Source organism: Pedobacter sp. KBS0701 (assembly GCF_005938645.2).
Taxonomy (GTDB): Bacteria; Bacteroidota; Bacteroidia; order Sphingobacteriales; family Sphingobacteriaceae; genus Pedobacter.
In genome coordinates this window covers 922,742-1,038,084 of sequence record NZ_CP042171.1, presented here as the reverse complement: position 1 = coordinate 1,038,084, position 115,343 = coordinate 922,742, and the positions used below count along the sequence as shown (strand labels likewise).

Genomic DNA, 115,343 nt, shown 5'->3' with positions numbered 1-115,343 from the left:
TGGCAAATCCCAAAACCGTTGTCGCCAATATCAATTACTGTATCTTTCAATCCTCCAATCCGGCGTACAATAGGCACAGTTCCATATCTTAATGCATAGAGCTGATTTAAACCACAAGGCTCTACTCTTGATGGCATAATCAGAAAATCTGCTCCGGCATACATCTCATGAGAAACCTGCTCATTATACCCAATATAAGCATTATATTTACCAGTAAAAATGTCTTTCAATTGATTTAACCGGCCTTCCACCCAATTCTCACCTGATCCCAAAACCAGAATATTTATATTATCTGCATGCTGTTGTAAAGCCGTATAAAAAATATCGGGTAGTAAATCAGCACCTTTTTCATCAACCAATCTGCCAATAAAAGTAAATAGTGGTTTAGAGGGGTCTAATTGAAAAACATCACAGAGTGCTGTTTTGTTTGCCAGTTTACCAGTTTCAACCGTTTTTAAATTATAACCTTTGCTCAGCATCGGGTCAGTTTCAGGATTCCAAACCTCGCTATCAATTCCATTTAAGATGCCTACCGATTTCCAACGTTCCTGCCTTAACAAACTTTCCAAGCCACGGGCATTGCTCATCATCTCATCCAGGTAACTTGGCGATACTGTGGTTACTTTCCATGCACATTTAATGGCCGACGCTAAAGGGTTAATGGCATCGTCCCAGCCCAGTAAACCACCCTTCCATAAATCGAATGCTGGTAAATAATAAAGTTTTTCCCATCCAAACTGTCCCTGATATTGCGCATTATGAATGGTTAAAACCGTCGGCACCCCACTAATTGGCTTATACTTTACACAATTTGAAACCATAAAGGGAATTAAACCGGTATGGTGATCGTGACAATGAATTACATCCGGGCGGTGCTCCCATTGTACAATCCAATCCAACGTGGCAATCTGGAAAGCCACAAATCTTTCTGTATCGTCGTTATAACCATATACATTTGGGCGGTCGGTTAAACCCTGTATATGAACAATGTATAAATCGAAACCTAGTTTATTGGTTTTTTCTTTTAAAATACGGTACTGAAAGTGATTATTGCCATAGTTTGCCCAGGCATCGTAAGTTACTTCGAACTCGCTTTCGCGGATAAATTTGGTATCATAAGCAGGTACAACTACTTTGGCTATATGGCCAAGTTTATTCTGATATTTTGGTAAAGCCCCTACCACATCGGCCAAACCGCCAACTTTTGCAACAGGGTAACACTCGGCGCTTATATGTATAATTTCCATCAACTATTTGGTGTAGATAACCCAAGTAAGTTACTAATTGTTTTGAGCTTTGCAAATAATGTAAATTATATTTTTAGTTGATTATTAAAGGAAAAATCGTCATCTCAACTGGAGGAAATCGGAATGGGGAGATCCAATTCATATAAATTTACTTAAGTTTTTTTTATAGAAAGTGAATGTCCGGTTCTTCGTGGCGGTATGTAGCCCTGCTTTCCGTTGCAGGTCCTCTCCCGATGGAAAATCGGAATCCGGGCTTTGCACTGCAATCAGGCTTATAAACAGAGTTGGTTCCTGTCAAAAGTAGGAAACATAAATTTCAGCGATGATCATCTTAAATCTACGGGAACAAAGCAGCTAATGATGCCCCGCTGATTGAACAGATATACGGAGATTTTTTTACTAACAATATCGTCATGCTGAATTTATTTCAGCATCTTTCATGCTTTTTGCAGATATATACAGACGGTCTCTTATTTGAAAGTGAGAGGTCTCGTTCTTCGTGGCAGTTAGCAGCCCTGCTTTACACTACAAGTCCTCGCTATGCTGTGGGCTTTACGTTTCAATCAGGCTTATAAACAAAGTTGGTTTCTGCAAAATGCAAAAACATAAATTTATTCTGCGGTAATCATCTTAAATCTGCGGGAACAAACGATTAATGGTATTGCGCACATATACGCAAAGAAACAACATCTTTCCTGCTAGGTAGACCCTGAAACAAGTCAGGGTAATTCCCCACATGATATTAATCTACGGGGCATAAAAAAACGAAAAAACCGCTTAAATCCATAAGCGGTTTTTCACAACAAAACAAATATATTTTTTGGTTTAAAAATATCTAGTATTCTTCGGCGATGATTTCGTAAAAATCGCGGATCGGTTGAAATTGAGGGTGTAATGAAACCACGTCGCCAAAAACCAATAGCGCAGGCGCATCAATTTTTTTATCTTCAACAATTTCGGCAATGGTATCTACTATACCAATCGCAATTTTTTCCTGTGGAGTAGATCCATTCTGGATGACGGCTACAGGCAACAGGTTTTTATTTTCTGCCTGGAAAATTGCTGCAATTTCTTTTACTTTTTCAATTCCGTTCAAAACAACAATTGTAGCTTTCGTTTTTGCAGCGATATATAAATCCTCTGATATTTCGCCTCTGCTATTTGTTCCGGTTACTGCCCAGAAACTTTCACTCAGGTCTTTATAAATCATCGGGATCTTCTGCAAACTTGGTGCACCAGTTGCGCTCGAAATGCCCGGAATAATCTCAGTTGGAATACTGTACGATTCTGCGGCATCAATTTCTTCATATCCTTTCGCAAAGAAAAACGGATCACCACTTTTTAAACGTACCACATGACCGTAGTTTAAAGCATAATCAATAATCAGCTTGTTCACTGCATCCTGTGAAAAAGATTCATCATCAGAACGTTTGCCTACATAAACTTTAGGAATACCATCTGGCGCATGACACAATAAGGCTTCGTTCACATTTGCATCATACAAAACAACATCAGCTGTTTTTAATACCTTAACACCTTTTAAACTAAATAAGTCCGGGTCGCCAGGACCAGCACCTATTAAAGTAATTTTTGGTTCAATGTTCTTTTTTTCTACCTTATTCAAAATCATAACAGAAAGTTTATGCTTGTTATACGTTTGTTAATAATACAAATATATAAAGTCTATGGGAATTGTAGTAATTTATTTCAAAATAATTTCATTGCCTCACTTATAGCATATTATTAGTGGAAAAAATCTCAATTAAAGCGTCATCATCTCGACTGGAACGCAGTGAAATGGAGAGATCTATTAGACAGATTTAGCTTCGCTGAGCACTCCATGGTTCTCGACCGCTTTGCACTCCGCTGGAAATGACAAAATTTTGGTAATTCGCTATGGAAATCTCGACTTTAAAGATTCTTCACTACGTTCAGGATGACAAATTAGATTTTATTTACAATTCACTTCTGCAAAAGTAAACTTACCGGCTTCGTAATTAATGGGTTTGCCTTTAACGAAGTATGACCTGCCCAGCGTAGTTTCAATCTGCGCAACGCCCATAATGAGTTTACCATCTTTCTTTAAAAATGCCAATGGATTGGTAAAAGCTTTGGTGGAATCTTTACCGGTATTAAAGCGATAATCAACCAATAAGGTATCACCATTAAACTTGCCGTCGATTTTACCATTATTTTCAGGTTTATCAGCATATTTTACCAATAAGGATCCTGTCACTTTACCAGATGCCATCGTTTTCACAATCATGGCCGCGCTGTCTTTTTCGAAGAAAGCCGCATAACAGGTTTGATTGATCACGGAATCCTTTTTTGCAGTATCAGTCTTCTTTTCTGATTGGTTACAAGCAAAAACATAAGGAACAGTAGCAAATACGAGGTATATAAGATTTTTTTTCATGTGGTTTGGATTAGGGCTTCAGTTTTGTAATGTAATAAGGAGATGAAAAATTTTAACCTTTTCCATAATCTAAATATACAAAAAACCTTGCAACGAAAATGGGATACCGTCTGGCACCCCACTGAAATTGCTTTCACTTTAGAACAATCTAAAGCTTTCATTATTATATTTGGTTGTGGTTCTATATTAGGATTTTCAGGATTGTATGATTTTAGGATTAATGAGTTAAATACAAATCTGATTATTTTCCATCCTCCATTTTCCATACTCAAAGATCCTTCTACTACGGTCAGGATGACAAACCGCTTTAGATTTTCCGTGTCACCAAGCCTCGTGGCCAACTCTTAATACACTTGCTAATTGATCATTGAAAATTGGTTATTCCCTCATCATCCATCTTACATTATTCCATTTTACATTTTACTCCACTGCCGCCCTGAACATCAATGCACCAACAGTTAAATTAGTACGTGTATCAACCAAAATGGCAGAACCATTTGCGCGGTTATCGTCGTATAAATCAAAAGCTAAGGCATCCGCGGTTTTCACAATCACACGGCCAATATCGTTTAATTTAAATTCATCTGCAGCATGTTTCTCAAGCGTATTGATATCTACCTTATGTAGAATTTCGCTGATTTTACATTTAGTAATCTTGCTGTTATGCTGAATGTTGTACATAATCGAAGTATCTAGCGCACGGGTATCCATCCAGCAAAGATCAGCCTCAATCAGTTTTGTTTCCTGTGGCAAAGCCGATGCATTTACAATGGTATCGCCACGGCTGATATCCACATCATCTTTTAAATGGATAATAACCGACTGACCAGCATGTGCAGCATCAAGTGCCTCATCAAAAAATTCTATTTTCTCTACAATAGAGCCGGCTCCTGAAGGAAGAACAGTAACTTTATCATTTAAATTAAAGGTTCCGCTCAATACACGCCCGGCATAACCACGGTAATCATGCAGTTCTGCTGTTTGCGGACGAACCACCCATTGTACGGGCATACGCGCCAATTGCGATTTATCTAAATTATCGGTATCTACTTTCTCTAAGAAATGTAACAGACTTTCTCCTTCATACCAATCCATGTTGCCGGAATTTTGTACGATGTTATCACCTTTTAATGCACTTACCGGAATATAGGTTACATCGGCAAGCTTTAATTGCTGAGCAAGGATTTTATATTTCTCAATGATTGAACTGTAAACCGTTTCGTTATAGCCAACCATATCCATTTTGTTGATACAAACCACTACATGTTTAATGCCTAATAAGGAAACAATATAGGAGTGGCGGATGGTCTGTTCTACCACGCCGTTGCGGGCATCGATTAAAATAATAGCCAAATTAGCAGTAGACGCGCCTGTAACCATATTTCTGGTATACTGAATGTGTCCCGGGGTATCAGCTATAATGAATTTACGTTTCTCTGTCTGAAAGTATTTGTAAGCTACATCAATGGTGATGCCCTGCTCGCGCTCTGCCCTTAAACCATCGGTAAGAATGGCTAAATCTATTGACCCATCGTCATTTTTGCGGTTCGAACTCTGTAAAGCTTCTAACTGATCAGCCAAAATAGAATCTGTATCATATAACAAACGGCCAATTAAGGTACTTTTACCATCATCTACGCTGCCTGCTGTGAAAAATTTTAATATGTTCACGATTATTGTAATGTTTTAATGTTTAATGATTGGGTTGGCTTTTTTAGTATTAAGTATTTAGTATCAAGTATAGAGTATTTAGTATTGAGTATTAAGACATTAGTATCAAGAGAATTTTCAATCTTGATACTTGATACTATATACTTGATTCTCTGTTAAAAATACCCTCCCTTTTTTCTATCTTCCATTGCGGCTTCCGAAACTTTATCGTCCATACGGGCGCCACGTTCTGAAATTTTAGAGGCACTGATTTCTGAAATAATATCATCAATCAAAGTGGCATCCGATTCTACCGCAGCAGTGCACGACATATCGCCTACCGTACGAAAACGAACCTGCTTGCGCTCAATTATATCCTCATCATCCATATTTAAAAACGGAGAAGCAGCCATCAATTGTCCATTACGCGTAATGCAATCACGTTCGTGCGAGAAATAAATACTTGGCAAATCGATTTTCTCTCTACGGATATAGTTCCAAACATCTAATTCTGTCCAGTTACTGATCGGGAATACGCGGATATTTTCACCTTTATGGATTTTACCGTTATAAATGTTCCAAAGTTCAGGACGCTGGCGTTTTGGATCCCACTGACCGAATTCGTCACGGACAGAGAAAATACGTTCCTTTGCTCTTGCTTTTTCTTCATCCCTACGGGCACCACCAATACAGGCATCAAACTGGTATTTTGCAATGGTATCAAGCAAGGTTACGGTTTGCAAAGCATTTCTACTGGCATTTTTACCGGTCTGCTCTACTACTTTACCCTGATCGATAGATTCCTGCACCGAACCGATAATTAATTTTTCGCCAATTCTTGCTACCATCTGGTCACGGTAAGTGATGGTTTCTTCGAAATTATGGCCGGTATCTATATGTACCAAAGGAAAAGGAAATTTCCCCGGACGAAAAGCTTTTTCTGCCAAACGAACTAAAGTAATTGAATCCTTTCCACCCGAAAATAATAGGGCCGGTTTTTCAAACTGACCTGCTACTTCACGCAAAATGTGAATAGCCTCGGCCTCTAGTTCATCTAAATAATCAAAATTATATGTACTCATTATCAAATGTTGAATGATTGAATGTTGAATGATTGAATGTTAAATCGCTCAATTACTCAACTTGTTGTTGTTGTTATTGTTGTTTAAAATGTTTGGAAGGTTTGAATGTTGGGATATTCCAACGTTCCATTAGTAAGGAATATAAACCTTCTATCTTTTAGCCTTCCGCCTTATACCTTAAGTAGCGTGTAAGCCACATTCTTTTTTGCTCTGGTCTTCCCACCACCATCTTCCGGCTCTAAAATCTTCGCCTGGCTGTACTGCTCTTGTACATGGGGCGCATCCTATACTCGGAAAACCTTTATCGTGCAGCGTATTGTAAACAATGTTGTTTTCTTTAATGTATGCTTTCACATCCTCTAAAGTCCAATCGAATATTGGGTGGAATTTAACCAACTGGTTGCCTTCGTCCCATTCTAAATCGTGCATATCCTCACGGTTGGCACTCTGATCAGCCCTGATGCCTGTTATCCAGATTTCATTCCCTTTTAATGCTCTTTTTAATGGTTCAATTTTACGGATGTAACAGCATTCTTTTCTATTTTCTACCGATTCGTAAAAGCTGCTCGGGCCTTTGGTATTCACCATATCCTGCAACAGCTCATTTTGCGGATAGTAGGCATGAATCGGCTTGTTATAAATTTCTAAGGTACGGTTCCAAACGTAATAAGTTTCTGGAAACAAGCGTCCGGTTTCTAAGGTAAAAACCTTAATCGGTATATTATTGGCAAAGATCAAATGTGTAATCGCCTGGTCTTCCCAACCAAAACTGGTTGAAAATATAATACGGCCGGCATATTGATCTGCCAAAAATTTCAGTTTATCAATTGTATTCAAACCTGCCAGTGCTGCTTTTATATCTTCTAGGTTCTCCATCACTAAATTAATTTTAAAATAAACATAATCACACTCCGCAAACTCACAATCATTACAATAATCCCCACAGCAACCATAATGGTTTTTGCAGAAATTTTGTTCGATACTTTTGCGGCAATTGGCGATGCGATTGCACTACCAATAATTAAGCCTAAAACAGCTTCCCAGTGTTTGCCGCCCAACATGGTGAAAAAGGTAAGCGAACTTAAAGTGGCAATAAAAAAACGGCTGATTTTTACCGTACCCAATGAGAACAAAGGGTGACGGCCGCCCGCAATTAAACTCGATAAAACGATCGATCCCCATCCACCGCCAAAAGCCGCATCGATAAAGCCACCAAAAAAACCCAATAGTCCAATTTTTTTGATTTTTTGATCTGCTTTTTTACGCTTGATATTAAACGCTTTCATTAAAATAACTCCTCCTAGAAACAAGGTGTAAACCGCCACAATGGGTTTAACATAAGCACTATAATGTTCTAATGAGGAAAGGATATAGGCACCTAAAACTGCACCGATTATGGCAGGAAGAATTAAAATTTTGAATAGTTTCCAATTCACATTCCCCATCCTGTAATGCATCCACCCTGCAATCCCATTACTCATTACCTCAGAAATATGGATGGCCATACTTGCGGATGCAGGCGGTAAACCCATAGCTAGTGAAAAGGAAGCTGTTGTTACCCCATAAGACATTCCGATTGCCCCATCAATTAAGGCGAATAAAAATCCAGCACCTAAAAACCAATAAAACAATGGATCGATGTTGATCAAAAACGTCTGAAATTCGGGTTCGGTATTCCAAAGCGAAAGTCCGATTGCGCCTATCAATAAAACTGATGCCACCCAGATCAACCATTTAATATTCCGCTCTGCGAAGCTTTTTTTAGGATTGATCAAGCTTTGGGTAACCTTATTGAGTTTTTTAACTTTTGCCGAAAAATCGCCGTTTAAAGTTTGGCGCAAAGCGCTCATATTCTGTAGGGTTTCATCCAGTTCTGCGGGTAAACCCTCATTTAAAATCTGCTTTAAACGTTTGGCAATGGTTGGCGATTTACCGTTTGTAGAAATGGCAATCTTTAAATCGCCTTTTTGAACGATTGATCCTAAGTAAAAATCGCATAGTTCTGGCTTATCTGCCACGTTGATCAGCAGACCACGCTCGTGCGTTACCTTTCTGATCTCTTCATTTAAAATATGGTTATTGGTTGCCGCAAAAACGATATCAATATCGTTTAAATCGTCGATATCAAAACTTTTCTGCTTAACTTTTATGAGCGGGTAATTTGCGACAAGTGCATAAACCTCCGGCGATACCGTTTCTGCCACAATAGTAATGGTAGCACTATGGCTGTTATTTACAATCGCCGTTAACTTCTCCAGCCCAATATTGCCTGCTCCAATTAATAATGTACGCAGCTTGTTCAGCTTCACAAAAACTGGAAAGAGCTGGTTACCTTTTTCTTCTTCCGAAAAAGGTATTGCATTATCAGGTTGGTTAGGCAATACTTGCATATTGTTTAATTAATTTCTTAAATGATGGATGTAATGATACAACTTCTCCAAAAATTAATAAAGCTGGTGCTTTAATATTTTCTTGCTGAACCAAACTTTCTATGGTTTCAACTACTCCAACAACCAATCTTTCATCCTCTGCCGATCCGTTCTGCACCACAGCAGTTGGTAAATTATGTTTGCCTGCCGCTTTAAAAATCTCTACAATTTTAGGTAATTTTTTAAGTCCCATCAGTACCAATACCGTAGCTTTTGATTGTGCTGCCTGGTAAATATCTGCTGAAACTTCTCCGGATGTGGTTGTACCGGTGATTACCCAAAAGCTTTCGCTCATGCCACGGTGCGTAACCGGAATCTGCTGCAAACCTGGTACACCGATAGAACTCGAAATACCCGGAATAACACTTACCGGAATGCTGTAAGATGCGGCATAATCCAGTTCCTCATATCCCCTGCCAAAAACAAACGGATCGCCGCCCTTTAAACGTACCACATGTCCGTAATTTAAAGCATAATCAATCATCAGTTTATTGATGGTATCCTGCGGATAAGAATGTTCACCTGAACGTTTTCCTACATAAACTTTAATGGCGGCTGCCGGAGCATGCTCCAATAAAGCTTCGTTGGTTAAAGCATCGTACAATACCACATCAGCAGTTTGCAAAGCCTTCACCCCTTTTAAGGTTAATAAATCCGGATCTCCAGGACCTGCACCTAAAAGGGTAATTTTTGATTCTATATTTAATTTCTGATCGCTCATCTTTGTATTTTAATTTTGAATGATTGAAGTTTGAATGAGAGAATATTTTATCAGCGAGTGTTTGTAATCATTCATTAATGCTATCACTCAATTATTAACTCCTTCTATTTCGCTAATACCGCTCTTTTTTCCTTAATCTGATTTAAAAATTGACTGGCTTCATCGAAATATTTTTGGGCAAATTCTGCCGTTGGTTCGTTTTTATTGATCTGTAAAACCAGGTCTGAGAAATTGGTCGGTAAGTTAAATTCGCCGGTTTCTACATAGTGGTTATCAAATTCGCGGATCACGCCAACCTGGGTACTGCTGTTTACGCCTTTATCCAACAATAAAGACTTTGCTGCACTTACAAAAGTGCTATAGGTATGATAAATGGCGTCGGCATAAGCACCCTTATCTAAGTTTTGCTTTGCCCAACCAAATTTTTCGTCGGCCTCTAATAATAAAGTAGCCACTAAATCAATCACCACACCGGCACATTCTCCAACACCAATGGCCGTTACAAATTCTTCAACATGTCCCCAGTCTACAAATTCTTCTGTTTGCAGGTTCGTTAAATCGGCCAATGGTTTTAATAACTGATAAAAATGGTCTTTCCCTTTTCTATCATAATATTGGTGGAAGTTTTCATCTTCGAGGTTATTCGCCTTAAAATCATTTAAAATGAAATGTAAAACACTTGTTGCTCTTTTAGAAGGTACTTTAATTACACGTTCTGCCACCCGGCCAACGCCGTTACCAACAGTACCGCCACCTAACATCACCTGAACAGCCGGTACCACTTTTCCTTCAGCTTTTACCGAGCTTCCGTGGAAACCGATTTCGGCCAAGCCGTGCTGACCGCAAGAATTCATACAACCACTGATTTTGATCTTGATGTTTTTCTCGTAGATAAACTCAGGGAAATCGGTATAAATCACCTCTTCCAAAACTTCAGCTAATGTCATTGAGTTCGAAATACCCAGGTTACAGGTATCTGTACCCGGACATGTGGTAATATCGGCCAAACTATCAAAGCCCGCTGTTGTAAAACCAATTTTATTTAAAGCCGCATATAATGAAGGTAGTGCTTCCTTACGTACAAACTTCAATAATAGTCCCTGGTTTTGGGTAATCCTGATTTCATCAGCAACATATAACCTGATGGCATCAACAAAAGCCCTTGCCTTATCTGTTTTGATATCGCCCACCTGAACTTTCACATACACACCATAAAATCCGGCCTGTTTCTGCTCCATTACATTGGTGGTTAACCAGTGTTTGTAATGGGCTTCGTTTAATATTTCTACCGCAGGGTATTCCTGCTCTAAAGGCAAAGTTGGCTGAGGTACCGTATTAATATCTATTTTAAAAGTTTTTACTTTATTGGCAATACGCTCTTCGGCAACCAGACGCAATACCTCTTCTAAACCTAATTTCTGAACCAGGTATTTTAACCGTGCTTTGTTACGGTTGGTACGTTCGCCATAACGATCAAATACACGAAGCACAGATTCGGTAAAAGGAATTAACTGATCTTCAGGCAAAAATTCGTGAACGGCATTTGCCAGGAAAGGCTGTGCACCTAAACCACCTGCAAATAAAACTTTAAACCCACGTTCGCCATTTTCATTAATTTTCGGAATAAAACCTAAATCGTGAATATAGCTGAAAGCGGTATCCCTATCGCTGGAAGAAAAAGAAATTTTAATCTTACGCCCCATTTCCTGACAGATTGGGTTACGCAAAAAGTACGCAAATACCGCTTGTGCGTAAGGAGAAACATCAAAAGGCTCTTCCGCATCGATGCCCGAATTTGGAGATGCGGTTACATTACGCACCGTGTTTCCGCAGGCTTCGCGCAAAGTAATATCATCCTGCTCCAGTTTGGCCCAAAGCTCGGGGGTTCTATCTAAACTCACATAATGGATCTGAATATCCTGACGCGTGGTTAAGTGCAGATTGCCACTTCCGTACTCATCAGCAATATCGGCAATACGTAATAACTGCTTAAAAGTTACCTTACCAAACGGCAGTTTAATACGCACCATCTGCACGCCAGGCTGCCTTTGTCCGTAAACACCGCGGGCCAAACGAAGGCTCCTAAACTTTTCGTCGTGGATGGTTCCATCTCTAAAAGCTTTAATCTTATTCTCTAAATCGATGATGTCCTGCTCGACGATCGGATTTTCGAGTTCTGTTCTGAAACTTTGCATATATGTTGTTAGCTTTATTCAAAAAATGCCTCCCTGTTACCGAGAAGCATTCCATATTTTACACATAAAATTATCTGTAGGCTCCTGTTAATGCGTTTTACAACAACAGCACATCATTTGCTTAGCGGTTAACTGGTTAGGTATAAAATTGAAGTTCATACGCCAAATATATAAAGTATATAGGAATAGTCGTAATTTATTGTGAAAAAAATTACATTAAAGAAATGTCATTTCGACTAAAACGCAGTCCCGAAGTTAATCAGGTGAGAAATCTGGGTATTAAATTCTTAAATAAGAGTAACTGAAAACTGCAAATTGATAACTGCCAACTGATTTGGGCGTTCCCCAAGCTTCGCAAGGGTCGGGCTTTTGCAGGGCTGCGCTTCGCTCCGGTACCGATGAAGGATCGGTACTGAACCCTTACAATCCCTAACGCAGAATTATCGCAAAAAGTGACCAAACTTCAGAAGTTGCCTGCACTCCACTCCTTGGAAACTTCGGAATTCTTTGCCGATTAAACCTGATATAACGGAAAGCCTACAGTGAGCGAGGACTTGCAGCGATAGCAGTACTATCGTAACCGACACGCATTAAACACTGCTTTCCAAAAACATTATTTATTTAAGACCTCGCAGGTTTGATTATAACAACAAAGACCCTGAAATAAATTTACTTCGTAGCTTTGCGCTACGCTACAGGTCAGGGTGACGGATCGTTAGCAGAAAGTTTTAAAAAAATTATAAATTAACGATACCGATCTTCAGGTTATCCTCGCGGCCGATTACATCGGCAATGCTGGTTTCGGTTAAAACCTTAAGCGTAGCATCCCTTACATCGATAAAGGCACTTCTAATTCCGCAGGTTTTCTCATCTACACACTCATCACATTTGTGGTAAAAGTTTAAACTTGCACATGGAACCATCGCAATCGGTCCGTCGGTTACACGCATTACATGTACCAATAAAATCTCTTCTGGTTTTTTATTCAGGCTATAACCGCCTCCGGCACCTTTTTTACTGTACAAGAAACCTGCATTACGAAGATCGAGCAGAATTTGTTCTAAGAATTTTTTCGGGATATGCTCCTCCTCTGCAATTTTCGAAATCTGCATAGGTGGTTTATCTAAATTTTTACCCAGCGCAACAAGCGCTTTAATGGCATATTTTGTTTTTTTGGATAGCATATTTGTACAAAGCTAATAAAAGAAAGTAAATTATAAAATATGCAACGGAAAGTTGATTTTAATTCATCATACTATCATATTCATAAATATAATGCATAATAACAGAAATTCCTTTAATCAAACAAACGTAAAAATAACCGCCAGCCTTAACAGTAGGTAATTATGGGCGTTTAAATTCTATTTTTACCCGCTATTCTGATTTACAGATTTTTAATAATGAAAAGAAAACTCAATCTATTGCCGCTCATCATAGTTGCAATTATATTCTTTGCCCTAAATGCATACGTATTATCGGGCTTGGGCACCATCAATCAATCCGGTTTACTCAGTCCGATTTTTTGGGTGTTTATTATCGGCTTAACTTTTGCCTTATTTTTCGGCATTCAGCACATGCGGATTCAGGGCATCAATAAGTTTTTCCAAATCGTCAGTCACGCTTTTCTGATTGTTTTTGCTTCAGAAATTGTTTTCGCTTTTTTTCTGTTGCTTGGCGATGTTTACCGCTTATTAATCGGCTTATCCACCAATTTTGAACCTGGCGGATTTCATGTTGCCGGCCGCAGCAGCTATTGGGTAGATTTTGCCTTTGTGATGTTCTGCTTAACCATTGCCCTGTTTGCTTACGGCATTACCCAGGGGAAATATGCCTATCGTGTAATTAAACACACTTTGTATTTTGATGATCTGCCTGAAAGTTTTGATGGTTTTACGCTGACCCAAATTTCGGATATACATGCGGGAAGTTTTACCAACCCAAAAGCCGTTCAAAAAGGCATCGATATGATCAATGCCCAAAAAAGCGACCTGTTTGTTTTTACGGGCGATCTGGTTAATAATGCCTCATCAGAAATTGTGCCTTATATCGGTCATTTTTCGCAGATTAAAGCGCCTTTCGGACAGTTTTCTGTTTTAGGGAACCACGATTATGGAGATTATATCAAATGGCCAAGTGAAACTGATAAGATCAAGAACTTAAACTTATTAAAAGCTTACCATAAAGAACTGGGCTTTAAACTTTTGCTGGATGAACATGTAGAACTGCACAAAAACGGAGAGAAGATTATTTTAGCCGGAATAGAAAACTGGGGCATCGGTTTTGGGGAGCGAGGCGATCTGAATAAAGCCCTTCAAAATACAGGTAAAGATGATTTTAAAATTCTTTTATCACACGATCCTTCTCATTGGGATGCACAAGTAAAAAATTATCCCTCTAAAATCCAGCTTTCTTTAGCCGGACATACACATGGTATGCAATTCGGTATAGAAGCTTTTGGTATTAAATGGAGCCCGGTAAAATACCGTTATAAACATTGGGCAGGCATTAAAACCGAAAATGGGCGGTACTTGAATGTAAACAGAGGTTTTGGTTTTCTGGGTTTTTCGGGCCGGATTGGTATCTGGCCTGAAATTACGGTGATTGAGTTGAAAAGGAAGTAAAAAAAGGTCGTCATTTCTAGCGAAGTGCAACGAAGCCGAGAAATCTGCCTAGATAGATCTCTCCATTCCGCTGCGCTCCAGTCGAGATGACGACCGAAAAAAATCGAATCTAGTAATTAAGCGTATAAGTTAAATTATACGTACGGCCGCGGCCTGCATAGTAAAACGTTTCTGGTTTGGCTAATGCCGAATACAGATACTGTGAACGTTGGCTCCAAATCGTCTGATAGTTTTTGTTCAACAGGTTTTGTACACCTACTGATAAACTTCCGGTAAATATTTTAACCGATCCCAATAAATCAACAGTCGTATAACCTTTTAATTCCCTACCGGTTCCAATATCATCTTTTGAATCGAACGAATGAAAAATTTGTGCCTTTAAACCAAATACTTTACCATTATAACCTAAGTAGCCTGCCAATTTTGACGGACTTGAAACAGTTATATCCTGTAAAGCCCAGGTACCATCGGTATTCTGTTTCTGTGTTTTAATGTATAAACCGTTTGCACCTACTTCAAAACCATTTTTCAGGCTTAAAGATAATGAACCTTCCAAACCAATATTTCTTACTTTTTCGTCAAAAACTTCAATATTGAATGTGCTGTTGGTTTTTACATTTTTATCAGATAAAGCATAAAAACCAGCTACCTGTGCATTAAATACACCTGTGCGGTAACGGTAACCTGCTTCGTACTGTTCTGTTTTAATACCTGTTAAGGGAGAACTTCCAACATTAATGGAGTTGCCTAAATTATAGTTGGTACCTACCAAGGTATAAGTCCCCTGTCCGTAATATTTAGCCGGATCTGCGAGGTTAAAACCCTGTGAGAAATTAACCCATGCCTGTTGAGCCGTGTTAATTTTAAATACTAAACCACCATTTAATAAGTTTACATCGTAATGGTTTTCACCACCAGCAATGGCCGCAGCCGTTCTGCCAACACCATAAGCCAAAGGTACGGAAGCAGTGGTACCTACAAAATCGCCAACTTTAACAAACATACGTTGCTGACGCACACCTCCCGACAGGCTTAAGAAGTCGGTCACTTTAACCTGCGCCTGTAAAAAACCAGATAAACCATTTACCCTAAAGTTTGGGTAACGTGCAATAGTGGCTATAGTAGTATTATTTAAACCACCAGATGCAAAGGCTTTTGCTCTATCGAACAAAGCTTGCTGCGCGTTAAAATTCTCGTTATCTGCATCAATACCGTAAGTAAGATTAAGTCTGTTCCAGTCTTTGTTCAATACCAGTTTTAAAGCACTATAATTAGTATTTTGGATGGATGAACCACTGTAAAGTCGCTGTGGTATAGCTGCCTGCCCCGGGAATGGGTGAAAGCTGAACTGCTCACTTCTGGCAGCTGCCTGTACATACAAGGTTTGTCCGCCTAAAATTTCGCTTGCCTGATAATTCGCATTGATATTGGCTCTACTTGTTTTTGGGTCAACATCTGATGAATAGCCATTTCTCATCTCTAAGAGCGCTGGGTTGGATAATAATCCACCATAATTTGCACCCAGGAAAAGGTCTTTATCACCACGGTAACCCGAATTGTAATATTGGGCATTCACAGATATTTTTTGGTAATCGGTCAATTTAAATTCGGTGCTTCCGAAAAAATCGAACGATTGGTTATATTGTAAATCAGTTTGGGTAATGTCAGTAAAAATCTGCTTTCCATCTGCGCCATAAGCTGCATTGTTTTTTTGAAAAGCCATACCGATGCGCCCGTTCCAATCTTTATTACCGCCAGAAATAGCCTGTGCCACGCGTATATCATGATCGCTTTTTTCCTTTAATCCACTGCGCACACCAACCTGAGTAGTAAAACTTGGCTGACTGTCCTGACCTTTTTTAGTGATGATGTTGATGATCCCTCCTGTTGCACCACCGCCATAAACGGCGCTTGCACCAGATAAAACTTCAATTCTTTCGATATTAAACGGATCGATTGATTCGAACTGACGGCTAACACCACGCGTACTGTTTAAAGATACCCCATCAATCATCACCAATGCATCTCTGCCACGTTGGTTCTGTCCGTAATTGGTACGCCCTTCCGGACCGGCATCCAAACTCGGGATCAATTGCGCCAATGTTTGTTTTAAAGGAATGCCTGCCCTCGCCTGTTCCTGAATTTTTGCACCATCTACTACCCAAACGGTACCTGGTATCTCGCTGATTTTAGTCGGTTTCCGTGATGATACCACTACCACCTCCTGCATATTCGAGGTTGGACTCAGGTTAATGGTTAAATTAACCGTTTGATCTTTAGCCAGATTCACTTTTTGTGAAACAGTAGTATAACCCACATAACTTACCTGTAATTGGTAGGCACCTTCGGATAGCTTTAGTTCGAAGCTGCCATCTGCTTTGGTGGTTGCCGAAGTATTTTTACCATCAACTTTAATATTTGCTCCGGCAAGCGGAGCTGTTTCGCCTATTACCTTTCCGGCTACGGTTTGTGCTTTACCTGTAAGGATAAATCCACAGATAAAGATTGCAATTAAGTATAGATTCTTCATTAATGATTATTTTTTTTGCGCAAAGCAATCATTTATTTAGATCAAATCCAAATAAAATTATTAAAATTTTTATTTGTTCAGGAACTAAAACGGTTAAGTAATACTTAACAAAGTACTTACTAACAATATGTTAAAAATAATTTAAAATATTATTTTTAATCAATCTAAATAAACACATAACTTAGCAACAAGAATTATCGATATATATCGTTCGAGTTTAAATATCTCAGCTAACCAGATGATGAATAAAAAATACAGGCATTAATGTGCCTGTATTTTATTGCCTTTACCAATAAACTTTTTGAAAAACTGAAAAAAAATGTTTACATCAAACCTCGAAAAACATGAACTTATTGATTTCCTCACGGAAAGTCCGACGAAGGAAATCTTTCACCATGAAAATGAAGCAGAATACCTGCATGCAATGGGAAAAGTTACCCAGGCGGTAAAAAAATTTCTCAACAACAATCAACAACCTTTCAGTGGCGTATCGCCGTCGAAATTAAGACCGCTGTTTGATTCGATTGAATTTGAAAAAACACACGACAACTACGATGCTTTACTTAAAGAAGTTGAACAACTTTATACCAGCCATGCGGTTGCCTTTCACCACCCTGCTTATATTGCACATTTAAACTGTCCGATTGTAATTCCCGCCGTAGCTGCTGAAGTGATGATTTCGGCCATCAATTCGTCAATCGATACCTGGGACCAAAGTGCCGGCGGTACCTTAATTGAACAAAAACTGATCGAATGGACCTGCGATCAGATCGGTTTCAGCAAAAAAGCAGATGGCATATTTACCAGTGGCGGCACCCAAAGCAATTTAATGGGCATTTTACTGGCCCGCGATCACTATTCCATTACCGCATTAAACCACAATATTAAAGTTGATGGATTACCCCGGGAAGCTTCCCGTTTCAGAATATTTGTTTCTGAAAAAGCGCATTTTAGTATCCAAAAAAATGCTTCACTATTGGGTTTGGGCGAAAAATCGGTAATCAAAATCAAAACCGACCGCAGTTTCAGGATGAATACCATTTTACTGGAAGATGCCATTAAGCGGGAAATTGCTCAGGGCAATATTCCTATTGCCATTGTAGGAACGGCAGGCACCACCGACTTCGGAAATATTGATCCGCTTAAAGAACTTGCATCTATAAGTCTAAAATACAATACCTGGTTCCATATCGATGCGGCTTATGGCTGTGGATTATTGTTAACAGATAAATATAGAGGCTTACTTAATGGTATCGAACTCGCACATTCGGTTACAGTTGATTATCATAAATCGTTCTTCCAGCCGGTAAGCAGCAGCGGTTTTCTGGTATGCGATAAAAACTTTTTCAACCTGATTACGCACCATGCTGATTACTTAAACCCAAAAGACCATGATGAGGATGGTTTACCGAACCAGGTGAACAAATCGATACAGACTACCCGCAGATTTGATGCCTTAAAACTTTGGTTTACACTCAGAATGATGGGCAGAAACAAACTGGGTGGCTATTTTGATACGATTATCGAAACCGCAGCCAAAATTGCCGGACTGTTACATTCAGATAGCGATTTCGAGCTGATGAACGAATCGGACATCAGTGCATTGGTGTTCCGTTACCGCCCAAAAAACTTGCGCTTAGATGTTTGCGCCATGAATCAATATATCAAAAAAGCAATGTTCAATCAAGGAAAAGCTTTAGTTGCCGGTACCAAGATTAACCAACAGTTCTACCTCAAATTTACACTACTTAACCCGCTAACTACCATCAGCGATATTGAAAACATTATTAAAATCATTAAAAAACATGGAAACGAATACGTTAGACTCAATCAAGCTTCAGCAGATTTCAGAAGAAACTAATTTCAATGCGCTTCTAAACAGTTATTGTAGAGAATTTACCAACTGGAGCCGTTATACAGGTATCCCTAAATATGACGAATCTTTAGCCAATTACCTGGTTACAACAAGCGATCGTTTGCACATCAGGTTTGACTTTACAGCCATTGGTTTCGAAGTATACGCACCTTTAAAATTTTATGCCGATAGTGGCCGCCACGTATTTAATTTCCCTGTAATTGAAAGGAACGTTGATACAGATGCCATTAATCCAATCACTATTTACAGGTTTATGGAAATGGCCACCCAATTTAGTGCTCAGGAGTTCACTGCTGTTGATGCCGGTCTGGTAAAACAACGTTTGGCCAATAGCATAGAAAACCTTGAAGCATTTTTATCGTTTTTTAAAAAAAATGGAAAACCTGTAAATTTTGCAAAAATGAGCTTTATTGAGGCTGAGCAATCTTTAATTTTAGGTCATAATGCCCATCCCCTACCCAAAGGGAGATCTGGTTTTAACACTAAAGATGAACTTTTTAAATATTCACCGGAAACACAGGGAAAGTTTCAGCTGGCGTATTTTTTAATCGCAGCAGATAACATTAGTGAGAAAAATGCAGAAGGTTTCGATATGACGGATCTTTTCAGAATGGAATTGCTAGAGAGCAATCATGCAGAAATCATTAGTTTGCTCGATCAATATCCGGATTATAAAGTGGTACCCATGCACCCCCGGGAGGCCCAACACCTGCTTGCCCTTCCTACTGTAAAAGCGATGCAGCAAGAAAACCTGCTATTCTTTTTGGGGCACTTCGGAGAATTGTACACACCAACATCTTCCGTAAGAACGGTTTACAATGCATCGAGTGATTGGATGCTAAAATTTTCGCTACATGTAAAAATAACCAACTCGGAAAGGGTTAACCTGGTCAGGGAACTTCACCGGGGTTACGATGTAAGCAAATTGTTAAAAACAGCATACGGTAAGGCAGCCAAAGCAGAATTCCCTGAAATTGAATTTATTACCGACCCGGCGTTTATTACCGTAAATTATCAGGGCGAAACGATTGATGGATTTAACATCAGTATCAGACATAATCCTTTCAAAGGGGAAGATGCTGGCAAAAATGTAAGTTTATTGGCGGCGCTTTGTCAGGATGGTTTATTGGGCCAAAAACCAAGGATTGTCCATGTAATCGAGGAGGCATCCATCAGTAAAAATAAAGCACTTGCCCATACGGCCGTAAACTGGTTTAAACAATACCTCCACCTTTGTGTAGCTCCGGTTGTGGGCCTTTACAATAATTTTGGGATGGCTTTTGAGTTCCACCAACAAAATGTGATGGTAGAACTGGATAAAGATTATTATCCTGCCAAACTTTATTTCAGGGATAACCAGGGTTATTTCTTTAGTGACGCTAAAGCTGAGGAACTAAAAGCAGTTTATCCAGGTATAGCAGCAGAAAGCGGTTCGATTGTACCGAACGAATACATTATCCCTAAATTGACCTATTACCTACTCATCAACAACATTTTAGGTGTAGTAAATGCCATTGCGAGTAATGGTTTAGCTGATGAAAAAACGTTGATTGATCTGGTTTACCTTGAATTTAAACAATTCGAAAACAGTGATACCACTGGACTGGTCGATTATATCATCAACCGCCGCAGCTGGGAAGTAAAAGGTAATTTATTAACCAATCTTTGCAACATTGATGAAGCTAGTGCGCCCATTGATAATCCGGCCATTTACCGTGAGTTTCCAAATCCGCTGTCTAAATATTTTTTCTCCGAAAACCTGATCAAACCTCAAACCAATGAGGTATTATACAGCAGGTTTTTCCCGAAGGAAAATGTAACGATCAACATCCGGCCTTTTAATATCGACCGCGATCTGGAAATGGTTCATGACTGGTTTAACCAGGAACATGCCAAACCAATCTGGAAAATGGATGGCCCTATTAAAGGCCTGGAATTATTTTACAGAACTCTATTGCCGAATGATGCCTCTCACAGTTTTATCGGCGAAATCAATGGCGAACCTACTTTTACCATAGAGCCTTACTGGCCAATGCGTGATGGTGTGGGGGCTTGCTACGAAGCGTTAACTACCGATTATGGAGCACATTTATTGATTGCCCCTACCGATAAGGACAAAAAATTCAGTTTTGAAACCGGCCAGGCCTTGATGGATTTCATTTTCGAACAGCCAGAAGTAGGCAAATGTATCGGTGAAGCCGCAGTGGAAAGCCGTGCGATGCACATTTTTGTAACCAGATTGGGTTTCAAATTAGAGAAAGTAATCCAAATGCCTTATAAAATGGCCAATTTAACTTTCTGCTACCGCGATTGGTACTGGGATAAATTTCCTGAAGCCAAAGCTTATGCCATGATGAAAACAGCTCAATTTGAAACGGAGGAAATATAATGCAGGAACAGAAAATATATGACATTGTTGGGATTGGAATTGGTCCTTTCAATTTAGGTTTGGCCGCTTTATGTGCCCCAATCAACAGTTTATCTACTTTGTTTTTAGATCAGGCGAACGAATTTAACTGGCATCCTGGCATGATGTTGAGCGATGCTACTTTACAAGTCCCTTTTATGGCCGATCTGGTTACCATGGCCGATCCGACCAGTCCATACAGTTTTTTAAACTACTTAAAGCAAACCGATCGCCTTTATAAATTCTACATCAGGGAAGACTTTTTTGTATTGCGCAAAGAATATAATGCCTATTGTAAATGGGCCATTACGCACCTGCAAAACTGCCAGTTCGGGCAAAAAGTGACCACCATAAATTATGTTGATGGAATTTATCAGATCGAAAAGTTAGATCAGGCAAATGGTACTACTGAAACCATTTTGGCTAAAAAAATCGTACTCGGAACGGGCACAGCACCTAAAGTACCGGATTTTATTAATCCTACTATTCATCAACATGCGATACATTCTTCAGAGTATTTAAAGTTTAAACAGACCTTATTGGAGCAAAAAACCGTAACGATTATCGGCTCAGGACAAAGTGCCGCTGAAATTTTCTACGATCTTTTGCCTGAAACTGAGAATGGTTTAAATCTGAAGTGGTTTACCCGTCCAGACCGATTTTTCCCCATGGAATATTCGAAATTAACTTTAGAGCTGACCTCGCCAGAATATGTAGATCATTTTTACAATTTAAGCGATGCAAAACGTAAACAACTTTTAAGCAAACAGAATTCGTTGTTTAAAGGCATCAATTTCGAACTGATTAACCAGATTTTCGATAAACTTTACGAATTGAGTGTTGACGGCGAAAAAATCAATGCCGAACTCATGCCGAATTGCCAGTTGAATAACCTAAGCTTAAATAATGATGGCAGCTATCAGCTTGATTTTTATCACACCGAAAGCGAAAAAGATTTTACGGTTGATACAGATGCTGTGGTATTGGCTACAGGATACAAATATAACGAACCGGGCTTTTTATCAGCCATTATAGACCGCATTGCACGCAATGCAGACGGACTTTTTCAGGTACATCGTAATTATGCCATTGATGTAAACGGTAACGAAATCTTTGTTCAAAATGCCGAATTACACACGCATGGATTTGTAACACCAGATCTGGGTATGGGGGCATATCGCAATGCATCTATTGTCAACGCCATTTTAGGTTTCGAAATCTATCCGGTAGAAAAACGGATTGCTTTCCAGCAGTTTAGCGTAAATGGCGAGCGAGAGGTTACGAAACAGTCTCAGGGTTTCATCCGGGACTGTCACGTTGAACCTGTCGAAACGCCTTAAACATTAGGTTGGTCCTTCGACAAGCTCAGGATGACAAATCTATATTTATAACATTCCTCAATAATAAAAAATTAATACCATGAGTTACAACAATTTCAATCATATAAAACCTTTAAAAAAAGAAGTTTGGGACAAGGTAAACCTAAACTATATTGCAAAATCAATCGTGGAACTGATGCACGAAAAATTGGCAGAACCAACTCTTGTAAATACTAATGAGCAGGGCATTTTGAATTTCCATTTAGCTACCGATACTGAGACTATTTATTATACTTTCTCGGGTCAGCAGCGTGCTTTGGATTACCTGCACATCGATAAACAGAGTATTAAAAAGTTTGTGAACGGCGAGCGTGTAGCGGTAAATAATGCGCCGGCCTTTTATACCGAATTACAGCAAACTTTTGGCATTAAACCCTTTACACTCGCCCATTTCATTGAAGAAACGTTAAATACTTTATATGCTGATGCTTATATCCACGAAAAAGGCCGGTTAACCGCTGATGAACTGGCCAATGCTGATTACCAAACCATCGAACACCAGATGGACGGTCACCCATGGGCTACTATAAACAAAGGGCGTATCGGTTTTAACCACAGCGATCAGGGCAAATATGCACCAGAAGCGGCGCAGAAAACACAATTGGCCTGGCTGGCCGTCCACAAATCAAGGGCACAGTTTAAAAGCATCGAAAGCATTTCTCCGTTTTCTTTTTACAATGAGGAGCTTTGCCTGAAACAAGTCCACGATTTTAACCAGGTCTTGATCCGGCAGGAATTAAATCCTGAAGATTATTTCTTTGTCCCCGTTCATGAATGGCAGTGGAACAATAAAATTGTATTACAATTGGCGCATGACATTGCCCATCAGCTGATTATTCCGGTTGGCATTGGAAACGACGAATACATGTGCCAAAACAGCATCCGTACCTTCTTTAATGTAAGTGAGCCTAAAAAACATTATGTAAAAACGGCTATTTCTATTTTAAACACCTCCATTTTCAGGGGATTATCACCAAAAAAACTGGCCATTGCGCCAAAAGTTACCCAATGGGCAAAAGATATGCTACAGGGTGATGAATACCTGAAACAAACATGCGTTGTCCTTTTAGGTGAAGTGGCAACCGTAGCTTATACGCACCCCCAATATAGTAAAATACCGGGATCACCGTATCAATACCAGGAGTTTTTAGGTGCCATTTGGCGCGAAAGTGCAGAAAACTACTTGTTAGAAGGGGAAAACATCATGACGATGGCCAGTTTACTTTATGTAGATGACAATGGTAAAAGCATGGTACAGGCCCTGATCGAAAAATCGGGATTAGATGCTTCAACCTGGCTAAATGCTTATTTATCGGCTTATTTGAAACCGGTATTAAGAATTTTCTATAAACATGCCTTTTTCTTTAGTCCTCATGGTGAAAACACGATTCTGGTAATGAAGAATGGTGTTCCCGAACGGATTATCATTAAAGATTTTGTAGAAGAAATTGTATTAACCGAAGAATCGAAAGCGAAATTACCTAATGACCTTGTTGATGTTTTGAGGGAAATTAACGACGAATTGGCGCCTTTATTCATCCTTTCGGGCATATTCGACGCTGTTTTCAGGTATCTGGGCAATATTTTCCACAGTTATATTGGAATGGATGAAAAACAGTTCTGGCGTCAGGTTGCTGATGTAATTTTAGAATTTCAACAGGAAAACAAGGAATTAGCCTCAAAATTCGAAAAATTTGACCTTTTTGTACCTGAATTTATCAGGGTTTGCATTAATAGGGTAAGGTTGTTGACGCATGGTTACAGCGAAAGTACCGATGTTCCGGTTCCGGAATTGATTGGCACTTTGGTTAATCCTGCGGCAGAGGCTTTGAAAGAAGATGTTTTGGTGTAATGTGAAGTCAGATGTTACCATCTGACTTTGAGTAAATCCAGACGATTTTATAAAAATCAAATAAATTCCTCTCCGTGGTAAATGGCAACATCTGCCACCATTACAAAAGATCGTCATTGCGAGAAGGCTTTTTCAGCCGACGAAGCAATCTTACAAATATCGCTACTAGCGACCGCATTAAGATTGCTTCGTCGTTCCTCCTCGCAATGACGGTCTAACTTTTTTAAACTATAAAAATAGTTTATATTAATAAAAACATTATCTTGCCTTAAATTACTCCCGGCATGAAAACATTATTATTTATCTTTTTATCGACGCTATTATTCGAAACGCCAACCATTGAAAAAGACCGTGATCGTTGGAAACCTTATTACACGGATGCATCTCCTGCAAAAACAGCCAATCAATGGTTTCTACCCTTTGATGTGGTTAACCGAAAAAAAGTAAATAACATCAGGATCATCAGCATTTTTGGCGATCACCGCAACAGTTACGTTAAAGGCCATATCCATACGGCCATTGATATCAATCCTACCCAACCCAAAACCAAACTCGTTGGCGTTTATGCCATGGCGAATGGAATAGTTTGCTCTGTACATTTGGGTGAAAATCAACGTACTGTGGTGGTTAAGCATAAACTCCCTAACGGCCAAACGATGTTTACCTCCTACAAACACCTGAAAGAAGTTTATGTAAGCAATGGTCAGCAAGTGGATCAAAACACGAAACTAGCCAGGTTATTTACACCGCAGGAAAGTAAAAAGTATGGTGGCGATTACCACCATCTTCATTTGGAAATCAGGAAAAAATTTGATGATTATGGCTGTGCAAGCTGGTTAACTTTTAATAATACGCAACTGAATGAACGGTTTTATAATCCTCAGGTATTTATAAAGGAACACATCAAATAGCTGTAAATTAAAAACACGGCCTTTACCGAATGTATTGAGGAACTTGTACAGATAGTCCCTAAAATTAGCTACTATCTATACGCTTTAACCAAAAATAATAAGAATTTTTATTTCAAAATACGGTCCAACACCGCTCCTGATGCGGCTTCAGAGAAATCGATTCCGGAATAATCGGGATTATAACCACCAATGTACGGAACGGCCATGATATAGATTCTATTATTCGCCTGCCCAGCCTCATCAACTACCTGGAAATGATCATTGATGGTAATACCAGGAACAGTTAAAAGGTAATCATTGCCTTTTTTGGTCACTAAATCATTACGCTTCATTTTTTCCTTTCCGATGGCAGCAGACTTGAATTTTAATCTTGCCGGACTTATGGTCTTATCTGTAATTAAGCTTTTAAAAGGAAAATCATCAAAAGAAAGATGCGGTTGGCCGATGCAATCAATAAAGGTATCGAAATGGACAGTAACCTTTTTATCATCCACCTTGTAATGGTAATCTGCACCTCCGGTTTTTAAGGGTTCTACTTTGGCATCATCGCCAACAGCTACAATACTTAACACACCAGCATCATGCAGGGCCAACAATTCCCTGCACGAACTTTGGGGTACAAATGCAATTACAATGGAAATGAGTGGCATTAATACTTTTTGCAAACGTTCCATATCCTCTGCTGAAAGGTATTTTGCCGGGTAGTTCATCGCAAAACTTAAAATGGCAAGTGCCTCTTTCCAATAGATTGATTTCCTCTTCTCGATCGATTTTTCTGCCTCTTCATATTCCTTTTTGAAAAGATCAAATGGTTCCATTTTTTCGCGGTAGTCCATCATTGCGGTAACGAACTCCTCTAGATTCATGTTTTTGATCTTTTTATAAAAAACAGGATCTTTTTCAATGAACATCTCTTTAAAATTCTTTTCAAATACAAAATCTAAGGGTAAAAAACCTCCATTTTGAGCTATACTCTTATGAATTTCTGCCTTGCTTAACGTTTCATCTTTACCAAGGTGCGAATCTTCCAAATGAAACCTGATGGCCGGCAATAAACCACTTCGGGAGTGCATAACGATTTTAAAACCTTTATTCGCTAACTGGTAAGAATAGGTACCATCTTCATTGTCGGCAAACTTTCCATTCTGTCGTGCCAGGGTTCTTAATGCATCAATGGCAGTTAACGAAGAGCCCATAATGCCAACGGTGTGGTTTAGTTCTAACGCAATTTTTTTGGGCGGGTATGGCGAATCGAAATAATGAGGGATTTTACCTTCATATTTTTTTGGCCAGTTATGACCGGTACAAATGATTACCTGGTCGAAAAGGGCTTTATCTTGTCCTTTAACACTTACCTCAACCTGATTATCGGCAGGTAAATCGGTAATATCCTCCACTACACAATTTAAATGCACATTGGTCTTAATCCCTTTATTTTCAGCAACATCTTTTAATAACTTAAACTGAGCGGAAAGATATTCGCCAAAAAACAATCTGGGTAATACCTTATACTCATTAAATTTATCGGCATCAATATCGAATTTTTTTAAAATCTCTTTTGGCGCAATTTTCACCCACTCTTCAATGGAGTTATATATGATTGGAATTTCATTGTCAGACACATTAGTAATGTGTTCTACATTTGCCCCTTCAGCACTATAAGGCATGCCCGCCCCTAAATAATCTTTACGTTCGAATATCTCTATTTCGAAGTTGGGAGCTTTAGATTCAACTAATCTTTTATACATGAACAGACCACTCGGGCCGCCACCAATGATGGCAATTTTTTTTTTTGCTGTTTTCGTATCCATTTATAATTCATACAATCTTAAAAAAGGAAAATTGTTTTGTTTGTTTGTTAATAAAGTAGAAAATCGGAAGAAGTACGATGATGATGGAAAATGTAAGAGGGATGATGGAATTTATTGCCATGGAGTTGTGTAATGGGGTAAAACTCTTTCGTGGTTGTCATCCTGAGGGATAATTTGTTTTATAAAATCAATATAATGACAGTTTTTTTTGCGAATCGTGGACGGTGAGAGATCGTCATCCGCAACTCGATTGGGAACCACGGAGTGCTCATGAATGCCTTTGAAACAAGGGAAACTTATGAATAATCGTAATGCAAGCGCTTTAAGATTCCCGCCTGCGCGAGAATGACGACCATTCTATTGGAGTCTGTCTTCAACTCTTTGCCCTCTGTGCTATTCTTTGTGATCTCGGTGGTTAAAAAAACAAAGAAAATCTCAAAACTCCAAGAACCTATTTTGATTAATGCTGTTAACAGATGAGTGAGTTAGGAGTTGAGCGTTTGGCGTCAATCAACCAATGTTAAATGAACGAACGACCAATGAGCTAATGTACCAGTGAACAATTAAACTTATGAACGATTTAAAACTATATATGATTTTACTGGGCTCGAAAGCCCCAAAAAGAAACGTAGAGCAGCATGACTATTTCTTCGGCATCGCCCATTCGCTAAAAGATCTCGTGCCCGAAATTAAGGCATTTTGGCCGGGAACAGGTACAAGCCTGCATATTGATGGCTGGCGCGAAGTAACCAAAGTTGATGATTATGGAATCAGTATTAAATTAAGGGATGAGCATACATCGCCATCGCTACATAAATTGTTCTTTATCAACCTTGGGGGCTATTTATCCAACAAATTATATGAACAGCACCATATAGTCCTATCGGTTCATGATGAAAGGGCCAAAGCTATACAGGATGCCAAGAAAACGGTATTTTTTAAAACCAATTCGATAAAAGGTGCCAATTCTCATATCGACGAAAAATATGGCATCGATGTAGATGATATTTATAAAATTGAGGATATTTTAAGTGAAGAGGCCAAACAGAAATACCACATCGAAATAAAACCATCTTCAGGATTAGCTGAAGATGAGATTCATTTGGGCTATTTTAAGTTGGATAAACTTTAAGCGATTATTTTTTAACGAGGCTTTTTAACCAAACCACCAGATCGTAGGCAGCTTTATCGTTTTCGAAGCCCATCTCTTTTGGCAAACGGCCATTTACATATTCATCGTACAACCAGGGGTCGGCAATGGCAATTACATTTCCTTTACCAAATCTGGTAGCGGCAATAACCGTTGCACCAGCTGCATTTTTCAAAACCGGTTTTGCACCATTTTTGGTGTCGATAGCGCATACATCTTTCATGAAGATTTTTTTGGCCGTTTTAAACACCGGATTATTTTTGATCACGATACCGCCATCTTCAAAATGTGCATCATCAATTACATGGTTCTGCATTTCGTTGGTAAAATGCATACCGAATACATTAGCCAGTTTATTAAAATGCGGTAATTCTACATTTGCGCTGTCGTTGGCAAACATTACCAATACCCCACCCTGCTTTACCCAGGCAGAAATTGCAGTAATGTGGTCAGCCTCTATGTAATTCGGCCTAGGGTTTTCTTTCGGACGATCGGGATCTACAATTAAGTAGATATCACTTCCTTTTAAATTAGCTATTGTTGGTGCTGTTTCAAGCGAATCCAATTTAAATCCTTCTTTTTTAAATACATTACCAAAAATGGAAAAACCACTCATGGCCTGTTCATTCCACAGGTAATGAAAACGCTCTACCTCTCCCGCTTTATTTTTTCGGGTTTCGTGATTAAAAAAATAATCTAAAGTAACAGTTTGTGCACTTACCAGGATAGATGAACAGATTAAAACAGAAAGTATGCAAGCTTTAAAAAGCATTTTCATAAACATATCGGGTGTAATTGGTTAATCACCCAAAAGTATGAAATTTAACTATAATGAAATTGTTATAATCACCCCACAAAGACATCATCAAAGATAAAACTTACGCTACATCAAGCTAAATTGATTGGCCAGAATAAAAAATACCGCCATGGTTGAAATCAATATAACAGCATTATAGCCAATGCATATAATCCTGCCCGGCATCATTTTTTCTCTTATTTACCTTCAGTCGCTTTTTGTACAAAGCCACTAAAAAGAACGCAACTATCAGGAAGGTGGTGCCTATCTGCGCTATATTTTCTAAGTCGAGATCGAACATATCGTTTATTTTATAGGTTTAAACCATTAATTTATTCTTACTTGTTCACCTTTCGCCAATATGGCTTCCGGGCTACTTGCCATAAGCCCTTTAGGAACCTTCGGCGCTATCCAGGTAGATTTGGGTGGCAAAAATTCGCCCTTTTCTGCAACTGTTATAAATGCATCGGCTGTCATTGGAAAGAGCGAAAAGCCAATCGAAGTTTCATCACGATCCAACTCAGTAAGAAATTGAGTCCATTCGCAATCCGGAAAGCAGATCAGCCTTTCATCTTCCTTCGGTTTATGAATACCCAGCACAGCTGAAAGGATTTGATCTTGTAAAATCACTGTATCAGGTATTACTGACAATGCAAAAGAAGCGTTATTTAAATCCAGCTGATACCATTCACCTTTAAAATAAAAGCCCAATCTATTCTTCTGATCAGGTTTATAAGCCTTGTTATTGGGAATTTTTGAGATATAATAATACTGTTTTAGTTTTTCCATCAATAAAGAATAAGAAATATCTATACCTGAAACCATTCTATGAAAGGCACCTATAGAAATTACATCGGCAGAAACGAGTAGCGAACTGATCTGCTGAGGCCTGCTTTCCTGTAGTGAATACGCTGCTTCTAAACGGTGATGGCCATCGGCAAGGTAAACTGCGTTAAGCTTCATAAATTCTTCAACAAATTTTTCAATCACCTCTTCTTCCAATACCTGGTAAAGAAAATGGTCCATTTGTGACCATTCATTCACTAAAGGCTTACGCGTACGCACTACAAAATCAATAAGCGCATCTAAGGTTTTATCTTTTTTGTGGACCAGTAAGATCGGCGATTTTTGTATTGCCTTACTTTTCCGTTCTATTTTAAGCGATTCTACTTTCGATGATACCGTTTCTTCGTGCCTTTTAATTGCATCTACTGGTGTTTGAGAGAGATCGATATCCGCCCAAATTCCCCTCATTATACCAGATTCGCTACGGAACGCATAAACATAAATAGCAGGCCGATTATCTAAAGGACATCCAAACAGGTTGAGCAGGTCTTCAAAAGAAAGTTCCTCATTTTTATGCGCTTTACCGTTTACCTGATCAGAAATCATCAGCTCAAATATTTCTTTGCCCGGCTGTAATGCCTTTAATGGTGAGATTTTTATCATCGTTTAACGGATTATTCTAGTTCAAGAACTGTTTTATCGCTGTATATTTTTTCAAAACTGACCATGGCATTTACCAGCACCTCAACACTCGATAATGGAAGTGCATTGTAAAGCGAAGCCCTGAATCCGCCAACTGTTCTATAACCTTTTATGCCAACAATCCCCTGGTTTGCTGCATATTTTAAGAATCCGGTCTCTACCTCTTTATTAACAGCTAAGAAAGTAACATTCATTCGGGAGCGATGCTCAACATCTGCCGTACCATAGAATAGCGGATTCCGGTCTATTTCGGCATATAATAATTCTGCCTTTGCTATATTTTTTTGCTCTATTCCACTTACGCCGCCCTGATCTTTAAGCCACAATAAATTAAGCATGGCTACATAAATAGAAAAAACCGGTGGTGTATTGTACATGCTCATATTATCGCGGAATATCCGGTAATCCATCATTGAGGGAATTTCTTTTTTTGCCTGGTTAAGAAATTCGTTTTTAGCAATAACCAGCGTCATTCCAGCGGGGCCCATATTCTTTTGGGCACCTGCGTAAATAAGATCAAAATCAGCTACATTAATTTTCCTCGAAAAAATATCTGATGACATATCGCATATCAATGGTGCACCTCCGGTCGAAAAATCAAAGATTTCTGTCCCCTCAATCGTGTTATTCGAAGTATAGTGCAGGTATGCAGCTTGCTTATCATTATTAAACTCTGCTGGAATATATGCATAATCTTTATCCTTAGAAGAGGCTACAACCTCCACTTCACCAAATAAACTGGCCTCTTTAATGGCTTTCTGTGCAAAATACCCGGTATCAAGATAAGCAGCTTTTTTTTCTGCGTCTAAAAAATTCATCGGAACCATAGCAAATTGTGTACTGGCCCCGCCCTGTAAAAAAAGTACGGAGTAGTGATCAGGAACAGACAATAACTCGCGAACCAAAAGCTGGGTTTTAAGTACCACATCTTCAAATTCCGGCGACCGATGAGAGATTTCCAGAATAGATAAACCTATCCCTCGCCAATTAATTACGGCCTGCGCAGCTTGTTCCATTACAGATGACGGCAATATACAAGGACCGGCACCGAAGTTGTGTTTTTTATGCATGAGAAAATAATATTTGGTTAGATTAATTACAGCATAAAGATCAGTAGTTAAGCATATTATACCGCAACAAGCTGTTTTTTTGGTAAAAATTATTTTTTACTAAACCCTTAACATCCTAAAATTTGGTTTAGCCTATCAGGAAAATAAGATAACAGAATATAATTTTTATTGACACCCTGAAATCCCCCTCATTATTGTAATTTATACACTAAGTGTATTTTTAAAAAAACACAATAAATTAAATAAATACATCTTATTTTAACTATTTTTAAGCTTCACAAAAGTTAACAAAATAGAAACGATTATACACTAAGTATTTACATGCAACCTCAAAAAGTTGATCAGACTGATATCGAAATCCTAAATCTTTTACAACGTGACGGATTATTAACTTACAAAGAAGTTTCAGGCAAGCTTAGGAAAAGCATGACCCATATTGTAGAACGTATTAAAAAACTGCGGGCAAATGGCTACATTAAATCAACAGTTGCCATTGTAGATATTGATAAACTGAGATCGCATTTTATTGCTTTTCCACATATTCAACTTACCATGCATTCGGAAGATATTGTAAAAGCATTCAAGACTGAAATGGAGAAATACCCGGAAGTGATGGAATGTTACCACCTTACTGGTCATTTTGATTTTATGCTTAAAGTGGCCATGCCCGATATGGTTTCTTATAACAATTTCCTCAGAGACAATATAGGTGCACTGGCTTATGTAGGAAATATCCAGAGCTTTTTAGTACTGAATCAATCAAAGGCCGAAACGGCTTATGCGTTGTAGCTTGGCTAATCAGCAGTAAGCGTGATGGCAGATGTTAGCATTTGCTGCTTCCCGGGCTTAATGAATGCGCTAAACCTGTCAGATGATAACAGCTGACAGCAACAAAAAACAGCGAACTTGGAATCCAACACTGTTTCTGAATTGTCATCCTGAAGGATAATTTATTGTATAAAAATCAATATGATCGACGTTTTTTCCTTTGCACAATTCTTGCCTCGGCTCGCCGCCGCCGAAGGGCTATTAATTTTTGGCATCAAAAAGTAACAAAAAATGCCGGCTGAAAATTTATTCATTTGTTGTTTATAACTTTTAGCTGCATTCATGAGGGCTTCGCCGTTTTCTTTTGAAGCCAGTGTTATGGCTGGAACAGTGCAGTCCGAAAAATTTATTAGGCCGGTTTTAAGTAGAACGGTGATACTGTGCTATGGCCTAGCTATACGGAAATGCATGATATCACAATCCATTCATTAATAAGCAATTACAAAATAACGTCAATGGTAGTGCAACGAAGGATCTTTTATTGTAATGACTACCTTTTAAAAGATTCTTCACTGCGTTCAGAATGACAACAGGGATGTATTCTTTATGGAAAGGATGCGCATGGATATTATGGGTTATTCAAACTTTGGAAATTCAACCGCTAACTGTTAATCCCCATGGCGTACAGGATAATATTCACCCCAAACCTGGTGTTATCCTCTGCCAAAAAACGTTTGTTCCTGAAATCGTAATCCCATTCGCAGCCATAATCTTTATTGCTGTAGAGTACCCCTATCCTATTATTAATGGTAATGGCTTTCAGGTAATCGTGCACCAGATCATCACCCCAGCCATTTAGTTCAAAAGAAGTTGTTGGCGGGCCTTTCTCAAACCTGAAGAAAGCATTGTAGATACCATGGTTATTTGGGATTTTCTTTAAAGCCTGAGGGCCAAAAAGATTACTCATTTGTGTTTCGAACGAGCGGGCAAACAAACCATCAATATCGTGGTTACAATCATCCACAAAAACGAAGCCTCCGTTGTGCACATAAGTTTTAAAATTTACAGCTTCCTGCTGGCTAAACTGTACCAGTTTATGTCCGCTTAAATAACAGAAAGGATATTTAAATAAGTCCCGACTGCTCAATTCTACAATTTTCTCTTCTTCGTCTAAAGGAATGGTGGTATACTCCAGCAGAGAATTTAAGAGATTAGAAGGCATACGTTGATCCGTATCCCAGTCGCCCGAATTATATTTTAACCTCGCAAATGTAAATTTAGCTCTTCGCACAGCCTAAAATTACCTTCATTTTTTATTATTCGAGTTTTTTATCCAAATTATCTTGTAAATTTTTTGATATTCTTTTCCGGGGATTAAAACTATCTACCAATATGCACTATATTGAAGCACCATATCATTATACTAAAAAATCAACCGTTTTGGAGCGTTCAGAAAGCCACTTAAAAATATTGATCGATAAGATCTCCCTGTTAAAAAGCGAAATACAGAAGGTAATTGTTGGTCAGGATGTAATTATTGAAGAAATGCTGATTGCATTAATGGCCGGCGGACATTGTTTACTGGAAGGTGTACCGGGTTTGGCAAAAACTTTAATGGTAAGGACAATGTCGCAGGCTTTAGATCTTTCTTTCAGAAGGATTCAGTTCACGCCTGATTTAATGCCTACCGATATTGTGGGCACTGAAATACTGGAAGAAGACCATGTAACGGGAAAACGTTTTTTTAAATTTAATAAAGGACCTTTATTCGCCAACATTATTCTGGCAGATGAAGTAAACCGGACTCCGCCTAAAACACAATCGGCATTATTGGAGGCTATGCAAGAGTTTGAAGTAACCTACGGCGGACAAACCTATCCTTTAGACCGCCCATTTTTTATCCTGGCCACGCAAAATCCGATTGAACAAGCCGGAACCTATCCACTACCCGAAGCACAATTAGACCGTTTTCTGTTATACATCAAAATCGGTTATCCTACCGCAGCCGAGGAAACACAGATTTTAAGCAGTACCACAGGCAGTAAAAAAGCAGTGATCAACCCGATTATCGGTGCAGAAGAAATCAAAGAACTTCAGGCCATTACCCGCGAAGTAAGCATCAGCGATGATTTAATTACTTATGTAAGCGAGCTTATACGTGCCACCCGGCCTGATACCACCACGGTAAATTTTGTAAAAGAATGGGTACGTTGGGGTGCTGGTCCGCGGGCAGGACAGGCACTGATTTTAACAGCCAAAGCAAGAGCCTTATTTAAAGGCAGATACGCCGTAATTTCAGAAGATCTACAGACCATGGCTTATCCGGTATTGCGCCACAGGGTATTGATGAATTTTAAGGCAGAAGCTGAAAATGTTTCATCCGACAAAGTTACCGATGAACTGATCAAAGCCATTTCGAAACCAAAAGCCAATATTTAATGAGTAAACTGCTCGATCCTAAAATATTGATGGCCATTAAAGACCTTTCATTATCGGCTAAAATGACGGTCGATGGTTTTATGAACGGCATTAATAAAAGTACCGTAAAAGGACCGGGATTGGAGTTTAGCCAATATAGAAGTTATCAGCCCGGTGACGATCTGCGCTCGCTCGACTGGAAAATGTTTGCCCGCTCCGACCGTTATTATATCCGGGAATCGGAAGTAGAAACCAATATTGCCGTGCGCATTTTAATTGATGCCAGTGCTTCGATGAACCATAGCGATGGCGATTTTACCAAAATTGATTATGCAAGGTACCTCAGTGCCTCTTTAGCTTACCTTGCCAATTTGCAGGGTGATGCGATTGGCTTGTATGTACTGAAAAACTCGGGCATTTTCTCCATGACCCCCAAGCAGGATTACCAGCATTTGGCCCGGTTGTTTTACCAATTGGAGCAGATTCATCCCGATGGAACATTTACCAAACCCATTCATTATAAAGAATTGTTTGCCGGAGCCCAAAAACGCGAATTGCTGATTTTCATTACCGATCTTTACCAAAAAGACGATGAAATCATTAAATTATTAGATATGTTGAATACTTTAAGGCACGAAATCGTGGTTTTCCATCTGTTATCAAGAAATGAACTGAACCTGGATTTTAAAGGTTATACGACTTTCGAAGACCTGGAAACAGGAGAAACCATTCAGATTGATCAAACCAAAGCAAGAACCAACTATCAAAACAAACTTAATGCTTACCTGGAAGAAGCCAGGATAAAACTGCTGGATAGAAGGATTTTTTACCGGACAATTATAACCGACGAACCTTTAGACCAGGCATTAAGGGATTTTTTAAAACAAAGAAGTAAACTCAAAATTTAACATTGCATTTTTTATATTCCATAGGTTTATTTGCGCTTGCTGGTATCATTGTGCCGCTCATTATACACCTGTGGAATGTTAAACAAGGTAAAATCCTTAAAATCGGCAGCATTGCTTTGCTGGGCGAAAGTTCTAGCGCCAGTTCGAAAAGCTTCAAAATTAACGACTGGCTTTTATTTGTGCTGCGCTGTTTACTTTTGGTACTGCTGGCATTCGTTTTGGCGCATCCTTATCTTAAAAAAATAGTATCTGCACGTAGTAAGAACGGATGGATTTTAGTAGAGAAAAACAATTTTCCCCGGGTTTTTAAAACGCATCAAAAAACAGTCGATTCATTATTAAAAAAAGGTTATGAAATCCACGATTTTAATGTAGGTTTTAAACCATTAAACTTAAAAGATACTGTTCTTGATGAAACAAAACAGGTTAATACCTTAAGTTATACCGCATTATTTAGTGCAGCCAATCAATTTGTTCCACCGGGAGCTAAAGTTTATTTTTTTGCCGACCACCACTTAAACCGTTTTGGGAATGAACTGCCTGCTGTAAATTATAAACTGAACAGGGTTCCTTTAAAGCAAAGCGATACATTAAGCAATTGGATTGCCACTTATGCAGGGAAAAAGTATGAAGCGAAATCCAACCCTTCCAATACAACCTACCAAGCCTTGAATTCGTCAGATGAAGAACCGATAAGAGTAGCTATACATGAAAATTCGGGCACTACAGACCGTAAATATTTAATTGCAGCCTTAAAAGCCATTGAAAGTTTCACTAAGCGAAAAATTATCATCAATGCAGCTGCAGAAAAAGCATCCATTGGTTTTTGGTTATCGGATAATCCGGTTTCAACAGATTTCAGATCATCAATTGCACCAGATGGAACATTATTTCGATACGAAAAAGGTAAATTGGTGGCTTCAGCATCCTTTATTAACCTGGAAGGCCGTCAGATTAAACTGAGCAAAAGAATTGAGTTAGATCAGCAGGCAGAAAAAATATGGACCGATGGTTTTGGAAACGCGATTTTAACAAAGAACAAGACCAATAATTTAAACATTTTTCATTTTTACAGCCGCTTCATCCCGCAATGGAATGATTTGGTTTGGGATGGATTATTTGTGAAGGCACTAATGCCAATAGTTATCCAGGACAAAAAATCGAATGATTTTGGCTTTGAAGACCATCCTGCTGATCAGCGTTTGGTATCACAAAATGGATTAATTGAGCAAAATAAAACAGAGATTGAAGCTAAAACGATCAAAAACGAACCTTTGGAAAACCTATTTTGGGTAGCAGCATTTCTGATTTTTACAGGTGAACGTATTTTATCATTCAGAAAAAAACCAAACGATGTTAAAAACTGAAGGACAAAATTGGATACGTAACCTGAAAACAAGGTGGATCAGTTTTTACCTGACCGGCACCCTTGCCATTGCGTTAGGCATTGCTTTACTTTTATCGGTTACAGGTTTTTATCTGCTGCATTTACCTGCCTGGATTTTTGCTGTTATTTTCACTATTGTTGCCGCCATTTTATTATCCAGCAAACCGGTTTGGAGAACTACTGACTTTGATGTTTCGAGGTTTCTTAATAACCGTTATCCCGAGCTGGAAGAAAGTGCCGATTTACTACTTCAGAACGAAACAGAATTATCCATGCTGCAACAGCTGCAGCGCAACAAAATAGAAAACATCATTCCAAATTTGGCGCAGCCGAAAGAACCCGTTAAAAGGTTATATTCTGGTTTAGGGATACTCGTTGTGGCATTGATCATCAGCTTTGGGATTACAAAAATTCCTCAAATCAGCAAAACAGATTCCACTACGGAGGAAATTCAAAAGCCGGTTCCTGCGATAAAAGAAAATATACCTGCAGAGATTTCCACTTTTAGCGCCACCATCATTCCGCCGGCCTATACCAGAAAAGCAGAACGAAAACAAAAGCAATTTAGCATTGCTGCCGAAACAGGCGCTACAGTGAATTGGAAAATTGAGACGAACACTGGCATTAAAAAGTTAAAACTTATTTTTAGCGATAATGAAATTGCGCCCTTAAAAGCTTTAAATGCAGCGCATACGCAATGGACTTATAGCAAGATCATCAACAAACCTGGCTTCTACCAGCTGGATCTTGATGGCAAAAAATCAGATCTCTACCAGATTGAAGTGATTCCCGATCTGCCGGTTGCCATTAAAATCACGCATCCCAAACAGCACACCATCATCGATATCGGTCAGCCGCAAAGGATTAACCTAAACGTATCACTTACAGATGACTATGGCATTAACGATGCTTTTATCTCCGCAACCATGGCCAGTGGAAAAGGGGAAGGCGTAAGTTTTACCGAGAAAAAACTCTCTTTTAACACCAATTTCGACAACAAAAAAAGCATTGCGCTTAGCAAACTGATTGATTTAAAAAGCCTTGGCATGAAACCGGGTAATGAGCTTTATTTTTTCATCAAAGCGATGGATAACCATGGTCAATCGAGCCGTTCAGATGTTTACTTTGTTTCGATCGTAGATACTACTGAGCTAATGAGTTTGGCAGGCATGACCAATGGCGTTAACCTCGTTCCCGAATATTTCAGGAGCGAAAGACAGATCATTATTGATACCGAAAAATTATTAAAAGAACAATCAACATTGCCTGCTGCAACTTTTAAAACCAGAAGTAACGACCTGGGTATTGATCAAAAGTTATTAAGGTTGCGTTACGGGCAGTTTTTAGGTGAAGAGAACGAAACTGAAATCGGCGGTGATCACGACGACCATGATGAACTTACTGAACACAAAGCTGAAGGTGAAAAATTTGGTGATGTAAGTACAATTATGGACAAATATGCCCATAAACATGATATCGCTGAAGATGCCACTTTTTTCGAACCCGAAATGAAAGTGCAATTAAAAGCCGTTTTAACCGAAATGTGGAATGCTGAGTTGCGTTTACGGACTTACAAACCACAGGAAGCATTACCTTACGAATATAAAGCATTGAGATTGCTCAAAGACCTGCAACAGAAATCGCGGGCCTATGTAGCTAAAACCACAGTTAAAGTTTCAGCTTTAAAACCGGAGAAACGTTTAAGTGGTGAGCTGGATAAAATTACACAACCCGTGCAGAAAATGACTTTCGAGCAAAAAGAAAAACGAACGGTTTATTTAAAAACGGTGCTTGCCTTATTAGAAAACAGAAAAACTGGTAAAAATTTTAATGATCAAGATCGGTTCTTGCTTGGCGAAACAGAAAAATACATGATCGGTGCTGCTGCAGATCATCCCTCAACCTATTTAAATGCCCTAACAAGTTTAAGGAGGTTAGGCGCAGCAAATAAACCAATGCTTAAAGATATCGATGTGGTGCAGCAGGCCATACAGAAAATGATCAATGTCGAACCGGCCAAACCGCAAACACAAAGTGCTGGCCCAGCTTCGGCATTGTACCAGGACTATTTTAATAACCTCAATAAAGCAGGCAGATAGATATGGAATTTAAATACATCGCTATACTGGCTGGTTTATTATTAATGGCCTTTTTACTTTACAAAGAGGTGCGCAGGGCAAACCGGGCCAGATTAATATGGCGAATTTTAGCGAATATCGTTGCCATGGGCTGTTTTGTCCTGTTAATTGTACCGATCAGATACGAAACACACCTAAAACAAAATCCTGATGAAATTATTTTACTCACCGACGGCACAAATCCCGATTCTGTAGCAAAACTAAAGGAAAAAAAATATGCACTTCCATCGGTAGATTTAAAAAATGAGAAAGCCATAATCCTTTCCGACCTCTCCTATTTCTTGAAATCGAAACCAAATATCCGGAAACTGAACATTTACGGTTATGGTTTAAGTAAGGTTGAACTGGAAAATCTAAAAGACTATCAGGTTAATTTCCACCCATCAATAAGCCCAAATGGTATTGTTGTGGCCACTTGGCCAGCAAAATTAAAAACAAGCGAGGTGCTGAATGTTCAGGGAACCTATCAAAATACCAGCAATCAAGCGGTTAAACTCGTGCTCAAAGGTTTAGGCAAAGCGGTAGATTCTACGACTGTTGAAGCGGAATCGAGTAAATCCTTTTCACTTAAAACCCATCCAAAACAATTAGGCAAAGCTGTTTACGAAATAATTGCTTTACAAAAAAACGATACCCTGGCCAAAGAACCTTTGCCGGTACAGGTTGGTGATCAGACACCGATGAAAGTACTGATTTTAGCCTCTTTTCCCGATTTTGAATATAAATTCTTAAAAAACTGGCTGTATGAAAATCAATATCCGCTGGCTTTCAGAAGTCAGATCAGTAAGAATAAATATGCATCCGATTTCCTGAACCTGGATAGCGTGAATCTCAACCAGATCAGTACTTCAGCTTTAAAAAAATTTGACATCCTTATTATTGACGAAGAAGAATTGGCCGCCTTAAGTTCCGGCGAAAGGTCTTCGATAAATATTGCCATTAATAACGGAATGGGCTTATTAATCAGGGTAACAGACTCAAAAGCTTTAACAACGCTAAGTGGTAAATCCAACAGGTTTGAAATTCCTCCTTTAAAAGGAAAAAAACTTAATTTAATGCTTGCAGAGGATCATTTCAAGTTTAGTCCATTGCAGATCGAACAAGGATTATTTTTAAAGACAAACCAAAATGAGCAGCCGGTTATTGCTGATGTAAGCGGAAAAACGTTGGTAACTAGCACCATCAACGGTTATGGCAAAATATTAGTCTCTGCACTTTCTTCCACATACAACTGGATACTTTCAGGAGAAAAAACAGATTATGCCGCCTATTGGTCTAAACTTTTGGCCAGTGCAGCAAGAAAAAGAAACGATATCCAATCGGTTAACATCATCCCCCAATTCCCTGTTGTGAATCAAAAAACGAGGATTATTACAGATTTATCAGCAGCGGGCAAATTACCAATCTTGAAGGTCGATGACGTTCAACTTAGCCCGAGACAAAATATGGAACTTCCTTTCCAATGGGATGCGCTTTATTGGCCCCAAAAGTCGGGCTGGACTAACCTACAGGTAAATCAAACGATCGAGCCGATCTATATTTATCGAAAAAACGACTGGCAAGCGCTGAAATACCAGCAAACTTTAAACGATACGCATCAGTTTATCCAGAATTTAAGCCAGATCGACACTAAAACACAGTTAGCGGATATTGTATTAACAGAAGAAGTATCAATCTGGTGGTTCTTTGCCGCATTCTTATTCGCTGCTGCCTTCCTATGGTATGAAGCGAGGATTTTGGCTTTTTAAAATCGATTCGTCATCTCGACTGAAGCAAAGCGAAATGGAGAGATCTAACAATAAAACCTCTTAAAACAGATTCTCAATTCCACTACTGATGAAAAACCAGCAGCTTCAGCCGAAATGACGAAGTCAGGTGTGTTAGAAATCACACTAACATTTGTTTCTAATGAAAGTACTTTTGGACTTATATGTAACTTAAATGCCTTATGTGGTTAAATTATCCTTCGACTTCGTTTAGGATGAAAAATAAAGCGAATGGAGAACAGCTTAATAAATAATATATCATTAAAAGATTCTTCACTACGTTCAGAATGACAAAAAAGAATACACGCAAAAAATCTGTGTTCATCTGTGGCTAAAAAAACCTCAATAGAAAAAACAACTCTTTTTTCAGCTTTGAAACTAAAATGTTATAATAAACTTGGCCTTTTTAGCCCCAAAATTGGCTATATTGAGAACGTAAACTAACTAAACTGAACCAATTGAAAAGAAAAGATTTCCTCTACTTATCCGGAATGGGTATGGGTGCCTTACTCCTTCCCGACCTTTCTGCATTCGGAACTCCAATAGATCCCTTACAGGCTTTAGACGGAGTAGATGTAAAAATTAAAAAGGAACTGGCCGACGTCGCCCTTAATGCGGCAAAATCGAAAGGTGCAACTTATGCTGATATCCGCATCGGGCGTTATTTAAACCAATTCGTGGCCACCCGCGAAAAACGTGTTCAAGGTGTTGCCAATACCGAATCGTATGGTGTAGGTATCCGTGTTTTGGCCAATGGCTGCTGGGGCTTCGCTGCCACAAACAATGTAACCAAAGATGCCATTGCCAAAGCAGCCGAACAAGCAGTTGCTGTGGCAAAAGCCAATGCGAAGATCCAGGGAGAGCCTGTTCAGCTCGCTCCTCAAAAAGGTTATGGCGAGGTAAGCTGGAAAACACCGATCGAAATCAATGCCTTTGAAGTTCCGGTAAAAGAGAAAGTAGACCTGCTTTTAAATGTGAATGATATAGCGATGCAGAACGGGGCCAACTTTGTAAACTCCGTTATTTTCGCCGTTAATGAGCAAAAATATTTTGCTTCTACTGATGGTTCTTATATCGATCAGGATGTTCACCGCATTTATCCTACTTTTAATGTCACCAAGGTCGACCGCGAATCGGGTAAATTTAAAACCCGTAATGCCCTAAGCGCACCAAGCGGAAAGGGTTACGAGTACATGCATGCCCGTCCGGAAGATAAAGTTACCGGCATTGTAACCCGTTATAAAGACCGATATGACATGCTCGAAGATGTGAAGGAGGCTGCCCGTGTAGCCAACGAAAAAGTAAAGGCAAAATCGGTTGAGCCAGGTAAATATGATTTAGTATTAGATCCTTCACACCTTTGGTTAACCATCCACGAATCTGTTGGTCACCCAACCGAGCTCGACCGTGTTTTAGGTTATGAGGCCAATTATGCAGGTACCAGTTTCCTTACTTTAGACAAATGGGAATCAAAAAAATTCAAATTCGGAAGTGATAAAGTAAACATTGTGGCCGATAAAACCCAGGTTGGTTCTTTAGGCGCTGTGGGTTATGATGATGAAGGCGTAAAATGCAAAAAATGGGATCTGATCAAAGACGGGATTCTGGTAAGTTATCAGGCCATCCGCGATCAGGCACACATTATCGGCTTAACAGAATCGAACGGTTGCTGCTACTCGCAGGGCTGGGATGATGTACAGTTCCAGCGTATGCCGAATGTTTCACTTCAACCTGGCAAAGAAAAACTAAGTGTTGATGACATGATCAAAAATGTAGAAAAAGGCATTTACATCATCGGCGATGGCAGTTTTTCTATCGACCAACAACGCTATAATTTCCAGTTCGGCGGACAGATTTTCTACGAAATTAAAGAAGGTAAAATCGTTGGTATGCTTAACGATGTGGCTTACCAGGCCAATACACAAGAATTCTGGAACTCCTGCAACGCCATCTGCGATCAAAGCGATTACCGCTTAGGTGGCTCGTTTAATGATGGAAAAGGTCAGCCTTCTCAAAGCAGTGCCGTTTCTCATGGCAGTTCTACTGCGCGGTTTAATGGAGTTAATGTTATCAATACAGCAAGAAAAATATAATTATGGCCATATTAAGTAAGGAAGAAGCCCAGGCGATATTAAAAAAAGTAATCGGTTTTTCTAAAGCCGATCACTGCGAAGTGAGTTTAAACGGTTCTGACGGCGGAAATATCCGTTATGCACGTAATGCCGTTTCTACCGCAGGACAGATCAGTACCATGAGTTTAGGGGTAAGCTCAACTTTTGGTAAAAAAACAGGTGCTGCTACCATCAACGAATTTGATGACGCCTCTTTGCAAAAAGTGGTAAAAAGAGCAGAAGAACTGGCTATGCTGGCACCAGAAAACCCCGAGTTTATGCCTCCATTGGGTCCACAGACTTTTGCAGAATCGAATACATACAATGCTAAAACTGCCGCCATGACTCCCGATACCAGGGCCGAAATGGTAGGAAAAAGTTTAAGTGTATCAAAGACAGCTGGTTTAGATGCGGCTGGTTTCCTGGAAAACTCAACCCGTTTTAACGCGATCATGAACTCCAAAGGTTTATTTGCCTACAATAAAGGTACTGATGTTTCTTTTTCGGTAACCGTTAGAAACAAGCAAGGAACAGGATCGGGTTATGTTGAACAAGGTTTTAATGACCTCGATAAAATGGATACGCTGGCACTTAGCAAAATTGCAGCAAGCAAAGCCAATGGTTCTGCAGGTGCAAAAGCCATTGAACCCGGAAAATATACTGTCATTTTAGAACCGCTTGCAGCCAGCGATATCATTGGTAATATGTTCAGGGGTTTTGATGCCAGAAGTGCCGACGAAGGCCGGAGCTTTATGAGCAAAAAAGGAGGTGGTACACATTTAGGGGAGCAATTGTTCTCAGAAAACGTAAATATCTATTCTGATCCCATGAATACCGAAATCCCGTCTTCAACTTTTACCAGCGAAGGTTTACCCGTAAAAAGAACGCAATGGGTAGAAAAAGGGGTAGTTAAAAACCTTTCTTATTCAAGATATTGGGCTGCACAGAAAAATGTTCAACCGCTTCCTTTTAGCCGCAGCATGATCATCGAAGGCGGAACACAATCGTTGGAAGATCTGATCAAAAGTACCGAAAAAGGCATATTGGTTACCCGTTTCTGGTACATCCGTTCGGTAGATCCACAAACCTTATTACTGACCGGATTAACACGTGACGGCACTTTCTACATTGAAAACGGCGAAATTAAATTCCCGATCAAGAATTTCAGATTTAATGAGAGTCCGGTAATTATGTTGAACAATGTAGAAGCATTGGGTAAACCCGTAAGAACAGGCAGCGGATTGATCCCGCCAATGAAAATCCGCGATTTTACGTTTACTTCACTATCGGATGCGATTTAACATATTTGTCATTTTAAGATACAATTTCAGGCGGTTCGTCATTCCCAACTTGATTGGGAATCGTAATGCAAGCGCTTTAAGATTCCCGCCTGCGCGAGAATGACGACCTTTTTAGGAATGTCACCTTGAGCGAAGTCGAAGGGCTGAAAACAACTTATAAAAACATTTAAAATTGAGAAGAAGAGATTTCCTATACATGACAGGTGTTGGCCTCGGTGCCAGCATGGTGCCCAATATGCCTGCCTTTGGCAAAATTATCTCTGTTGAAGAATCTTTAACCCCTGTTGATCTTGCTCTAAAGAAAAAAATGGCCGATATTGCCCTTAACGCCGCAAAAAGCAAAGGTGCAACTTATGCCGATGTGCGTATAGGCCGGTACCTGAACCAGGTTGTAGCAACCAGGGAAACACGGGTAGAAAACATCTCCAATTCCGAATCTTACGGTTTGGGTGTACGCGTAATTGCCAACGGGAGCTGGGGCTTTGCTGCCACCAATAATATGGATGATGCCAGTATTGCCAAAGCCGCAGAGGCTGCCGTAGCCATTGCTAAAGGAAATGCCAAATTGATGGAAGAACCTGTTCAGCTGGCTCCGCAAAAGGGTTTTGGAGAGGTAAGCTGGAAAACACCGATCGAAATTAATACCTTTGAGGTACCCATTGCCGACAAAGTTGACCTGCTTTTAAAGGTAAATAGTGAGGCCATGAAGGGCGGTGCAAAATACATCAGTTCCAATTTGTTTATGATCAATGAGCAGAAATATTTTGCATCAACCGATGGTTCTTATATCGATCAGGATATCCACAGGATATGGCCAACCTTTACCCTAACTAAAACGGATGCGGGCAGTGGTAAGTTCGAAACCAGAAATGCCTTAAGTGCACCAATGGGGATGGGCTTTGAATACCTGAAACCAAAAGACGAAGAAAAAATTAAAGGTGGTCCGGTTACGATGTACAAAAAGCGCTACGATATTCTGGAAGATGTCAGTGAAGCCGCGGTACATGTTGATGAAAAACTAAAAGCCAAACCTGCTGCCCCTGGTAAATACGACCTGGTTTTAGATCCTTCACACCTGTTTTTAACCATACATGAATCGGTTGGTCATCCTACAGAACTCGACCGTGTTTTGGGTTATGAAGCCAATTATGCAGGAACCAGTTTCTTAACGCTGGATAAATGGGAAAGCAAAAAATTCAATTTCGGGAGTAAAGAAGTAAACATTATTGCAGATAAACTGGAAACAGGTTCTTTAGGTGCCGTAGGTTATGATGATGAAGGCGTAAAATGTGGCCAATGGGATATTATTAAAGATGGGATTTTGGTGAATTATCAGACCATCCGCGATCAGGCACATATCTTAGGCTTAAAAGAATCACAGGGTTGTTGCTATGCAGATAGCTGGGACAGTATTCAGTTCCAAAGGATGCCAAACGTTTCATTAGCCCCTGGAAATGCAGCCCTGAGTGCTGCCGATATGGTTAAAAATGTAGAGAAAGGGATCTATATGTTTGGACGTAACTCTTATTCTATCGATCAACAGCGTTATAATTTCCAGTTCAGCGCACAGTTGGCCTATGAAATTAAGGATGGCAAAATTGTAGGCATGTTTAAAGATGCTGCCTATCAAGCCAATACACAAGAATTCTGGAACTCCTGTGTGCAACGCTGCGATAAAAGCGACTACAGGTTGGGCGGGACATTTTCGGATGGAAAAGGTCAGCCAGGGCAAGCAAGTGCCGTTTCACACGGAAGTGCTACTACCCGTTTTAACGGAGTTAATGTGATTAATACGGGAAGGAAATTGGGTTAACTTGATTAATTTTTACAACTTTTCTCAACGCGATCGTCATGCTGAATTTATTTCAGCATCTTTTATGCAAAATAGACCCTGAAATGAATTCAGGGTGACGACGCTAAATAAAGAATAACAAAGGGGCATTCTATCCAGACATGCCACTTTTTCTAACCAAATATAAACCTGTTAAGAACCAGGAGTTTCTTTATCCACCTTTTTCTATCAGTCGGTGTCTCACCGATCGTTTTTTTTAATATGATGTTAATTGTGCGTAATTATTGTAGCTGTAATACCAGGCGCTCCCTCTACTGTACCGTTAATATAAACCGTATAAATTTTCCCGGCTTCGAAAGTAGCGGCATTTAAAGCAGTGTTTGTTAAAGGAATAACTGCCTTAGTTGTATTATCTTTAATAACTAGACTTAGGTTTGTACCCGCTTCTACTTCCTTAAAGGGTCCGAGGGTTTTCCACGTTAAACCTTCAATAACAGCAGGCGCTTTTCCAGAGGTATAAGGAATGATGGTTTGGTTACCAAAATTGCCATAAGCCACACCAGTAAATATTTCCGTACCTGAGGCATAAGTAAGATCAACTTTTGGTACATCCGGTGAAAAATTGGCAAACCTGACTTTGGCTTTACCTGTTGCAGGAAGCGTAAGATCATCATAAACGAGGATCAAACTATCAATATTTCCAGGATTTAAGGTACTGGTTAATCTTTTCTTCACCGAGAACAAACTGTGGGCAAAATCTGCAATAGGTCCATTCGGACCAGCAAACGAGGCGGAATTGGTTTCCTGCACAAAATTTGCACTGCCGCCGAAAATATAGGAGGCCTTGTACGAAGCTTCCGTTCCTTCGGTGAGGTTGAATTGTACCTTTCCGAACTGGGTATCGAGATAACCAGAAGCCGTATTCCGTTGAAGTGCGGTTGCGGTAACTTTTCGGGTAAAATCCCAGAAATTAACCGCTACGGTTGATTGCCGCGCATTGATAAACTTCACCTTAGCACTTAAAGCGGGTCGATCACCTGCATTTATATCGAGGTAATCCGTTTTTTTGCAGGAAGTAAACAAAGTAGTGATCAGTGCAAAAAATAATATTTGAAATTTATAAATTCTCATCTGTTTCATTTTATTTAAAAGTGGCCGAAAGCCTGATAAATGGTTGTAAACCTGTGCTCGTACCTGATTGTGCAGCACTTGGTGAATTGGTTCTGGTAATGTTGCTTCCGGGTGCAGGAATAGAATAATCGCCAAGCACATTGAACAGATTATTTACACCAACCGTTGCCTGCAAAACAGGGGTAATCCTGTATCCTGCTGAGATATCGGTAATCCAGATCGGACTATAGGTCTGATAATAATAATCTGGTTTAGGAAAGTTTGCATTCAACTGGCTTACTGCCGATACTGAACCAAAATATACACTGCGCAATAAAAAATTAAACTTGTTGATATTGTAGGTTCCCTGAAGGGTTATTTTGGTTTTTGGAATGCTCCGCGTTACCCGAACCTCTTCGCTTTCATCAAAAATGATATAGCGATAAGCTTCTAGTCCTTTAGGTGTATTCACTTTAGTCAAAGTTGTTTTTTGCAGGTTTGCACCAGCCAGAAAAGCTACATTACCTCCATTCGGAAGCAAAAAGCGGTAACTTCCAGTAAATTCGATTCCCCTGGTTCTTGTGCTGAAAGAATTATAAAAGAACTTGGCCTGTACGGTACCGGTTTGCACAAATAATGCCCTTACATCAGCCGGGAGGTTAGTATCTGTTGCAGAAAAGCGTCCGGTATTACCTACCCGATCTTTGATATCCACCTGATAGGCATCAATGGTGATTTCAACATTCTGGATAGGTTGAGAAGTGATCCCAGCAGAGTAGCCTTTCGATTTTTCAGGCTGAAGTGATGGAATCCCCAAAGCTTTGGTAGCTGGATTTACATTGTTCGCCGTAACCTGATCGATTGCCACGCCATTTTGAAAGGTTGTAGACGTTTCGGTATAATAAAACTGTGCAAGATCTGGAGCTCTGAAACCTGTATTGAAACCACCGCGAACCGCTAACCATTTTGCAAAACCATATCGGGTTGCTGCCTTATAAGTAGTTACGCTACCAAAATCAGAATAATTTTCTACCCTTACCGCACCCGATAAGAGCCATTTATCGGTTACATTCAATTCGAGATCTGCATAAGCTGCCGAAATAGAACGTTTTACATTCACTTCGTTGGAAGGCCTGAAACCTGCATGGATCTGGGAACCTGGAGAAAGTCCGTTTAAAGGTGTACTTCCGGCAGCAACAAAATACGGGATTCCGCCTGTAGTATAGCCAATAGAGTAAATGGGGCTTAAATCTGCTTTTGAATAAGAACCCTCTTCTCCGGCAATAATCTGATAGGTTTCTACACGGTACTGACCGCCAAAAGCAACGTTTAATCCGTTAAGCACTTTATCGAATTTTCTGGAGAAGTCTAAACTTCCGCTATTCTGTGAAGCGTTATAACTGCCTGCATTAAAAGTCCGCGGTGTTTTTTGACCTAAACTGGCATTAAGTGTGTTGCTGATAATATTGTCAAAAGCATTTCTACCATACACATTCGAAACATCAAAATTCCATCCGCTTACCTTTCCTTTTACGCCTACGGCAAAAGATTGGTCGGTAATGATATTGTCCATTGCTGGCAAAAATCCATCCGGGTACACAAAAGTATTATTCCGTTCTGTCCATCCTGGTAGGCGGTAAACAGCCGTAAACTGAGAATTGCGGTGACTGATACCGCCAAATGAGTACACTTCAAAACCATCTTTCAACGGAATGGCTGCATTAAATGATAACAAACCATCTTTTGACTTATTTGTTGAGCCGCGCTGATCAAAAAAGTGGCGATCAATGCCCCGGCTGGCAATAATAGCATCATCAATTTCTTTGGTATAAATCTGATCGAAACCTCTAGTATTCGCTCCCCCACCGTAAGCCGGGCCAATGTATATTCCATCAGAATAATTTCCAGATGGAAGCGATACCGCCTGTGTAGCATATTCACCGGTAATATTAAGAAAGCCTTTTGCGCCCAACTTAAGACCAACATTGGCATTTGTTCTGGTGGTTAATCCGTCACCCCTCCGGCGGATACTTTCAATCGTACTTGCGGTAATTTCACCCGGATTGCTTTTTAATACTACATTAATTACACCTGCAATGGCATCTGATCCATATTGTGCCGCCGCACCATCTCTTAAAATCTCAATATGGTCTATTGCACCTACCGGAATGGCATTCAGATCGTATCCGGTAGCACCATTTCCCAAACCACCCCAACTGATGTTCGAACTTTTATGTCTTCTCTTACCATTTACCAAAACCAACACCTGATCTACCCCCAAACCTTTCAGCTGTACAGTAGAGGTAGCTGATGCCGCATCGCCACCACCGGAAACAGATGAGTGGAAAGATGGCGATACATACTGAAGCAATTGCGTTACACTGGCCTGTGGAGAGTTTTGTTGAAGTGTTTTTAAATCAATCACATCAACAGGAACAGGTGAATTCAGTTTTGTCCGGTTGGCATTCCGTGAGCCAACAATCTGCAGTTCACTCAAGGTATTGTCAGCCAGTTCGAGCGAAACGTTCAATTTCGGAAATGATCCAATTTCGATGGTAGCGGTTTTATAACCGATATAAGAAACCTCGATAAATCGCCCGTTCTTGGTAGAAATCTTAAATGCACCGTCTTTATCGGTAACGGTAGAACCATCCAATCCCTTAATCTTTACTGACACACCGGGCAATGGCGATTTGTCTTCTGCAGAAACAACCACCCCCGTGATAATTTTTTGCTGGGCAGATAATTTTGAATAAACTGTAGTTAACAGCAATATTAAAAGTAGTTTTATCTTCATTTTATTTATTTTGGAATAGACATGCCAATGGCCACCCACCTTATTCTTAGTGGAAAAAATGTGTTAAAAATTAAGTTTTAAAGGTTTTTGATTGGGCTATGCCTATTTAATCATTTTTGTTTGTGAAATCTATCATCGGTTAGCGACAGTAAAAAGGCTTCAATATCGTTTATTTCGGTTTCGCTCAATCCCAATGGTTTACTTAGGGAAAGGTCTCTGTTTTTGCCGTTTTTAATTACCGCATCGGGGTTATTGTAATATTGGATCACTTCTTTTAACGTTTTAAACATCCCGTTGTGCATGTATGGGGCCGTTAGGCCAACATTTCTTAAACCAGGAATTTTAAAATGACCTCTATGCTCAGGGTTGTGCGTTACCTCAAATCTACCCTGATCTTTTAGCTCTAATTCGTTAAATAAGCCAATTCCTTTAAAACGATCGGCGGTAAAATCTTCGCCAGAATGGCAATTGTTACAGTTGGCCTTTCCGATAAACAACATCCTGCCTCGCTTTGCATTTTCGGATATGGCTTTATCATCACCATTAATATACCGATCGTAAGGGCTGTTTGCGGTTTCTAATGTTCTTTCGAAAGAAGCAATAGCCAGTAGCAAATTCTTTTGTGTAGGCGGCGAATTAAAAATCTTCTGGAATAAGGCTGCATAATCCTTGTCTTTTTGCAAGCGATCAATGGCATCGGCAATGGGCAGGTTCATTTCTACCGGATTGATGATGGGCTGCAAGGCCTGATCTTCCAATGAAGTAGCTCTGCCATCCCAAAAGAGGCTTGGCCTGCCAGAAAGATTGGTTACTGATGGCGAATTACGCGTTCCTTTCGTTCCCCCTACGCCTAAACTTACTGCGCTAGTATCTGCAAAAGCAAACTCCGGTTTATGGCAGGAGGCGCAACTAATGCTTTTGTCTTTAGAAAGGATCGGATCAAAAAACAGTTTTTCACCTAAACGTTCCTTGCTGTTAATTACAGTGGGATCGTCTGCACCAAATCCGGCCATCACTATCACTAATGTGATAAGACTTAGGGGAATTATGAGTTTGCTTCTTTTCATTGGTTTATTGGGTAATATCGAATCGTCATGCTAAAGAGTGTCGTCATCTTGACCGGAGCATCGCGGAGTGGAGATCTATTTCAAATAATATTGACTGTCATTCTGAACGCAGTGAAGAATCCCTAGCCGATGAAACACGGAACCTAACGAAACACAGAAATCAATACATGTTCGATAAAAGATTCTTCGTTGCACTCAGAATGACAACCAGATTTAGCCAGCGGAAGGGAGAATAAACTTCCTCCCTTTCTCCGCTAACCTTAACAAGAGAGATTTTAATTATTCGCTACAAGCTGTACATTCAGCTCAAAATCATCGTAAATAGCTTTATCGCCCAGGCTTTCGAAAAAACTCTTAGACCTGAATTTGATATCATACCTGGTTCTATCGACCGTAATTTTTGCATTGGCAATTACTTTATTACCATCTTGTTTAACTGTTGCCGGAAAACTGATTTCATTCGTAATGCCTTTAATAGTGAGCTTTCCTTTAACATCATAAGTTCCTGCACCCGTACTTTGCACCGATGTGATGTTGAAAGTGGCTTTACCAAATTTTTCTACCGCAAAAAAATCGTCGCTTTTTAAGTGTCCCAATAGCTTTGCATTGGTTTCTTTATCGGTAAGATCGGTAACTGTAATGGTTTTGGTATCGAGTTCGAAACTACCGCCTTTTAGTACTTTATTATCTAAAGCCAGCGATCCGGAAGTTACATTGATGGTGCCTGAATGTTCTCCAGTTACCTTTTTAGCTAGCCAGGTGAGTTTGCTTTGTTCAGGGCTTACTTTATAGTTTACCAGTTTCGTTGATATGACTTCGGTAGCTACCTTTAGTTTAGGCTTAGGTCCGTTTAAAGCTGTGAAAGATGAAGCTACAACTGTGGTAGCAATAAGTGCAATCGTTTTATACTGTAACATGATATATATGGTATTTAATTTAGGTGGTTTAGCTATTTTCCATTGGATTGTGCCTCAAAATAGGCTGCTGAGGGTACTGGTTCTGCAATTAATTCATCCAGAACTTTATTGAATTTTTTCTCGTAATCATCGTAATATTTACCTGTAACGGTTCCGGTATAACCCGTATATATTTCGCGTACTTCTCCTTTTCTATCGATAATAATGGTGGTTGGATAAGCGATGAATTTGTTCAATGCCGGAAGTTTATCTGCAACCAATCTTTTATCGGCCAATCCGCCGAATAGGATATCGTATTTAATGTTGTACTTATCGCGAAGTTTACCAAGTGTATATTTCCCATATTCAAGATCATCTTTTTGCTCGAAACCAATAGCAATGGCTTCTACACCTCTTTTACTGTTCTTATTGAACCAGGGTGAAAGGAATACAGTTTGATCAGTACAGTTTGGGCACCAGGTACCCACCAGTTCTACAATTACAACCTTGCCTTTATATTTATCATCAGTTAATGAGACAGGCTTCCCATTCAGATCAGGAAAAGTAAAAGCAAGTTTTTTAACGCCTTCCTTTAAATGTGTTAGTTTATAAGGATCTGGCAATTCTGCCTGACTGTCTTTTACACCGGTAAACTTTAAGTTATCGTAAATGCCCTGGCTAATTTCGCCTGAAAGTGTGCCGTCTTCGTTAATGGTGCCCCTATAAATTTTAGGACTTGGTCCGCTAAAACCAGAAAGTACAAACTGATTTCCCTGTACGGTACCTTCCAGCTCACGGCTATCGCCAGTTACCTGCATAATTACACCAGTAAGTTTATTTCCTTCTTGTTTTAATATGGCAACTTTGTTTGGAACGGCTTCTTTGGAAAAACCCTTAAACTCCCATTTACCAGTTAAGTTGGCAACAGGCGCAACATCTTTTCCCGGCTCAACAAAACGATAAGATTTACCTTGCTCTGCAGTAAAGGGCAAAGCATTGCCCTGCAAACCCGGCACCAGGCTTCTATATTCACCAGATATCCGGCCATCGCTTTCTATTTTGGCCACCAAAGCTGCATCGTAAGTATTCATTTTGATAAAGAGTGAATCCTGCCCCAAATATTTGATGTGGAAATCGTCTCTCCGTGTGCCGTTTAGCAGTGTAAAGGTGGCATGCGCTGCATCTTTACCTTTCAGTTCGAAATTAAAAGGCACTTCTGTTTCGGCAACTTTAAAAACACCACGCCAAATTCCTTCTTTTATAAATTTTTTGGTCGTTTTTGGCTCTTCATTTACCTTATCTACAGCAAAGGCTGTTGTAGAAATGAGCGATACCAGAACCAGCGCCTGCATTTTAGCCATGTAGTTTTTCATATTATAAAGTTTTAAGTGTAGGTTAAAATATGGGATGCAATACGATGCAGCCCCATATTTAGTTTAGTTGGTTTGGTTTATTTACTTTTTAGTGTTTCTGCTGAAGCCAGTTTTTCGGGTACAGGTTCTGCGATCAGCTCGTCGAGCACTTTATTGAATTTGGTTTCGTAATCGTTAAAATATTTTCCAGTTACCGTTCCGGTGTAACCAGTATAAATTTCCCTTACATTGCCTTTTCTATCGATAATGATGGTTGTTGGAAAAGCAATGAATTTATTTAGCGCAGGTAGTTTTTCGGCCACTACTCTTTTATCGGCAATGCCACCAAACAGGATATCGTAAGTGATGCCATATTTCTCTTTCAGTTTGCCTAAAGTGTATTTGGCATATTCAAGATCATCTTTTTGCTCGAAACCAATTGCAATGGCTTCTACCCCGCGTTTTTGGTTCTTTTTAAACCATGGCGAAAGAAAAACAGTTTGATCGGTGCAGTTAGGACACCAGGTACCGATCGTCTCAATAATTACGACCTTACCTTTATATTTATCGTCGGTTAAGGAAACATTTTTTCCTGTTAAATCTGGAAAGGTAAAATCAAGTTTTTTATAACCTTCTTTAAGAAAAGTAAGTTTGTAAGGATCAGGAAGCTCGGCATTTTCGTTGCGCTGGCCATCAAATTTCAGGTTTTTATATATCCCAAAGCCCTGCTCTCCGGTAATGCTATTATCGTCATTTATTTTTCCTTTCACAATAAAAGGACTTGGTCCGGTAAAACCAGATAATTCAAATTCATCGCCCTGTACGGTGCCTTCCAGTTCCCTGGTATCGCCAACCACGGTCATAATTACTCCGGTAAGTTTATTTCCATTCTGCTTTAATAAAGCAATGGAGGCTGGTACGGCTTCTTTGGTGTAGGTTTTGATTTCCCACTTGCCAGAGATATTGTGTTTTGGAGCAATATCTTTTCCAGGTGCTACAAAGCGGTAATTTTTTCCATGCTCTGCCACAAAAGGAAGTGAATTACCCCTGAAACCAGGTACCAGGCTGCGGTATTCACCTGATAATGTTCCATCGGTTTCTATTTTTGCCACCAAAGCAGCATCGTAAGTATTCATTTTTACATAGATGGAATCGTCACCACGCCTCTCTACATGGAAATCATCACGTCTGGAACCATTAATTAAGGTTAAGATACCCGTTTGAGGGCTTTTACCTTTCAATTCGAAATTAAAGGGCACTTTTGATTCGCTTACACTAAACTCACCCCTCCAAATCCCTTCTTTTGGGAATGGTTTTGCCACCCTGGCAGATGCAATACCTCCCAATAACAGGACTGAGGTGGTTAAGCATGCAATTCTTGAGGAAATTTTCATTTTCATAATCATCATTATTAGTTAAACACTATCGTTTTAGAGTTTTTAATAACAAGGCATAATTTTTCCCACAGAAAACCATATAGCATGGATACAGGCTGTTTAAGCAACTGTTATGCTTTTAATGAAATCCCTAACAGGAAACGTGAGTTTACTTGTTATTGGTTAATTTATAATCTATTGCTAGATCAGTTTGAGCACTTTTTCCTATGGAAAGTTGCTAGAAGTTCAACGAGTACTGACTCTCCCTTCTTCTGTATAAATCAACTAATTAATGGTGGTGAATTAATTAGAGTAATAACCTAAACTAGTGGTGGTGATTAGTTAGGCGGTTCCTGATACCCCGGCAACTTATTGACTGAAATACATGACCACCATAATATTCTATCAAAAGGCCCCGGGGTACCAGGATTTTTAAATAAGAATATCTGAATGAAAACCTTTATCAGGTGATCCGTATCTTAGCTTATATTAGCGGCAACAGCAGTTATATTGATCTGAATAATTGATCAGAAAATATGGCCGAGGTTGTCTGCGGAGTTTCATATTGAACGTAAATTTGCTAGTGAACTATTATATTTTTTTGTAAAAGTATAAACTTTGATTAATTTAAACAAGTATTCCTATAGATTTTATAGACTTTATCTGTAAATAATTGATTTACAGATATATAATTTGCAATCATTAATTTAGGCAAGGCGTTTGTTATTCTGAATGCAGTGAAGAACCCGGAGGCTCTGCGAAGCAAATCTTTAATTATTAAGAATACTAAAGTCAACTGTAAGATCCGTCGTTGCACTCAGGATGACAAATTGCGAGCGATTGTGTTTTATTGTCAACCTGTCCCATCTTCCATTTTTTACCACAGAGGTCATAAAGAGAAAAACACGAAGAGCATGGAGCCTTTTCATTCCATCATTCATTTTACATTTTCCACCCTTTACCATAAAGGGCACTAAGGGAAGGCGCAAAGCTGCTATCATTCTGAACGCAGTGAAGAACCCAGAGGCTCTGCGAAGCAAATCTTTTATTTTAAAAAAAGTTAACAGCTAAAAGATCCTTAGTTGCACTCAGGATGACAAATTGCGAGCGATTGTGTTTTATTGTCAACCTGTCCCATCTTCCATTTTTTACCACAGAGGTCATAAAGAGAAAAACACGAAGAGCATGGAGCCTTTTCATTCCATCATTCATTTTACATTTTCCACCCTTTACTATAAAGGGCACTAATGGAAGGCGCAAAGCTGCTGTCATTCTGAACGCAGTGAAGAACCCAGAGGCTCTGCGAAGCAAATCTTTTATTTTAAAAAAAGTTAACAGCTAAAAGATCCTTAGTTGCACTCAGGATGACAAATTGAGAATGCGATCGTCATCCTGATCTGATAGTTATAGGATTTTTTCAGGATCTATCTACAATTTATTTCACATATAAACAACTAAAAATCAACAAATTAAATGATTAAAAAGGTTTTAATAATTACAAAATCCAAATTTAACTACTATTTCTATAGAATTCATAGTAATTAATTTATACTTTTGTTGAATCTTCTTCAAAATTGAATCTAAAGCTGTTTGAAAAGATCATATAGTCATGTGGCCGAGTGGTTAGGTAAAGGTCTGCAAAACCTAGTACGGCGGTTCGATTCCGTCCATGACGTCTAATACTACTTATCAAGAAAGACGTAGGGAATGGCCCTTTGATGTCTTAGAAACCTGTTGATTAACAAGGTGCTAATTCCTTTTGCAATGGCAGAGAAGATGAGTTTGAAAGCAGCCCCCTTTACTGTTTTCGGCGAATGATCAATGGCTATTCCTTCTAAAATTGGTAACCTAAAACTAATAATATGTCAGTTTATTTTGATTACCCATCCATCAGGGATTTTTTCGAGATCCACGGAAACACTTCCTGCGAAAAATTAGATGATTATGAACATTGTAAGGCTGAATCAGACCGGCTTTATGATGAACAACTAAAGGAAAGTGAAGAAGAAGCTCCAATAGAAAATCAACATAAAACAGACACCTGAGCTAAAGCAAAAGCTCTTTCATATATAAAAACCTAAAATGCATTCAATACCACCTACATTTTCAATACCGACTAAAAGCTTACTTTTTATCGTTTTAACATTTTTTCTTTTTGCAACACAAAGCCAGGCACAATCAAAAGACCCCTCCCCCATTAGTTTTCCTACGCCGAAAAATATAGATCACATGCTGTTTTACCTGCAACGCGATCCGAATACGAATACACTTATTTATGCGCTAAACCTGAAAGAAAATGGAACGCTTAAGACTGATAATCCCATTGAAGTATATTGGATCCGTTATGGAGAGAAAGGACAAAAGAAAGATCTTGGTTATATCCAGCGAAAATTTGCTTATGGCATTGATACCAAAAAACTGGCAACAGATAAATATGAATTCCGGTTTGTATCGCACAAAAAACTGCCTTTTTATTTACAGCGCTCCAGCGATAAAAGCTATCATGTTACGGTAATGATAAACAACCACCTGATCAGGGTTACAAGATTGTTTATCAGAATACAGGGCGGAAGTTTCTGGCTCCCAAACGTAAAATATGCAGAAGTTGAAGGGATTGATGAAGCATCGGGTAAACCGATTGTGGAACGGATAAATGTGAAATAAGCCTTTGACTCCGCTATCAATGACAGATTTAAAAAATCGCCGTCATTTCGACTGAAGCGCAGCGAAATGGAGAAATCTATGCTATTGGAAAATAGATTTCTCCGCTACGGTCGAAATGACGACTTTAAGATGAAGCATTGCTGCATGTTCGCCCGCAATGAAAATCTATTGCGAAAGCAAAACGACCTTACTATTTCGGCTCTTTTTTATTGTCTACCGCCGTACTAAATGTTTTATTAAACTCGCCTTTTATCCATTGTACTTTTCCAATGTCACGCATATCAGGTGCAATAATATAATTCCCGGTTTCACTATCAACGATAACCACCATACTCCCCGCATTTACTTCGGTGCGGTACCTTCCTCCGGTCTGATCCTGTGCATTTTTAAAGCTGATGACTGTGAACATTAAGCCAGCGCCCAAAAATCCCAACAAAAGGGATTTTGTGTCTAATGTGATTTTCATATTCTTAAGATTTATTTGTGTGTAAAATCAAGGTAAGAAATTTGAAGCTTACATTTTCATTCTATCAGAAATATTGCAATATGGGTAAGGTTAAAATTGAAACATCAGATATACCAATGCTGCTGCTATCAGTATACTAATCAATAGTTTGATCAAAATACTTTTATGCGAACTTGATTTATTTATTGAATGATCAGAAATGATATTTTTAATGTCCGTATCTCTGCTTCGCTGTGCAGTATTGCTACCTACTTTGTACTGCATCAGCTTTTCGACATAATCTTTGCTTTCGGCCAAACCTGCGCCTGTAGCATCTTTATAATGTTTAATGGCACTTAACTTATTGCCCTGACTTAAAATAACCCATATCTCCGCATTCAGATCTGCCGGATTGGTTACAGGTTGCTGTACTCCTTCTTCCAGAGCGTCTACATAATCTTTGGCTTCTTTTAAACCGCAGCCACTGTGATCTTTAACTACCTTAACAGCCGCTACCTTTTGGTTGCGTGAGATAAACAACAGCGCTTGTTGCTTTGCTTCGGGGCTAACATTAATCATAACTTTAAGCTAGCAAAATATGAACCAATTATGGAAATGCCTTGCTATATAAAGATTACCACTCAAAAATTATTTTTATAGGCAGATGAAAACTGATCAGTGCTTTGAAATGATGGCGAAAACGATTCCAAGTATAAGGGTGAATAAGTTATACGATACCGGAACAAGGATACTTCTTAAAATCAAGGCTGTTTTGCTATAGTTAAAAGCTGAAAAAAACTGGTAATAAAACCAGATGCTATAAAAAAGCCCTAAAAACAAAACCACGCCATAAAGAAAAACAATCAATTTGCTATCGGTGTAAAAAATGGTAACCACCGAAATAAGCAGGCCCATAACCAGTTCTACAATAACACGGTTTGAATTTAGCACCAGGTGTTCGGAATAATTAAGCTTCGCTTTCCTGAACCATAAAAAAGATAATAAGGAATAAAATGGAATGGCTACGATCAATATCAGCTTTGGGTGTTCGGAGATAAATTTTTCAGTACTACTCATGGCGGCCTTGCCTCCCTGCGGCATCAGATCAGATATATTACCGTGGGTGAACGGTGCAATAAGACTTGATGCCGTCAAGATAAGCAGGATGAGCGTAACAAAACTAAAATACGGAACCCTTTTGCCCTGGATAAACTCTCGCACACTATGGCCAGGGCGAGTAAATAGCGCTTTAAGGGTAAATAAAATACCTTTATCAACATGCCATATACCATGAACAAAATCGTGGGCCAGGAAATGTTTGATGGAATAACGGTGCGTAGAAGATTTTTGCCCACAGTTAGGGCAGAAATTCTGCGTTACCGGAGCGGTACAATTCAGGCAATCGGATGACATTGAACTTTTTATTTTGAATTGCGGTTTTTAATTTCAGTCTTAATCTGGCCAAGGCTAATAAACGCTGGTAACAAAGCCAGCATACAGGATATGGGAATAGCTGCCAGAACTTTCGGCGTTTTAGTTGTAATAACAAGATAAATTAAAATAAGAAATGCGGCAAGCATTACCAAACCAAGCCCGATTAATGCACCCTTTATGCTCTGTTTTTTCTTGTATAATTCTTCGTTAGATAATTCGGTAAGTGGAATTACTTTCTTCATATTGTTGATTGTCTGGTTAATGGTCTGTGGCCACAATGTTGAGATACATAATATGGCCGAACAAATATACAATATATCACCAATCGGTGATAAAAATATTTAAAATTGATTGTGTAATTTTCCCCGGCGATATTTTGCATCAAAATGGAACAGAAAAAAGAAGTTAAACCGTTAAGGAATAAAGAAAAAAGCAAACAGAAGTTCTTAGATGCAGTAGAGAAAATACTCCATACAAAAGGCTTTTCAGGACTGAAGGTTAACGATATTGCACGTACGGCAGGCTTGGATAAAAAATTGATCTATAACTATTTTGGAGGAAAAGACGAACTCATTGATGAATATATCCGTTCACAGGATTTCTGGAGCAACGTAAAAGATGAGTCGGGAGGCCTTGTTGTGAGCGATGGCGGGAAAACATTCGCAAAAGCAATGCTTCTCTCTCAATTTGATTACGTTTTCAAAAATAAGGATTTACAGAAAATCCTGCTTTGGGGACTAGTAGAGAACCGCAAATCATTAAAAAAACTCGCAAACGACCGTGAAGAAAATGGTGCACGCTTATTTGAAAGTATCACAGATCCACATTTCAAGGAAAATGCCAAAAGATACAGGGCCATTATTGCATTGCTGATTTCGGGGATTTACTACCTGGACATTTACGCCACAACAAACGACTGCACTTTCTGTGGATTGGACCTAAAAACCACAGAAGGAAGATCGGAAATTGAAGATGCCCTGAGTTTTCTGATTGATAAGACTTATGAATAATCGAATTTTAATCGACTGCATTTTCCAATATAAACTTATTCTACTCTTTACTCTAAACAGTTTCCATTAGCCCGCAATAAATAATTATCATTGTCTTTTCCGCAGAACTTTATTGTTGAAGGTCTTTCCGGGGCACTTCAATCATTCCTTTTTTTTCATCTTATCAACGATCAGGATCTGATCGTTGGCCATAAATATTGTCCTTCGCATCTACAGCCAAACCCAAATCGCCTCATTCAACAAAACATTTAATGTTTGAGAAAGTACCGTTAATAGCTACATCCATTTTAAACAATGTTTTATATCATTTTCAGTTATAACTTATTTCCAATTTTAGTAGATAATCCATCTCTTATGGTGAGCTTAATTTTTCCTTTTTCATCAGTAGCAAAAATCAATATCATGTTAGAATCCAAGGCAAAAAATCTGTTATTGGTTTCTGCAAATATTCTTATGGGGGTAAGTATTGCTTCCGGTTAAATACAACTTACTGCCCGAAATCTGTACAGAGGTATCCGATATATCATATTTTCCCACATACTGCTGAAGAATTTCTTTTGGCACTGTAATTTCCAGTTTAGGCTTTGGTAGTGTGTAAGGTTTATCGTTAAGTATTGCGATAATTTTAGAAGCTATCGATTCAATAGTGGTGCTGGTTTGGTTGTTTAGCATAATAATACAGATATCATCCCCTGGTATCCTGCCAAAATAACTGGTAGCCCCATCCAGATTGCCGGAATGATATCCAATCCTTTTGCCGTAAAGTGAGTCGATAAACCAACCAAAACCATAATCCCCTTTTATTGAGGTATAACTTTGCGCAAGGCTTTGGGCAGAAATTATCTTATTGTTCTTTAGTCCTGCATAGAATTTATGCAGGTCATCCACACAGCTGTATAATCCACCAGAAGCATAAGTCCAACTGTAATCCCAGGTCTTTACAGTAACAAAACGGCTGGGAGAAAGGTAATCATAGCCAATGGTCTTATTCCTGCTTTTTAATGAAGCAAAATCATAGCCACTATTTTTCATCTTCAAAGGATCAAAAATCAGGCGTTTTACCGCTTCTTCGTAAGACATGCGGGTTATTTTTTCTATGATCATGCCGAGGAAGATCATATCCGGAATTACTGTAAGAAAATACTGTACCTGGTGCAAAATCAAGTGGCTGGCTGGAAAAATAAGAAATTAATTCTTCCTGACTCGTTTTCATACCAGCGAAAATTTTCCCGCGCAGGACCGAGTCTCTAAGCACCTCGCGGATTCCTGACGTATGGTTGAGTAAATTTGCAACAGTGATACCTGAATCGGGATGGATTCCTGGGAAATAAATACTTATCGGTGTATCGGGAGAAAGTTTTTTTTCTTCAATCAGTTTCAGTATTAACACTGCAGTAAAGCTCTTGGTTAATGAGGCGAGCTGGAATATTTCCTTCCCAGCACATTTACTGTTTGCTTCTACATCACGAAAACCATAAGCACCCCTGAAAACGATTTTTCCCGCTTTGGTAATCAAAACATTTCCATTGAACTTATTTAGGCTTACATAGGTCCTGATTAAACTATCGATACTTTTATTATAGGGCTGCGCATAAACGCATACCGAAATGAAAGAAAGTAAAACAGCAACAGAGATAATTTTCATAAAAAATACCTATTGTTAATAAGTATGGTTTTTATACATGGTGATAATCTGTAAGTCTTAATCACTATTTCTGAGTGTATATGAGGTGCTGGTAAAAATAATTAAATTATTAAGATTTCAAAATGACGCAGGCTACAGGAAATATCTTTTCAAAAGGGAAACTTGAACAAATTTTCCGGGTAACGTGAGTAGTATCGTGTAAAAAGCTTAAAGATAGCAGTTATCACAGCGTTTTACGAAACTCAAAGTTGGTTTGTAGAGAAAATTTATTTTTTCGCTACGATTTTTATATCGAATTCAATGGAATCAGAAATCGTTTGATTAGCCAAAATATCATAGAACTTTGCAGATTTATAACTGACATCCCATTTAGATCGATCAATGATGAGCTTGCCATTCGCTTTGACAATTTCGTTATTAACTTCCATTTTAACCGGAAAAGCAACCGGATGTGTGATACCTTTAATGGTTAGTTTTCCGGTAACGTTTTTATTTGCATCATTTATTGACACAACTTTAGTAATTGCAATTGTAGAAAACGGGAATTTTTCAACGTCAAAAAAATCTGGATTTTTTAAATGCTTAATAAGGTTATTATCATGCGCATGCCTCTCATCTTCAATTGTATTCATGTCTACTTCAACCGTACCGCCCAAAAGTTGACTGTTTTCGATCATCAATTCTCCTTTTGATATATGAACGTAACCTTTATGAGGATTAACACCTTTTAACGAAGATCCTTTCCACGTTACAACACTTTCTTTCTCATCTATTATAATGTATTTTTCATTCCCAATATGTAAGGATAAGGCGCTTGCCGGTGCATTACTTTTGTTTTCATTTTTTACACCTCCACAGCAACTGAAGAACAAAGAAGTAATAATTAAAATGAAGTATTTAATTGATAGTTTGCTGTTCATGATTAGAAGTTCTTTTGATTGATAATTGTTATTAAATTAGCCTATGCAATTATTGTTGCCCGGCTGCGCTCTTAAAGTCTTTAATGATTTTTCCATCATAACGATATACTCCATTTAAAGAGCCAAACCAGATATGTCCATCCTTTGCTTCCAAAATCCCACAAAGCATTTTATTTATTGAAATGATTTTAGTAATGCCGGGCTTTTCCCTGTACAATGACTTTTGATCATATCGGAGAAATTCCCAAGCGCCAACACCATTTGGGTTTGAGCTACCTGTAGTCCAGATATTTCCATTTCTATCTTCTATTATTGCTGAAACACCTCTCTGCGCTACCTTAATAAAGTTACTGCCATCATAGCGCCAAAGGCCATTTGAAACAAACACAGTATCACCCTTTTTATCATTGATTATTGATGCACCAAACCAAATATTGCCTTTTCTATCTTCTGTTATGCCCCAAACGTTGTTAAACGCTTTGCCATCTTTGTTTTTTAAAACAGTAAATGTTTTTCCATCATAAAAACAGGCCTCACCCCTCGTACCAAACCATAATTTCCCGGTTTTGTCTTCAACAATGGTATTAATTGAGTTATTGGAGAGTCCATCTCTGGTAGTAAAATTCCGAAAAGATTCCCCATCATAACGACTTACTCCACCTCCAGTACCAAACCAGATAATACCAGTTTTATCTTCACAAATAGACATAACAGCATTATTGGCAAGGCCCTCCTTTACGGTAAAATGCTGAAAGGTTTTCCCATTATACCGATAAACACCTGAATCGGTAGAAGAAAACCAAAGGATTCCTCGTCGATCCTCGAGTACATCCCAGAATCTACGCGGACCTATTTTGCTGGTAAGATTGGTAAACCACTTGCCATCGTATTGGAGAACCCCACCTCTTGATGCAGCAATCAAAACGGTACCATTCCTGCCTTTTTTTATATTGCGAACCATTGTGCTGGGTCCATAAGAAGTTATGGTGTCTTTGATAGTGTAATCAATATTATCTTTATGTAATTTAATTTGCTTTGGTCTGCAGGAAATGTGACAAATTAGCATTAGGAACAAAGGATATAAGTACCTGCATTTCGGAATCTTTTTATCTTCCATAATTGTATCAAGTTTGGTTCAGCAAAATTACTTTGATATTTTTCGGCTTTAGACATCTGGATTGTAAATAAAAATGTAAACTTTGTAAATAAAAACCTGACACTATGCTTGATAGCCGAAATCGCTTCTCCGGGAATGGTAAATACCTATTGGGATTCATGTTAGTTTTGTTTAGCTCAGTCATCTGTGCAGCTTTCAGTATAAACGGCAGTGAGGACTTTGATTTCGAAAGAAGAGAAGTTTTGCTCCGCCGGATCGGGCATGAACTACTTTTACTGTCAGGCGACAGTACATCAAGGGTGCTCCCGATAAAAAAGATTGCTGAAAATGAGTATCAGATCAGATTTGAGAAGGAGTTTACTTTCGACCCCATCTTCCTGGTGAATACCACTAAACGTTTATTGGCCAAAGACCCGCTGGTGAATGATTATGTCGTTAAAGTTTTGAACGCTAGCGACGGTAGCGTAGCCTATGGGTACGCGATATCCAAAAATAAAAAAGATGAAATTATAGCATGCGTAGGAAGAAAACAGCCAAGAGCACATTACATGATCAACATTAAATTGAAACCGGCAGGCATAAATACCGTAAAGAATGGATATCTTCTGGGCAGCCTGCCATTTTTAGCGTTTGTTGGTTTTATTTTCTTCAGATCTGTTAAGCCAGGAAGAGCTTTACCCAATGATGATCAGCATAAAGACATGATTACATTGGGTTCAGTTCTGTTTGATACGAAAAATCGTAAGCTCAACATCAATGAAAAGGTGATAGAGCTAACCGGAACTGAAACCCGATTACTACTCATCTTCGCGCGGTCTCCTAATGAAACCGTAGAGAGAAGCCGGCTGCAAAAAGAAATATGGGAAGACGAAGGTGTTATTGTAGGGCGTAGTCTGGATATGTTTATATCAAAACTTAGAAAAAAACTGGAGCTTGATCCAACTATCAACATTGTTGTTATACGGTCTAGAGGTTATAGGCTTGAAATTAATGCTTAAACAGTCCTCCTGCTCCGAATTGAGCTTATTGAATTCGATTTGGCACTTGTAAGAATGCCCTTATAAATTTAGTAATGAGGTCATAAAATCCTGCACTTTAAATCTATTTTAGTCTCTTTTCCGGGTAATATTAATTGTCGTTATTCATCAAAACTGATCAATGCTTTGATCAGAGATTCATTTTCGTGGAGCAACTGATTAAACTTTTCTTTTACCTCTGTAAAAGGAACACTGTGCGTAATAAAATCCATAGGGTTAATCAATCCTTTTCTGATACAATCAATTACATAAGCAAAATCATGCGACAGGGCATTTCTACTGCTCATCAGTACAGCTTCACGCTTATGAAACTCAGGATGTACAACCTCAATTGTACCTTTTTGAAGGCCTATCATAATAAATTTACCGGTATGAGCCAAAAATTTAAAGGCATTGTTAATGGCGTTTAAGTTTCCGGTACAATCAATTACCACCTTCGCCATTTCTCCACTGGTAATTTTGGATAGCTGCTCTAAAGCATCTGTTTTTAATGGATTTATGGTGTTCGTAATGCCAAAAAGCTCACTGCAAAAAGATAACCTGTTATCATTTACATCAATAACAATAACTTCCGCTCCACTTATTTTAGCAAAAGCGATAGTGCCCAAACCAATTGGCCCGGCGCCGAGTATAACCACATGATCTCCTTTATTCAACTGTGCCAGGCTAACGCCATGTGCACCAATAGCCAAGGGTTCTACCAATGCCAGTTCATCTACAGTTAATCCTTCCCCACTAACAATTGCAGATGCAGGAACCGTGATATACTCCTGCATGGCACCATCAATATGAACGCCGAAGACTTTTATGCTTACACAACAATTTGTTCTGCCCCTCCGGCAAGCAATGCAGGTTCCACAATAAAAATATGGGCTGATGGTAACCAGATCTCCAGTGTTAAAGTTTGCTCCTGCCCCAGCCTCTACCACTTCAGCAGCAATTTCGTGGCCGAGGATTCTTGGGTATTCGAAAAATGGTTGTGTTCCTTCAAATGCGTGATAATCGGTACCGCAAATCCCCAGTCTTCTCATCTTGAGCAATACCATACCATCTTCAACCAATGGCATTTCTTTATTAATATAACTAAATTCTCCTGGTGTATTACAAATTAATGCTTTCATCGTTATTTTAAAAATTCAATCAATCCCTGCGTTTTCATTTCCTGCCAAAACCCGGCAGGAATTTCTTTTTGGGCCAGTGCAGCATTAATAGCCACTTTCTCTGGCCGTGTGGTATTTAAGGCGATACTTTTTACTCCTGGAAAACCCGCAGAAAAACTGAAACAGGCCTCGGCAGGAAGTACCTCAAACTTTTTACAAACCTCGTAAAATTTATCCCTCCAATCCAAAAGTGATTTTCCCGTTAAACTATCCGCTTCAACCGGCTGGTAATTATAAAAATCCCCACCCGTTAAAAAGCCGCCGTTAAATATGGCCGAGTTAATTACTTTAATATTTTTTTGGTTAAGCTCATTTATAAATGCAATCAGATCAGGAGGGTGCGATTTTATGGTCAAACTATTGGCAATCATTACCCAGTCGAGCTTAACGTCTGCCACTATTGCCCGGATGATTTTCCAATCTTTTGCACCAACCCCAATGGAAGAAACTAAACCAGCAGTTTTTAGTTCAGCCAATGCCATGTAGGCATCAATGATTTGCTGGTAACGTTCTTTATAATCTTCCTCACTATGGCTTGCAAAAAGATATTCATCAGGGTCATGTACCGATACCATCTGCGCCTGGTAATTGCCCAGCAGCTCATTACCTTGTTCAAAACACTTTAATATCCCATCATAACTGATCATCTGCACCGCATCATGTTCAATATCCTTCCAGATACCTGCCTCGAATGTGGGCTCGGGCGTTAAAAGCGGTATTCTGTACCAGCCCAGTTTATTACTGATTACTACCTGCTGAGGATCCACCTTTAAATCTGCCAAACAATTCCCCAGCGATTCTAATGCGAGGCCTGCGCCATATTTTCCTGCAGAATCAAAAAATGCAACCGGTTTTGATGAGGCTACGCATGCTTTTACCACTTCCAGTTTAACGCCATAATCTACCGCCTGATAGAGATTCCCCAAACTACTGGTTCCAAAAATAACCGGAGGCAGGCTTTGGGCCGGTTCTTGCTGTTTATTATCGCTAACCATTTAACTGGAATATGTTTTTCATTAATACCCACTTTTCTCCTGGTTTTGCAAAGGGCAGCGCTTGCTGATATTTCCACATCAGCGTTTCCCATTCCTCTACCTTAGGATTGGAAGCATCCATAAGTGCCTTTTTTTCGAAACTGAAATCGTCTTCTGTTTCCATCACCATAAACAAGCGGTTAGAAATACGGTAGATTTCCATATCCAATATGCCCGAATCGATTATGCTACGTTTAATTTCAGGCCACCCATTAACATGGTAAGCCTCATACTCTGCAATAAGTTTTTCATCATCAACAAGATCGAGAGCCAAACAGTATCTATTCATTTTTAATTATAAAATTTCATTAGGTTGATTAATGATGTCTTTTCTGGTAATTTTTTGCCCCATTAAGCCAAAAAGCATAATAATAACAAAACAAACCAACGGCACATAATATCCATTTTGAATATTGCCTGTTCCATCACTCAAATATCCAAAAAAACGTGGAAGTATTGCACCACCCACAATTGACATAATAATTAAACTACTTCCCAGTTCCGTATCCTCTTTAAGATCTTTAATGCCCAGAGAGAAAATAGTAGGAAACATGACCGACATAAAAAAGCAGATGCCAATAACAGCATACACCGTTGTCATACCAGAAGCCATTATAGCAACAAAGCAGAGCAGTGCGCTGATAAAGGCATAGGTAACCAGTAAATATTGGCCCTTAAAAAAACGCATCAGGAATGTGGTAAAAAAGCGTCCTATCAGAAACGCGAAACCACATACACCTAAGTAATAAGTTGCTTCTTTATCGGTAATACCTGCCGATTTGGTTGCATAAAGAATAAACAAGCTAAATACAGATACCTGGGCACCAACATAAAAAAACTGTGCAGCTATTGCCCATGATAAATGTTTATGTTTAAAAACTTGCCAAAAACTTTGTTTAGCACGGCCTTCATTATTTGTTCTGATATCAGGTAATTTGATAAAATAAAATACAGCTGCCAGTATGACCAATAGGGTTCCCAACACAAAATATGGTGCCTGTACAGAGGTTGCTTCTGATGCCAGTACCATTTTTCTGGTAGCCAGATCCATTTTCCCAAGCGAGCTATCTGATACACCCTCCACCAGGATCAGTTTGCCTCCAATGATAGGTGCAAGCGAAGCCGCAAGCCCATTAAAAGACTGGGCAAGATTTAGCCTGAAAGTAGAGGTTTCTGGTTTCCCTACCAATGTAATATAAGGGTTCGCCGCTGTTTCCAGAATCGTGAGGCCACATGCAATGATAAACAGCGCAGCCAGGAAGAAATTGTAAGACTGTGCCTGTGCTGCAGGTAAAAACAAATAACACCCTACTGAAAATATCAGCAGGCCAGTTATAATTCCGCTTTTATAGCCGTATCTCTTCATAATGATACCTGCTGGCAACGCCATTACGAAATAAGCGATAAAAACAGCCGAATCTACAAGCGTGGCTTGTACAGTAGTGAGTGTAAATGACCGTTTTAAATGCGGAATCAATATCGGGTCGAGATTATGGGCAAATCCCCATAAAAAAAACAGTGAGGTAATCAATATTACCGCCAGTGTGGAGCGCTTGGTTTCCATCAAAGAAGATTAAGTATTTTTTATTTTTTAAATTCTATTTTAAAGCCTGTTACCGCCCAGGCAGGATAATTTTTAGGCTTTTGGATCACCAGCGAACCATCTGTTTGTGTCCATTCCAGTTTTTCTTTACTGCCCAAAAGGCTAACCGAGCTGATGGCTTTATCCAGATATTTAGAATTTTTTCCCAATAATTCCATTTTTATATCTGTTTTGGGAACAGCTAGGCAGAATGCAAAAAGGTTGCCCCCCTTTGTTGTATAACGGATGTCAGTAGCCTCATATTCACGGGTATCTGTTAATCCGCCGAAATCGCCTTTTTTCTGGTTCGATTTAATCGTAGATGGTCCTTCTCCGTATACTTTCCAGGGCCTTGTCGCATAAATTCCTTCTCCATAAGTCTTTGTCCATTTACCTATTTCCGTTACTATTTTGATTACATCGGGTTCTAAATCTCCTTCGGGTGTCTGTACAACATTAATCAACAGATTTCCATTTTTACTAACCACATCAATCAAAAGCTGGGCAATTCCATTTGCACTCTTGTAACGTTGTCCGGTTCTGTAATACCAATCACCAATTGATGTATCGGTCTGCCACGGAAAAGGGCTTATCGAATCCAGCACACCACGTTCCACATCCTGTGCCCATTTACCTCCGGAAGCTTCCTTAGGCGTGTAAACGGCTTCAAGTTTACCTTTATTTTTAGCCATATCCTGATTGTAATAATGCGCAACCATTTTACGCCCATATTCGTCAAAAGGAACTTTGCTATCAGAATAAAGTAGATCGGGATGATAATTATCAATCAGTTCGGTTACATATATCAACCATTTTTTATGCCATCCCGGATTATTGGTCAGCCATTCTTTTATATCGCTCGAATCAGCAGGCAAATGGTACAGATCTGAATACTGCGGGTCATGTCCATCATACGGAACACCGGCAAACGAACCGGTTTTATCTGCTCCATGGCTAGGCTGGAACCAATTGAAACTTGCAGCCAGGTGTTCAGAAACCCCAAAACGAAGGCCTTCTTTTTTTGCTGCTTTTTGCCAAAGACCAACTACATCTTTATGAGGCCCCATATTTACCGAATTCCACTTATGTATCTTTGAATTCCATAAAAAGAACATATCATGGTGCGAACCCATACTTACAAAATATTTGGCACCCGCTTTTTTATAAAGGGCCATTAATTGTTCAGGATTCCATTTTTCTGCCTTCCAAAGCGGAATAATGTCTTTATAACCAAATTTGGATGGTGTTCCATAATGCTCTACATGATATTTATTCTGATCGTTGCCTTGCAAATACATGCCTCTTGCATACCAATCGCCCTGACGGGGAACTGCCTGAGGGCCCCAGTGCGACCAGATACCAAATTTGGCATCACGGAACCATTCGGGATATTTGTATTGCTTTAAGGATTCATCTGTAGAATTGAATTTACCCTGCTCAAGATTAGTTTTCTTTTGCTGAGCCTGTGCACTTAGCAACATTGAAATTGCAATAATGCTTATGGATATTCTTTTTTTCATTTGTGTAATAAAGGTTTAATATTTGGTTACTACGGTCAAAAATAAACATGTTATCCGATCTATTTTTAGATAAATTAGACTTTTTATTGTAAAAATCCGACATTTAGAAATGATTAAAAGAGTACTCCAAAATACCTTTTCGCTGCTCAATGTAGATTATGTGAAATTAACGGAAAAATGGAATTACCTGAATGTGATCAGTCCTTATTTCCGGATTTATTATATAGACGATGGAAACGGTGAGGTATCTGACCCGGGGGGATCTTTAAAACTAGAACCCGGATACCTATACATTATACCCAGTTTCACACCTTGTAACCTACATTGCAACGGATATTTGAGCCAGTATTTCGTGCAGTTTTTTGAAGAATCTGTAGACGGGACTTCTCTATTTGCGCGAAGCCGTAATGTTTCAAAGATTAAGGCAACACAAATGGACATCGATCTATTTAAGCGACTACTCGAAATAAATCCTGGCCGTGGCATTAACCGGTCTGATGACCCAAAAATTTACGAGAAAAATATTTTCTATAAAGAATACCAGGAATTGAACAATATGCAGGGCTTAGCCAGTTACCTTGAAACCCAGGGTATACTACTTCAATTGATGGGACGTTTGCTCCAACCACAGTTACATCGGAAACATGAGGACCGACATGCGCCGGCCAAAATAGTGGAAACAGTTGGTTATATCCTTGTAAATTTGCAGCAGGAACTATCCGTAACCAGTCTGGCCTCACGTGTTAATCAGCACCCTGATTATTTCTCCCGTTTATTCAAAACTTTTACAGGCCAGCGCCCCGTTACCTACATTCTTGAAAAACGGATTGAGCGGGCACAGTATTTATTAGCCACCAGCAGGCTTGCCTATTCGGATATTGCGACACAAACCGGATTTGATAATCTTTCCTACTTTTCAAAATCCTTTAAAAAAATTACCGGCATGTCTCCCAGTGCCTATAAAAAACAGGTTTATACTGTTGGTTTCACTTTATAATTATAATTTGAGTGATTAAGGCTTCATTGGCTTCCCATTCATTACGCCAAACTAGTTTGCGCTAATGGTAAAGAAAAATTAAAGGTTGCACCTTTACCGGGCTCACTTTCAACCCAAATCTGACCGCCATGGCGTTCAATAATATCTTTCGATATAAAAAGCCCCAGACCTAATCCTGATGAACCGTCTTTATTATCTTTGGCCTGGTAAAACTGGCTGAATATATGACGCTGGTTTTCTTCGCTAATACCGGGGCCAAAATCCTTAATCGAAGTAAGTACTATTTTATCTAAATGTTGAACTTTCAATTCAATTGTTTTTTCATGAGGTGCATATTTAACTGCATTATTCAATAAATTTGTAAGTACCTGTTCAAGGCGCATGCGGTCAGTGTTAACAAAGCTTTCTTCCGGCATTTCAATAGTTAAAATATGCGCTGGATGGGCTTGTAAAAAAGATTCTTTCATTTCCTGAATAAGTATGGCCAGGTTAAGGTATTCCATATTCAGTTGTAGTTTTCCGGCCTGGATCTTGGAAACATCAAAAAGATCACTAACCAGAACAATCATTTTTTCCAGTTGCCTGATCGCCTTTTCAAGGAGATTTTTTGCGATACCTTCACCTGTGTTTCGATTGGCCAGCTGCAAATAACCAAAAAGAGAGGTCATTGGTGTTTTTAATTCATGGGAAGCCATTGCAATGAATTCGTCTTTTTTAGCACTTAGTTCCTGTACCTCTTTAAAAAGCATCGAATTTTCTATAGCAATGGCCGATTGGGAGGCTACTGTAAGGACAAGGTCCTCATGCTCTTCTTTAAAAATTGCCTTTTCCTGATGACCGAAAAACAGCCCGCCTATCACGTCACCTGATTTGGTTTTAACCGGAACCGCCAGATAACTGATCACAGGTAAATGTCCGGAAGGTTTTCCAAAAAATGGCGCATTTTTGCCATAGCGGGGATCCTGGGTGATGTCGTCTGAGCGAAGTACTCCTTCTCCGCTGAAAGTAGGATGAAATAAATCGGTATTACGTGGCATCGGGAAGTTAGCGAAAGCTTCCCCCGGAACACCTGATAGGGTGTACAACCGGTAAGATTCTCCTTCCTGGTTAACCTGATTATAAAAAAATGCCCCAAACGCTGCTCCGGTTAGCTTTGTAGTAGAATCAGTTACCTGCTGTAATATTTGCTGAAGGTCTAGCGATTCGTTAATGCTTCTGCCCACTACATTCAATAGTTCCAGGCGTTCAATATGTTTGGCAATTAATTTTTCAGACTCCTTTTGGGAAGTAATATTACGGGCCACCTTAGATGCGCCAATAACAGCCCCATCGCTATTTTTAATAGGCGATACGGTTAGTGAAATATTTAGTAAGCGCCCATCTTTAGTTTTTCTGATGGTCTGTATGTGGCCTACCTTTTCGCCACGCCGAATGCTTGAAATTATATTTTCTTCTTCGCTCAAACGATCAGCAGGGAGAAGTATGGTGATGGGTTGGCCAACGGCCTCGTCTTCGGCATAGCCAAAAATATGCTCCGCTCCTTTATTCCAGGTCGTTATAATTCCATCAAGCGTCTTACTGATAATGGCGTCTTCGGAACTTTCTATAATAGCAGCAAGCATGGATTGTTTTTCTTCTGCCTGGTCTTCGAAGGAAACATCATGGGCAATTTGAGACATTCCAATAATTTGTCCGTTTTCATCTTTGATCGGCGAAATGGATAAGGTAACGGGTATTTCTATCCTTGAGCGGGTAAGACATACTGTTCTGTACTGGTTGATACGCTTACCGTTTAAAGCCTCCTGCATCAGCTTTTCTTTCTCTGAATATTTGTCATCCGGACTCAATATAAAAACAGATTGGCCAAGTATCTCTTGTGCAGTATAGCCGAACATACGTTCTGCAGCAGGGCTCCAATTGGTTATCCTGAATTCAAGGTCATGACAATATATGGCATCCTGAATGCCTTCAAAAATAGATTGCAGTGTGAAGATGTCAGGCAGATGAGCTGATTTTATCATAATTATTGTGGATTAGATCCATCGAAAAGACCAATCAAATTTATTGAAGATATTTTAACAACCATTCATCCTAAATGTTTTTTTCCGTGTTCAAGTATCTTGAACAAAGAGACAAGCATGTTATTGTCCTTCGCCAATGATTCAAAAGGGTTCGAAATCTACATTACCGGAACTATGCATCATCAATTATTTTGTTTTTTCTTAAACTCACTTGGACTCATTCCGTATTTTCCTTTAAACAAGGTAGAAAAGTATGTTGGTGATGAAATACCTATTTTGAAGGCGATTTCAGAAATGGAATAATCTTCATTCATCAGCAGGTAACTGGCCTTTTTCAATCTGCGGTTTAAAATATAGTCCGTAATACTGCAATCAAGTAATGCTTTAACCTTTCTATATAGCTGAATACGGGAAATGCCAATCATTTTGGCAATGTCCTCTACATTTAGTGTTTCATTTCCCAGGTGGAGCTCTACAATGCCTGCAAAATCATTAAGGAACTTTTTATCAAGCGTGCTGAGCGTTGATTTTTTCTCTACGCCAGCGCTGATATCGCTGATATAATGTTCCTTTAATAACATACGGTTGGTAAGCAGGTTTCGAACATTTGCCTGAAGGAAGTCAAAATGAAAAGGTTTGGTCATATAGAGATCGGCCATACTATTTATTCCCTCTATCTGCTGTTCAGGGCTAGCCTGTGCGGTTAGCAGAATCAGCGGAATATGGGAAGTTCGAAGATCTGTTTTTATTTTCTTTGCAATTTCTTTGCCTGACATACCGGGGATAATTACATCAGAAACGATGATATCAGGAATTTTTTCGAAAGCTTCATGAAGTCCCTGGTTACCAGTCGTAGCCGTGAATACCTCGTAATTCGCTGAAAATTTTTCATGAAGATAATTTAACAGGTCGGGATTATCCTCAATAATCAGGACGGAATATTCTTTGATATATTCACCAATCGGATCAAACTGTTTATCCTCCGCAGGTAACTCTTCTGTAATATAAACTTTTACCTGTTCAGTTAATGAAACAACTCTGTCTTCTGCGCTTACAGGGGAAAGCTTTGAATCTATCAGCTCACCATAGGGCATGGTTACAGTGAAAGTACTTCCCTGCCATTTTCTGCTCTGCACTTCAATAGTGCCGCCATGCAAATGCACCAGTTCACGAGTAAGGGAAAGACCAAGACCAGATCCCCTCGATTCGCTGGTATTGGATTGATAAAACTGATCCCAAACCTGCTGCAATTCCTCTTGATTCATCCCACTGCCATTGTCGGCAACTGAAATGATAAAATTATTATCCTTAGTGGTCAAATCCACAATAATTCGTCCATGAGCCGGGGTAAACTTCAATGCATTGCTCAATAGGTTGAGTACGATCTTTTCAAGAATACTTACGTCAAAATTGGCCACGATATCATGTTGTGGAAAGGAAAATTTCAAAGCGATATCTTTTTTCAGGGCGCCGTATCTGAAGCTTTCTATTATTTCATTCAGGAAAGACTGAACATTGTTCCTGGTTGATTGCACATGGAATTTCTGATGTTCTATCTTTCTGTAGTCAATAAGTTCGTTGATCAGCTTCAGTAACCGATACGCATTCTTTTGAATCATCGTTAATTCCCGCTTTTCCCCGCTTTGGATTTTATCGCTTTTCAATAAATCTTCCAATGGTGATAAAATCAAGGTTAGCGGGGTTCTGAACTCATGGGATATATTGGTAAAAAAATTAAGCTTGGCCTCGGTCGCTGCTTCAATCTTGTCCGAGGCATCGATTAGCTTATTTCGCTGATCCAGTATCTGGACATTTTTCTGCTCAAGGCTTTTATTAATTTTCCGGTTCTCCAATAAGGAAAAAAATGCCAGTCCTCCAAATATCACGGCCAATACCAGTGTGATCACAATAAAATTGAGCACCAGCTTTTGATTATCGTAGATCCGAAGCTGATCGGACAACATCGTTTGCTGGCGTTCAATATCTCTTTGCTGACTGGATACCTTTGCCCATTGAAGTTTCATCAGCTGAACTGAAGAACTATCGATAACTAAGCTCTGCAGGATATTTTCTTTTGAGAAAGGTTCTTTATTTAAAACTTTGAATGCAATACTAATGGCTTCTTTGCCACCTGTGGGATATAACACACTGGCTGATATTTTTCCCTCACTGATCAGCTGTAGTCCACCGCCCGAACCAGGAAGCGCATCTACTCCTATTACCTTGATGTGTTTTGAGGCATTGTGGCGCCGAAGAAAATCTTCAGCACTTGCGGCCATAACGTCATTGTGTGCAAAAACAGCGTCAGATTGTAGTATCGTTTCTTTATTCTTTTCCAGTTCCAGAATGGTGCTGCGGGCAACCCAATTACCATAAAACTGAGCAGCTAGTTTTATTCCCCGTGATTTACTTAATTCATCGGAAAAACCTTTATCGCGCTCCATCGCCGGAGAAGATCCCGGTAAACCTAATATTTCGACCACTTTGCCAGTTCCTTTCAGTAGCTTAGTGATGTATTGGCCAGCCATTTTGCCGACCTGATAGTTCTCGGCACCTACATACGCAGTGTATTGAGATGAAGAAGTTTTCCGGTCAAGAACAATTACCGGAATTCCTTTATTATATACTTTTTCGACAATATCCGTCAATGGAGATGCTTCGTTTGGAGAGATAATTAAAAGATCAATATGATTATCAACCAATTCTTCTACCTGCTCAATCTGTTTCTTGCTGCTGTTGTTCGCATCCCTGTAAATGAAGTTGGTTCCTGAACGAAGGGAAAATTCCATTTTCATTTCTTCGAGCATTGTTTTCCTCCACAAATCAGATCCCACACATTGAGAAAAACCGATAGTGAACTTTTTTTCTTCCTTCTTTTCCGAACAGGAGCTAAAGAAAAGCAGTGTAACGGCCAGACTCAAAAGCCAAATATTGAAAGCTTGAACAGTAGCTGGTTTGAGGAATATTTGATTATTCATTTAATAAAGCTATAGATTACTTTTCGATATTGGAAATAAGCAACAAATCCTTACCTAGCACCATGTAACCAAATTTAACATCTCGTGTTACAATATTTAAAGTTGGATAAAGCAGAAAGGGAAATAAAAACATAAAACACTAATAAACAACACTTTAAATTAATTTAATTTTTTAATGCTTTTGATAGAATTTTAATAGTGTCACAGAATGATTTGGTCTAATTTGCGATCGTTAACCAATAATAAACCCTTATGAAAAAACACTCTGTCCTGGCATGGTCCATGGTTGTGGCCTTAGGCGGCTTTCTCTTTGGATTTGATACAGCCGTTATTTCAGGAGCTGAAAAATCCATTCAACAGTTCTGGAACCTCTCTGCATTTGCGCATGGGCTTACGATATCCATTGCACTTATCGGTACGGTAATCGGCTCGCTGGTAGGATCCCGTCCATCTGATTATTTCGGAAGAAAAAACACACTTTATTTCGTGGCTGCTGCATACTTACTCTCCTCGCTCGGTACCGCTATGGCAGATAACTGGTATATCTTTTTAGCATTCCGTTTCTTAGGCGGCCTGGGCGTGGGTATATCTTCTGTAACTGCACCAATTTATATTTCAGAGGTATCTCCGGCACATAGAAGAGGCCGGCTTGTAGGGCTTTTCCAGTTCAATGTTGTACTGGGTATATTAATATCTTATCTTTCAAACTATCTGCTAAGCCAGGGAGGTGAGGCATCATGGAGATGGATGCTTGGTGTTCAGGCATTTCCTTCCATAATATTCCTGGTTTTAATCTACTTTATTCCTGAAAGCCCAAGATGGCTTATACTCAAACGTGGCGCCTACGATAAAGCATTGGAAATCCTGCGCATCATCAATCCACTAAACTGCAATGAAGAGCTTGCCGCTATCCGGAAGTCAGGTCAGGATATGCAGCAAAACAAATCTTCTGACGGACTTTTTTCAGGCAAGTACAAGACACCTGTTATCCTGGCCATACTGTTTGCTTTCTTCAACCAGGTATCCGGAATAAACGCCATCATTTATTATGCACCAAGAATTTTTGAGATGGCAGGGCTTGGAGCACATTCTTCGCTTTTATCTACTGTCGGTATCGGAATGGTCAATTTTATCTTTACGCTACTGGCCATCAATATCATCGATAAAGTTGGTCGGAAAACCTTGATGTTTATCGGTTCCATAGGCCTCATCATATCCCTTGGCCTCGTTGCATTTGCTTTTCTAGGCGGTTCCTCCAGTGGTTTCGAAATCCCGATTTATGTTATGCTCTTCATTGCCTTCTTTGCTTTTTCGCAGGGTGCGGTTATCTGGGTATTCATTTCCGAGATCTTCCCAAATCAGGTCAGGGCAAAAGGACAAACACTCGGCAGTTCTACACACTGGGTAATGGCAGCGCTGATTGCGTTCTGCTTTCCCTACCTGGCAGAATCATTTGGAGGTGCAAATATATTTTTCTTTTTCTCTGCAATGATGGTCCTGCAATTGGTATTCGTTTGGAAAATGATGCCGGAAACTAAAGGAAAATCACTGGAGCAGATCGGAGAAAATGTTGTTTTGATGCATTAAACGATATGAATAATATGATAAATAAGCCAAACTATAATTTTACTCCAGCCACATGTTTTGGAGAAATTCTGTGGGACGTATTGCCAGACGGACCACAGCCCGGAGGAGCACCTTTAAATGTTGCTTATCACCTCAATAAGCTGGGCATGGACTCAAGCCTGATCACCCGGATTGGGAACGATGAAAATGGCCAAAAACTCGTTGAATTGATGGAAAACTGGGGAATAAATACAGGGCTTCTACAAGTTGATGAGCAATTTGAAACCAGCCAGGTTCTGGCCAAAATGAACAATGGAAATGAAGTAAGTTATGAAATTGTATTTCCGGTAGCCTGGGATTTTATTGATCAAAGTCAGCAACTCATCAAACATATAAAACCGTCAACATACTTTATTTTTGGAAGTTTAGCGTCCAGAAACGAAACCTCCAGGAATACCCTTTATCATCTTTTGGATAATGATGCCATTAAAGTGTTCGATATCAATCTCCGTCCGCCCTTTATCAATCAGGCTCAATTAGGTCATTTATTATCGAAGGCAGACATCGTCAAGTTTAATGAGGCGGAGTTGGGTATTGTGCAAATCATGTTTGGCGGTTCTTTGGAAGGGGAAGCTGATAAAGTACGGTTTATACAAGACCGTTTCAAAATACCCGAAGTTATTGTAACCAAGGGTGAGTTTGGTGCCTCATACTATAATTTAGACAAAACCTACAATGTTTGGGGAAATGAGATAAAGGTAAAGGATACAATTGGCAGTGGCGATTCCTTTTTGGCGGCATTTATTGCGGCCCATAGTCGTCAGGATCAACCCTTACAAATCCTTAAAAAAGCAATTGCTATGGGTGCATTTATCGCTACCAAGAAGGGCGGATGCCCTGAATACAAATTTGAGGAATACCAGGCTTTCTTTAACGAATTATTTACCACAAAACCTGCCAGTAACAGTACGCACACTGCTGCCTAGAGGATAAAAAACAAACAAACTACATAACCGGCAAATGCTGATTATGTAAAAAAACTAACCATTATAAACCAATATTTTATGAGAAGAGTAATACTATGCTGTGTTCTTGTGTTTTGCTTTATGGCGAGTACATACGCACAAATCCGAAACATTACCGGGACGGTTACCGATAAATCCTCAAAACCTGTTCCGGGAGCTTCTGTCTATAATGTGGAAACTGGTAAATCCACACAAACAGACGAAAAGGGGAAATTTTTAATCGAGGCTGCCGGGGGGCAAACCCTCCGGTTTATTTACATGGGCGCTCAGACGGTCAGTTCCAAGGTTGGCAGTACATCGGTAGTAGATGCACAACTGGAAGTTTCCGCCACCAATCTGAACGATGTGGTGGTAACCGGCTACCAGACAGAAAGGAAAAAAGACCTGACAGGTGATGTGGCCATTGTGGATGTAGATGAACTTAAAAAGCAATCTGTAGCCAACCCAATGAAAGCATTGCAGGGCCAGGTAGCAGGTGTTTATATCACAGGAAACGGATCGCCCAGCGCTCCGGCAACCATCCGAATCAGAGGTATTGGAACTTTAAATGACAATGATCCCCTGTATATTATAGATGGCGTACCGACCAAGTCAGGCATGCATGAGCTCAATCAGGCAGATATTGAATCGATGCAGATTCTTAAAGATGCTTCATCTGCCAGTATTTATGGCGCCAGGGCAGCAAACGGAGTGATCGTTATTACCACCAAAAAGGGGAAAACAGGTAAAACTCAGTTAAGTGGAAACGCTTACTCATCGCTTTCTACCTATGTAAATAAGTTGGAGATGCTGGATGCAGAAGGTTATGGTAAAATTTTGTGGCAGGCCTATGTCAACAAAAACCTCGACCCTAATTCGAACGGATTGCGTTATCAATTCGATTGGAAAGTTGACCCAAATACCAATCAGCCCGTATTAAATAAGGTACTTTTACCCGAATTTCTAAACGCTACACAAACCCTTCGCACTTCAAATACAGATTGGTTTAAAGAAATATCCCAGCCTGGTATCATTCAGAATTATGATGCGCAGGTTTCAAGCGGAACTGAAAACGGACACTATTTACTTTCCCTTGGCTACTTTGACAACAAAGGCATTGTAAGAACGACCGGATTCAACCGTATTTCAGCAAGAATAAATTCAGACTATAAGTTATTCAATGGTGCATTGACCATAGGTCAGAACCTGAGCGTGACCAAAACAAAAGAAGTTGCTGCCGACATTATTAATTCTGCGCTGCAGGCATTGCCGATCATACCGGTGCATACCGTAGATGGCATAGGCTGGGGCGGTCCTGTTGACGGGATGAACGATCGCCAGAACCCTGTTCGGGTGCTGGAAGACAATCAACAGAATGGCTATGACTTCATGAGGTTGTTTGGTAATTTCTTTGCAGATGTTAAAATTGCAAAGGGCTTGGTATTCAAATCCAATTTCGGGATTGATTACGGTGACTATACAAGCAGGAACTGGCAAAAAAAATACCAGAGTGGTTACCTGGTTAATGATGTGAACAAAGTAATCAATACCCAGACACACAATGTGAAAACCACCTGGACCAATACCCTGAACTACAGCCTGGAGTCAGGCAATCACCGCCTTAATGCCTTTGCAGGAACAGAACACTACGTAGAGAACTCCAATACTTTTATGGCCTCGAGGGAGGGATTCGTTTTAGAAGATCCTGATTACCTTTATTTAGATGCTGGTACGGGCATAAAAGACAACAGCGGCAGTGGTGCAAAAAACGTGCTCTTGTCTTATATAGGTAGAGCGAATTATTCTTACATGGATCGTTACCTTGTATCTGCAACCATCAGAAGAGACGGTTCTTCCAGGTTTGGAGCAAATAATAAATATGGCTGGTTCCCTGCATTCTCAGGTGCATGGAGGATCAGTGAAGAATCTTTCGTAAAGAATAATGCTTCCTTTGTAGACGATTTGAAACTTCATGCAGGATGGGGAAAAACCGGTAACCAGGAGATTAATAATAACGCAATTTATAATATTTACCTGTCCAATTACAATATCACTTCCTATGATATGAATGGAAACAAAAGCGGTGTACTTCCTTCAGGGTTTTATCTGTCTCAGAATGCCAATCCAAACCTGCGTTGGGAAGCAACAGAAATGAGCAATGTCGCCCTTGACTTTTCGCTCTGGAAACAAAAATTGTATGGCAGCGTTGGCTATTACCTTAAAAAGACTACTGGCATCTTATTGCTTCCTCCGTATATTGGTGTGCTTGGAGAAGGCGGTAACACCTATGTAAACGGTGCATCAATGGAAAACCGTGGATTTGAACTATCCCTGGGCCACAAAAGCCGCTTAACGGATGATTTAAGTATCGACGTGAATGGAAATTTCGATATGGTTAGAAATAAGGTTACCTATCTGCCTGCGGCAGTAGTAAACGCATACGGCGGTGATGGCAAAGGACAGAATATCCTGGGCAGATCTATTGGATCTTTCTTTGGTTATGTTGCCGATGGTCTTTTCAGGACTCAGGCTGAGGTAGATAATTCTGCTGCGCAACCCAACAAAGGACTTGGAAGAATCCGTTACGCGGATTTAAACCATGACGGTGTTATCGATATAAATGACCGTACCTGGATTGGAAATCCGGTGCCAAAATATACTTATGGCTTTAATGCAAACATCAACTATAAAAATTTTGATTTCTCTTTTCTCTTACAGGGGATAGGCGATGTAGCCGTACGAAATGATGCCAAATCTTATACGGATTTCTGGGGTGCCATCGAATCTTCTTCAAATAAAGGCGCAAGGTTATTAAACGCATGGTCACCTTCCAATCCGAACTCTGATATTCCTGCAGTAGCGTTAACAGATGATAATAACGAGGCCCGTCTTTCAACCTATTTTATTGAAAACGGCTCTTATCTTAAGTTGAGAAACGCCCAGATCGGCTATACATTTAACAAACAGCTGATCAGCAAGTTAAAAATGCAGAATCTTCGTGTATATATAGGAGGAGACAATTTAGCCATTTTAATGAAGTCGAAATCCTTCACCGGTCTGGATCCGGAAACTCCAGGATTTGGCTACCCTAACCCACTGGTTGTTACGGCCGGAATTAATGTAAGATTTTAATAATTGAAGCTTTTATTATGAAAAAATATATAATCACCCTTGCTGTCTCGCTAATATTAGCCACAGGCTGCAAAAAAGCACTTGAAGTTGGACCTAAAGGTTCGCTAAACGAAAGCCAGGTTGCCACTCCGGCACAGGCCGAAGGTTTTGTAACCGCAGCCTACTCACAACTAGGAAACGATGAAATTAACAGGGCATTCAGTATGTACCAGTATGGAAACATCCGCGCTGATGATGCCTATAAAGGTGGTGGTGGCATCAATGATGGAGATGTTTTCCATAACATGGAGACTTTTATTGCCTCCCGACCTGACCAATGGAATTATGACGGCATCTGGTTTAATATCTATGTAGGCATCAGGCGGGCAAATGAAGGCATCAGGGTACTGAGCAAGTTTAGCGAAGCCGAATACCCAATGGTTAAAACCCGTTTAGCCGAGCTCCGTTTCTTACGCGGATACTGGTACCTGATGGTAGAAAATTTGTTCAAAAACATCCCATATATTGATGATACAGTACCTTCAGATGACTACAAATTAGTGAAGAACAATGCATTGAGCAGGGATCAGATTTTAGAGAAGATCGCTGGTGACTTCCAGGCTGCTGCTGAGGCACTACCGGCAACACAGCCACAAATCGGAAGAGCCAACAAATTTGCTGCTTACGCTTTTTTGGCTAAAACACGTTTGTTCCAGGCTTACACGCAGAATGCAACACACGCAGTTACGGGAATCGACCAGAACCGTTTACAACAGGTTATTGATGCATCCGACCAGGTACTAGCTTCATCCTATAAGTTACAGTCAGATTTTGCAAATAATTTCACATCCGGAACATTCGAGAATGGCATTGAAGCAATTATGTCCGTTCAGTTTTCCAGTAATGATGGCGCAGGAAGAGGCCGTGTAAATTTCGGTGATATGCTTACAGTACCACAGGGTATCGGATGCTGCGATTTCCAAAAACCGTCACAAACCCTGATGAATGCTTTCAGAACAACTACTACCGGGATACCGCTATTCGATACTTTCAACCAACAAAATGTTGATTTTGCTACAAACACAGTTGATCCAAGGGTAGACCATACCATATCCCGTCCTGGTGCTCCATGGAAATACGATCCGACAAGAGTAGTTACAGCAAGTTGGAGCAGGAATATTCCTTTGTACGGAACTTATAATTCCATGAAAGAAAACGTATCACCTGATTGCGACTGTTTTATAAATCTTGCTCCATTTTTTGGAAATACAAAAGCCAGAATCATGATCAGGTTAGCTGATGTAATGTTATTTAAAGCAGAAGCGCTGATTGAACTGGGCAGGCAGACTGAGGCTTTACCGATTATAAATGCCATAAGAGACCGGGCATCTAAAAGTACAGCAAAACTGGTAATGGCCAACGGACAGCCCACCTCCAGATACAACGTACAGCAATATGTTCCGGGTACAAACATCGTCTGGGATCAGGCAAATGCCAGAAAAGCTTTGCGATTTGAACGCCGTTTAGAAATGGCACTGGAAGGAGAACGGTTTTTTGATCTCATCCGATGGGGCGTAGCTGACCAGGTTATCAACTCCTTTTTTGATTCGGAAAAAGGCTTCAGAAGTATCTTTACGAGTGCGAGATTTACAAAAGGAAGGGACGAATATCTACCAATTCCTCAAAACCAAATATTCTTTAGTGAAAACAACTATGTTCAAAATCCAGGTTACTAACCTTTAAATTACAGATAATGAAATTAAAGCAAATATTGAAAGCATTTTTAGCTTTTGCTGTAGTCTTAACATTTATAGGCTGCAAAAAGGATAAGAACAATGATTTTAAACTTGACAGCCAGGTACAACTGGTCTCTTATTCAATTAACGGTATTGCTGCAACCATCGACCAAAAAACAGGTGCGATAAGCGTTAGTGTTCCTTTTGGCACGGATATTTCAAATCTGATGCCTAAGGTGGAAATGCCAGATGGCGCAACAAGTTCCATGAATTTTGATAAGCCCATTAATTTTACTGGTGCCGTAGATTTCAGGGTAGTGAATGGAAATCTTTTCAAAGATTATTCCACAACGGTAAAAATTATTCCTCCGCTCAAAAGCGTCTCTGTAGGCAGCTTAAAGGCATCGATAAATCACGATAACCGTACCGCAACGTTAATCCTTCCCGACGGAACAGATTTAGCCGGAATTAAACCAACCATAGAAGCAGAAGCAGATATTGTGGTTAGTCCGCTGAGTGGCACAGCACAGAATTTCAATCAACCGGTAACCTACACTTTCACCAAGGGCAATTTTACAACAAGTTACCAGGTCACCTTTATCAGCAATTCTGTGAGTGAGTATGCATTTTTAGGTACAGCAAGTTCAAGATCTACAATAACTAATCCGGATGAAAAAGCAGCAAGTGACTGGTTTTTTGCCACCTACCCTACTGCAGACTATATTTCATTTGGTGCACTGGAAACCGGAAAACGTCTGTCTAACTATAAAGTAATCTGGTGGCATTACGATTCTGCACAAGATCTCCCTGCTCAGGCAACCAGTGCGGCCAGTTTGAATGCACTGAAAGCCTACCGTAATGCAGGTGGAAGTTTGCTATTAACATCTTTCGCCGGCAGGTACGTTGAAGCATTAGGCATAGTGCCGGCAGGTAAGGGGCCAAATAATGTTTTTGGTGACTTTCTACCAAACGGCTTCATCGAAAATGGCAGCGATTGGGGTATCTCTTTTAAAGGTAAGGAATCTCATCCCCTCTTTCAGGGTTTAGAGACTTATGAAACCGGAAAGGCGAATCTTTTGCAAAAAGGAACATTCAGGCTAAACCATACAGCCTGGTGGTTTCTTCCAGATTGGGGAGGCTACATGAACGGTGCAGGATGGCGTCAGCAAACAGGTGGCATAAACCTGGCATCTGAAGCATGGGACGATAACCTTGACGGCCGCGTTGGCATTGCTGAATGGCCACAGGCAAATGGCCCCGGAAATGTAGTGATTATCACTTTTGGTGCTTATGACTGGTATTCTGAACCTCAAAATGGTGCCTCAACCAGCAACAGGTTTATTACCAACATTCGCAGACTCACTAAAAATGCGATCGACTATCTAAAAAAATAAATTCACAATCAAATAATGACATGATATGGCATTGAAAAGAATATTATTAGCAGGAATGGCGATTTCGCTTTTCCTGTCTTGCACCAAAGAAAAAACATACGCCCCGGCCGAGCCTTTTAGTGAAGAGAAATTTAACATTTTCCCGAAACCACAAATAAGCCCGAATTCCACTACAGGCCAGTCAACAGGTTGGGTTGGCGATGTGATGCCCAGCTATGTGAACGGGCAGTTTGAACTGTTTTTTCTCCACGACGACCCGGATCAGGTGAAGCAAAGCAGCGCTGGTCAGCATGCCATCCACAAGCTGAGTTCTAAAAACCTGCTAGATTTCAGCTATGATGGCGAGATGATTCCTTACGGCAATAAATCTACACAAGATAACCTCATTGGCACAGGCTCTATGGTAAAAGCTGGAAACACCAATTACTTTTACTATACAGGTTTTAATGCAAACAACAGCTGGTTACAAAATACCAACAGCGCATTGGTTTCAGCCAATACCCGCGAAGCAATTATGTATGCTACCAGCAGCACAACTACAGGCTGGACAAAGAAGCCTGGTTTTGCGCTAAAAGCGCCAGACGGTTATGCAACAACAGACTTTAGAGATCCTTATGTATTCTACAATACCGAGTTTTCTGCCTACTGGATGATGGTGAGTGCTCAGAAAGATGGAAAAGGTGTAATTCTGGTTTACACCAGCACCGATCCGGCAAGTGATAACTGGCAATTAAGAGGCCCTCTTTCTGTTGAAGGTGATTACCTGATGCTCGAATGTGCAGACGTTTTCAAAATTGATGACAAGTATTTTATGCTTTTTGCAGAAGATTGGAGCACAAGCCCGGGAACGCATTACAGAGTTGCATCGTCTTCAGCGGGACCATGGTTCAAACCAGCAGACGGAATGGATATGTTTGACGGGCATCAGTTTTATGCTGGTAAAACAGCAAGTAATGGTACTGAACGTTATGCCTTCGGCTGGGCACACCGCCGCAATCCGGAAAATGACAATGGTGTTCGCACCTGGGGAGGAAACCTCATCAGCCAGCAAATTACTAAGCTAGGCAACGATAAGCTTGCGGTGAAAGCCCCAAATAGCGTAAAAAGTTATTTTAGTAAAGATGCAGATGCTACCGTGAGCGCTCAGAGCGGCTCCGTTAGCGGATCGGCTGGTAGCTATACCCTAACCAGCACCTCTTCATCTTCAGGCTACCGGTTTGCAGCGCTTAACGGAACAACTATGGTTAAAGGAAAACTAGCTTTAAGCAATCTTAACGGAACAGCCTCCTTAAACTTTAATGCAAAAACTGATCTTAGCGGATCCTACCAGATCAGGTTCGAACCGGCATCAAAACGTATTGCCGCCTATAATAATGGCCAGGAAGTTACCCGTGTTCCGTTTGTTTTCGAACAGGGGAAAACATACGACTTTAGTATTATCGTGGATGGATCGATTATCGTCCTCTATCTTAATGACCAGGTTGCTTTAACAAATAGAAGCTATAGTGCAAAAGGAATGCCATGGTCGCTAACTGCTAATGGTTTAGAACTAAAAGTTACTAATTTGAAAATATCAACCCACTAACAATCAAGATGATGAGCAATAGATCTAGTTATGGTTTTGATTTGCGGTATGTACTAGGACTGTTTTTATTGTTGAGCGGCACTGTAAAAGGCCAGGAAATCGATAGAAAAGCACAGGAATACCGACCTATGTATCATTTCAGTCCTGCAAAAGGATGGATGGGCGACCCGGATGGACTTGTTCATTATAATAATACTTACCACCTTTTTTGGTGGGGCCATGCGGTTTCGAAGGATCTGGTTCATTGGCAGGAAATGCCAAGACCTATGAAAGAAGGAATGGGATTTTCTTACTTCAGCGGGTCGGTGGTCGTAGATAAAATGAACACTAGCGGTTTTGGAAAGAATAGTATGATCGCTTTCTATACCAAACACCTTCCCGGTGATTCACTTCCTGAAACACAGGCTATTTCCATCAGTAATAATGAGGGGCAAAGTTTTGACTATTACCAGGGGAATCCGATTTTGGATATCAATAAAGTGTTTTTCAGGGATCCGCAGGTTTTCTGGTATGAGCAGGATAAAAGCTGGAAAATGGTCGTTTCCAGGCCTGATGTCCAGCAGATTCATATCTATCAGTCATCAGATCTCAAAAACTGGGCATTTTGCAGCAGCTTTGAAGGCTTGGGTGCAAAAAACTCATTCTGGGAATGTCCTGACCTTTTCGAGCTTCCGATTGAAGGAAGCAATAAGAAGAAATGGATGCTAATCGTTGGAAGAGGTCCGAATCGGGTACAGTATTTTGTGGGCAATTTTAACGGAAAGGCTTTTGTAACAGATAAAAAACTCGCAGATTACCTTAGTTTTGGACAAGGTATTAAGGGGGCTGTTTTTGAAGATTTCGAAGGCAAAAACCCAAAATGGCCAAAGTTTCCGGAAGGGCATGAAAATAAAGTATCTGGTGTGACTGATTATCTAGGTAAGCATTACCTCAGTACCGAAAATGTTTCCACAGCAGATGTCCGGTCAAAATCCCAGGCTTTCACCATTAACACTAAAGCCATTAATTTTTTGCTGATGGGCGGAAATCACCAGGATAGTACCTGTATAAATCTTTTGGTAGATGGCAAGGTAGTGAGGACAGCTCATGGTGATAATACCAGGGTTTTTAAATGGAACGGATGGGATGTACGCCCTTGGATAGGTAAAAAAGCACAACTGGAGCTTGTAGATTTGAGTAGAGATACGACTAACGGGTTCATTGCTATTGATCATATCCTGTTTTCTGATCAGTTAAGCAATCAACACCTTGAACACGCTTTGTGGCTGGATGACGGACCGGATTATTACGCCACCAGAACCTGGCGGGACTACGACAACAAAAATGGCCTGACCGACACCGTTAATGCCATCGGCTGGATGGGGAACTGGGACTATGCACGCAAGGCACCATCCAAATGGGGAAAGGGGTTTCAATCTATTCCCCGGGTGATGACTTTGAGAGAGACGCCATCTGGATGGAGGGTTTTTCAGCAGCCGATACCGCAGTTTGCTCAACTTCGCGACAGCGGTATTCGTCAACAGGTAGAGCTAAAAGGTATTCAAACTTTAAAAAACTTTAAACCTGAGGTGAATTCTTATGAACTTGATGCCACATTCACCCCCGGAACCGCTAAGGCATTTGGATTGAACCTATTCGTTTGTGAAGGCAGAAAATTAGAACTCAGGTATGATCCGCAGCTTGGTGAACTTACTTTAGACCGTCGCAACTGTACCAACTTCGTTACCGATACAGCTTTTACAAAATCGTTTGCAAAAAAGTATGCTGTACCCTTAGCTTTGGATAAAGGCAGCCTTCGTTTACATATCTTTATCGATCGTTCCTCGATTGAAATATTCGCAAATGGTGGAGAAAAAGTATTAAGTGCTACAACATTTGCTGCTGACACTCAAACCGGTCTGGAAACTTTTTCTGAGGGTGGAAACACAAAATTAAATATCCAGGCATGGAAACTCAAAAGTATATGGTAAGCGCTAATAATTTTGAACCTATTTTAAACTTACAGAAATGTCAATAAAAAGAAATTTATACCTTGGTTTACTCATTGCATCTTTTTTTTATGGATGCGCGTCGACGAGGATGGTACAACAAAAAAGTACAGATATGGAACCTTATCGCCCAAAATACCACTTCACACCCAAAGCCCATTGGATGAACGATCCAAATGGAATGGTTTATCTGAATGGAAAATACCATTTATTTTTTCAGTATAATCCCGATTCTACCATTTGGGGCCCTATGCACTGGGCGCATGCAATAAGCAAGGATATGATTCACTGGGAAGAGCAGCCGATAGCGCTATATCCGGATAGCCTGGGCACAATATTCTCTGGAAGTGCAGTAATAGATAAGGATAATACGGCGGGATTTGGTAAAAATGCCATGGTCGCAATCTTTACTCATCACAACAAGAAAATTGAAGATCAGAAGACGGGACTTCACCAATATCAAAGCCTGGCTTACAGTACTGATGAGGGTAAAACCTGGACAAAGTACGCTGGAAATCCTGTTCTCCCCAATCCGGGGATCTGGGATTTCAGAGATCCCAAAGTAATGTGGCATGCGGCTACCGGAAAATGGATTATGACCTTAGCCACTAAAGACCGGATTACATTTTATTCCTCTCCTGATTTAAAGAAATGGGCCAAGGAAAGCGAATTTGGCGAAAAGCTGGGTGCCCATGGTGGTGTTTGGGAATGTCCTGACTTATTCCCGCTCGAACTTAATGGTAAAACACATTGGGTACTTCTGGTCAGCATCAATCCGGGCGGACCAAATGGTGGTTCAGCCACGCAGTATTTTACAGGTGATTTTGATGGAAAATTTTTTAAACCAGCTTCTGAAAAGCAAAAATGGATGGACTATGGTACTGACAATTATGCGGGTGTTACTTTTTCCAATACCGGAACAAGAAAAGTGCTGATGGGATGGATGAACAACTGGAACTATGCCAACGTGGTACCAACGAAGGCCTGGCGTGGCGCTACTACCCTACCCCGCGATTTAACACTTAAAAAAGTTGGTGAAGAGATTTATCTTACTTCAACTCCTGTTACTGAATTGTCGAAATTAGAAAAGGTTGTATTTGAACGCAAAGGATTGACTGGAATTAATTCGTTAGATCTTTCAATAGGTTTAATAGAAGGAAAAGGCACCAGGGTTGAGATGCAGGTTAATAGTCCGGGCGACTTCAGCCTTGAACTTGGAGATGGGAAAAACCAGCGGCTTATTATCGGTTTCGAACAGAACAAAGGCTATTTTATTGACCGCAGTAATGCAGGTAATGGTGCATTTGAGAAAAATTTCGCTAAAAAGCAGTTCTCACCAAGGATTTCAAATGCAGATTATAAAAAAATAATCGTCTTTATTGACGCCGCATCTGTAGAACTGTTTGCAGATGATGGACTTACTGCAATGACTGAAGTATTTTTTCCAATCCAGAAAAACACTCTACTGGAAATAAAAAGTCTGCAGAAAATTGATGTTCCAATGGTAAAAGTATCTACAATTGAACACGCTAATTAAAAGCTTTATCATAATTATTAATTTTTATTAAGATCTGTCATATTGAGCCTGTCGAAATACTTTTAAGAACCTTTTTACGAGTCCTTCGACAGGCTACCATTGACAGATTTAAAAAATCGCCTTCATTTCGACTGAAGCGCAGCGAAATGGAGAAATCTTTGAACTATGTTAAAAGATTTCTCCACTGCGGTCGAAATGACGATATTTTCAAGACTAATCACCTTCATTATCCATCTGTACATTCATATTGATTTTTATGATATAAATTAAGCCTCAGGATTGACATTTCAAATTTATGATTTAGCTGATGAACGGAGTTTACGCCAGAACTTTTAAATAGATAGCTATCATAAATAAATGCTTACTCAGCCAAGACTTAAACAGGTCCCTGCTATTATCGACTTATTTCAAATTCTCACCGTCCTTGAAATGCAGTCTTCTAAAAACAAAACCGGATAGAATTGTCAAAATGCCTACTACCAGAAAAGTGTACCTGAACGCATAATGGATGTCATCATGTATCAGTTTTACATCTCCCCTGAATGCCTTCAGCACAATCAGCCCAAAGGCAACACCAAATCCAATAGCCAGCTGCTGATTCACTGAAATCAAAGAATTGCCACTGCTGGTATGATATTCACGCAAATCTGCAATCGAAATGGTGTTCATCGCGGTGAACTGTATAGAGTTGAAAAATCCCAGTATGGCAATAATGGGTACATAATAATAGATGGACGCTCCAGTTGCAGGTATAGCCATAAAGCAGATCAAAACGCCAATGATAAAGGTGTTCGCCATCAATGTGGTTCTGTAACCAAATTTATTCAGAATTTTTATCACCATAGATTTAGCAAGAATTGCCGTTAGCGCCATTGGAGCCACTATCCAGCCAGAGATTACAGCAGACTGGCCATAGGCTATCTGAATCATCATTGGCAATAATAGCGGTATCGAACTGATGCCCAGCCGTGTTGCCAGATTCCCAAGTATCCCGACCCTGAACGTTCTGACCTTAAACAGGTTCATGGGGAAAATAGGGTTATTATCAGTCGTAGCATGCCGGTAATAGAAATACAACATCACGATACCAAATAACAGAATGGTAAGGGCAGGTGTAATATAAAGTGCATTTCCAAATAATTCAAGGGAGATGGAAAGCAACAATGAAGCTGCGGCAAAAATGAGAAAGCCCCTTAAATCGAAATCAATTACTGGCGAACGATAGTCTGGCATATACCGTAAGCTCAGAAAAATGCCCGCCAGTCCCATGGGGATGTTGATCAGAAATATCCAGTGCCAGGAGAGATAATCTACCATGTAACCCCCAACCAGGGGGCCCAGTACCGGCCCGATGAGGGCAGGGATGATAGCGAAATTTATAGCCTTCAATAAATCCTTTTTTGGAAAGGTCTTCACCAAAGCCAGTTTCCCAACCGGAGTCATCAGACTTCCACCTACCCCTTGTATCATTCTGGAAATGACCAATTGTGTCAGACTGCCGGAGAGTGAGCAAAAAAGAGATCCCACACTAAAGAGTGCAAGGGCAAAAATAAATATCTTTTTGGTACCGAATTTATCTGAGAGAAAACCACTAACCGGCATAAAAACAGCCAGCGTCAGTACATAACCAATGATTGCGTTTTGCATATTGAGCGGAGATTCATTCAAATCTTTCGCAATGGCCGGAAGAGAGGTATTCAGGACTGTTGAATCAAGCATCTGCATAAAAATTGCAGTAGCCAATATCATAGGCAAGACCTTTTTGGTTGTTTCTATTTCTTTGACAGATAAATTCTGAATCATAGTTCAATTTTATACGGTTATTCCGGCTAAGCCATCTTTCCTACTTAATTTAGTCCTGGTGTGATTAAGCTTCACTATAACCTTTACGGTAAAATAAAGACAAAAATATCCGCCAGGGAACTAACATTAATGAAAATGACAGTTAAGGGATAAATCGCAAAAAGATGTCATCCTGAAGGTTAATTTATTATAAAAATAAATATTAGCGACCTATATTAATATAAATCGTCCTTTCGACCGCAGTAGAGAACCCGAAGGCGCTGCTAAGCAAAATCCTTTAATATAGTTCAAAGATCTCTCCACTCCGCGTTGCTCCGGTCGGGATGACGATTTTTCTATTTGGAATTTGCAATGGCCGTGCAGTTTAAGGGTATTTATTTGCGATTTATCAATCCCAAGAAGTCTTCTATTATGCTCAGAATGACGACCGCGGTGCTTCATTGCATTTGCCTTATGAGGGCTCGCGGTACCATTTTTTTATCCAGGCATTTAGGCTCTGTTCAGACAAAAATAAAACTTGCTCCCGCGCTCTTGCTGGCTTTCAATCCGGATCTCCCCGCCATTCGCCTTCACATACTCCTTAACCAACATCAATCCAAGACCTGTACCTTTTTCGCCATTTGTGCCATAACTCGATTCAAGTCCCCCATCCTTAAAATCCAAAAGCTGTTTTTCAGACATCCCTACCCCATTGTCCTCCACAGAAAATAACAGCAATCCCGCATCCAAATCTTTCACATTTATTGTAATATGACTGGCCGGGTAACTAAATTTAATCGCATTACTCAAGAGATTGCGAATGATGAAATCAAAATGATCAGCATCTGCAGAAACAGCTATTTCATCAGAAACATTATTTACAACAACGATTTCCTTTTCAGTAAATAGATGACTTAAAAACTCCAGGTTTTTCTTAATAATTTTGTTCGCCTCAAAACTACACGTATTTACCTTAATTCCCTGAAGCTGCGCTTGTCCCCACTGTAAGAGAGCGGAAAGAATTTCAAGCGCCAAATCACTTTTCTTCTTCATCCCTGAAATACGATGTAATATTTTAGGGTCCAGATCCTTTTTTTCTAATATACTCAGCATCGTACTGATTCCACCAATAGGATTTCTAAGATCGTGACCAATAATAGAAAATAGCTTATCCTTAATCCGGTTAGAAATATAAAGCTTACGATTGAGTTTGCGCATCAGGTAAAAATGATATCCTATGAAGATCAGCACCAGAAAAATCACAATCAGCATAACCCCACCTGCATTCCTTTCGAGCGTTCTTTTCTTATTTTCAAGCAGCAGACGTTCATTCTCAATTTTAAAAGTTTGAATGGATAAATTACTGCGCGCAATTTCGTTCTGATTAATTTTATTTATCTGGATCAAGGTATCAAGCAAACCGTGATGGGCTTTCAAGGCCATTAAAGCCTCTTCAAAACGATTTTGTTGCCTGTAAATTTCGGTAAGTGTTTGATAAATCTCTGCCGCCAGGGCTTTATTACCTAGTTGGCGGGCAATACCCAATGCTTTATTCAAATGAATAATACTTTGCTCTGAATTTTTATTCCTGAATAAATCTGCAAGTGCCATCAGGGAACGCGCCTGCTCTTCAGGCTTTCCCGAAGCAATGGATTTGGACAAGGCAAGTTTATGGTAGCCAATTGCTTTATCCTCATTGCCCAGCTTTTCGTGTAAACGCCCTGTAGCCCGGAGCAAACTTAAATGATGCTTGGCATGAGAAGACTCCTCCCCGCTCTTATCAATTCCTTCCTTAAAGACCTGCAAAGCCCGCTCATCACTATCCAACAGGATATAGGTATTGCCTAAATGTTCAAGAAGAGATAAGTAGGAAGTATCTACTGATGCCTTTTTATTGAGTGTTTTAGCCTTTAAATAATAAGTAAGTGCCAGATGAGGGCGCCCGGCAAGTTGATAAATGAACCCTAAATTTTTATAACATAAAAAAATACCATTCTGATATTTCATTCCCTGGTAAATTGACAAACCTGCATGGATGTCTTTAAGCGCTGATGCATACAGTTTCTCCTTACCCTGATAAATACCCAGATTCAGATAAGCACCTGCTAGTTCCAGTTTGTAACCATTTCCCAGTGTTTTGTAAAGTGCAAGCGCCTGTTTGGCATAAGCTGTAGCCTGGACTAACGAATTATAGACAACATTTATGGAAGCTAACTGAGCACTTGCTCTCGCTTCTCCCAAAACATAACCAGAATTTTTAGAAATAACAAAAGCCCTGGAAACAAAACTGAACGCGATCGAAGGAGCAGACTGTTCATACTTTCTGCCGTTTTTGAGCAATTCAGCAACCTTTACCGTATCTGCAGGTGAGATATCAGGTTTTTTTTCACGCTTAGCGGCAAAGCTGAAAAAAGAGCCAAAAAAGAAAAATAGAAATAAACAACCGGCTCTCATATCTGGAAAATAAATGTAAGTCTTATCCAGCCGTTAATCTACATCTTTTTCCATTCAATTAAAAAAATAAGAAGAATCTCCCCCAAATCCAGGCAATGGAAATAAATCTGCCAGAGGGATCGTCATTATAAGAAGGCTATTTCGGCCGAAAGCCTGCGCCGATTTATGGGGTAGCAATCTTTATAGGAAGCGTGACCAGCATAATAGATTGCTCCGTCGTTCCCCCTTATAATGATGACCTTTTTTGGAGTGTGCCAGTGGCAGCGTGGTACAGTATATATTTTTTTTTGTCTGAGCTGCAATTAAAGAGGAAATGACTCCAGAAACGCATAGTTGAGGTCACAACCCATTCAGAATTTGTTTTCCCAACACAATAAGTGCTGCTTTCCCCTCACCTGAAAGCTAAATTCTTTTGCTTTTTTTTCTGTTGTACCAGATTAAAAAACCAGTTAATGGTAAAGATGCAGAAATCATTGAGCCCAGAAAAGCAACTATTTTACCGGGTAAACCCAGAACATTTCCAGTATGGATATCATAGTTCATCGCACTGAATTTCTCTCCAATACGATCGTCTTCAAATCTGCTGGTCTCTAACAATTGTCCGGAAAGCACATCATAACGGTTCGTAACCGTTTTAAAAGTTTGATCATAGCTGGCAAGCACCGTTACTATTGATATCCGCTTAGCCGGAAAATAAAAATGGTAGGATTTAGCTGTAGGATATTTTTTTTTGATCTCCTTAAAAATAAGGTCTAAACCTGTACTTTTAGATTTTTCAGGCAAAGCATGCACCATGGCTACTTTTGTCTTGTCTGAACTTTCACTCAGATTTAGTATCTGCTGCATTCCCCCTATCCAGTATCGGAAATGCCCACATTATTCCGGTTAGGGCAATGACCAAACCTAGGCTCATCACATAGAAACCAAGAATATTTTGGAGATCATAGTTTTTGCGTTTTAAACCAGTATTCATTTTCCACTTAAACCAAAACCAGACCCGCCTAGCACATAGGGTACTATTAGATAACCGGAATCATCACCGGCTCCAATTTGCCATTTCGAAATATTTAGCTATCATTGAATACGGATATTGTTTACCTTTAAACTACTCATATTCTAAAACCATCATCAAAGAATAAAAGCCAATCGAATTAAGCGTGGGTGTAAATGAAATGTATAATTACGGTGAACTTGTTGATGAAGAATTGCTTCTTTTATTAAAGCAACGCGATAAACTGGCATTTACTGAGATTTACCAGCGAAACTGGCACCTACTTTATCTACATGCTTTTAAAATTTTGGGAAACGAGGATGAAGCAAAAGATTTGGTTCAGGACACCTTTTTTTCTATCTGGGAAAAAGCAGGTCAGTTAGAAATCAAAACAAATTTAAAAGGCTATCTTTTTATCGCTGTGCGGAACAGAATTTTTAGTCTAATACGCAAGAAAAAGGCGAATCCCGATTTTGTTGACATTCTCCTGGCGGAACTCAATCAATTGGATAATGCAACGGTCGAACACATCGACGAACGGGAATTAATCCGGTTGATTGATCTGGAAATTGAACAACTGCCCAAAAAGATGAAAGAAGTATTTAACCTGAGCAGGAAGGAATTTCTTACCAATAAAGAGATTGCCATGAAGTTGAATATGAGTGAAGAAGCCGTTAAAAAGCAAATTCACAGGTCAATTAAGATTTTAAAAGTGAAGCTTGGAAATTATGCCGGAATCTCTATGGCATTGATTTCAGTAATTCATCACCGAATTTAAAAGCGACGAATTCTGTGGTGTTAATTTCCTGTTAAATAATCTTTATTATAAATGTCCCCCTGGATTAAATATTTGCGTCTTGTAATTAGAACCAGACTATGGAAGATTCCAAACAAGACCTAAACCATTTAATTGATAAGTATCTTTCGGAAGAAGCTACTTACGAGGAAAGAAATTTGCTTGAGCAGTCCTATATGAAAGCTTCGGCAAGAATGTCAGAAAAAGATGTTTCTGATTCCCATGCTGCACGTATCCATGGAATTGGCAAGAAGAGTTGGGAAGACCTGATGGAACAAATCGACAGGGCAGGCGCAAAACACGCCAATCTTTGGCCGCGTATTCTTACTGTTGCAGCCTCTGTTGTTATTGTATTTTTAGCAGTTTACTTTTTTAAACGTAATCAGCGAACCGATATGACCGATACCCGATCGGTTGCGCATGATGTCGCTCCCGGTACTGTTGGGGCAACACTAACTTTGGCCAACGGCAAGAAAATCCAACTGGCGGGCGCTGCCAGCGGCGAGCTTGCACAAGAGGCAGGCGTTACCATTACCAAATCTTCAAACGGTAGCCTCCTGTATGAAATCAAAAACGGGACTTCTTCGTCCGGAACAAAAAACACATTATCTACCGCTAACGGAGAAACCTACCAGGTTCGTTTACCAGACGGCTCCATGGTTTATTTAAATGCCGCCTCAAGTTTAACCTACGCCACCTCCCTGGTTGAAAATGGACGCCGTGTGGTTATCCTTCGTGGTGAAGGTTATTTTGAAGTTTACAAGGACAAAAAGCATCCATTTATCGTAAAAACAGAAAAACAGGAAGTAGAAGTTCTGGGAACCCATTTTAACATCAACAGCTATGGCGATGAACCTGCGGTAGCAACAACTTTGATTCAGGGATCGGTAAAAGTGAGGACTGGAAAAGTGGAACAAATGCTGAAACCGGGGGAACAATCTGTAAACGATGGGAAGACCATCAAAGTTAGCCAGGTTGATGTGGACAGCAGCATCGATTGGAAAAATGGCGATTTCAATCTTGATGGCGTGGAATTTAAAATAGCCATGCGTAAAATCGCCAGGTGGTATAACGTGGAGGTTATTTATGATGAAGCCATTTCAGATAACATCCGCTCTGGCGGCTGGGTTTCAAGGAAAAATTCGTTATCTGCGGTATTAAAATCCATTGAAGCTTCGGGTCAGGTACATTTCAGGATAAAAGGAAAGAAAATCTATATCACTAAATAACGCTATCATAAAAATAAAAAATCAACCAACTGTTAACCAAGCGGTAAGAACGATATAGAAAGAATGTTCAACCGTTTTCAAACCCAAACAAACATGAAACTATTTTTACGACGGCAAAATTAAAGGAATAAGCAAACCAGAAGTATAGCTACTCCTGGTCTGTGTTTGGCAAATTTATTAAGAAATCAACTCCTAACAGCAGCATGCCGATAGTTTTCGACGACGGAAAGCACACTGCTACAACCAAACTAAACGTAAATGTATCAAATTTCTACTAAAAAATTTGGTATACCTAAAAGGCTATACCATAAAATCCTGTTAACTATGCGCTTAACCACCGTTATATTAATAGCAAGCCTCATGCAGGTCAGCGCCGCGACATTTGGCCAGCGCATTACACTAAATAAAACCAATGCACCGCTTTCTGCCGTTCTTAAGGAGATCAGAAAACAGAGCGGATTTGACTTTTATTATGACTTCAATAAACTTTCCCAAAATCAAAAGGTCAATGTCAGTCTAACTAACGAAAGTTTAGACAATGCCCTGTCAGCAGTGCTTAGAGGATTAGATGTGGAGTATTCCATTGAGGGGAAGATCATCACACTAAAAGAAAAGAAACGGACATCTGTTATAGATGGCCTTTCCACTTATTTCTCCAGTATTACCGTTACCGGATCAGTGGTAGACGAAAAAGGAATTCCAGTTTCTGGTGTTACGATATCCGCAGGATTTCCACGTAATCAGGGTGATATTCATAGTATTGACAACCCGATGCTTGCTTTTAAAGATCTAACCGTTGCAGCTTTGACTGATACCGAAGGAGAATTTACAATAAAACGCATAGATGAAAATGCTTACCTTATTTTCTCCTATGTGGGGTATAAACCTAAATACGTCAAAGCCGCAGAAAATATGGGCGTGATACGACTGGAAGTTGAGTCTAAAAGCCTGACTGAAGTTAATGTTACCGTAAATACCGGTTATCAAACCATTTCAAAAGAGCGTAGTGCCGGCTCATTTGCGAAACCCAACATGGCCACAGTAAGTGCCCGTACCGGTAGTATGAATATCCTGCAACGCCTGGATGGATTAGTACCGGGTTTAACCGTAAACAATTCACCCGGAGCCCGTCAAAGCCCGTTTTTAATTCGTGGTTTATCAACTATTGGTATTCCGGGCAATGCTAACCAGACCAATGATGCCTATGTTGGCACCAATAGAAACCCTTTATTCGTAGTAGATGGTATTCCGTTGAATGACGTATCGACCATCAATCCGCAGGATGTGGCCGATGTTACGGTATTAAAAGATGCAACCGCTGCTTCCATCTGGGGCGCCAGGGCATCCAACGGGGTTATCGTCATTACCACTAAAAAAGGCGTTAAAGGCGATCGTATAAGGATCACTTACGATGCCTTCATCAACTTCCAGGGCAAGCCTGATCTGAATTATTTGCCTACCTTAAATAGCAGGCAGTTTATCGATGCAGCTACTCAATATTTTGATCCGGTACTAAATCCATGGGAATCAGTAACGGCGTATGCGCCTATGGCTACCGGTGTTGCCCCGCATGAAGTGATTTTATATAATAAATATCGTGGACTGATCTCTGCAAGCCAGGCTGCCGCAAGCCTTGATAGCCTCGCTAATATCGATAATCGCCAGCAGATTAAGGATCTTTGGTACCGAAATGCTTCCCTGATGAACCATACGGTTACCTTATCCGGCGGCAGTACCAATTATGCCTTCTATGGCTCTGCTGCTTATACCAACACCACAAGCAACCGGCCGGGCGAAAAAGACAATACTTATAAAATAAACGTGCGCCAGGAATTCTCGCTAGGCAAACGTGTTCAGCTAAGTTTAATTACCGATTTAAACAACAACATCAGCAGCGCCATGCGGACTATTGATGTCAATAATAAATTTTATCCCTATCAATTGTTTCAGGATGCTGCAGGCAAAAATATTTCCATGCCTTACATGCAATTGCTTAGCGAAGATGTGAGGACTGATTTTCAAAACAGGAGCCGCATCAACCTGGATTACAATCCGCTTGATGAATTTAATTATGGCTCAACCAAAAACAATAACTTCTTCAGCCGTAACATTTTGGGCCTGAATGTAAACCTGGTTAAAGGTTTAAAATTTGAGGGTACCTACAGCTATAATAAAGGCAGTAGCAAATCTGAAATTTATGATGATGCAAGAAGTTATAAAGTCAGGAGTGAACTTGCCCAGTTTACAGTTGCACCAACCATAGACGATACACCAATTTATTATTTGCCAAGCACAGGCGGTATTTATTCGGTAGGCAATACCAGTCAGCAGGATTGGACCATCAGGAACCAGTTGAATTACAGCAACAGCTGGAATGAAAATATGCACCAGCTAAACGTATTAATTGGACAGGAGGCTCAGGAGCAGTTGAGTGCTACAAACGGTAGTAAGGTGAGGGGTTATGATGATAAACTGCTTACTTCTGTTCCGGTCGACTATGCAACCCTTTCCAGGAGCGGCATCTCCGGAACGGTGATGCCCAACGATTATTTTGGTAGTCTTTTGACTAGTGATTATTTTACCCAGGGAGAATTCCGAAGCAGGTTTTCTTCCTATTATTCAAACGTAGCCTACACCTATAACCAGAAATATTCGATCAACGGAAGCCTGCGTATGGATAAGAGTAACCTGTTTGGCCTGGATAAATCGGCACAGAATAAACCGGTTTGGAGTGTGGGTGGTAAATGGTTGGTTACAGGTGAAAAATTCATATCGGCAGTAACCTGGTTAAATTCTTTAGCCCTCAGGGCAACGTATGGGTTAACCGGGAATGCACCCTCTCCTGGCACAGCTTCTTCTTATGATATTCTGCAGGGTTATGAAAATTCCTGGTTACCAGGCGGAACCGGATTGGTTATTTCTACAGCTTCTAATCCAAAACTAACCTGGGAAAGTACCAGAACAATCAACCTCGGGCTGGATTTTGCGCTTTTAAACAATCGAATCAGTGGTTCATTAGATGCCTATCAAAAGAAAACCTCCAATCTACTGGGCAATCTGCCTACCAATACATTTACCGGTTACCCGAATATTATCGGCAACCTGGGCGATTTACAGAATAAAGGCATAGAGCTGAGCATCAACAGCTCAAACCTCAGGGGGCGTTTAAGCTGGTCTACTTCATTAAATATTGCCTACAATAAAAATACCATTACCAGTTTAAACCAACAATACCCTACTACCTCTGCGTATGATAGAATAGGCCAGAATTATGTAGCTGGTTATCCTGCATTTGCAATTTTTGCTTATGAATATGCTGGCCTGGATAACATGGGTGATCCTCAGATCAGGCTGGCTGATGGAACAGTAACTAAGGCGCCTTACGTGGGGAAGCCAGAAGATGTAAAATTTATGGGCACTTACCAACCGGTTTGGAACGGTGGCTTATCTAACGTATTCACTTATGGCGGCTTAAGTTTAAGTGCAAACATCGTATACAGTTTGGGCCATGTGATGCGAAAAGATGTAACCGAATCCTTTTCGGGAAGAATTACGCATGTAAATGAAGCAGGAACAGGATTTGGGTTTAAAACCGGTAACCTGCTGGCAGACTTTGCCGATCGCTGGATAAATCCCGGGGATGAAAAGTTTACCAATGTCCCATCGTATGATGCCAATTCATCTGATGCCCAAAGTCGCAGAGACGTTACTTATTACAGCCGTGCAGACATTAACGTGGTGAGTGCATCTTATATTAAAATGCGTGACATTACGCTTTCTTACAGCCTGCCTTCCTTATGGATTAAAAAGCTGAAAGCCGATCAGGTTACTTTGCGTGCCCAGGTTTCTAACATAATGTTATGGAAAGCAAATAAAGATGGTATTGATCCTGAATTCCAGGAAGCCAGTTTAGCCTTCCGGAATCTGCGGATTAACCAGGGCTCGGTATCATTTGGTTTGAACGTAAAATTCTAATAAACATGAAACAGATATCTAAAAATATAAAAACCGCGGTTGTGTTTGCCTTGCTTTCGACCGTTTTTTTCTCCTGTAAAAAGTCCTTTCTGGAAGTAACTCCGAAAGGCAAGCTGATTGCGCAAAAAGTGTCAGATTATAATTTGCTGCTCAATAACCTGGACCTGGTGAATCAAATCTCCTCAAATGCGCAGATCACTTTGGGCGATGAAATGGCTGCAATTGAACCTTATTACAGTGGAAAGGATTTAAGAACTCAGCGCTTGTTCCGCTGGGACGATGTAGTTTATGAACCTAATGAAGATGCCGGCGAACTTTCTGCCCCATTGAAAAATATTTATACCTACAACAAAATTATTACCGAATTGCCCAATGCCACAGATGGAACCGAACTACAAAAATCGTCTATCAAGGCTGAAGCCATGGCGGGTAGAGCGTGGACCTATTTCCTATTGATTAATTATTTCGGCAAACCCTATAATGCCACGACATCTTCCAGCGATCCGGGTTTCCCGATTGTAACCGCACCCGATGTAACGCAAACAAAATTTACAAGGGCAAGCGTAAAAGAAGTGTATGATTTTATTATTAACGACCTGGTTAGTGCTATTCCTAACCTGCCTCAGAAAGTAAGCTCCCGCATCCGGATGTCGAGACCTGCTGCTGAAGGAATTTTAGGTAAGGTATATGTGTATATGGGCAAATTTTCAGATGCCATACCCCATTTAAATGCATCAATACAAGGTTTGGCCAATGCATCCATCCCGGTAGGGCTTTATGATTATAATGTAACCTTTGCGCCAGGCGGACAATTTACCCCAATTGATGATTTCGGGGTTCCATATCCAAACCTGGATGGAATTCAGGAAAATATATATGGAAAACAATGTTATAACGACGGACCTTTTGGAAATGCACTTGTACTCGATAAAAAGACGGTTGATTTGTATCAATCTTCAGATTTAAGGCTGAATTTTTATTCATCAAATGCCGTCTTCGGTCCTGAATACCCTCAGGGCTTTCTCAGAAGAACCAGTCCTGGCACCATTCAATTTGGGGTGGTTATTCCGGATTTGTATCTTCTGAGTGCAGAATGTAAGGCACGTACCAACGATTTATCTGGCGCGAAAACGGATTTGGAATACCTGCGTATCAGAAGATTGCCCTCAGATAGCTATGAAGTACCAGCTTCTGTTGCCAATCAGCAGCTGCCCTTGTTGAAATATATCCTTGATGAGCGCATCAGAGAATTTTCGGCCATGGGTTACCGATGGTTCGACATCAGAAGGCTTTCAGTAGATCCACTCTTTAGTTCAAATGTCTATACCCACACATTATACTCGGCAACAGGTACGGTTAGTAAGACATTTACCTTAAAGCCAAATCGTTTTACACTCCGGTTTCCTCAAAAAGTAATCAATGAGAATCCGGGTATGGAAAACAACCCTTAAATGGACATCACAATTTTTTTCTAAATAATTCAAAAAACATGTTAAAAATACTAGTTACTGCAGTAATTGGCCTGGCCGCCTTTTCTGTAAACGCGCAAACCGGCTTTTCCATTAAAGGAAAAATTCCAGCTAAGTATGATGGTCAGAAAGTGATGCTGGAATATCGGACTACAAGACAGGAAGTGAGAGATTCGGCCATTGTCAGGAATGGTTCTTTCTCATTTAAAGGCAAAGTGAATGCTGTTGTAAAAGTATACCTCAATTTAAAACCGACCGAAAAAAATAAAGAAACGGCAGATAACGATGACTTCTATGCCAGAAATTATCAGACATTCTTTTTAGAAAACACGAACATCAGCATTGTAGGTACGCAAATAGGTAACGCCACAATTAAGGGCGGACCCGCGCAATCGGATTACCTGATTTTAAAATCCCGGTTAAAATCGCTGGAAGCAAAACAGATGGTTTTGAATGAGCAAGTGATGCGCAGTTTCAGAAACAAAAAGGACGATAGTACAAGTAAAGATGCTCCAAATGAATTTGCGCCCCAACTACAGCGCTTGTATAGCGAAATTGGTAAGATACAAAATGCTTTTATCCAGCAGCATCCCGACTCTTATGTAAGTCTTGATTTGATTAATGAAAGGAATGACGGCGCGGTTGAACTGGCAAAGCTAAAACGTGATTTGAAACTTTTGAGCCCCAGAATGAAAAACACGGCCATGGGCAAGAATTTGCAGGTTAAATTGGCCATGGCCGAAAAAACAGGCATTGGGCAGCAGGCATTGGATTTTACCCAGAACAATACCGAAGGAAAGCCCGTAACCTTATCTTCATTAAGAGGGAAATATGTTTTAGTCGATTTTTGGGCCAGCTGGTGCGCACCTTGCCGGGAAGAAAACCCAACAGTAGTAAAGGCTTATGAAAAATTTAAAGACAAGAATTTTGAGATTATTTCCATTTCACTGGATGATAAAAAAGAGCCATGGCTAAAAGCAATTGAAGCAGATGGCTTACCCTGGATTCAGTTGAGTGATTTAAAAGGCTGGAAAAATTCCGTGGCCAGGTTGTATGGGATAACCTCAGTTCCCCAAAACCTTCTTTTAGACCCGAATGGAAAGATTGTAGCAAAAAACCTTCGGGGTGAAGAATTACAAATGGAACTGGATAAAATCTTTAATTAAAGAAAACTGATGCTGATGAGATATCGATTATTCGTGTTCGCAATTGTATTTCTTGTACACACGGGTTTAATGGCGCAGTCTGCCTTTCAATGGAAAACTGCTGCTTCAGGTAGTTATACTTACAAATATGTAAGCAATGATCCCACAAAATCCCGCTTTTACACCCTAAAGAATGGGCTTACTGTGGTTCTGTCACAAAATACGCAGCATCCGGTGATCGAATTCAGGTTGGCTGTAAGGGCGGGGAGCAATACCGACCCGAAAAATACGACCGGTTTGGCACATTATCTTGAACATTTACTTTTTAAGGGTACCGATAAATTCGGTACCCTAAATTATGCAAAAGAAAAACCGCTTCTTGATGAAATTGAGAAGTTATTTGAACAGTACAGGCGAACGGTAGATCCGGTAAAACGAAAGGCGATGTATGCGAAAATTGATAAGACCTCAAATGAGGCTTCCAACTACGCAATTGCCAATGAATACGACCGGATGATGAAATCAATCGGTGGCAAAACCACCAATGCACATACGCTTTATGAGGGAACAGATTATAACGAAGACTTTCCCCCCAATGCCGTAGATCAGTTCCTGGCTTTACAGGCAGAACGGTTCCGAAGCCCGGTATTCCGTCTTTTTCATACCGAACTCGAGGCCGTTTATGAAGAAAAAAATAGCCTTTTGGACGATGATAATATAAAGACTGATGAAAAAGTTTTAGCTGCGTTGTTTCCTACCCACAATTATGGACAGCAAACCGTAATCGGTACCATAGCGCATTTGAAAAACCCATCATTAGTGGCCATCAGGGCATATTATAACAAGTATTATGTCCCGAATAACATGGTCCTTGCCTTTGCCGGCGATTTCAATCCGGATGAAATGATCAGGAAAGTTGATCGTGCTTTTTCCTATATGAAGGCAAAACCACTGCAGCTATATAACCCGGCGCCTGAAAAGCCATTGACTAAAGTTCAACAGATCGTTGTTTATGGTCCGAATAAGGAAAATGTTAAGATATCTTACAGAGGCTATGCTCAAAATACAAGGGAAAGCATGTTGCTTAAACTCATTTCCAGTATTATGTCAAACGACAAAGCTGGTCTTACGGACGTAAATTTGAACCAGCAGCAAAAGGTGCAAAATTCGGGTGCAAATTATTATCAGATGAAAGATTATGGCGTGTTCAGTTTGTATGCAAGCCCTAAACAAGGTCAAAGCCTGGAAGAGGCTCAAAAATTATTGCTGGAGCAGATTGCGCAACTTAAACAAGGTAATTTCGACGAAAGTCTGATCAAAGCAATTGTTGCCAATAACAAGCTGAATTCACTTTATGAATTTGACGATAACGGCATGCGTGTAAATACAATTGTTAAGGAGTTCGTGTTAAACCGTTGCGAAAACTGGGATGAAACCTTAAACATGCCGGAGGTGATGGGTAAAATTACCAAAAAGGAAATCGTAGAATTTGCCAACAAATTCTTCAAAGACAATTACGTAGTCGTCTATAAACGCCAGGGTGAAGATAAAGAAACCATCAAAGTTGAAAAGCCAGAAATCACACCAATCAATACGAATCCTTCGGCAGTATCTGCATTTGCGAAAAAGCTTTATGCGATGCCCCTAAAACCAATCGCGCCCAGATTTTTAGATTATAAAAAAGATTTGAATTTATCTAAGGTAGGAATAGCTGATGTGGTTACGGTTCAGAATACAGAAAATGGCCTGTTTAGCTTGTCTTATAAATTTGATGTAGGCAGCTGGAACCTGAAGCTGCTACCCTATGCTGCACAGTACCTCAATTTTTTAAATACGGATAGGTATACCTCAGAAGAGATAAAGCGGCAGTTTTATCAAATTGCCTGCGATTATAGTTTTTCTGTAGAAAATGAAGGCGCCTCCATTTCCATTAGCGGTTTACAAGAAAACTTTGATAAAGCCCTAAACCTGGTAGAACATATTTTTGCAAATTGTAAAGCCAATGAGCAGGCTTTAACCGAGCTTAAAAATGGCATTATCAAGGAACGTGAGAACAGCAAATTAAGGAAAGAAGATATCTTAAGGGGCATCAGCATTTATGCGCAGTATGGTCCGGACAATCCATTTAACAATAACCTGGGCAATGAGGAAATACAAAACATTTCATCAGCAGAACTGCTCTCGATATTGCATAACTTTTATAAATACAAGCATACCATCACCTATTACGGACCAAAGCCGCTGGCCGATTTTACAAATAATATTAGAGAACTTCATCATTTGCCCAATCAGTTCCTGGCAGATCCTCCGGCTAAAAAATTTACGTATACCACAGCAGCTAAAAATCAGGTTTATTTTGCGCCGTACGACATGGTACAGGCAGAGGTATGTTGGGTGCGCAATAATGGCGGGCCTTACGATCCTGGCCAGGCCGCAAAGATCAATTTATTCAACAGTTATTTCGGCCAGGGTATGAGTTCGGTCGTGTTCCAAACCATCAGGGGGTCGAAAGCACTGGCCTATTCTACCGGCGCACTATATTCATCGCCTAAGAAAAAAGCTAAAGAATATACCATGTTTGCCTACCTCACCTGCCAGGCCGATAAAATGGGTTATGCCATTAATAGTATGAACGAATTGCTGAACAATTTGCCGAAAGAAGATCACGCTTTTGAACTTGCCAAAGCCAACGCGCTAAATGAAATAGCAACTGAACGCATTAATAAAGAGGAGATCATCAGGGCATACTTTAGAGATCAGCAATTGGGTATCGACCATGATTCGAGGATCGACCAATACGAGGGTTTAAAAGCTTTAAACTTCTCAGCTATTAAGGCATTCCATGAGCAAAAAATTGCAAATAAGCCTTATTACTACTGTATCGTTGCTTCGGAAAAAAATGTAAAAACAGAGGATATCCAGCAATTTGGCAAGGTGACTAAATTAAGTCTGGAGCAGATTTTTGGGTATTAGCGTCTATTCTGGAGGTGTGAATTATCATCAGGATGGACTAATATACCAACATTCAGATGATTGGATTATTTAAATGCTTGAAAATAAAACTTCGCCCCGTTTGCACTATAGACCACTTTTCCTGCTCACGGGGAGTATATTGTGCGGCTCGGTTTAACATAGCAGCTAGGAAATCATGAAAAATGCAAATATTCAAATTGCCAAGTGAACGTGACCGATTGTTCTCCAAACACTTGCTTAAATGCATGCTGTCTAGTCCTGAAAATTTGATACAGGATTAATTAATAATTAAATTAAAATGAAGCTGCCTCACTTTTGAGACATCTTCATTTTAATTGTTTACATAGAAATATTGTTATTTATGACATTGTTAGCCCCCTCGTAATATAAGTTGGTCGATGTGTTGCCTTTGAAAATATTACTACTAATAATATTATAATCTCCCTGATTTTCTGAAAGACCAACTTTCATGTCACATCCTCCATTAGGATCTTTAGGGGTAAGAGACCCTATTTGATTGCTTTGTATACAGAATTCTTTGCAGCGCAACATAAAAATGCCTGTATCCTTACATTGCTCGATTTGATTATTTGTTATTGATCCCACTTCACAGTCGGCCATTTGCAATCCCATATAACCGCTTGTATAAATGTCGTTTCCAGTAAAATCTATACGTGCGCAACCGTTCAGGTAAACAGAACTTACTCCGACTGTTCTACCTGCTGAGAACCAATTGCTTTTTATTCTGACTGAATAATAACCTACAACTGCCACAGCTTGTCCGCCTATGTTATCTATATCATTTGAGTCTATAATTAACACAGCAAAATGGTAATCAGGATCGTTCGATTCAGCATAAATACCCTGAGCTGACGGACGATCTGTATCACTACCACCAATGTAGTTATTTTTGATAATGACAGTTGCAGCATTGATCAATCTTATAAAAGAAGTGCCTCCACATTTTTCCATCGTATTGTTTTCGATGACATTATGTGTTCCTTTGCTAATTACGATCTGTGATTCAACCATCCCGCTTATAAAACAATTGAATATGCTTACATTATTTGAATCGATACAGTTCACAGCGTTCGTAAATCCACCTGTGATTCTTAGATTTTCAATAATAACACTATACCCATGGTTATTGACTTTGATTGCACAGAAATTTGGATCAGCAACATATGTAGCAGAATAAAAAGAAAGTTCTTTCACTCTGCTAAATTCGCCCATTGTTAGTATTGGTTTATCTGTCTCAACGGCCTGAAGCTCTGAGAGCGTACTTTCACCAAAAAATGCCTGGTTTCCCTGCAAAACTAAACCTGATACAGCATATTTCCCTTCAGGAATAAATATGTTTAATCCTGTTTTTATAGCGTTTTGAAAATAAACTGAATCATTTGAACCATCACTTTTCGCTCCAAACCATTTCACGTTTAGTTCACCAGTGTACCGTCTTTTCCATCTGCCAATTGTAACTCCTGGAAATGCTGATTTAATTATTGTCCCTCCATCCACATCTTCATTTGCAGTGCTATCCCAAAAGAAGTCACCACCACCATGGTCACCGGGATTATAAAAGCCTAATACATTTACAAAACCGTTAACGGAAGGATCAATGTTGTTTACTAACTGATAAATTGAATTAGCTGTCATAATATTTGATGTTTTTTATGATCAAATATGTTTATTTGAATTGATAGATGTTTTGCGGTCTGTGATTTTTCCTTATTTTCAATAAGGTTCTCATAACAATGCAGGCTTTAAATTTTTTTACGATTTCGTTAAAAAAAACCTGTCTTGAAGAAGCAAGGTGTTTTTTATTTAAGAGCATGCGCAAAGCAGAGCGATATATGCATTAAAGAAATTAAAAACAGGACCACTTTTTTCATATTTAATTGTGAGTTTGTAATAAGACACTAAAAATAATGGACACGTTGCATCCAGAAAATTATTTACAGCACTTTAATTTATAAGGCCTAACAGTATCTGGATAAATAGATTCAATGGAAATACTTTGAACATTGTTCTAAATGTAACGAAGTGAAAAAAGACTTAAAAAGCCTTAAATGGGCTCCAACAATCAACCAAACAATTCAATTTCTTATAGCCCTAAACGCCATGTTATGAGGCAAAATGTACTTTCTGATTTAAAGAAATTTGTGAAGCAATATTTTCACTTCTTCGTCCGAACAATCAAGTGGCTGGTCGCAATGGTCGAAAAATTCAAATAACACACTAATTACCAATTATTTATACGTGTTAAGTTTTAACTAATTCAATTAAATCTTAATCGTCCCTTGCAGTTCATGTACAACCAGATTGAGTACCTGTTTAATTTTTTCCAGCAAATATTCCGCCCGTTCCGATTCCCCATACACTACAGAAAATTTTTCTAATTCATTAAGTTCTTCCTTTATGCATACTATTCCCATATTGTCTATTGAAGGTTTAATCCGGTGTATAATTTGTGAGATTTTAAGAAAATCATGATTCGCATAGGCTTCATTCAATTCTTTTAATGAAACGGGAGTTTGATTTATAAAAAACCTAACCATTTTATCAGTGAATTCTTTTTTACCCCTACCTATGTTTTCAATCTTCGATAAATTATATAACGGGCTTTTAATTTCATTTATATTTTTTTCGGCTATGGTGCTGGCTTTGTTCAGCCATCTGGAAACAATTTCTAGTAGTTGTACCTCTTCAAACGGTTTTGACAAATAATCATTCATCCCCACATCAAAGCATTTTTGATTATCTCCTTTAAATGCAAATGCTGTTAGTGCAATAATGGGCATTGAGTTTAATGTTTCCCTGATTTGCCTGGTGGCTTCCAGGCCATCTATACCTGGCATCTGTACATCCATCAGAATCAAATCAAAATCTTTTTGACTTACCAGTTGAATGGCTTCCTGTCCATCACAAGCCTCTGTAACAACAGCACCAAAATTGCTTAATATTGCGGAGGCCAAAAGTCTGTTTATTTCATTGTCATCGGTTATCAAAATATTTTTCCCGTCCAGCAGTCTTGTATCTACTTCCTTATCTGCTTTGTCTGGCAAATCACCTGCATTTCCTTTTGGCATCTTTAAAATAAAAGATACCACCGTACCCTGGCCCTTTTTGCTGATTACCTTTATTTCTCCGTTCATTAACTCAATGAGTTGTTTGCAGATACTCATGCCAAGCCCGGTTCCACCATAATTCCTCGTAATAGAGTTGTCTTCCTGCGAAAATTTATCGAATAAATTCGCTATAAAATTCTTTTCCATTCCAACTCCTGTATCCATTACACTGGCCTCAATAAGTTGCGCTGTTTCAAAATCCTGTAAAACCCTGCAGGAAACATCAACTCTTCCTTTAGGCGTAAATTTTATTGCATTGCTAACTAAATTGAGCATAATCTGCGACAGGCGATAAGGGTCCCCTATCAGCACCTCCGAAAGCTTTTGATCACAAAAAGAATTGGTGAACTCTAAACCCTTTTCTTCTGCCCTATGCCGCATAACTTCCATTACATGGCTAACAACCTGTTTAGGCTCAAAGCCAATTTTCTCAAGGCTTAATTTGCCTGATTCAATTTTACTCAGATCTAAAATATCATTGATAATAACCAGCAGATTATCAGCTGAAGAACGAATTGTATTGAGGAAGAAGCGCTGGTTCTGATCTAAGGTTGTTTTATTAAGTTGACCGGCCATGCCGGAAATGGCATTCATTGGAGTCCGGATTTCATGACTCATATTTGCCAGAAAAGCTTCTTTTGCTTCAGTAGATGCTTCAGCAGCCTCTTTTGCTTTAATCAGATCATACTCTAGTTTCTTTTGGTTGGTAATGTCCAGGTGTATCCCAACAGAGCCTACATGTTCTCCTTTATCATTAAGCCTGGGTGCTCCACTGATTAGCCACCACCTTAGTTCCCCTTCTTTGTTTCGAATATTCACTTCGTAGGCGTCTGATATTCCCTTTTCCCGAAGGCTATTTTTCGATTCTATCAGGTTTTTACTCTCTCCGAGATTTAATACTTCGGTTACTTTAGCACCTATTAGTTCTCCCTCATTAAAGCCAGCCATTTTACAGAAGCTTTGATTTACGAACTGGATATAATCATCATTATCCACTTCAACCAGTCCTAAGTTCATATTTGTAATAATGCTTCTGTATTTCTCTTCTTTATTGCTCAAAGCCTGTTCAGAAAGTTTACGGTCAGTAATGTCCGAATGGGTACCAATAATTCTTTCGGGCAAACCTTCAGGGGTCCTGTTCACCAGCATGCCACGGTCCAATACCCATATATAATCTCCGTTTTTGTGCAATATCCGGTACTCTCTTTGATGCGAATTGATTTCTCCGGCAAAATAGGCTTCATCAGTTTTCAGAATCATGGGAAGATCTTCAGGATGTATCCGGCTCATCCACTCGTTGGGGTCGTTCGGAAATTCCTCTTCCTGATAACCCAACATCCTTTTATATTGCTTCGAGAAAAATGCTTTTTTGGTTTGAAAATTATACTCCCAAACACCATCACCAGCGCCCTCCAAAGCGAACTGCCATAATTCCTGACTGGCCTTTAAAGCTTCCTCATTTTTCTTGCGGTCAGAAATATCGCGAATAAAGGAACAAAAGAAATTGTTATTACCCTGTTTTACCGGTATGATAGATAGTTCGATCTGAAATTCTTCGCCTTTTTTGTTAACCGCCGGTAACTCTAACATTTTATTAAGTACAGGACCAGTTCCTGTCAGGTAGTAGTTGTCCATCCCCGTGTCGTGTCCTTTTTTGTGATACCGGGGGATAATGTTATCCGTCAATCGCTTACCTAAAACCTCACCTTCCTGCCAGCCGAATATTTTTTCTGCCTGCGGATTCCAGAAAGTGATTAACCCCTGATCATCTATGGTGATAATAGCATCTAAGGCTGAATTCATGATCAGGCGATTTTTTAATTCGCTTTGCTCAAGGGCCTCCTGGGCTTTTTTACTTTCTGTAACATCAGTATAACTCCAAAGATGCCCCTTGTACACCCCATCAAGAACAATTGGTATATACGCCCTGTTAAGTATCCGTTCATCATTTAAAATCACATTTTCACTTACATAAAGCCTTTTCTCCAGGATATTTTGAATGTCATTTATAAACTGCTCCGGATTTTTAAACAGCCCCGCAGATTGCTCGGCACTTTGACTGCAATCCACTCCAACTAACTCTTCAGGCGGTTGGGGTATTTTAAAAATAGTACAGAACAATTGATTTGTGAAAACAATTTTTCTATTTTCATCTTCCAGCAATATTCCACTCTGCGAGTTGTTAACCAATGAAGTAAATACCTGTTCTGCACTCTTTCTCTGGATGATCTGTTCATTTAAATACTCTGCAATTGAGAGTAAATCGTCTGAATTTTTATCCTGGTGTATACCACCAATTTCTCCCAGGGCACTCTTTAACTTATCAATCGATTTTTTCTTTACTTCTATTTCATGACTAAGTTTTTTATTTATTTCAATATATTCCTCTTCGCTGATGGAAAAAGCTCTCTCTACCAATAACTTATCTCTTTGTAAGGCTTCGTAAGAATCGTCAATCACACTTAAGAACTTTTTAACAGACGGATTTTCCGCAATTTCTGCAGTTAAATACTTACTGATTTGCCGGTTGAGTAGTTTATGGTAATTCATAAAATGAAGTGATTGTCATGGTTTGATTGTGTAGCTGACAGGTTGCACTACTATTAAAAGGAGAAATTTCGCCATACGAATAGAAACCAGCAATCATAGTACCTTCGGGAAGAGCATCCGCAACAGCTTCAACTTCTTCTTCCGTTCTTGGCCCAAGAATCAGTTTTCTTCCTACACAGCTAATGAGTAGTGCAAAATCAGGTTTTCGATTATTCTTTAAACTATTTTCAGCGGCTTTAGAAGAGGCATCAATTAATTTATCAAAATTCGCCTTCATCAACCGCACCTTTGAGTTTTCAGGAATGTCGCCTGCGAAAGTCATCGTTTTCTGCTCTTCATCAATTGATAAAATTGTACGCACTATGGGTTCTGATTGACCTTGTATGGTGAGCGCCAATGGAAACAGCAGCGCCGAAGCCGGCAAATTATCAACATCAGGCCCCAAATATTTCTTGTATAAATCCAATGCGCTCTGTTCATTAATTTCATATAAAACATTTCCCTGAGATTTTGTTACCGTCCTTTCCAAGCCAAACATATCCCAGCCGCCTTGAGAGCCGTGGGTAACCAATAGTTTATGTCCATAAAAGCCGATTGCGACAATATTCCCTTCAGCGGGATTTCGGTTCAGGCCAACTAAGGTAGACCTGAAGTTAGCATCATCACCAGCCAGGCCGCCCGTAACCAATATATTCCCAGCAGCCTGATTTAAGCCTTTTGTAAGCTCACTTCCGTTTACAAGACTTCCATCAGAAAAGACCATAATATAACTTAAATCTGGTTTTGGAAGATGGTTAATTAACCCAACCGCGGCATCATAGCTATTTTTATATGCACTAATGTTAACTGTTGAAGTTTTAATTGTTGTCGATTCGAAATTGAATGCGATAGCAATAAGAGAATTATCCGATACTGTTTCCTGATAAATCTCTCCGGCAGTGCTGCAGAGTGCAATATCTGCGTTTTTGAACAGGGCTTGCAGTTGGCCAAAAGCATCTGTCTGAGGAAATATATTTTTTCCGCCAAAGCACAGCACCAGGCTAAACTCGTCATTTTTTAATTCCTCTTTACCGCTCTGAGCCAGCCATTGGTTGTTATTATATCTGAAGAGTTTTGCATTCATGATTTTAATTTATAAAAAATTGTTTCTTCAAATTGAATACCATGCGCAAACAACTACAACAAAACGATGATAATCAAAATTTTACGAAATTCAGGTTAATTTTAGCTTCTAAATGTCAGATGCTGTTTCCGGAAAATGGAAATCACGATTCAACTTCACCATCTTTCACTCATGTTCTAAAGGATACTTTTCCAAAATCCAGGAAACTTTAACAACGTCGTTGTTATTATTTCAGACGATACCGGATAATACCACAAGTATCAGCCTTTAATGTTTCGACTCCATTTTAAAACAATCACGCTGTTTTGCTGATTTAAAAATAACATTATCACCCTTTATTTCCTGATTTCGCAAATAACTGCTGAAATTTCTTGTCTATATTGATTGCGACTACAGGTATATCTGGTTTAACTTCCGTTATTTTTGAAATAATTGATCACCGGGGTAATCTCGTAAACCCGGGATCAATGAAAATTAGATCTGCTTTTGATAGCGCTTGTTTAAACAATCTTGTATAGCGAGAAACCAGCTGATTAATATTACAGGTTTAAACTTAAATGATAATCTAACATTTGGGCCGTATCAGGGATCATCTTCTGCAATGAAAATGGAATACGTCTGAAATATCTGTTTCATAAGAGAGTATTAGGCATCAATTTAGGTAACATAAATTTATCATTTTTTTTATAAAACAGAGAAAATTCCATGTCCCGGAATTTTCAAAAACCCTATATTTTTTATAAAATACTTATTTACAGTAAATTAACTGTTTACCATTATTCACCCTTTTCCAATTCATTTTGAAATCAAAATCATAAAACAATACGTTATTATCGTCCCTTTTTACAGAAAAGAAAGCGCTTTCTTTTTCAAGAATGTAAAACTTTACTGCATCAAATACTGATGTCATATTATGTTTCGTAAACGACGGCAGTAGTGGTAAAAAACTTGTGTTTTAAAGGAACATTGCATTATTCGCAATTTTTTCCGTTTTTTTTGCCTAAAAGTGGTATTGTTATTAATATCGTTTATTTCATTCGTTGCAAAAAATCAACAATCAAGCCGGCTACTTTTTCAGGTTGCTCCTGGGCTATCCAATGACCTGCACCTTCAATGATGTGAAAACTTTCCATTTTTGTGCAAGCCTGGTTTTGCATTTGCTCCAATGCGCCAACAGGACGAAATCTCGCCCAATCTGCGATCCCTGCTATAAAACAAGAAGGCACATCTATATTATGTCCTGAAAAAAGTTCGAGGTCAGACTTGTTCAATCCGGCAGTAGTGCAACGGTACCAATTCAATCCGCCCTGGAAACCGGTACGCTTAAACTCCCGGGTATAAACGTCAATCTCATTATCCGGGAGCCATTTACAGGCAGATATTTCTTGTGGAGACGGCATATAAGGCGCAACTTGTTCCGGCATT

At 39.6% G+C, this 115,343-nt stretch carries 80 protein-coding genes, 1 tRNA gene and 2 riboswitches (2 of these 83 running past the window's edge); of the genes, 36 read left to right on the top strand and 45 right to left on the bottom strand.

What is annotated here, in order from left to right; all coding sequences use genetic code 11:
- From FFJ24_RS04035 to FFJ24_RS03990, 10 genes are all read right to left on the bottom strand, one after another.
- Window positions 1-1,247 carry the 5' portion of a glycogen synthase gene (locus FFJ24_RS04035; RefSeq protein WP_138822794.1) on the bottom strand. 166 nt of this gene lie to the left of the window's left edge, so the window shows 1,247 of its 1,413 coding nt (coding positions 1-1,247); its start codon is at window positions 1,245-1,247; the stop codon falls past the left edge of the window.
- An 835-nt stretch (window positions 1,248-2,082) separates the two neighbouring features.
- Window positions 2,083-2,877 (bottom strand): uroporphyrinogen-III C-methyltransferase, encoded by a 795-nt coding sequence (gene cobA, locus FFJ24_RS04030; protein ID WP_138822792.1) that lies wholly within the window; start codon window positions 2,875-2,877, stop codon window positions 2,083-2,085.
- A 321-nt stretch (window positions 2,878-3,198) separates the two neighbouring features.
- On the bottom strand, window positions 3,199-3,663 hold the full coding sequence (locus FFJ24_RS04025; protein WP_138822790.1) for a hypothetical protein: 465 nt from the start codon (window positions 3,661-3,663) through the stop codon (window positions 3,199-3,201).
- A gap of 420 nt (window positions 3,664-4,083) precedes the next feature.
- Window positions 4,084-5,334, bottom strand: coding sequence for a sulfate adenylyltransferase subunit 1 (locus tag FFJ24_RS04020; RefSeq protein ID WP_138822788.1), 1,251 nt, complete (start codon window positions 5,332-5,334; stop codon window positions 4,084-4,086).
- 155 nt (window positions 5,335-5,489) lie between these two features.
- Entirely contained in the window at window positions 5,490-6,395 is a 906-nt protein-coding gene (gene cysD / locus FFJ24_RS04015; protein WP_138822786.1) for a sulfate adenylyltransferase subunit CysD, read from the bottom strand.
- Between the two features lie 177 nt (window positions 6,396-6,572).
- Window positions 6,573-7,271: a phosphoadenylyl-sulfate reductase gene (locus FFJ24_RS04010; protein WP_138822784.1), complete on the bottom strand. Its 699-nt coding sequence runs from the start codon at window positions 7,269-7,271 to the stop codon at window positions 6,573-6,575.
- Between the two features lie 2 nt (window positions 7,272-7,273).
- Entirely contained in the window at window positions 7,274-8,785 is a 1,512-nt protein-coding gene (locus FFJ24_RS04005; protein ID WP_138822782.1) for a TSUP family transporter, read from the bottom strand.
- Window positions 8,769-9,545, bottom strand: a complete 777-nt coding sequence (gene cobA / locus FFJ24_RS04000; protein WP_138822780.1) for a uroporphyrinogen-III C-methyltransferase — start codon at window positions 9,543-9,545, stop codon at window positions 8,769-8,771. Before cobA (FFJ24_RS04000) ends, FFJ24_RS04005 begins: the two co-directional genes overlap by 17 nt.
- A gap of 104 nt (window positions 9,546-9,649) precedes the next feature.
- Window positions 9,650-11,740 carry a HEPN domain-containing protein gene (locus FFJ24_RS03995; protein WP_138822778.1) on the bottom strand — a complete coding sequence of 697 codons (2,091 nt, stop codon included), beginning with the start codon at window positions 11,738-11,740 and terminating at the stop codon, window positions 9,650-9,652.
- A gap of 737 nt (window positions 11,741-12,477) precedes the next feature.
- Window positions 12,478-12,924, bottom strand: coding sequence for an Rrf2 family transcriptional regulator (locus FFJ24_RS03990; protein WP_029275042.1), 447 nt, complete (start codon window positions 12,922-12,924; stop codon window positions 12,478-12,480).
- A 216-nt stretch (window positions 12,925-13,140) separates the two neighbouring features.
- Between FFJ24_RS03990 and FFJ24_RS03985 the strand changes: the two genes are divergently transcribed.
- On the top strand, window positions 13,141-14,361 hold the full coding sequence (locus tag FFJ24_RS03985; RefSeq protein WP_168202381.1) for a metallophosphoesterase: 1,221 nt from the start codon (window positions 13,141-13,143) through the stop codon (window positions 14,359-14,361).
- 109 nt (window positions 14,362-14,470) lie between these two features.
- Here the strand turns inward: FFJ24_RS03985 and FFJ24_RS03980 are convergent, their stop codons facing one another.
- Window positions 14,471-16,891 carry a TonB-dependent receptor gene (locus FFJ24_RS03980; RefSeq protein WP_138822776.1) on the bottom strand — a complete coding sequence of 807 codons (2,421 nt, stop codon included), beginning with the start codon at window positions 16,889-16,891 and terminating at the stop codon, window positions 14,471-14,473.
- A gap of 319 nt (window positions 16,892-17,210) precedes the next feature.
- Here FFJ24_RS03980 and FFJ24_RS03975 point away from each other — a divergent pair, with 319 nt between their 5' ends.
- From FFJ24_RS03975 to FFJ24_RS03955, 5 genes are all read left to right on the top strand, one after another.
- The gene (locus FFJ24_RS03975) at window positions 17,211-18,752 is read left to right on the top strand and encodes an aspartate aminotransferase family protein (protein WP_138822774.1); all 1,542 of its coding nucleotides are present in this window, start codon (window positions 17,211-17,213) and stop codon (window positions 18,750-18,752) included.
- Window positions 18,697-21,156, top strand: coding sequence for a GNAT family N-acetyltransferase (locus FFJ24_RS03970; RefSeq protein ID WP_138822772.1), 2,460 nt, complete (start codon window positions 18,697-18,699; stop codon window positions 21,154-21,156). The genes FFJ24_RS03975 and FFJ24_RS03970 overlap by 56 nt, the downstream gene beginning before the upstream one ends.
- The gene (locus FFJ24_RS03965; protein WP_138822770.1) at window positions 21,156-22,514 is read left to right on the top strand and encodes a lysine N(6)-hydroxylase/L-ornithine N(5)-oxygenase family protein; all 1,359 of its coding nucleotides are present in this window, start codon (window positions 21,156-21,158) and stop codon (window positions 22,512-22,514) included. The genes FFJ24_RS03970 and FFJ24_RS03965 overlap by 1 nt, the downstream gene beginning before the upstream one ends.
- 79 nt (window positions 22,515-22,593) lie before the next feature.
- Window positions 22,594-24,405 (top strand): IucA/IucC family siderophore biosynthesis protein, encoded by a 1,812-nt coding sequence (locus tag FFJ24_RS03960; protein ID WP_138822768.1) that lies wholly within the window; start codon window positions 22,594-22,596, stop codon window positions 24,403-24,405.
- Between the two features lie 284 nt (window positions 24,406-24,689).
- The gene (locus tag FFJ24_RS03955; protein ID WP_138822766.1) at window positions 24,690-25,316 is read left to right on the top strand and encodes a M23 family metallopeptidase; all 627 of its coding nucleotides are present in this window, start codon (window positions 24,690-24,692) and stop codon (window positions 25,314-25,316) included.
- Window positions 25,317-25,423: 107 nt separating this feature from the next.
- Here FFJ24_RS03955 and FFJ24_RS03950 read toward each other — a convergent pair whose 3' ends face one another.
- On the bottom strand, window positions 25,424-27,127 hold the full coding sequence (locus FFJ24_RS03950; protein ID WP_138822764.1) for an FAD/NAD(P)-binding protein: 1,704 nt from the start codon (window positions 27,125-27,127) through the stop codon (window positions 25,424-25,426).
- Between the two features lie 571 nt (window positions 27,128-27,698).
- On the opposite strand from FFJ24_RS03950, the gene FFJ24_RS03945 reads away from it, so the two are divergent.
- A complete protein-coding gene (locus FFJ24_RS03945) occupies window positions 27,699-28,259 on the top strand; it encodes a DUF1543 domain-containing protein (protein WP_138822762.1) in 561 nt (186 codons plus the stop codon).
- Between the two features lie 4 nt (window positions 28,260-28,263).
- On the opposite strand, the gene FFJ24_RS03940 is transcribed toward FFJ24_RS03945, so the two are convergent.
- From FFJ24_RS03940 to serC, 4 genes are all read right to left on the bottom strand, one after another.
- Window positions 28,264-29,055 (bottom strand): lacto-N-biose phosphorylase central domain-containing protein, encoded by a 792-nt coding sequence (locus FFJ24_RS03940; RefSeq protein WP_138822760.1) that lies wholly within the window; start codon window positions 29,053-29,055, stop codon window positions 28,264-28,266.
- A 172-nt stretch (window positions 29,056-29,227) separates the two neighbouring features.
- The gene (locus FFJ24_RS25960) at window positions 29,228-29,374 is read right to left on the bottom strand and encodes a hypothetical protein (protein ID WP_168202379.1); all 147 of its coding nucleotides are present in this window, start codon (window positions 29,372-29,374) and stop codon (window positions 29,228-29,230) included.
- Window positions 29,375-29,400: 26 nt separating this feature from the next.
- Window positions 29,401-30,522: a DUF1015 family protein gene (locus FFJ24_RS03935; RefSeq protein WP_138822758.1), complete on the bottom strand. Its 1,122-nt coding sequence runs from the start codon at window positions 30,520-30,522 to the stop codon at window positions 29,401-29,403.
- Between the two features lie 11 nt (window positions 30,523-30,533).
- Window positions 30,534-31,631, bottom strand: coding sequence for a 3-phosphoserine/phosphohydroxythreonine transaminase (gene serC, locus FFJ24_RS03930; protein WP_138822756.1), 1,098 nt, complete (start codon window positions 31,629-31,631; stop codon window positions 30,534-30,536).
- A gap of 321 nt (window positions 31,632-31,952) precedes the next feature.
- On the opposite strand from serC, the gene FFJ24_RS03925 reads away from it, so the two are divergent.
- The gene (locus tag FFJ24_RS03925) at window positions 31,953-32,420 is read left to right on the top strand and encodes an Lrp/AsnC family transcriptional regulator (protein ID WP_138822754.1); all 468 of its coding nucleotides are present in this window, start codon (window positions 31,953-31,955) and stop codon (window positions 32,418-32,420) included.
- A 640-nt stretch (window positions 32,421-33,060) separates the two neighbouring features.
- Here FFJ24_RS03925 and FFJ24_RS03920 read toward each other — a convergent pair.
- Window positions 33,061-33,690, bottom strand: a complete 630-nt coding sequence (locus FFJ24_RS03920) for a DUF4159 domain-containing protein (RefSeq protein WP_138822752.1) — start codon at window positions 33,688-33,690, stop codon at window positions 33,061-33,063.
- A gap of 101 nt (window positions 33,691-33,791) precedes the next feature.
- Between FFJ24_RS03920 and FFJ24_RS03915 the strand changes: the two genes are divergently transcribed.
- The 8 genes from FFJ24_RS03915 (at window position 33,792) to FFJ24_RS03880 (ending at window position 46,241) form a co-directional block, all read left to right on the top strand.
- Window positions 33,792-34,838, top strand: coding sequence for a MoxR family ATPase (locus tag FFJ24_RS03915; protein ID WP_138822750.1), 1,047 nt, complete (start codon window positions 33,792-33,794; stop codon window positions 34,836-34,838).
- Complete coding sequence (locus tag FFJ24_RS03910) at window positions 34,838-35,725, top strand: DUF58 domain-containing protein (RefSeq protein ID WP_246862734.1); 888 nt, start codon at window positions 34,838-34,840, stop codon at window positions 35,723-35,725. Before FFJ24_RS03915 ends, FFJ24_RS03910 begins: the two co-directional genes overlap by 1 nt.
- A gap of 2 nt (window positions 35,726-35,727) precedes the next feature.
- On the top strand, window positions 35,728-37,092 hold the full coding sequence (locus tag FFJ24_RS03905; RefSeq protein WP_138822748.1) for a BatA domain-containing protein: 1,365 nt from the start codon (window positions 35,728-35,730) through the stop codon (window positions 37,090-37,092).
- A complete protein-coding gene (locus FFJ24_RS03900; RefSeq protein WP_138822746.1) occupies window positions 37,079-39,211 on the top strand; it encodes a DUF4870 domain-containing protein in 2,133 nt (710 codons plus the stop codon). Before FFJ24_RS03905 ends, FFJ24_RS03900 begins: the two co-directional genes overlap by 14 nt.
- Before the next feature lie 2 nt (window positions 39,212-39,213).
- Window positions 39,214-40,998, top strand: a complete 1,785-nt coding sequence (locus FFJ24_RS03895; protein ID WP_138822744.1) for a hypothetical protein — start codon at window positions 39,214-39,216, stop codon at window positions 40,996-40,998.
- A gap of 476 nt (window positions 40,999-41,474) precedes the next feature.
- Window positions 41,475-43,109 carry a TldD/PmbA family protein gene (locus FFJ24_RS03890; protein ID WP_210419454.1) on the top strand — a complete coding sequence of 545 codons (1,635 nt, stop codon included), beginning with the start codon at window positions 41,475-41,477 and terminating at the stop codon, window positions 43,107-43,109.
- 2 nt (window positions 43,110-43,111) lie between these two features.
- Entirely contained in the window at window positions 43,112-44,428 is a 1,317-nt protein-coding gene (locus FFJ24_RS03885) for a TldD/PmbA family protein (protein ID WP_138822742.1), read from the top strand.
- A gap of 172 nt (window positions 44,429-44,600) precedes the next feature.
- Window positions 44,601-46,241 (top strand): TldD/PmbA family protein, encoded by a 1,641-nt coding sequence (locus FFJ24_RS03880; protein ID WP_138822740.1) that lies wholly within the window; start codon window positions 44,601-44,603, stop codon window positions 46,239-46,241.
- Between the two features lie 246 nt (window positions 46,242-46,487).
- Here the strand turns inward: FFJ24_RS03880 and FFJ24_RS03875 are convergent, their stop codons facing one another.
- From FFJ24_RS03875 to FFJ24_RS03850, 6 genes are all read right to left on the bottom strand, one after another.
- Window positions 46,488-47,351 carry a DUF4397 domain-containing protein gene (locus FFJ24_RS03875; protein ID WP_168202378.1) on the bottom strand — a complete coding sequence of 288 codons (864 nt, stop codon included), beginning with the start codon at window positions 47,349-47,351 and terminating at the stop codon, window positions 46,488-46,490.
- A gap of 10 nt (window positions 47,352-47,361) precedes the next feature.
- Entirely contained in the window at window positions 47,362-50,127 is a 2,766-nt protein-coding gene (locus FFJ24_RS03870; protein WP_138822736.1) for a TonB-dependent receptor, read from the bottom strand.
- Window positions 50,128-50,237: 110 nt separating this feature from the next.
- The gene (locus FFJ24_RS03865) at window positions 50,238-51,194 is read right to left on the bottom strand and encodes a cytochrome-c peroxidase (protein WP_138822734.1); all 957 of its coding nucleotides are present in this window, start codon (window positions 51,192-51,194) and stop codon (window positions 50,238-50,240) included.
- 275 nt (window positions 51,195-51,469) lie between these two features.
- Window positions 51,470-52,111 (bottom strand): YceI family protein, encoded by a 642-nt coding sequence (locus tag FFJ24_RS03860; protein WP_138822732.1) that lies wholly within the window; start codon window positions 52,109-52,111, stop codon window positions 51,470-51,472.
- 32 nt (window positions 52,112-52,143) lie between these two features.
- A complete protein-coding gene (locus tag FFJ24_RS03855) occupies window positions 52,144-53,463 on the bottom strand; it encodes a peroxiredoxin (RefSeq protein ID WP_210419453.1) in 1,320 nt (439 codons plus the stop codon).
- 77 nt (window positions 53,464-53,540) lie between these two features.
- Entirely contained in the window at window positions 53,541-54,842 is a 1,302-nt protein-coding gene (locus FFJ24_RS03850; protein WP_210419452.1) for a peroxiredoxin, read from the bottom strand.
- Window positions 54,843-55,003: 161 nt separating this feature from the next.
- Window positions 55,004-55,101: riboswitch (SAM riboswitch) on the bottom strand.
- Window positions 55,102-56,423: 1,322 nt separating this feature from the next.
- Between FFJ24_RS03850 and FFJ24_RS03845 the strand changes: the two genes are divergently transcribed.
- From FFJ24_RS03845 to FFJ24_RS03835, 3 genes are all read left to right on the top strand, one after another.
- Window positions 56,424-56,494, top strand: a tRNA-Cys gene (locus tag FFJ24_RS03845).
- Window positions 56,495-56,501: 7 nt separating this feature from the next.
- Window positions 56,502-56,601: riboswitch (SAM riboswitch) on the top strand.
- A gap of 79 nt (window positions 56,602-56,680) precedes the next feature.
- Complete coding sequence (locus FFJ24_RS03840) at window positions 56,681-56,863, top strand: hypothetical protein (protein WP_138822730.1); 183 nt, start codon at window positions 56,681-56,683, stop codon at window positions 56,861-56,863.
- 37 nt (window positions 56,864-56,900) lie between these two features.
- Window positions 56,901-57,482 (top strand): DUF4833 domain-containing protein, encoded by a 582-nt coding sequence (locus tag FFJ24_RS03835; protein WP_138822728.1) that lies wholly within the window; start codon window positions 56,901-56,903, stop codon window positions 57,480-57,482.
- Window positions 57,483-57,672: 190 nt separating this feature from the next.
- Here FFJ24_RS03835 and FFJ24_RS03830 read toward each other — a convergent pair whose 3' ends face one another.
- The 4 genes from FFJ24_RS03830 to FFJ24_RS03815 all read right to left on the bottom strand — a co-directional run bounded on the left by FFJ24_RS03830 (window position 57,673) and on the right by FFJ24_RS03815 (window position 59,603).
- Entirely contained in the window at window positions 57,673-57,948 is a 276-nt protein-coding gene (locus FFJ24_RS03830) for a hypothetical protein (protein WP_138822726.1), read from the bottom strand.
- A gap of 90 nt (window positions 57,949-58,038) precedes the next feature.
- Complete coding sequence (locus tag FFJ24_RS03825) at window positions 58,039-58,506, bottom strand: ribosomal protein L7/L12 (protein WP_138822724.1); 468 nt, start codon at window positions 58,504-58,506, stop codon at window positions 58,039-58,041.
- A 96-nt stretch (window positions 58,507-58,602) separates the two neighbouring features.
- Window positions 58,603-59,340 carry a DUF3667 domain-containing protein gene (locus FFJ24_RS03820; protein WP_138822722.1) on the bottom strand — a complete coding sequence of 246 codons (738 nt, stop codon included), beginning with the start codon at window positions 59,338-59,340 and terminating at the stop codon, window positions 58,603-58,605.
- Window positions 59,341-59,348: 8 nt separating this feature from the next.
- Window positions 59,349-59,603, bottom strand: a complete 255-nt coding sequence (locus FFJ24_RS03815; RefSeq protein WP_138822720.1) for a hypothetical protein — start codon at window positions 59,601-59,603, stop codon at window positions 59,349-59,351.
- A 144-nt stretch (window positions 59,604-59,747) separates the two neighbouring features.
- Between FFJ24_RS03815 and FFJ24_RS03810 the strand changes: the two genes are divergently transcribed.
- A complete protein-coding gene (locus FFJ24_RS03810) occupies window positions 59,748-60,371 on the top strand; it encodes a TetR/AcrR family transcriptional regulator (protein WP_138822718.1) in 624 nt (207 codons plus the stop codon).
- A 429-nt stretch (window positions 60,372-60,800) separates the two neighbouring features.
- On the opposite strand, the gene FFJ24_RS26630 is transcribed toward FFJ24_RS03810, so the two are convergent.
- From FFJ24_RS26630 to FFJ24_RS03790, 4 genes are all read right to left on the bottom strand, one after another.
- Window positions 60,801-61,451, bottom strand: a complete 651-nt coding sequence (locus FFJ24_RS26630) for a serine hydrolase (RefSeq protein ID WP_168202377.1) — start codon at window positions 61,449-61,451, stop codon at window positions 60,801-60,803.
- Window positions 61,414-62,016 (bottom strand): serine hydrolase, encoded by a 603-nt coding sequence (locus FFJ24_RS26625; protein ID WP_138822713.1) that lies wholly within the window; start codon window positions 62,014-62,016, stop codon window positions 61,414-61,416. Before FFJ24_RS26625 ends, FFJ24_RS26630 begins: the two co-directional genes overlap by 38 nt.
- 266 nt (window positions 62,017-62,282) lie before the next feature.
- Entirely contained in the window at window positions 62,283-62,936 is a 654-nt protein-coding gene (locus FFJ24_RS03795) for a YceI family protein (RefSeq protein WP_138822711.1), read from the bottom strand.
- 49 nt (window positions 62,937-62,985) lie between these two features.
- On the bottom strand, window positions 62,986-63,897 hold the full coding sequence (locus FFJ24_RS03790) for a two-component regulator propeller domain-containing protein (RefSeq protein ID WP_210419451.1): 912 nt from the start codon (window positions 63,895-63,897) through the stop codon (window positions 62,986-62,988).
- 260 nt (window positions 63,898-64,157) lie between these two features.
- Here FFJ24_RS03790 and FFJ24_RS03785 point away from each other — a divergent pair, with 260 nt between their 5' ends.
- Window positions 64,158-65,051 carry a winged helix-turn-helix domain-containing protein gene (locus FFJ24_RS03785; protein WP_138822707.1) on the top strand — a complete coding sequence of 298 codons (894 nt, stop codon included), beginning with the start codon at window positions 64,158-64,160 and terminating at the stop codon, window positions 65,049-65,051.
- A gap of 140 nt (window positions 65,052-65,191) precedes the next feature.
- Here FFJ24_RS03785 and FFJ24_RS03780 read toward each other — a convergent pair whose 3' ends face one another.
- Genes FFJ24_RS03780 through FFJ24_RS03760 form a run of 5 tightly spaced genes read right to left on the bottom strand, consistent with a single transcriptional unit; the run spans window position 65,192 to window position 70,386 of the window.
- Window positions 65,192-66,211, bottom strand: coding sequence for a zinc-binding alcohol dehydrogenase family protein (locus tag FFJ24_RS03780; protein WP_138822705.1), 1,020 nt, complete (start codon window positions 66,209-66,211; stop codon window positions 65,192-65,194).
- A 2-nt stretch (window positions 66,212-66,213) separates the two neighbouring features.
- Window positions 66,214-67,245 carry an aldo/keto reductase gene (locus FFJ24_RS03775; protein WP_138822703.1) on the bottom strand — a complete coding sequence of 344 codons (1,032 nt, stop codon included), beginning with the start codon at window positions 67,243-67,245 and terminating at the stop codon, window positions 66,214-66,216.
- A complete protein-coding gene (locus FFJ24_RS03770; protein ID WP_138822701.1) occupies window positions 67,238-67,573 on the bottom strand; it encodes an L-rhamnose mutarotase in 336 nt (111 codons plus the stop codon). Before FFJ24_RS03770 ends, FFJ24_RS03775 begins: the two co-directional genes overlap by 8 nt.
- 6 nt (window positions 67,574-67,579) lie before the next feature.
- Window positions 67,580-68,848 carry an L-fucose:H+ symporter permease gene (gene fucP / locus FFJ24_RS03765; protein ID WP_371716947.1) on the bottom strand — a complete coding sequence of 423 codons (1,269 nt, stop codon included), beginning with the start codon at window positions 68,846-68,848 and terminating at the stop codon, window positions 67,580-67,582.
- A 20-nt stretch (window positions 68,849-68,868) separates the two neighbouring features.
- Window positions 68,869-70,386, bottom strand: a complete 1,518-nt coding sequence (locus tag FFJ24_RS03760; RefSeq protein ID WP_138822697.1) for an alpha-L-fucosidase — start codon at window positions 70,384-70,386, stop codon at window positions 68,869-68,871.
- A 109-nt stretch (window positions 70,387-70,495) separates the two neighbouring features.
- On the opposite strand from FFJ24_RS03760, the gene FFJ24_RS03755 reads away from it, so the two are divergent.
- Window positions 70,496-71,383: an AraC family transcriptional regulator gene (locus FFJ24_RS03755; protein ID WP_138822695.1), complete on the top strand. Its 888-nt coding sequence runs from the start codon at window positions 70,496-70,498 to the stop codon at window positions 71,381-71,383.
- 41 nt (window positions 71,384-71,424) lie between these two features.
- On the opposite strand, the gene FFJ24_RS03750 is transcribed toward FFJ24_RS03755, so the two are convergent.
- The gene (locus FFJ24_RS03750) at window positions 71,425-73,404 is read right to left on the bottom strand and encodes a PAS domain S-box protein (protein ID WP_138822693.1); all 1,980 of its coding nucleotides are present in this window, start codon (window positions 73,402-73,404) and stop codon (window positions 71,425-71,427) included.
- A 182-nt stretch (window positions 73,405-73,586) separates the two neighbouring features.
- Window positions 73,587-76,382 carry a substrate-binding domain-containing protein gene (locus FFJ24_RS03745; protein ID WP_246862733.1) on the bottom strand — a complete coding sequence of 932 codons (2,796 nt, stop codon included), beginning with the start codon at window positions 76,380-76,382 and terminating at the stop codon, window positions 73,587-73,589.
- Between the two features lie 252 nt (window positions 76,383-76,634).
- On the opposite strand from FFJ24_RS03745, the gene FFJ24_RS03740 reads away from it, so the two are divergent.
- The 8 genes from FFJ24_RS03740 to FFJ24_RS03705 all read left to right on the top strand — a co-directional run bounded on the left by FFJ24_RS03740 (window position 76,635) and on the right by FFJ24_RS03705 (window position 90,303).
- Window positions 76,635-77,969, top strand: coding sequence for a sugar porter family MFS transporter (locus FFJ24_RS03740; protein WP_138822691.1), 1,335 nt, complete (start codon window positions 76,635-76,637; stop codon window positions 77,967-77,969).
- Window positions 77,970-77,974: 5 nt separating this feature from the next.
- Window positions 77,975-78,934 (top strand): carbohydrate kinase, encoded by a 960-nt coding sequence (locus tag FFJ24_RS03735; protein ID WP_138822689.1) that lies wholly within the window; start codon window positions 77,975-77,977, stop codon window positions 78,932-78,934.
- 78 nt (window positions 78,935-79,012) lie between these two features.
- A complete protein-coding gene (locus tag FFJ24_RS03730) occupies window positions 79,013-82,084 on the top strand; it encodes a TonB-dependent receptor (protein ID WP_138822687.1) in 3,072 nt (1,023 codons plus the stop codon).
- Between the two features lie 17 nt (window positions 82,085-82,101).
- Complete coding sequence (locus FFJ24_RS03725) at window positions 82,102-83,799, top strand: RagB/SusD family nutrient uptake outer membrane protein (protein ID WP_138822685.1); 1,698 nt, start codon at window positions 82,102-82,104, stop codon at window positions 83,797-83,799.
- A gap of 17 nt (window positions 83,800-83,816) precedes the next feature.
- Window positions 83,817-85,193 (top strand): DUF4960 domain-containing protein, encoded by a 1,377-nt coding sequence (locus tag FFJ24_RS03720; RefSeq protein ID WP_138822683.1) that lies wholly within the window; start codon window positions 83,817-83,819, stop codon window positions 85,191-85,193.
- Window positions 85,194-85,218: 25 nt separating this feature from the next.
- Window positions 85,219-86,778, top strand: a complete 1,560-nt coding sequence (locus tag FFJ24_RS03715) for a glycoside hydrolase family 32 protein (RefSeq protein WP_138822681.1) — start codon at window positions 85,219-85,221, stop codon at window positions 86,776-86,778.
- An 8-nt stretch (window positions 86,779-86,786) separates the two neighbouring features.
- Window positions 86,787-88,748 (top strand): glycoside hydrolase family 32 protein, encoded by a 1,962-nt coding sequence (locus FFJ24_RS03710; protein ID WP_138822679.1) that lies wholly within the window; start codon window positions 86,787-86,789, stop codon window positions 88,746-88,748.
- Between the two features lie 133 nt (window positions 88,749-88,881).
- Window positions 88,882-90,303, top strand: a complete 1,422-nt coding sequence (locus FFJ24_RS03705) for a glycoside hydrolase family 32 protein (RefSeq protein WP_246862732.1) — start codon at window positions 88,882-88,884, stop codon at window positions 90,301-90,303.
- Between the two features lie 402 nt (window positions 90,304-90,705).
- On the opposite strand, the gene FFJ24_RS03700 is transcribed toward FFJ24_RS03705, so the two are convergent.
- From FFJ24_RS03700 to FFJ24_RS03690, 3 genes are all read right to left on the bottom strand, one after another.
- Complete coding sequence (locus tag FFJ24_RS03700) at window positions 90,706-92,106, bottom strand: MFS transporter (RefSeq protein ID WP_138822675.1); 1,401 nt, start codon at window positions 92,104-92,106, stop codon at window positions 90,706-90,708.
- 489 nt (window positions 92,107-92,595) lie between these two features.
- Window positions 92,596-94,539, bottom strand: a complete 1,944-nt coding sequence (locus tag FFJ24_RS03695; protein ID WP_138822673.1) for a tetratricopeptide repeat-containing sensor histidine kinase — start codon at window positions 94,537-94,539, stop codon at window positions 92,596-92,598.
- A gap of 402 nt (window positions 94,540-94,941) precedes the next feature.
- Window positions 94,942-95,394, bottom strand: coding sequence for a PepSY domain-containing protein (locus FFJ24_RS03690; RefSeq protein WP_371717067.1), 453 nt, complete (start codon window positions 95,392-95,394; stop codon window positions 94,942-94,944).
- 317 nt (window positions 95,395-95,711) lie between these two features.
- Here FFJ24_RS03690 and FFJ24_RS03680 point away from each other — a divergent pair, with 317 nt between their 5' ends.
- From FFJ24_RS03680 to FFJ24_RS03655, 6 genes are all read left to right on the top strand, one after another.
- On the top strand, window positions 95,712-96,308 hold the full coding sequence (locus FFJ24_RS03680; RefSeq protein ID WP_138822667.1) for an RNA polymerase sigma factor: 597 nt from the start codon (window positions 95,712-95,714) through the stop codon (window positions 96,306-96,308).
- Window positions 96,309-96,406: 98 nt separating this feature from the next.
- On the top strand, window positions 96,407-97,555 hold the full coding sequence (locus FFJ24_RS03675; protein ID WP_138822665.1) for a FecR family protein: 1,149 nt from the start codon (window positions 96,407-96,409) through the stop codon (window positions 97,553-97,555).
- A gap of 258 nt (window positions 97,556-97,813) precedes the next feature.
- Window positions 97,814-101,530: a SusC/RagA family TonB-linked outer membrane protein gene (locus tag FFJ24_RS03670; protein ID WP_138822663.1), complete on the top strand. Its 3,717-nt coding sequence runs from the start codon at window positions 97,814-97,816 to the stop codon at window positions 101,528-101,530.
- Window positions 101,531-101,535: 5 nt separating this feature from the next.
- Window positions 101,536-102,981: a RagB/SusD family nutrient uptake outer membrane protein gene (locus FFJ24_RS03665; RefSeq protein WP_138822661.1), complete on the top strand. Its 1,446-nt coding sequence runs from the start codon at window positions 101,536-101,538 to the stop codon at window positions 102,979-102,981.
- 38 nt (window positions 102,982-103,019) lie between these two features.
- Window positions 103,020-104,165, top strand: coding sequence for a TlpA disulfide reductase family protein (locus tag FFJ24_RS03660; RefSeq protein ID WP_138822659.1), 1,146 nt, complete (start codon window positions 103,020-103,022; stop codon window positions 104,163-104,165).
- 15 nt (window positions 104,166-104,180) lie between these two features.
- The gene (locus tag FFJ24_RS03655) at window positions 104,181-107,117 is read left to right on the top strand and encodes a pitrilysin family protein (protein WP_138822657.1); all 2,937 of its coding nucleotides are present in this window, start codon (window positions 104,181-104,183) and stop codon (window positions 107,115-107,117) included.
- Between the two features lie 339 nt (window positions 107,118-107,456).
- Here the strand turns inward: FFJ24_RS03655 and FFJ24_RS03650 are convergent, their stop codons facing one another.
- From FFJ24_RS03650 to FFJ24_RS03635, 4 genes are all read right to left on the bottom strand, one after another.
- Window positions 107,457-108,773, bottom strand: a complete 1,317-nt coding sequence (locus FFJ24_RS03650) for a right-handed parallel beta-helix repeat-containing protein (protein ID WP_138822655.1) — start codon at window positions 108,771-108,773, stop codon at window positions 107,457-107,459.
- A gap of 626 nt (window positions 108,774-109,399) precedes the next feature.
- The gene (locus FFJ24_RS03645; protein WP_138822653.1) at window positions 109,400-112,795 is read right to left on the bottom strand and encodes a PAS domain-containing hybrid sensor histidine kinase/response regulator; all 3,396 of its coding nucleotides are present in this window, start codon (window positions 112,793-112,795) and stop codon (window positions 109,400-109,402) included.
- Window positions 112,782-113,918: an FIST signal transduction protein gene (locus FFJ24_RS03640; protein WP_138822651.1), complete on the bottom strand. Its 1,137-nt coding sequence runs from the start codon at window positions 113,916-113,918 to the stop codon at window positions 112,782-112,784. Before FFJ24_RS03640 ends, FFJ24_RS03645 begins: the two co-directional genes overlap by 14 nt.
- 1,028 nt (window positions 113,919-114,946) lie before the next feature.
- Window positions 114,947-115,343 carry the 3' portion of an alpha/beta hydrolase gene (locus tag FFJ24_RS03635; RefSeq protein ID WP_138822649.1) on the bottom strand. Its footprint extends 764 nt past the window's final position, so the window shows 397 of its 1,161 coding nt (coding positions 765-1,161); its start codon lies beyond the right edge, outside the window; it ends in the stop codon at window positions 114,947-114,949.

Excerpts from the sequence above, each read along its gene's own strand:
- cobA (WP_138822792.1), bottom strand. The coding sequence starts at position 2,877 with ATGATTTTGAATAAGGTAGAAAAAAAGAACATTGAACCAAAAATTACT.
- FFJ24_RS04025 (WP_138822790.1), bottom strand. The coding sequence starts at position 3,663 with ATGAAAAAAAATCTTATATACCTCGTATTTGCTACTGTTCCTTATGTT.
- cysD (WP_138822786.1), bottom strand. The coding sequence starts at position 6,395 with ATGAGTACATATAATTTTGATTATTTAGATGAACTAGAGGCCGAGGCT.
- FFJ24_RS04010 (WP_138822784.1), bottom strand. The coding sequence starts at position 7,271 with ATGGAGAACCTAGAAGATATAAAAGCAGCACTGGCAGGTTTGAATACA.
- FFJ24_RS04005 (WP_138822782.1), bottom strand. The coding sequence starts at position 8,785 with ATGCAAGTATTGCCTAACCAACCTGATAATGCAATACCTTTTTCGGAA.
- cobA (WP_138822780.1), bottom strand. The coding sequence starts at position 9,545 with ATGAGCGATCAGAAATTAAATATAGAATCAAAAATTACCCTTTTAGGT.
- FFJ24_RS03995 (WP_138822778.1), bottom strand. The coding sequence starts at position 11,740 with ATGCAAAGTTTCAGAACAGAACTCGAAAATCCGATCGTCGAGCAGGAC.
- FFJ24_RS03990 (WP_029275042.1), bottom strand. The coding sequence starts at position 12,924 with ATGCTATCCAAAAAAACAAAATATGCCATTAAAGCGCTTGTTGCGCTG.
- FFJ24_RS03985 (WP_168202381.1), top strand. The coding sequence starts at position 13,141 with ATGAAAAGAAAACTCAATCTATTGCCGCTCATCATAGTTGCAATTATA.
- FFJ24_RS03980 (WP_138822776.1), bottom strand. The coding sequence starts at position 16,891 with ATGAAGAATCTATACTTAATTGCAATCTTTATCTGTGGATTTATCCTT.
- FFJ24_RS03975 (WP_138822774.1), top strand. The coding sequence starts at position 17,211 with ATGTTTACATCAAACCTCGAAAAACATGAACTTATTGATTTCCTCACG.
- FFJ24_RS03970 (WP_138822772.1), top strand. The coding sequence starts at position 18,697 with ATGGAAACGAATACGTTAGACTCAATCAAGCTTCAGCAGATTTCAGAA.
- FFJ24_RS03965 (WP_138822770.1), top strand. The coding sequence starts at position 21,156 with ATGCAGGAACAGAAAATATATGACATTGTTGGGATTGGAATTGGTCCT.
- FFJ24_RS03960 (WP_138822768.1), top strand. The coding sequence starts at position 22,594 with ATGAGTTACAACAATTTCAATCATATAAAACCTTTAAAAAAAGAAGTT.
- FFJ24_RS03955 (WP_138822766.1), top strand. The coding sequence starts at position 24,690 with ATGAAAACATTATTATTTATCTTTTTATCGACGCTATTATTCGAAACG.
- FFJ24_RS03950 (WP_138822764.1), bottom strand. The coding sequence starts at position 27,127 with ATGGATACGAAAACAGCAAAAAAAAAAATTGCCATCATTGGTGGCGGC.
- FFJ24_RS03945 (WP_138822762.1), top strand. The coding sequence starts at position 27,699 with ATGAACGATTTAAAACTATATATGATTTTACTGGGCTCGAAAGCCCCA.
- FFJ24_RS03940 (WP_138822760.1), bottom strand. The coding sequence starts at position 29,055 with ATGAAAATGCTTTTTAAAGCTTGCATACTTTCTGTTTTAATCTGTTCA.
- FFJ24_RS25960 (WP_168202379.1), bottom strand. The coding sequence starts at position 29,374 with ATGTTCGATCTCGACTTAGAAAATATAGCGCAGATAGGCACCACCTTC.
- FFJ24_RS03935 (WP_138822758.1), bottom strand. The coding sequence starts at position 30,522 with ATGATAAAAATCTCACCATTAAAGGCATTACAGCCGGGCAAAGAAATA.
- serC (WP_138822756.1), bottom strand. The coding sequence starts at position 31,631 with ATGCATAAAAAACACAACTTCGGTGCCGGTCCTTGTATATTGCCGTCA.
- FFJ24_RS03925 (WP_138822754.1), top strand. The coding sequence starts at position 31,953 with ATGCAACCTCAAAAAGTTGATCAGACTGATATCGAAATCCTAAATCTT.
- FFJ24_RS03915 (WP_138822750.1), top strand. The coding sequence starts at position 33,792 with ATGCACTATATTGAAGCACCATATCATTATACTAAAAAATCAACCGTT.
- FFJ24_RS03910 (WP_246862734.1), top strand. The coding sequence starts at position 34,838 with ATGAGTAAACTGCTCGATCCTAAAATATTGATGGCCATTAAAGACCTT.
- FFJ24_RS03900 (WP_138822746.1), top strand. The coding sequence starts at position 37,079 with ATGTTAAAAACTGAAGGACAAAATTGGATACGTAACCTGAAAACAAGG.
- FFJ24_RS03895 (WP_138822744.1), top strand. The coding sequence starts at position 39,214 with ATGGAATTTAAATACATCGCTATACTGGCTGGTTTATTATTAATGGCC.
- FFJ24_RS03885 (WP_138822742.1), top strand. The coding sequence starts at position 43,112 with ATGGCCATATTAAGTAAGGAAGAAGCCCAGGCGATATTAAAAAAAGTA.
- FFJ24_RS03875 (WP_168202378.1), bottom strand. The coding sequence starts at position 47,351 with ATGAGAATTTATAAATTTCAAATATTATTTTTTGCACTGATCACTACT.
- FFJ24_RS03870 (WP_138822736.1), bottom strand. The coding sequence starts at position 50,127 with ATGAAGATAAAACTACTTTTAATATTGCTGTTAACTACAGTTTATTCA.
- FFJ24_RS03865 (WP_138822734.1), bottom strand. The coding sequence starts at position 51,194 with ATGAAAAGAAGCAAACTCATAATTCCCCTAAGTCTTATCACATTAGTG.
- FFJ24_RS03860 (WP_138822732.1), bottom strand. The coding sequence starts at position 52,111 with ATGTTACAGTATAAAACGATTGCACTTATTGCTACCACAGTTGTAGCT.
- FFJ24_RS03855 (WP_210419453.1), bottom strand. The coding sequence starts at position 53,463 with ATGAAAAACTACATGGCTAAAATGCAGGCGCTGGTTCTGGTATCGCTC.
- FFJ24_RS03850 (WP_210419452.1), bottom strand. The coding sequence starts at position 54,842 with ATGAAAATGAAAATTTCCTCAAGAATTGCATGCTTAACCACCTCAGTC.
- FFJ24_RS03840 (WP_138822730.1), top strand. The coding sequence starts at position 56,681 with ATGTCAGTTTATTTTGATTACCCATCCATCAGGGATTTTTTCGAGATC.
- FFJ24_RS03835 (WP_138822728.1), top strand. The coding sequence starts at position 56,901 with ATGCATTCAATACCACCTACATTTTCAATACCGACTAAAAGCTTACTT.
- FFJ24_RS03830 (WP_138822726.1), bottom strand. The coding sequence starts at position 57,948 with ATGAAAATCACATTAGACACAAAATCCCTTTTGTTGGGATTTTTGGGC.
- FFJ24_RS03825 (WP_138822724.1), bottom strand. The coding sequence starts at position 58,506 with ATGATTAATGTTAGCCCCGAAGCAAAGCAACAAGCGCTGTTGTTTATC.
- FFJ24_RS03820 (WP_138822722.1), bottom strand. The coding sequence starts at position 59,340 with ATGTCATCCGATTGCCTGAATTGTACCGCTCCGGTAACGCAGAATTTC.
- FFJ24_RS03815 (WP_138822720.1), bottom strand. The coding sequence starts at position 59,603 with ATGAAGAAAGTAATTCCACTTACCGAATTATCTAACGAAGAATTATAC.
- FFJ24_RS03810 (WP_138822718.1), top strand. The coding sequence starts at position 59,748 with ATGGAACAGAAAAAAGAAGTTAAACCGTTAAGGAATAAAGAAAAAAGC.
- FFJ24_RS26630 (WP_168202377.1), bottom strand. The coding sequence starts at position 61,451 with ATGTCTTACGAAGAAGCGGTAAAACGCCTGATTTTTGATCCTTTGAAG.
- FFJ24_RS26625 (WP_138822713.1), bottom strand. The coding sequence starts at position 62,016 with ATGAAAATTATCTCTGTTGCTGTTTTACTTTCTTTCATTTCGGTATGC.
- FFJ24_RS03795 (WP_138822711.1), bottom strand. The coding sequence starts at position 62,936 with ATGAACAGCAAACTATCAATTAAATACTTCATTTTAATTATTACTTCT.
- FFJ24_RS03790 (WP_210419451.1), bottom strand. The coding sequence starts at position 63,897 with ATGGTTCGCAATATAAAAAAAGGCAGGAATGGTACCGTTTTGATTGCT.
- FFJ24_RS03785 (WP_138822707.1), top strand. The coding sequence starts at position 64,158 with ATGCTTGATAGCCGAAATCGCTTCTCCGGGAATGGTAAATACCTATTG.
- FFJ24_RS03780 (WP_138822705.1), bottom strand. The coding sequence starts at position 66,211 with ATGAAAGCATTAATTTGTAATACACCAGGAGAATTTAGTTATATTAAT.
- FFJ24_RS03775 (WP_138822703.1), bottom strand. The coding sequence starts at position 67,245 with ATGGTTAGCGATAATAAACAGCAAGAACCGGCCCAAAGCCTGCCTCCG.
- FFJ24_RS03770 (WP_138822701.1), bottom strand. The coding sequence starts at position 67,573 with ATGAATAGATACTGTTTGGCTCTCGATCTTGTTGATGATGAAAAACTT.
- fucP (WP_371716947.1), bottom strand. The coding sequence starts at position 68,848 with ATGGAAACCAAGCGCTCCACACTGGCGGTAATATTGATTACCTCACTG.
- FFJ24_RS03760 (WP_138822697.1), bottom strand. The coding sequence starts at position 70,386 with ATGAAAAAAAGAATATCCATAAGCATTATTGCAATTTCAATGTTGCTA.
- FFJ24_RS03755 (WP_138822695.1), top strand. The coding sequence starts at position 70,496 with ATGATTAAAAGAGTACTCCAAAATACCTTTTCGCTGCTCAATGTAGAT.
- FFJ24_RS03750 (WP_138822693.1), bottom strand. The coding sequence starts at position 73,404 with ATGATAAAATCAGCTCATCTGCCTGACATCTTCACACTGCAATCTATT.
- FFJ24_RS03745 (WP_246862733.1), bottom strand. The coding sequence starts at position 76,382 with ATGAATAATCAAATATTCCTCAAACCAGCTACTGTTCAAGCTTTCAAT.
- FFJ24_RS03740 (WP_138822691.1), top strand. The coding sequence starts at position 76,635 with ATGAAAAAACACTCTGTCCTGGCATGGTCCATGGTTGTGGCCTTAGGC.
- FFJ24_RS03735 (WP_138822689.1), top strand. The coding sequence starts at position 77,975 with ATGAATAATATGATAAATAAGCCAAACTATAATTTTACTCCAGCCACA.
- FFJ24_RS03730 (WP_138822687.1), top strand. The coding sequence starts at position 79,013 with ATGAGAAGAGTAATACTATGCTGTGTTCTTGTGTTTTGCTTTATGGCG.
- FFJ24_RS03725 (WP_138822685.1), top strand. The coding sequence starts at position 82,102 with ATGAAAAAATATATAATCACCCTTGCTGTCTCGCTAATATTAGCCACA.
- FFJ24_RS03720 (WP_138822683.1), top strand. The coding sequence starts at position 83,817 with ATGAAATTAAAGCAAATATTGAAAGCATTTTTAGCTTTTGCTGTAGTC.
- FFJ24_RS03715 (WP_138822681.1), top strand. The coding sequence starts at position 85,219 with ATGGCATTGAAAAGAATATTATTAGCAGGAATGGCGATTTCGCTTTTC.
- FFJ24_RS03710 (WP_138822679.1), top strand. The coding sequence starts at position 86,787 with ATGATGAGCAATAGATCTAGTTATGGTTTTGATTTGCGGTATGTACTA.
- FFJ24_RS03705 (WP_246862732.1), top strand. The coding sequence starts at position 88,882 with ATGGAACCTTATCGCCCAAAATACCACTTCACACCCAAAGCCCATTGG.
- FFJ24_RS03700 (WP_138822675.1), bottom strand. The coding sequence starts at position 92,106 with ATGATTCAGAATTTATCTGTCAAAGAAATAGAAACAACCAAAAAGGTC.
- FFJ24_RS03695 (WP_138822673.1), bottom strand. The coding sequence starts at position 94,539 with ATGAGAGCCGGTTGTTTATTTCTATTTTTCTTTTTTGGCTCTTTTTTC.
- FFJ24_RS03680 (WP_138822667.1), top strand. The coding sequence starts at position 95,712 with ATGTATAATTACGGTGAACTTGTTGATGAAGAATTGCTTCTTTTATTA.
- FFJ24_RS03675 (WP_138822665.1), top strand. The coding sequence starts at position 96,407 with ATGGAAGATTCCAAACAAGACCTAAACCATTTAATTGATAAGTATCTT.
- FFJ24_RS03670 (WP_138822663.1), top strand. The coding sequence starts at position 97,814 with ATGTATCAAATTTCTACTAAAAAATTTGGTATACCTAAAAGGCTATAC.
- FFJ24_RS03665 (WP_138822661.1), top strand. The coding sequence starts at position 101,536 with ATGAAACAGATATCTAAAAATATAAAAACCGCGGTTGTGTTTGCCTTG.
- FFJ24_RS03660 (WP_138822659.1), top strand. The coding sequence starts at position 103,020 with ATGTTAAAAATACTAGTTACTGCAGTAATTGGCCTGGCCGCCTTTTCT.
- FFJ24_RS03655 (WP_138822657.1), top strand. The coding sequence starts at position 104,181 with ATGAGATATCGATTATTCGTGTTCGCAATTGTATTTCTTGTACACACG.
- FFJ24_RS03650 (WP_138822655.1), bottom strand. The coding sequence starts at position 108,773 with ATGACAGCTAATTCAATTTATCAGTTAGTAAACAACATTGATCCTTCC.
- FFJ24_RS03645 (WP_138822653.1), bottom strand. The coding sequence starts at position 112,795 with ATGAATTACCATAAACTACTCAACCGGCAAATCAGTAAGTATTTAACT.
- FFJ24_RS03640 (WP_138822651.1), bottom strand. The coding sequence starts at position 113,918 with ATGAATGCAAAACTCTTCAGATATAATAACAACCAATGGCTGGCTCAG.